General features: G+C 71.9%; 101 protein-coding genes and 2 tRNA genes (1 of these 103 cut by a window edge). 60 read left to right on the top strand and 43 right to left on the bottom strand.

The features are described from left to right. Window positions 1-490, bottom strand: the 5' portion of a protein-coding gene (locus VGE38_RS09450) for a Type 1 glutamine amidotransferase-like domain-containing protein (RefSeq protein ID WP_331142285.1). Its footprint begins 227 nt before the window's first position; 490 of the gene's 717 nt are visible here — the first part of the coding sequence; the start codon lies at window positions 488-490; the stop codon falls past the left edge of the window. Between the two features lie 181 nt (window positions 491-671). Here VGE38_RS09450 and VGE38_RS09445 point away from each other — a divergent pair, with 181 nt between their 5' ends. After that, complete coding sequence (locus VGE38_RS09445) at window positions 672-4,613, top strand: fibronectin type III domain-containing protein (protein ID WP_331142284.1); 3,942 nt, start codon at window positions 672-674, stop codon at window positions 4,611-4,613. Window position 4,614: 1 nt separating this feature from the next. On the opposite strand, the gene pgm is transcribed toward VGE38_RS09445, so the two are convergent. Then, window positions 4,615-6,276 (bottom strand): phosphoglucomutase (alpha-D-glucose-1,6-bisphosphate-dependent), encoded by a 1,662-nt coding sequence (pgm, locus tag VGE38_RS09440; RefSeq protein ID WP_331142283.1) that lies wholly within the window; start codon window positions 6,274-6,276, stop codon window positions 4,615-4,617. Window positions 6,277-6,305: 29 nt separating this feature from the next. On the opposite strand from pgm, the gene VGE38_RS09435 reads away from it, so the two are divergent. After that, window positions 6,306-7,100, top strand: a complete 795-nt coding sequence (locus VGE38_RS09435; RefSeq protein WP_331142282.1) for a crotonase/enoyl-CoA hydratase family protein — start codon at window positions 6,306-6,308, stop codon at window positions 7,098-7,100. A 10-nt stretch (window positions 7,101-7,110) separates the two neighbouring features. Beyond that, window positions 7,111-7,584 carry an MSMEG_6728 family protein gene (locus VGE38_RS09430; RefSeq protein ID WP_331142281.1) on the top strand — a complete coding sequence of 158 codons (474 nt, stop codon included), beginning with the start codon at window positions 7,111-7,113 and terminating at the stop codon, window positions 7,582-7,584. Here the strand turns inward: VGE38_RS09430 and VGE38_RS09425 are convergent. The 4 genes from VGE38_RS09425 to VGE38_RS09410 form a co-directional block, all read right to left on the bottom strand. Beyond that, a complete protein-coding gene (locus VGE38_RS09425) occupies window positions 7,575-8,498 on the bottom strand; it encodes an oxidoreductase (protein WP_331142280.1) in 924 nt (307 codons plus the stop codon). The genes VGE38_RS09430 and VGE38_RS09425 overlap by 10 nt on opposite strands. A gap of 42 nt (window positions 8,499-8,540) precedes the next feature. Next, window positions 8,541-8,810 (bottom strand): DUF6458 family protein, encoded by a 270-nt coding sequence (locus VGE38_RS09420; protein WP_331142279.1) that lies wholly within the window; start codon window positions 8,808-8,810, stop codon window positions 8,541-8,543. Window positions 8,811-8,895: 85 nt separating this feature from the next. Next, a complete protein-coding gene (locus tag VGE38_RS09415; protein ID WP_331142278.1) occupies window positions 8,896-9,966 on the bottom strand; it encodes a family 43 glycosylhydrolase in 1,071 nt (356 codons plus the stop codon). Between the two features lie 195 nt (window positions 9,967-10,161). After that, on the bottom strand, window positions 10,162-12,030 hold the full coding sequence (locus tag VGE38_RS09410) for an acyl-CoA dehydrogenase (protein WP_331142277.1): 1,869 nt from the start codon (window positions 12,028-12,030) through the stop codon (window positions 10,162-10,164). Between the two features lie 195 nt (window positions 12,031-12,225). Between VGE38_RS09410 and VGE38_RS09405 the strand changes: the two genes are divergently transcribed. Beyond that, on the top strand, window positions 12,226-13,536 hold the full coding sequence (locus tag VGE38_RS09405) for an HNH endonuclease (protein ID WP_331142276.1): 1,311 nt from the start codon (window positions 12,226-12,228) through the stop codon (window positions 13,534-13,536). Here the strand turns inward: VGE38_RS09405 and VGE38_RS09400 are convergent. The 3 genes from VGE38_RS09400 to VGE38_RS09390 form a co-directional block, all read right to left on the bottom strand. Beyond that, a complete protein-coding gene (locus VGE38_RS09400) occupies window positions 13,533-14,165 on the bottom strand; it encodes a DUF2461 domain-containing protein (RefSeq protein ID WP_331142275.1) in 633 nt (210 codons plus the stop codon). The two genes, VGE38_RS09405 and VGE38_RS09400, sit on opposite strands and share 4 nt — an antisense overlap. 62 nt (window positions 14,166-14,227) lie before the next feature. Further along, window positions 14,228-14,300, bottom strand: a tRNA-Gly gene (locus VGE38_RS09395). A 31-nt stretch (window positions 14,301-14,331) separates the two neighbouring features. Next, a complete protein-coding gene (locus tag VGE38_RS09390; RefSeq protein WP_331142274.1) occupies window positions 14,332-15,120 on the bottom strand; it encodes an SGNH/GDSL hydrolase family protein in 789 nt (262 codons plus the stop codon). 78 nt (window positions 15,121-15,198) lie between these two features. On the opposite strand from VGE38_RS09390, the gene dcd reads away from it, so the two are divergent. Then, window positions 15,199-15,774, top strand: coding sequence for a dCTP deaminase (dcd, locus tag VGE38_RS09385; protein WP_331142273.1), 576 nt, complete (start codon window positions 15,199-15,201; stop codon window positions 15,772-15,774). Window positions 15,775-15,878: 104 nt separating this feature from the next. Here the strand turns inward: dcd and VGE38_RS09380 are convergent, their stop codons facing one another. After that, on the bottom strand, window positions 15,879-16,844 hold the full coding sequence (locus VGE38_RS09380) for a putative endonuclease domain-containing protein (RefSeq protein ID WP_331142272.1): 966 nt from the start codon (window positions 16,842-16,844) through the stop codon (window positions 15,879-15,881). A 282-nt stretch (window positions 16,845-17,126) separates the two neighbouring features. On the opposite strand from VGE38_RS09380, the gene VGE38_RS09375 reads away from it, so the two are divergent. The 7 genes from VGE38_RS09375 to VGE38_RS09345 are packed head-to-tail and all read left to right on the top strand — an operon-like array spanning window position 17,127 to window position 24,034. Next, window positions 17,127-18,176: an iron-siderophore ABC transporter substrate-binding protein gene (locus VGE38_RS09375; protein WP_331142271.1), complete on the top strand. Its 1,050-nt coding sequence runs from the start codon at window positions 17,127-17,129 to the stop codon at window positions 18,174-18,176. A gap of 50 nt (window positions 18,177-18,226) precedes the next feature. Beyond that, the gene (locus VGE38_RS09370; RefSeq protein WP_331142270.1) at window positions 18,227-19,219 is read left to right on the top strand and encodes a FecCD family ABC transporter permease; all 993 of its coding nucleotides are present in this window, start codon (window positions 18,227-18,229) and stop codon (window positions 19,217-19,219) included. Further along, window positions 19,216-20,253 carry a FecCD family ABC transporter permease gene (locus tag VGE38_RS09365; protein ID WP_331142269.1) on the top strand — a complete coding sequence of 346 codons (1,038 nt, stop codon included), beginning with the start codon at window positions 19,216-19,218 and terminating at the stop codon, window positions 20,251-20,253. Before VGE38_RS09370 ends, VGE38_RS09365 begins: the two co-directional genes overlap by 4 nt. Beyond that, on the top strand, window positions 20,250-21,089 hold the full coding sequence (locus tag VGE38_RS09360) for an ABC transporter ATP-binding protein (RefSeq protein ID WP_331142268.1): 840 nt from the start codon (window positions 20,250-20,252) through the stop codon (window positions 21,087-21,089). Before VGE38_RS09365 ends, VGE38_RS09360 begins: the two co-directional genes overlap by 4 nt. Beyond that, on the top strand, window positions 21,086-22,000 hold the full coding sequence (locus VGE38_RS09355) for a siderophore-interacting protein (RefSeq protein ID WP_331142267.1): 915 nt from the start codon (window positions 21,086-21,088) through the stop codon (window positions 21,998-22,000). The genes VGE38_RS09360 and VGE38_RS09355 overlap by 4 nt, the downstream gene beginning before the upstream one ends. Window positions 22,001-22,041: 41 nt before the next feature. Continuing rightward, window positions 22,042-23,781, top strand: coding sequence for a sodium:solute symporter family protein (locus VGE38_RS09350; protein ID WP_331142266.1), 1,740 nt, complete (start codon window positions 22,042-22,044; stop codon window positions 23,779-23,781). Window positions 23,782-23,794: 13 nt separating this feature from the next. After that, on the top strand, window positions 23,795-24,034 hold the full coding sequence (locus VGE38_RS09345) for a hypothetical protein (protein WP_331142265.1): 240 nt from the start codon (window positions 23,795-23,797) through the stop codon (window positions 24,032-24,034). Between the two features lie 122 nt (window positions 24,035-24,156). Here VGE38_RS09345 and VGE38_RS09340 read toward each other — a convergent pair whose 3' ends face one another. The 8 genes from VGE38_RS09340 to VGE38_RS09305 all read right to left on the bottom strand — a co-directional run bounded on the left by VGE38_RS09340 (window position 24,157) and on the right by VGE38_RS09305 (window position 35,249). Then, complete coding sequence (locus tag VGE38_RS09340; protein WP_331142264.1) at window positions 24,157-27,564, bottom strand: (Fe-S)-binding protein; 3,408 nt, start codon at window positions 27,562-27,564, stop codon at window positions 24,157-24,159. A gap of 165 nt (window positions 27,565-27,729) precedes the next feature. After that, window positions 27,730-28,143 carry a hypothetical protein gene (locus tag VGE38_RS09335; protein WP_331142263.1) on the bottom strand — a complete coding sequence of 138 codons (414 nt, stop codon included), beginning with the start codon at window positions 28,141-28,143 and terminating at the stop codon, window positions 27,730-27,732. 59 nt (window positions 28,144-28,202) lie between these two features. Beyond that, window positions 28,203-30,674 carry a hypothetical protein gene (locus VGE38_RS09330; RefSeq protein ID WP_331142262.1) on the bottom strand — a complete coding sequence of 824 codons (2,472 nt, stop codon included), beginning with the start codon at window positions 30,672-30,674 and terminating at the stop codon, window positions 28,203-28,205. 38 nt (window positions 30,675-30,712) lie between these two features. Beyond that, window positions 30,713-31,933: an MFS transporter gene (locus tag VGE38_RS09325; protein ID WP_331142261.1), complete on the bottom strand. Its 1,221-nt coding sequence runs from the start codon at window positions 31,931-31,933 to the stop codon at window positions 30,713-30,715. An 8-nt stretch (window positions 31,934-31,941) separates the two neighbouring features. Beyond that, window positions 31,942-32,808, bottom strand: a complete 867-nt coding sequence (locus tag VGE38_RS09320) for an HpcH/HpaI aldolase/citrate lyase family protein (RefSeq protein ID WP_331142260.1) — start codon at window positions 32,806-32,808, stop codon at window positions 31,942-31,944. A 1-nt stretch (window position 32,809) separates the two neighbouring features. After that, window positions 32,810-33,904: an HpcH/HpaI aldolase/citrate lyase family protein gene (locus tag VGE38_RS09315; protein ID WP_331142259.1), complete on the bottom strand. Its 1,095-nt coding sequence runs from the start codon at window positions 33,902-33,904 to the stop codon at window positions 32,810-32,812. Window positions 33,905-34,056: 152 nt separating this feature from the next. Then, window positions 34,057-34,563, bottom strand: coding sequence for a DnaJ family domain-containing protein (locus tag VGE38_RS09310; protein ID WP_331142258.1), 507 nt, complete (start codon window positions 34,561-34,563; stop codon window positions 34,057-34,059). 74 nt (window positions 34,564-34,637) lie between these two features. Next, on the bottom strand, window positions 34,638-35,249 hold the full coding sequence (locus VGE38_RS09305; RefSeq protein WP_331142257.1) for a nitroreductase family protein: 612 nt from the start codon (window positions 35,247-35,249) through the stop codon (window positions 34,638-34,640). Between the two features lie 88 nt (window positions 35,250-35,337). On the opposite strand from VGE38_RS09305, the gene VGE38_RS09300 reads away from it, so the two are divergent. The 8 genes from VGE38_RS09300 to VGE38_RS09265 all read left to right on the top strand — a co-directional run bounded on the left by VGE38_RS09300 (window position 35,338) and on the right by VGE38_RS09265 (window position 44,802). Beyond that, window positions 35,338-36,627 carry an MFS transporter gene (locus tag VGE38_RS09300; protein WP_331142256.1) on the top strand — a complete coding sequence of 430 codons (1,290 nt, stop codon included), beginning with the start codon at window positions 35,338-35,340 and terminating at the stop codon, window positions 36,625-36,627. Between the two features lie 131 nt (window positions 36,628-36,758). Further along, window positions 36,759-36,908 carry a hypothetical protein gene (locus tag VGE38_RS09295; protein WP_331142255.1) on the top strand — a complete coding sequence of 50 codons (150 nt, stop codon included), beginning with the start codon at window positions 36,759-36,761 and terminating at the stop codon, window positions 36,906-36,908. After that, entirely contained in the window at window positions 36,901-39,903 is a 3,003-nt protein-coding gene (locus VGE38_RS09290) for a helix-turn-helix transcriptional regulator (RefSeq protein ID WP_331142254.1), read from the top strand. Before VGE38_RS09295 ends, VGE38_RS09290 begins: the two co-directional genes overlap by 8 nt. 51 nt (window positions 39,904-39,954) lie before the next feature. After that, window positions 39,955-40,521 (top strand): hypothetical protein, encoded by a 567-nt coding sequence (locus VGE38_RS09285; RefSeq protein WP_331142253.1) that lies wholly within the window; start codon window positions 39,955-39,957, stop codon window positions 40,519-40,521. A gap of 153 nt (window positions 40,522-40,674) precedes the next feature. Then, on the top strand, window positions 40,675-42,522 hold the full coding sequence (gene dnaK, locus VGE38_RS09280; RefSeq protein ID WP_331142252.1) for a molecular chaperone DnaK: 1,848 nt from the start codon (window positions 40,675-40,677) through the stop codon (window positions 42,520-42,522). Then, window positions 42,519-43,064 (top strand): nucleotide exchange factor GrpE, encoded by a 546-nt coding sequence (locus tag VGE38_RS09275; protein ID WP_331142251.1) that lies wholly within the window; start codon window positions 42,519-42,521, stop codon window positions 43,062-43,064. The genes dnaK and VGE38_RS09275 overlap by 4 nt, the downstream gene beginning before the upstream one ends. 125 nt (window positions 43,065-43,189) lie before the next feature. Continuing rightward, on the top strand, window positions 43,190-44,386 hold the full coding sequence (gene dnaJ, locus VGE38_RS09270; protein WP_331142250.1) for a molecular chaperone DnaJ: 1,197 nt from the start codon (window positions 43,190-43,192) through the stop codon (window positions 44,384-44,386). Next, window positions 44,383-44,802 carry a heat shock protein transcriptional repressor HspR gene (locus VGE38_RS09265; RefSeq protein ID WP_331142249.1) on the top strand — a complete coding sequence of 140 codons (420 nt, stop codon included), beginning with the start codon at window positions 44,383-44,385 and terminating at the stop codon, window positions 44,800-44,802. The genes dnaJ and VGE38_RS09265 overlap by 4 nt, the downstream gene beginning before the upstream one ends. A 16-nt stretch (window positions 44,803-44,818) precedes the next feature. Here VGE38_RS09265 and VGE38_RS09260 read toward each other — a convergent pair whose 3' ends face one another. The 3 genes from VGE38_RS09260 to lepB form a co-directional block, all read right to left on the bottom strand. Next, window positions 44,819-45,778, bottom strand: a complete 960-nt coding sequence (locus tag VGE38_RS09260; protein WP_331142248.1) for an Abi-alpha family protein — start codon at window positions 45,776-45,778, stop codon at window positions 44,819-44,821. Next, window positions 45,775-47,073, bottom strand: coding sequence for a DUF445 domain-containing protein (locus tag VGE38_RS09255; RefSeq protein WP_331142247.1), 1,299 nt, complete (start codon window positions 47,071-47,073; stop codon window positions 45,775-45,777). The genes VGE38_RS09260 and VGE38_RS09255 overlap by 4 nt, the downstream gene beginning before the upstream one ends. A gap of 188 nt (window positions 47,074-47,261) precedes the next feature. Beyond that, complete coding sequence (lepB, locus tag VGE38_RS09250; RefSeq protein WP_331142246.1) at window positions 47,262-47,831, bottom strand: signal peptidase I; 570 nt, start codon at window positions 47,829-47,831, stop codon at window positions 47,262-47,264. A gap of 313 nt (window positions 47,832-48,144) precedes the next feature. On the opposite strand from lepB, the gene VGE38_RS09245 reads away from it, so the two are divergent. From VGE38_RS09245 to VGE38_RS09205, 9 genes are all read left to right on the top strand, one after another. Beyond that, the gene (locus VGE38_RS09245) at window positions 48,145-48,912 is read left to right on the top strand and encodes a hypothetical protein (RefSeq protein ID WP_331142245.1); all 768 of its coding nucleotides are present in this window, start codon (window positions 48,145-48,147) and stop codon (window positions 48,910-48,912) included. Window positions 48,913-49,007: 95 nt separating this feature from the next. Further along, window positions 49,008-49,538, top strand: coding sequence for a DUF6114 domain-containing protein (locus VGE38_RS09240; RefSeq protein WP_331142244.1), 531 nt, complete (start codon window positions 49,008-49,010; stop codon window positions 49,536-49,538). 62 nt (window positions 49,539-49,600) lie between these two features. Next, on the top strand, window positions 49,601-50,545 hold the full coding sequence (locus VGE38_RS09235) for a DUF6230 family protein (protein ID WP_331142243.1): 945 nt from the start codon (window positions 49,601-49,603) through the stop codon (window positions 50,543-50,545). A 29-nt stretch (window positions 50,546-50,574) separates the two neighbouring features. Further along, window positions 50,575-51,381, top strand: coding sequence for a DUF6230 family protein (locus tag VGE38_RS09230; protein ID WP_331142242.1), 807 nt, complete (start codon window positions 50,575-50,577; stop codon window positions 51,379-51,381). Further along, complete coding sequence (locus tag VGE38_RS09225; RefSeq protein ID WP_331142241.1) at window positions 51,378-51,908, top strand: DUF6114 domain-containing protein; 531 nt, start codon at window positions 51,378-51,380, stop codon at window positions 51,906-51,908. The genes VGE38_RS09230 and VGE38_RS09225 overlap by 4 nt, the downstream gene beginning before the upstream one ends. A gap of 1 nt (window position 51,909) precedes the next feature. Then, the gene (locus VGE38_RS09220; RefSeq protein ID WP_331142240.1) at window positions 51,910-52,926 is read left to right on the top strand and encodes a hypothetical protein; all 1,017 of its coding nucleotides are present in this window, start codon (window positions 51,910-51,912) and stop codon (window positions 52,924-52,926) included. Beyond that, window positions 52,926-53,735, top strand: a complete 810-nt coding sequence (locus tag VGE38_RS09215) for a DUF6230 family protein (RefSeq protein WP_331142239.1) — start codon at window positions 52,926-52,928, stop codon at window positions 53,733-53,735. The genes VGE38_RS09220 and VGE38_RS09215 overlap by 1 nt, the downstream gene beginning before the upstream one ends. A gap of 211 nt (window positions 53,736-53,946) precedes the next feature. Then, on the top strand, window positions 53,947-55,611 hold the full coding sequence (locus VGE38_RS09210; RefSeq protein WP_331142238.1) for an FG-GAP-like repeat-containing protein: 1,665 nt from the start codon (window positions 53,947-53,949) through the stop codon (window positions 55,609-55,611). After that, window positions 55,608-57,461, top strand: a complete 1,854-nt coding sequence (locus VGE38_RS09205; RefSeq protein ID WP_331142237.1) for a CRTAC1 family protein — start codon at window positions 55,608-55,610, stop codon at window positions 57,459-57,461. The genes VGE38_RS09210 and VGE38_RS09205 overlap by 4 nt, the downstream gene beginning before the upstream one ends. Window positions 57,462-57,469: 8 nt before the next feature. On the opposite strand, the gene VGE38_RS09200 is transcribed toward VGE38_RS09205, so the two are convergent. From VGE38_RS09200 to VGE38_RS09190, 3 genes are all read right to left on the bottom strand, one after another. After that, a complete protein-coding gene (locus VGE38_RS09200) occupies window positions 57,470-58,141 on the bottom strand; it encodes a hypothetical protein (protein ID WP_331142236.1) in 672 nt (223 codons plus the stop codon). A gap of 273 nt (window positions 58,142-58,414) precedes the next feature. Further along, window positions 58,415-58,972, bottom strand: coding sequence for a carboxymuconolactone decarboxylase family protein (locus tag VGE38_RS09195; protein WP_331142235.1), 558 nt, complete (start codon window positions 58,970-58,972; stop codon window positions 58,415-58,417). Between the two features lie 239 nt (window positions 58,973-59,211). Further along, complete coding sequence (locus VGE38_RS09190) at window positions 59,212-60,681, bottom strand: hypothetical protein (RefSeq protein WP_331142234.1); 1,470 nt, start codon at window positions 60,679-60,681, stop codon at window positions 59,212-59,214. A 69-nt stretch (window positions 60,682-60,750) separates the two neighbouring features. Between VGE38_RS09190 and VGE38_RS09185 the strand changes: the two genes are divergently transcribed. The 4 genes from VGE38_RS09185 (at window position 60,751) to VGE38_RS09170 (ending at window position 66,859) form a co-directional block, all read left to right on the top strand. After that, window positions 60,751-62,064 (top strand): DUF445 domain-containing protein, encoded by a 1,314-nt coding sequence (locus VGE38_RS09185; RefSeq protein WP_331142233.1) that lies wholly within the window; start codon window positions 60,751-60,753, stop codon window positions 62,062-62,064. Further along, window positions 62,061-62,960, top strand: coding sequence for an Abi-alpha family protein (locus VGE38_RS09180; protein WP_331142232.1), 900 nt, complete (start codon window positions 62,061-62,063; stop codon window positions 62,958-62,960). Before VGE38_RS09185 ends, VGE38_RS09180 begins: the two co-directional genes overlap by 4 nt. 147 nt (window positions 62,961-63,107) lie before the next feature. Further along, window positions 63,108-65,744 (top strand): ATP-dependent chaperone ClpB, encoded by a 2,637-nt coding sequence (clpB, locus tag VGE38_RS09175; protein ID WP_331142231.1) that lies wholly within the window; start codon window positions 63,108-63,110, stop codon window positions 65,742-65,744. A gap of 50 nt (window positions 65,745-65,794) precedes the next feature. Continuing rightward, the gene (locus VGE38_RS09170; RefSeq protein ID WP_331142230.1) at window positions 65,795-66,859 is read left to right on the top strand and encodes a hypothetical protein; all 1,065 of its coding nucleotides are present in this window, start codon (window positions 65,795-65,797) and stop codon (window positions 66,857-66,859) included. Here the strand turns inward: VGE38_RS09170 and VGE38_RS09165 are convergent. Then, complete coding sequence (locus VGE38_RS09165) at window positions 66,843-67,997, bottom strand: pyridoxal phosphate-dependent aminotransferase (RefSeq protein ID WP_331142229.1); 1,155 nt, start codon at window positions 67,995-67,997, stop codon at window positions 66,843-66,845. The genes VGE38_RS09170 and VGE38_RS09165 overlap by 17 nt on opposite strands. A 26-nt stretch (window positions 67,998-68,023) precedes the next feature. On the opposite strand from VGE38_RS09165, the gene pyrE reads away from it, so the two are divergent. Continuing rightward, entirely contained in the window at window positions 68,024-68,566 is a 543-nt protein-coding gene (gene pyrE, locus VGE38_RS09160; RefSeq protein ID WP_331142319.1) for an orotate phosphoribosyltransferase, read from the top strand. Beyond that, window positions 68,563-69,222 carry a DedA family protein gene (locus VGE38_RS09155; RefSeq protein ID WP_331142228.1) on the top strand — a complete coding sequence of 220 codons (660 nt, stop codon included), beginning with the start codon at window positions 68,563-68,565 and terminating at the stop codon, window positions 69,220-69,222. The genes pyrE and VGE38_RS09155 overlap by 4 nt, the downstream gene beginning before the upstream one ends. 52 nt (window positions 69,223-69,274) lie before the next feature. Here VGE38_RS09155 and VGE38_RS09150 read toward each other — a convergent pair whose 3' ends face one another. After that, entirely contained in the window at window positions 69,275-70,030 is a 756-nt protein-coding gene (locus VGE38_RS09150; RefSeq protein ID WP_331142227.1) for a DedA family protein, read from the bottom strand. An 86-nt stretch (window positions 70,031-70,116) separates the two neighbouring features. On the opposite strand from VGE38_RS09150, the gene VGE38_RS09145 reads away from it, so the two are divergent. Continuing rightward, the gene (locus VGE38_RS09145) at window positions 70,117-70,764 is read left to right on the top strand and encodes a TrmH family RNA methyltransferase (protein ID WP_331142318.1); all 648 of its coding nucleotides are present in this window, start codon (window positions 70,117-70,119) and stop codon (window positions 70,762-70,764) included. Window positions 70,765-70,770: 6 nt separating this feature from the next. Here the strand turns inward: VGE38_RS09145 and VGE38_RS09140 are convergent, their stop codons facing one another. Further along, window positions 70,771-71,649 (bottom strand): diacylglycerol/lipid kinase family protein, encoded by an 879-nt coding sequence (locus VGE38_RS09140; RefSeq protein ID WP_331142226.1) that lies wholly within the window; start codon window positions 71,647-71,649, stop codon window positions 70,771-70,773. 40 nt (window positions 71,650-71,689) lie between these two features. Beyond that, window positions 71,690-72,406 (bottom strand): septum formation family protein, encoded by a 717-nt coding sequence (locus tag VGE38_RS09135; protein ID WP_331142225.1) that lies wholly within the window; start codon window positions 72,404-72,406, stop codon window positions 71,690-71,692. 213 nt (window positions 72,407-72,619) lie between these two features. Here VGE38_RS09135 and fbaA point away from each other — a divergent pair, with 213 nt between their 5' ends. Next, window positions 72,620-73,651, top strand: a complete 1,032-nt coding sequence (fbaA, locus tag VGE38_RS09130) for a class II fructose-bisphosphate aldolase (protein ID WP_331142224.1) — start codon at window positions 72,620-72,622, stop codon at window positions 73,649-73,651. A gap of 63 nt (window positions 73,652-73,714) precedes the next feature. Here fbaA and VGE38_RS09125 read toward each other — a convergent pair whose 3' ends face one another. After that, a complete protein-coding gene (locus tag VGE38_RS09125) occupies window positions 73,715-75,181 on the bottom strand; it encodes a DHA2 family efflux MFS transporter permease subunit (RefSeq protein WP_331142223.1) in 1,467 nt (488 codons plus the stop codon). 37 nt (window positions 75,182-75,218) lie between these two features. Between VGE38_RS09125 and VGE38_RS09120 the strand changes: the two genes are divergently transcribed. Next, the gene (locus VGE38_RS09120) at window positions 75,219-75,632 is read left to right on the top strand and encodes a DUF3151 domain-containing protein (RefSeq protein WP_331142222.1); all 414 of its coding nucleotides are present in this window, start codon (window positions 75,219-75,221) and stop codon (window positions 75,630-75,632) included. A 14-nt stretch (window positions 75,633-75,646) separates the two neighbouring features. On the opposite strand, the gene lysS is transcribed toward VGE38_RS09120, so the two are convergent. After that, window positions 75,647-77,332 carry a lysine--tRNA ligase gene (gene lysS / locus VGE38_RS09115; RefSeq protein WP_331142221.1) on the bottom strand — a complete coding sequence of 562 codons (1,686 nt, stop codon included), beginning with the start codon at window positions 77,330-77,332 and terminating at the stop codon, window positions 75,647-75,649. A gap of 58 nt (window positions 77,333-77,390) precedes the next feature. Between lysS and VGE38_RS09110 the strand changes: the two genes are divergently transcribed. The 6 genes from VGE38_RS09110 to VGE38_RS09085 all read left to right on the top strand — a co-directional run bounded on the left by VGE38_RS09110 (window position 77,391) and on the right by VGE38_RS09085 (window position 85,387). Further along, a complete protein-coding gene (locus tag VGE38_RS09110) occupies window positions 77,391-78,389 on the top strand; it encodes a helix-turn-helix transcriptional regulator (RefSeq protein ID WP_331142220.1) in 999 nt (332 codons plus the stop codon). Between the two features lie 187 nt (window positions 78,390-78,576). Continuing rightward, window positions 78,577-79,860 (top strand): adenylosuccinate synthase, encoded by a 1,284-nt coding sequence (locus VGE38_RS09105; RefSeq protein ID WP_331142219.1) that lies wholly within the window; start codon window positions 78,577-78,579, stop codon window positions 79,858-79,860. Between the two features lie 58 nt (window positions 79,861-79,918). Beyond that, the gene (gene purD, locus VGE38_RS09100; protein WP_331142218.1) at window positions 79,919-81,214 is read left to right on the top strand and encodes a phosphoribosylamine--glycine ligase; all 1,296 of its coding nucleotides are present in this window, start codon (window positions 79,919-79,921) and stop codon (window positions 81,212-81,214) included. 131 nt (window positions 81,215-81,345) lie between these two features. Further along, on the top strand, window positions 81,346-82,773 hold the full coding sequence (gene purB / locus VGE38_RS09095; protein WP_331142317.1) for an adenylosuccinate lyase: 1,428 nt from the start codon (window positions 81,346-81,348) through the stop codon (window positions 82,771-82,773). A gap of 18 nt (window positions 82,774-82,791) precedes the next feature. Beyond that, complete coding sequence (locus tag VGE38_RS09090; RefSeq protein WP_331142217.1) at window positions 82,792-83,709, top strand: phosphoribosylaminoimidazolesuccinocarboxamide synthase; 918 nt, start codon at window positions 82,792-82,794, stop codon at window positions 83,707-83,709. Between the two features lie 109 nt (window positions 83,710-83,818). Continuing rightward, window positions 83,819-85,387, top strand: coding sequence for a long-chain-fatty-acid--CoA ligase (locus VGE38_RS09085; protein WP_331142216.1), 1,569 nt, complete (start codon window positions 83,819-83,821; stop codon window positions 85,385-85,387). Between the two features lie 24 nt (window positions 85,388-85,411). Here VGE38_RS09085 and VGE38_RS09080 read toward each other — a convergent pair whose 3' ends face one another. Further along, window positions 85,412-85,927, bottom strand: coding sequence for a YflT domain-containing protein (locus VGE38_RS09080; RefSeq protein WP_331142215.1), 516 nt, complete (start codon window positions 85,925-85,927; stop codon window positions 85,412-85,414). Window positions 85,928-85,994: 67 nt separating this feature from the next. On the opposite strand from VGE38_RS09080, the gene purS reads away from it, so the two are divergent. The 3 genes from purS to VGE38_RS09065 are packed head-to-tail and all read left to right on the top strand — an operon-like array spanning window position 85,995 to window position 87,222. Then, entirely contained in the window at window positions 85,995-86,237 is a 243-nt protein-coding gene (purS, locus tag VGE38_RS09075; protein ID WP_331142214.1) for a phosphoribosylformylglycinamidine synthase subunit PurS, read from the top strand. Further along, the gene (purQ, locus tag VGE38_RS09070) at window positions 86,234-86,902 is read left to right on the top strand and encodes a phosphoribosylformylglycinamidine synthase subunit PurQ (RefSeq protein ID WP_331142213.1); all 669 of its coding nucleotides are present in this window, start codon (window positions 86,234-86,236) and stop codon (window positions 86,900-86,902) included. The genes purS and purQ overlap by 4 nt, the downstream gene beginning before the upstream one ends. Beyond that, window positions 86,902-87,222, top strand: coding sequence for a DUF3817 domain-containing protein (locus VGE38_RS09065; protein WP_331142212.1), 321 nt, complete (start codon window positions 86,902-86,904; stop codon window positions 87,220-87,222). The genes purQ and VGE38_RS09065 overlap by 1 nt, the downstream gene beginning before the upstream one ends. Before the next feature lie 12 nt (window positions 87,223-87,234). Here VGE38_RS09065 and VGE38_RS09060 read toward each other — a convergent pair whose 3' ends face one another. Continuing rightward, on the bottom strand, window positions 87,235-88,665 hold the full coding sequence (locus tag VGE38_RS09060) for a glycoside hydrolase domain-containing protein (RefSeq protein ID WP_331142211.1): 1,431 nt from the start codon (window positions 88,663-88,665) through the stop codon (window positions 87,235-87,237). 97 nt (window positions 88,666-88,762) lie between these two features. After that, window positions 88,763-89,509, bottom strand: coding sequence for a TetR/AcrR family transcriptional regulator (locus VGE38_RS09055; RefSeq protein ID WP_331142210.1), 747 nt, complete (start codon window positions 89,507-89,509; stop codon window positions 88,763-88,765). Between the two features lie 92 nt (window positions 89,510-89,601). On the opposite strand from VGE38_RS09055, the gene VGE38_RS09050 reads away from it, so the two are divergent. Together VGE38_RS09050 and purL are read left to right on the top strand one after the other, a co-directional pair. Next, complete coding sequence (locus VGE38_RS09050) at window positions 89,602-89,991, top strand: VOC family protein (RefSeq protein ID WP_331142209.1); 390 nt, start codon at window positions 89,602-89,604, stop codon at window positions 89,989-89,991. 93 nt (window positions 89,992-90,084) lie between these two features. Beyond that, a complete protein-coding gene (purL, locus tag VGE38_RS09045) occupies window positions 90,085-92,376 on the top strand; it encodes a phosphoribosylformylglycinamidine synthase subunit PurL (protein ID WP_331142208.1) in 2,292 nt (763 codons plus the stop codon). Window positions 92,377-92,551: 175 nt separating this feature from the next. On the opposite strand, the gene VGE38_RS09040 is transcribed toward purL, so the two are convergent. After that, window positions 92,552-93,835 (bottom strand): MFS transporter, encoded by a 1,284-nt coding sequence (locus VGE38_RS09040; RefSeq protein ID WP_331142207.1) that lies wholly within the window; start codon window positions 93,833-93,835, stop codon window positions 92,552-92,554. Between the two features lie 67 nt (window positions 93,836-93,902). Between VGE38_RS09040 and VGE38_RS09035 the strand changes: the two genes are divergently transcribed. After that, window positions 93,903-94,475 carry a winged helix-turn-helix domain-containing protein gene (locus VGE38_RS09035; RefSeq protein WP_331142206.1) on the top strand — a complete coding sequence of 191 codons (573 nt, stop codon included), beginning with the start codon at window positions 93,903-93,905 and terminating at the stop codon, window positions 94,473-94,475. Window positions 94,476-94,537: 62 nt separating this feature from the next. On the opposite strand, the gene VGE38_RS09030 is transcribed toward VGE38_RS09035, so the two are convergent. Beyond that, on the bottom strand, window positions 94,538-95,245 hold the full coding sequence (locus VGE38_RS09030; RefSeq protein ID WP_331142205.1) for an AIM24 family protein: 708 nt from the start codon (window positions 95,243-95,245) through the stop codon (window positions 94,538-94,540). A 46-nt stretch (window positions 95,246-95,291) separates the two neighbouring features. On the opposite strand from VGE38_RS09030, the gene VGE38_RS09025 reads away from it, so the two are divergent. Both VGE38_RS09025 and VGE38_RS09020 read left to right on the top strand, forming a co-directional pair. Then, a complete protein-coding gene (locus VGE38_RS09025; protein WP_331142204.1) occupies window positions 95,292-95,651 on the top strand; it encodes a sterol carrier family protein in 360 nt (119 codons plus the stop codon). Window positions 95,652-95,712: 61 nt separating this feature from the next. After that, window positions 95,713-97,080, top strand: coding sequence for a dipeptidase (locus VGE38_RS09020; protein WP_331142203.1), 1,368 nt, complete (start codon window positions 95,713-95,715; stop codon window positions 97,078-97,080). Window positions 97,081-97,094: 14 nt separating this feature from the next. On the opposite strand, the gene VGE38_RS09015 is transcribed toward VGE38_RS09020, so the two are convergent. Continuing rightward, entirely contained in the window at window positions 97,095-98,909 is a 1,815-nt protein-coding gene (locus VGE38_RS09015) for a sensor histidine kinase (RefSeq protein WP_331142202.1), read from the bottom strand. A gap of 10 nt (window positions 98,910-98,919) precedes the next feature. After that, a complete protein-coding gene (locus VGE38_RS09010) occupies window positions 98,920-100,704 on the bottom strand; it encodes a sensor histidine kinase (protein WP_331142201.1) in 1,785 nt (594 codons plus the stop codon). Between the two features lie 153 nt (window positions 100,705-100,857). On the opposite strand from VGE38_RS09010, the gene purF reads away from it, so the two are divergent. From purF to VGE38_RS08995, 3 genes are all read left to right on the top strand, one after another. After that, window positions 100,858-102,423, top strand: coding sequence for an amidophosphoribosyltransferase (gene purF, locus VGE38_RS09005; RefSeq protein ID WP_331142200.1), 1,566 nt, complete (start codon window positions 100,858-100,860; stop codon window positions 102,421-102,423). Between the two features lie 9 nt (window positions 102,424-102,432). Beyond that, window positions 102,433-103,512 carry a phosphoribosylformylglycinamidine cyclo-ligase gene (gene purM, locus VGE38_RS09000; protein ID WP_331142199.1) on the top strand — a complete coding sequence of 360 codons (1,080 nt, stop codon included), beginning with the start codon at window positions 102,433-102,435 and terminating at the stop codon, window positions 103,510-103,512. Window positions 103,513-103,650: 138 nt separating this feature from the next. Beyond that, window positions 103,651-103,839 carry a DUF3073 domain-containing protein gene (locus VGE38_RS08995; RefSeq protein WP_331142198.1) on the top strand — a complete coding sequence of 63 codons (189 nt, stop codon included), beginning with the start codon at window positions 103,651-103,653 and terminating at the stop codon, window positions 103,837-103,839. Here the strand turns inward: VGE38_RS08995 and VGE38_RS08990 are convergent. After that, the gene (locus VGE38_RS08990; protein ID WP_331142197.1) at window positions 103,815-105,224 is read right to left on the bottom strand and encodes a hypothetical protein; all 1,410 of its coding nucleotides are present in this window, start codon (window positions 105,222-105,224) and stop codon (window positions 103,815-103,817) included. The genes VGE38_RS08995 and VGE38_RS08990 overlap by 25 nt on opposite strands. A 195-nt stretch (window positions 105,225-105,419) precedes the next feature. Between VGE38_RS08990 and VGE38_RS08985 the strand changes: the two genes are divergently transcribed. Together VGE38_RS08985 and VGE38_RS08980 are read left to right on the top strand one after the other, a co-directional pair. After that, a complete protein-coding gene (locus VGE38_RS08985; protein ID WP_331142196.1) occupies window positions 105,420-105,653 on the top strand; it encodes a hypothetical protein in 234 nt (77 codons plus the stop codon). Then, window positions 105,653-106,714, top strand: coding sequence for an MDR/zinc-dependent alcohol dehydrogenase-like family protein (locus VGE38_RS08980; RefSeq protein WP_331142195.1), 1,062 nt, complete (start codon window positions 105,653-105,655; stop codon window positions 106,712-106,714). The genes VGE38_RS08985 and VGE38_RS08980 overlap by 1 nt, the downstream gene beginning before the upstream one ends. Window positions 106,715-106,767: 53 nt before the next feature. Here VGE38_RS08980 and VGE38_RS08975 read toward each other — a convergent pair. From VGE38_RS08975 to VGE38_RS08965, 3 genes are all read right to left on the bottom strand, one after another. Then, window positions 106,768-106,841, bottom strand: a tRNA-Phe gene (locus VGE38_RS08975). Between the two features lie 36 nt (window positions 106,842-106,877). Next, complete coding sequence (locus tag VGE38_RS08970) at window positions 106,878-107,531, bottom strand: TetR/AcrR family transcriptional regulator (RefSeq protein ID WP_331142194.1); 654 nt, start codon at window positions 107,529-107,531, stop codon at window positions 106,878-106,880. Then, window positions 107,528-109,777 carry an MMPL family transporter gene (locus VGE38_RS08965; RefSeq protein ID WP_331142193.1) on the bottom strand — a complete coding sequence of 750 codons (2,250 nt, stop codon included), beginning with the start codon at window positions 109,775-109,777 and terminating at the stop codon, window positions 107,528-107,530. Before VGE38_RS08965 ends, VGE38_RS08970 begins: the two co-directional genes overlap by 4 nt. A gap of 200 nt (window positions 109,778-109,977) precedes the next feature. Between VGE38_RS08965 and VGE38_RS08960 the strand changes: the two genes are divergently transcribed. Next, on the top strand, window positions 109,978-110,280 hold the full coding sequence (locus VGE38_RS08960) for a chorismate mutase (RefSeq protein ID WP_331142192.1): 303 nt from the start codon (window positions 109,978-109,980) through the stop codon (window positions 110,278-110,280). 124 nt (window positions 110,281-110,404) lie between these two features. On the opposite strand, the gene VGE38_RS08955 is transcribed toward VGE38_RS08960, so the two are convergent. Together VGE38_RS08955 and VGE38_RS08950 are read right to left on the bottom strand one after the other, a co-directional pair. Continuing rightward, window positions 110,405-111,235, bottom strand: coding sequence for a glycosyltransferase family 2 protein (locus VGE38_RS08955; RefSeq protein WP_331142191.1), 831 nt, complete (start codon window positions 111,233-111,235; stop codon window positions 110,405-110,407). Continuing rightward, entirely contained in the window at window positions 111,232-112,233 is a 1,002-nt protein-coding gene (locus VGE38_RS08950) for a glycosyltransferase (RefSeq protein WP_331142190.1), read from the bottom strand. Before VGE38_RS08950 ends, VGE38_RS08955 begins: the two co-directional genes overlap by 4 nt. 86 nt (window positions 112,234-112,319) lie before the next feature. Between VGE38_RS08950 and VGE38_RS08945 the strand changes: the two genes are divergently transcribed. Both VGE38_RS08945 and VGE38_RS08940 read left to right on the top strand, forming a co-directional pair. Further along, the gene (locus VGE38_RS08945; protein ID WP_331142189.1) at window positions 112,320-113,981 is read left to right on the top strand and encodes a carbamoyltransferase family protein; all 1,662 of its coding nucleotides are present in this window, start codon (window positions 112,320-112,322) and stop codon (window positions 113,979-113,981) included. Next, window positions 113,978-114,646: glycosyltransferase family 2 protein (locus tag VGE38_RS08940; RefSeq protein WP_331142188.1), on the top strand; the 669-nt coding region annotated here is incomplete at its 3' end. The genes VGE38_RS08945 and VGE38_RS08940, both read left to right, overlap by 4 nt.

Here is a 114,646-nt window from a genome sequence, read left to right as displayed (position 1 = left end):
GGCACGCGCTGCCCGGCAGGAACCCGAGACCGTCCGGCAGCGCCCGCAGCGGGCCGAAGGAGTCGGTCGAGGAGCCGGCGTACCAGCAGTTCATGCCGGCGCTGATGCCGGCCAGCACGGTGCCGTTCGCCGCCGCCTCGCGCAGTCGCTCGTCGAGGCGGTGAAGCCGCCACAGCGCGAGCAGGTTCGCCGTCGACCCGCCGCCGACGTAGACGACGTCCTGCTCGAGCACCATCGCCGGGTCGCCGTAGCCCCACGGGTCGCGGCCGAACAGCGAGAGCACCGACGTCTCGGCACGGCCCGCGAACGCGCGCAGGAACCGGTCGGCGTACTCCGGGGAGTCGCCGCTCGCCGTCGGCACGAAGCAGACCGACGGCCGCTCCTTCCCCGTCAGCGACAGCAGGAAGTCGTCGAGCAGCGTCCGGCCGTCGGTGCCCTCGGGCGCCGTCGAGAAGCCGCCGCCGCCCAACGTCAGGATGGTCCCGTCCACCCCCCGACCCTATGCGGGGCGGCGTCGGCGCTCGGGCTGGTGGTCCGTCCCGGCCGGGATGGCTCGTTCGGGTCATCCCGGCGCGCTGCGGGGATGGCCCGTCGGTGCGGTGTGGCGCACCGCTCAGCCCTGATCGCGGCGAAGGCCCTCGGTCGCGGACCACCGGCCCTACCGTTGCCCGGTGATCCTCCTCCGCCGGGCCCTGCCGGCCGTCCTCGTCCTCGCTCTCGGGATCGCTCTCCTCGTTCATGGCGGCCCTTCGGCCTCGTCCCGAGCCGGGTCGGGGACGTCCGTCCCGGCCCTCTCCACGGTCGAGCCCCAGCCCGAGCCCCAGCCCGAGCCCCAGCCTGCGACGGAGCCTGAGACAGAGCCTGAGACAGAGCCGGAGACGGACTGGTCGGTCTCGACGAGCTCGTCGCGCGAGGCCCTGCCCGAGCCGATGCGCGGCCGGGCGGCCGTGAAGGCACTGGGCAAGCGCCTGCCCGCCGTGGCGGCCCTCAACGAGCGCACACCGGAGCAGCTCACGAGGCTGCTGACCTCCGACCCGACGATGTGGGTCGACACCACCGGTCGGATCTTCGTCAAGGACGCGCTGACACCGCACGCTCAGCGGTCGGCTGCGCTCGCCCCGACTGCCGTGCCGGCGTACCCGCTCGACCAGACGTTCGCGCTCAACAGCCTTCCCGGCAGTGAGCACACGGTGTACCTCGACTTCGACGGCGTCGACGTCGGCATCGGCGGCTGGTCGGTGCAGATGGGTCTCCCCACGGGCAGCTACGAGGGCTGGGACCCGGCAGGCAACGGCGCCGCCTTCACCGACGACGAGAAGGCCGGGATCCAGGAGATCTGGGCGCGGGTCGCCGAGGACTACGCCCCCTTCGACATCAACGTGACGACCCAGGACCCCGGCTCGGCGGCGCTGGAGCGTCAGGACGTCGACGACACGGACTGGGGCACCCGGCTCGTCGTCACCTCCAGCGAGCTGGCGTGGACCGTGCTGTGCGGCGGTGGGTGTGGCGGTGTCGCCTGGCTCGGTACGGCCGGCGAGGTCGACCCCGCGAACATCTACGGGACCGCCTGGGTCTTCGGCGGCGGCGTCGCCGACCAGCCCCGCTACGTCGCGGAGGCGGCGGCCCACGAGGTCGGGCACACCTTCGACCTCGAGCACGACGGCAACCAGCTCCAGGACTACGACCTCGGCCACGACGGCTGGGCGCCGATCATGGGCGTCGGCTACTACGAGCCGGTCACGCAGTGGTCGAAGGGCGACTACGCCGGCGCGAACAACCAGCAGGACGACGTCGCCGTCATCGCCGGTCGGGCCTCCGTCCGCGCGGACGAGGCCGGCGGCACCGTCGCCTCCGCCGGACGACTCCCCGACGAGACCGCCGTCATCAGTGGCCGGAACGACGTCGACGTCTACGCGCTCGGCGCGTGCACCGACGCGGTCACGTTCGCTGCGACGCCGGCCCCGACCGGGCCGAACCTCGACATCGTGCTGACGCTCCTCGACGCGGACGGCGAGACGGTCGCGACGGCCGCGCCCGCGTCCGGCCTCGACGCCCAGCTCAGCACGACCGTCCCGGCGGGCACGTACTACCTGGCCGTCGATGGCGGCGGAGCCCAGGCGGGCGGTGCCGGCAACCCGGTCACGGACTACGACGACTACGGCAGCCTCGGCGCCTACACGCTCGCCACCGCCGGCTGTGACCCGCCCGCGACCGCGCCCAGCGCTCCGAACGACGTCACGGCCACCCTGACGGGCGAAGCGGGGCTCACCGTCGGTTGGGCACCGCCGTCGGACAACGGTGGCGCGACGATCACCGGCTACGACGTCGCCCTCGACGGGGGTGACCCGGTGCGGGTCGCCGCCGGCGTGACCAGTCACGTCTGGCCCGAGGTCACCACCGGCATCCACAGCGTCGCCGTCGCCGCCGTCAACGCGGCCGGGACCGGTCCGTCGGCGAGCGCGTCGGTCCGGCGTACGGCGCCGGCCAAGCCGGTGCTGTGGGACACGTGGGTCGGCCTCAGCGACGATCCGGACGATCCGAAGCAGTACTTCTACACCGAGTGGTCGCGCTCCTACGGCGACGGACTCGACGGGGGCAGCCCGATCCTGACCTACCGTGTCCAAAGTGAGCTGAGCGCCGGCGTCTGGAGCAGCCCGACCACCCTGGTGGCGAGCGAGGTCCTGCCGGACACGTTGCTCGACGTCTACTCCTTCGGCATCTCCTTCTCGCCGGGCTGGCGTCCGAAGGGGATCCGCGTCATCGCCGTGAACGCGGTGGGGGAGAGCGAGCCGCTCGAGGTCCAGGGCCAGATCCCCGGCCCGCCCGAGCCGGTCCTCGAGGCGGACGTCTCGGTCGACAAGGTCGCGCACACGATCGACGTCACCTGGACGGACCCCTACAGCGTGCCGTCGGCCCCGCTCGAGAGGCTCCTGGTCTCCCTGGTCACCTACGACGAGGAGCTCCAGCCCACCTACACCAAGGTCCAGGAGATCGCGCCCGGAGTGGAGCACGCCGTGCTGAGCGACATCCCGGTGGGACAGCACACGGTGGCGATCAGGGGCTTCAACTCCTTCGGCAACAAGGGAGACCGCGAGCCCGACCGGATCGCCGGGCTGTTCGCCGACATGCCCGAGCTGTTCCCGCCCTGGCAGGTCGACCAGTACGACCCCCTGGTGATCGACGCCCGCGCCGGCACCGCCACGCTGTCGTGGAAGGCGCCGTACACCGATCCGGAGCTGCCGATCCTCGGCTACGACGTCGTGGTCGACGACCAGCCGGCCGTCCGGGTGGTGGAGCCGACGTACACGCTGACGGGTCTCGCGCTCGGCTCGACCCACACGGTCGACGTCGTGGCGGTCAACCTCGCCGGTGCCGGGGCGTCGTGGAACGCGCAGGCGATCCACGTCGTCACGACACCCGCACCCGTCACCGAGCTCGAGGCGACGGTCGACCGGAGCGACCCGGAGAACCTGACGGTCGACGCGACCTGGACCGCGTCGGCCGACAACGGCGGCGAGGTCGGCGCGGCGCTGTACCGCTACCGGCTGCTGCCGGAGGCCGGTGACCCCGATGCGGCGTTCTGGCAGGAGACCTACACGCCCGCGGCGCAGCTGCGCTGGGTCACGCCCGGCAGCTACACGCTCCAGGTCGAGGCGCGCAACGCGCACGGGGAGTCCGAGGTCGTGAGCGTTCCCGTGACGGTCGCGCTCCCCGTCGGTCCCGGTGCCATCGCGGACCTGACCGGGCAGGTGGACGTCGCCGCCCGGACGGCCACGGCCACCTGGTCGGCACCCGATGACGGCGGGACCCCGCTGTGGCAGTACTGGCTCGTCCTCAGCGACGAGACGGCGGGGACGGAGCTGGCTGCGATCGCCAGCACGGCGACGTCGTACCCGCTCCAGGAGCTCGTGCTGGGCCACACCTACCGGCTCACGGTCACCGCGCAGAACCGGATGGCCGTCGGGCCGCCGTCGACCTGGACCTTCACGGTCGCCGATGCGCCGGGGAAGGTGGGTGACCTCACCGCCGTCGCCGACCGCGGCGCCCGCAGCGTGACGGTCCACTGGGCGGCACCGGCCGACACCGGCGGCGCCGACATCGAGAGCTACCGGGTCCGCCTCGACGACCAGGACTGGACGGAGGTCGACGCCGCCACGACGTCGTACGTCTTCCCGGAGGTGGCGACCGGCGACCACGTCGTCGAGGTCGTCGCGTACAACGGTGCCGGCACCAGCAGTGAGACGACGACGGTGCGGATGTTGGCCCCGGTGGTCGTCACGCCGCCGCTCCCTCCGACCGCGACGCTGCCGTCCGCTCCCCGCATCGGTGCGGCCAAGCCCGGCCGCAAGGGTGGCCGGACGACCGCCGTCTTCGCCTGGACGCCGACGGCGACCGGCAGCGGCGCGGTCGTCGGCTACGAGGTGAGCGTCGTGACGCTGAAGAAGGGCAAGGTCAAGCGGACCGCGAGGTACCCGGTCGGCGCGGCGGCTCGCTCACTCGAGGTGCGGCTCCCGAAGAAGAAGGGCGTGACCTACGCGGCGACGGTCCGGGTCCGGACGAGCGTCGGGTGGAGCGCGAGCAGCAGCCGCTCCCGGGCGGTCACCCCCCGGTGACTCAGGCCAGGGCCGCCGACACGACGGCCCTGGCCTCCTCCTGCACCTGGGCGAGGTGCTCGGTGCCGCGGAAGGACTCGGCGTAGATCTTGTAGACGTCCTCGGTGCCCGACGGCCGGGCGGCGAACCACGCCGACTCCGTCGTGACCTTGAGCCCGCCGATCGCGGCGCCGTTGCCGGGTGCCTCGGTGAGCTTGGCGGTGATCTCCTCGCCGGCCAGCGTCGTGGCGCCGACGGCGTCGGGGGACAGGGCGGCGAGCGCCGCCTTCTGCTCGCGGGTGGCGGGCGCGTCGATGCGCTCGTACGCCGGCTCGCCGTGCTGCTCCACGAGCGCGGCGTAGTGCTGCGACGGTGACGTCCCGGTCGCCGCGAGCATCTCGGAGGCGAGCAGGCAGAGGATCAGGCCGTCCTTGTCGGTGGTCCACGGCCGGCCGTCTCGACGCAGGAAGGACGCACCGGCCGACTCCTCGCCGCCGAAGCCGAACGACCCGTCGAGGAGCCCCGGCACGAACCACTTGAAGCCCACCGGGACCTCGACCAGCGGCTTGCCCGTGCCGCCGTCCAGCGACGCGGCGACCCGGTCGATCATCGAGGAGGAGACCAGCGTCTTGCCGATCCGCGCGGTGTCCGGCCAGTCCGGGCGGGCGCCGCCGAAGAGGTAGCCGATGGCCACCGCCAGGAAGTGGTTGGGGTTCATCAGGCCGGCGTCGGGAGTCACGATGCCGTGCCGGTCGGCGTCGGCGTCGTTGCCGGTGGCGATGTCGTAGTCCGCCCGCCGGTCGATGAGGGACGCCATCGCGTGGGGCGAGGAGCAGTCCATCCGGATCTTGGCGTCCCAGTCCAGCGTCATGAACCGCCAGGTCGGGTCGACCTCGGGGTTCACCACGGTCAGGTCGAGCCGGTGCTGCTCGGCGATCCGCGCCCAGTAGTGCACCGACGCCCCGCCGAGCGGGTCGGCGCCGATCCGGACGCCGGCCTCACGGATCCGGTCCAGGTCCACGACGCTCGGCAGGTCGTCCACGTAGGCGCCGAGGAAGTCATACGTTCCGGCTGCCCGGACAGCCGCCTCGTACGACGTCCGCTTCACGTCCCGCAGCCCGCCGCGGATCAGCTCGTTCGCCCGTGCCGCGATCGCGGAGGTCGCGTCGCTGTCGGCCGGCCCGCCGTGGGGCGGGTTGTACTTGAAGCCGCCGTCGGCGGGCGGGTTGTGCGACGGCGTGATGACGATCCCGTCGGCCAGGCCGGACCTCCCGCTGGTCGAGCCCGTCGAGACCCCGCGGTTCGCCGTCAGGATCGCGTGGGAGACCGCCGGCGTCGGCTGGAAGCCCTCCTGGGTCAGCACCGTGACGTCGTTGGCGACGAGCACCTCCAGCGCCGAGGCGAACGCCGGCTCCGAGAGCGCGTGGGTGTCCTTGCCGAGGAACAGGGGGCCGTCGTACCCCTGCTCGCGGCGGTAGTCGCAGATCGCCTGCGTGATCGCGAGGATGTGGGTCTCGTTGAACGCCGTCCGCAGCGACGAGCCGCGGTGGCCCGAGGTCCCGAACGCGACCTGCTGGTCGGGGTCCTCGGGATCGGGCACGCCGGTGAAGTAGGCCGTCACCAGACGCGGCACGTCGACCAGGTCGGCCGGGGTGGCGGGGGTTCCAGCGCGCGGGTCAGCCATGGTCACATCCTGCCAATACCCTTTCTCCCATGTCTCTTGTCACCTGCACCGTCACCGACGGGATCGCCCAGGTCCGGCTCAGCCGCCCCGAGAAGCTCAACGCGCTGACCCTCGACCTGCTGCGCGAGCTGGTCGACACCGCACGTGCGCTGCGCAAGGACAAGACGCTGCGCGCCGTGGTCGTCGCCGGCGACGGTGAGGCGTTCTGCGCCGGGCTCGACTTCGGGTCCGTGCTGAAGAACCCCCGACGCATCGCCGCCGCGTTCGTGCCGTCGGCGCGCCGGGGCACCAACCTGTTCCAGGAGGCGTGCTGGGCCTGGCGCCGGGTCCCGGTGCCGGTCATCGCCGCCGTCCACGGTCACTGCCTCGGCGGGGGCGTGCAGATCGCGCTGGCGGCCGACTTCCGGTTCGCGACGCCGGACTCCACCTGGTCGGTGCTCGAGGGCAAGTGGGGGATCATCCCGGACATGTCGGGGATCCAGTCGCTCTCCGAGCTGGTCGGCATCGACCAGGCCAAGCGGCTCACGATGACCGCGGAGATGATCACGGGCAAGGAGGCCCGCGAGCTGGGGCTGGTCACCGAGCTGGACCCCGATCCGGTCGCCGCCGCCACCGCCTTCGCCGGCCGGCTCAGTGAGAGGTCGCCGGACGCGCTCGCGGCCGCCAAGCGGCTCTTCGACCGCACCTGGCAGCGCTCCCCACGGCGCACCTTCGCCCGGGAGCGCGCGGAGCAGCTGCGGCTCCTCTTCGGCGCCAACGCCAAGATCGCCCGCGAGGCCGCGATGCGCCGCACCGCGGCGGAGTACCGGCCGCGCCAGCGGTAACCGGCAGGGCGTGCAGACCTTCCTGCCGTACGCCGACTTCGACCGCACCATGGCGGTGCTGGACCGCCGCCGACTCGGCAAGCAGCGCGTCGAGTGCATCCAGATCGTCCGTGGGCTGACGGTGCCCGACTACGCCTGGCGTCGCCACCCGGCGGTGCGCATGTGGGCCGGCTGGCTGGAGGCGCTCGGCGCCTATGCGTTCGCCTCGACAAGCGCGTGGACGGCGGCCGGGCACGCCGACACCTGCGCCGACACGATCGCCGCGGATCTGGCCGCGGCCGGCGTGATGCGGGTGCGCACCCAGGCCGAGCTGGCGGCGGCCGGTGAGCTGCCCGCGTGGCTCGGCGACGAGGACTTCCACCGCAGCCACCAGTCGTCGTTGCTGCGCAAGGACCCCGCGCACTACGGACCGCTGTTCCCCGGCGTGCCCGACGACCTGCCCTACGTGTGGCCGCCGGGGCGGGGCGACACCGCTCAGGGGTAGCGCAGGCCGGTGACCGACTCCGACAGCTCCCACAGCCGCCGGGCGGTCTCCGGGTCCCGCGCCAGCCGACGGCCGGCCACGACGGTGGCGGGACCGGTGAGCTCGAACCGGCCGGCCGGGCCGGTGAACGTGCCGCCGGGCAGGTCGGCGCAGGCCGCCATCAGCGTCGGCCACGCGCCCGCGGCGGGCGACTGGCTGACGGTCCGGGTGACCAGCTGGCCGAGCGTCGAGCGACCCGGCAGGCGGCTCAGCGGCCCGTTCGCGACCAGGTGGGTGCTCGCGATCCCGGGATGGGCGGCGAGCGCCTTCACGGGCAGCTCCGCCGCGCGCAGCCGCCGCTCGAGCTCGACGGTGAAGAGCAGGTTGGCGAGCTTGCTCTGGCCGTAGACCTGCCAGGCGGCGTACCTCCCGCTCTCCTGGCGCGGGTCGTCGAGCGGCGCCGAGCGGGCGTACTTGTGCATCAGTGACGAGACGGTCACCACGCGGCCGTCCTCGCTGGCGGCCAGCTGCGGGAGCAGCAGGCCGGTCAGCAGGAACGGCCCGAAGTGGTTGGTGGCCAGCTGGAGCTCCAGGCCGTCGCCGGTCCGGGCGTACGGCGGCGCCATGATGCCGGCGTTGTTGACGAGCAGGTCGAGAGGGCCGAAGCCGCCGGCCGTGGCGGCCGCCTCCCGCACCGAGGTCAGCGACGTCAGGTCGAGCTTGACGAGCTCGACGGCCGCGGTCGGATGGAGCTCACGCAGTGCGGCGCGAGCCTCGGCCAGCCGCTCAGGGGAACGGCCGGCCAGCACCACACGGGCACCGCGACGGGCCAGCTCCGCGGCGGTGTGGAACCCCAGCCCGCCGACGGTCGGTCCGGTGACCAGTGCGGTGCGTCCGGACTGGTCGGTCATGTCGGCGGGGGTCCAGGTGTCCACGGATCTCAGGGTAGGGACCGCCCGCCGACGGGTGCCGACCGGTCAGCGCAGGCCGGGGTCGGTGTCGTGGTAGTCGCGCTCCACGGTGGTCCGGCCGCCGTCGACGCGGCGCTCGACGTAGGTGTCGCTGGTGTGGCGGCGCTGGCGGTTCAGCACGAGCGCGAGCACCAGGGAGAGGATGCCGGCGGCGAGCAGGATCCAGCCCAGCGTCTCGCTCGCGATGTTGTCGGCCATGGCCTGCGGCAGCTCGACGGCGCCGGTCAGGAGGATCAGGCCGAGCACGAGCAGCACGATGCCGATTCCGATGCCCATGGGAACTCCTTCTCTCGCGGTGCGCTGGTGCGCACCTGTGGAGGACCGGTAGCCGAGGGCGACGGTGGCGAAACGCTGAGGCTCCTCAGCCCCGCCGGGGCCGGATGAACCGGTCCACCTTCACGACATGCCGCTTGGTGAAGGTCAGGTGTGCGCCGTACAGCGCGCGGACCGGCGTGCGGTAGGCCTCCTTGCCGTCCCAGTTGTGGAACGGCTCCAGGCACGGCCGGGGGCTGCCGTTGCAGGTCCACCCGTGGAAGTAGAGCTTCACGTCGCGGCCGTCGACCAGCACGTCGGCGCCGCCGGGCCCGCACACGCCGCGGGTGGTGGTGGAGTCCAGCAGCACGCGCTGCACGCGTCGGCTCCAGTCCCAGATGTTCTTCGAGCGCCGCCACACCGTGGCGTAGCTGCAGCGCGTGTAGTCGCCCGCGGACATGAACGCGTAGACCCACTTGCCCCGCCGGACCATGACGGGGTTCTCGAGCACTCCGGCGGACCCGAACAGGGCCCTGCTGCGCGGGCCGAAGGGCTGCAGGCCACCGCGCTTGAGGCGGAGGATCCGGATCGAGGACGGCTTCCCGTCGGTCTTGTAGAGCAGGAACACCCGGCCGCGGTCGAGGAAGATCGAGGGATCGATGGCGCCGATGGTCGGGTACGTCGGCGTGGTCATGCCCGGCTCGAGGACCGGGTCCCATGCGGGCGGCGCCTTGGCGGCCGGCGGGCACACCAGCGGCCGGTCCCCGACCGGGCGGAACTGGCCGGTGCTGATGCGCGCGGTCGCCACGCCGATGCAGCGGCTGGTCGAGGTCATGCCATAGACCGGGGCCGAGTAGTAGAGCACCCAGGTGCGGCCCAGCCGCACCAGGTCGGCGGCCCAGATCTCCCCCTTGGGACGCGCCCAGCTGGGTCGGGCGGCGAGCGCCGGGGCGGTGGCGTGCCAGCGACGGCCGTTCTTCGACACCATCCGGATCACCTGCGGACCGGTCGCGATGGCGACGTACTGCTGCTTCTTGGTCTTCACGACGCTCGGGTCGCCGATCGCCTGGCTGAACTCCAGCGGCGGGACGGCGGCGAGGGCGGAGGGGACGGTGAAGCCCAGCACGGCGGTCAGGAGCAGGAGCAGGCGCCGGCCACGAGCCGGTCGGGGGAGGGGCATGCGGGAGCCTTCGCAGGTCGGCAGCGGGACGGAGCGATGGCGGGAGGCTAACCCGGCGTCGCGCCCCGGTCCGGCATATCGGCGAGCTCGTCCCGAAGTGCCCACGGTGCGGAAAAGCGAACGTGAGAAACGACCGCGGCCCGCCCGGCTGGTGCCGGACGGGCCGCGGTCGTGTCGCTGGTCGCGACCCTCGGCTCAGAAGGCCGACTCGTCGATCTCCATGAGGGAGAGGTCGACGGCCTCGGCGATGGCGCGCTCGGCGCTCACCTTCGGCAGGTTGTACGCCGCGAAGAACTTCGCCGCGGCGACCTTGCCCTCGTAGAAGGCCTTGTCCTTGCCCGGGTCGGTGGCGAGCTTCTCCAGCGCGACCTCCGCACCGCGCAGCAGCAGCCAGGCGCAGACCACGTCGCCGAGCACCATGAGCAGCCGGGTGGTGTTCTGGGCGACCTTGTAGATGTTCGTGATGTTGCCCGTCTCCGACGAGGGGTCGGAGGAGAGCAGGTCGTTGAACATGTGGCCGACGATGGCCTCGGCGTCGGTCAGCGCGGTCGCGAGCAGGGCGCGGCTCTCCTTGAGCTCCGCGTTGCCGTCGGCCTCGAGGAAGCCCTTGATCTCCGTCGCCAGGTGGCCCAGGGCGACGCCCTGGTTCTTCACGATCTTGCGGAAGAAGAAGTCCTGGCCCTGGATCGCGGTGGTGCCCTCGTAGAGCGTGTCGATCTTCGCGTCGCGGACGTACTGCTCGATGGGGTACTCCTGCAGGAAGCCGGAGCCGCCGAAGGTTTGCAGCGACTCCGTGCCGAGGATCGTCCAGGAGCGCTCGGAGCCGTAGCCCTTCACGATCGGGAGCAGCAGGTCGTTGACCGCCTCGGCGAGCTTGTTCTCCTCGCCGGAGTGCTTGGCCAGCTCGACGTCGTCCTGCCACGAGGTGGTGTAGAGCACCAGCGAGCGCATCGCCTCGGCGAAGGACTTCTGCACCATGAGGGAGCGGCGTACGTCGGGGTGGTGGGTGATCGTGACGCGCGGCGCGTCCTTGGCCGGGTCCGTGAGGTCGGCGCCCTGGACGCGGGACTTGGCGAACTCCAGCGCGTTCAGGTAACCGGTCGAGAGGGTGGCGATGGCCTTGGTGCCGACCATCATGCGGGCGTTCTCGATGACGTCGAACATCTGGCGGATGCCGTCGTGGACCTCGCCCAGCAGCCAGCCCTTGGCCGGCTCGCCGCCACCGACCTGCGGGTCGCCGAAGGTGACCTCGCAGGTGTTGGACACCTTGATGCCCATCTTGTGCTCGACGTTGGTGACGTAGACGCCGTTGCGCTCACCGGTGAGCTCGCCGGTCTGGTGGTCGAAGTGGTGCTTCGGGACCAGGAAGAGCGAGAGGCCCTTGGTACCCGGGCCGCCGACGCCCTCGACACCGCGCGGACGCGCGAGCACGAGGTGCATGATGTTCTCCTGCAGGTCCGACTCGGCGCTGGTGATGAAGCGCTTGACGCCGGAGATGTTCCAGGAGCCGTCCTCGTTGGGGGTGGCGAAGGTCTTGCCCGCGCCCACGTCGGAGCCGGCGTCGGGCTCGGTGAGGACCATGGTGGCGCCCCACAGTCGCTCGACCATGATCTCGGCGATGCGCTTGTCGCGGTCGGTGCCGTTCTCGAAGACCACCTTCGCGAAGAACGGGCCGGCGGCGTACATCCAGATCGGGGCGTTGGCACCGAGGATCAGCTCCGCGGTCGACCACACCAGCGACGGCGGCGCCTGGGTGCCACCGATCTCGTGGTGGGTGGACAGGCTCCAGAAGCCCGACTCCATCCAGGTGTCGTAGCTCTTCTTGAACGCGGCCGGCACGGGCGCGGTGTTGGTCGCCGGGTCGAAGACCGGCGGGTTGCGGTCGCTGTCGACGAACGACTCCGCCAGGTCCTCACGGGAGATCCGCTCGATCTCGGCGAGGATCTCCTTCGCGGTGTCGACGTCGAGCTCGGCGAACGGTCCGGTGCCGAGGATCTTGTCGCGACCCAGCACCTCGAAGAGGTTGAACTCGATGTCGCGCAGGTTGCTCTTGTAGTGGCTCACTTCTCCACCGCTTCCTAAGGAGATGGTCCGGTGCGGCCCCGGCGGCGCCGATGGCGCCGCACGCGTACTGGTAGGTACTACTGGCCAGTAACTTGAAGTGTAGGCGGGGGTGCTCGCAGCAGCAAGCGGGGGGCGATCACCGGTCGTGCAGCCAACGTCCGCGGACTGTCGGTGGTCGTGTCTAGCGTGCTGACCATGCAGAGCACGCCGGCCATCCTGACCGCGGACGAGGTCCGCGGCTGGAGGCTGCGTGCGGCCGACGCGCCGGTGGTGAGCGACGACGCCGCGCGCATCGACGAGATCCACGAGATCGAGGTGCTCAAGGCGGCCCTGGAAGCCCGGCAGGCGCGGCTGGCAGCGGCGTTCGACGAGTCCCAGCGCTCCGTGGCTGCCGAACGCGGAGCGCCGGCATCCCAGCAGGGGAAGGGCGTGGCCGAGCAGGTCGCGCTCGCCCGCCGGGTCTCCCCGCACCGCGGCCGCATCCTGCTGGGGCTGGCCAAGGCGGTGCTGGCCGAGATGCCGTGGACCGCCCGGGCGTGGACCGAAGGGCGGATCACCGAGCGCCGCGCCCTCGTGCTGGCGCGAGAGACCGCCTGCCTCACTCGGGACGACCGGTCTCGCGTCGACGCCGAGCTGGCCTTGGACGCCGCCCAGCTCGAGGCGATGTCCGACCGGCGCGTGGAGGCAGAGGCCCGCGCGATGGCGGCCCGACTGGATGCGGCCAGCGTCGCCGAGCGACGGCGTCGCGCCGAGGCCGATCGGTTCGTGTCGATCCGCCCGGCGCCCGACACGATGGTCTACCTCACCGCGCTGCTCCCGGTCGCGCAGGGCGTGGCGGCGTACGCCGCGCTGAGCCGCACCGCCGACGCGACTGCGGCCGCGGGTGATCCTCGCGGCCGGGGCCAGCTGATGGCCGACACGCTGGTCCGGCGGTTGACTGGTGCCGCCACCGATGCGGAGGATCGTCCGATCGTGCCGGTGGCGATCAACCTGGTGATGAGCGACCAGACGCTGCTGGGGTCGTCCGATGACCCGGTCGAGCTGGAGGACCACGGCTCCATCCCCGCCGATCTCGCGCGCGAGCTGGTGGCGGACGCGCTCGACGCGCGGAGCAAGGTCTGGCTGCGGCGGCTCTACGCCCACCCCCTCTCGGGGCGGCTGGTCGCGATGGACTCCGACCGACGGCTCTTCCCGCGCCAGCTCGGGCAGTTCCTGAGGCTGCGAGACCGGTTCTGCCGCAGCCCCTGGTGCAACGCACGGATCCGGCACCGAGACCACGTCCACCCGGCGGCAGACGGCGGTGAGACCAGCGCCAGCAACGGCCAGGGGCTCTGCGAGGCCTGCAACCAGACGAAGACGCTGCCTGGCTGGTCGGCCCTCGCCTGTGACGACTCAGGCGGAACCCACACCGTCGTGCTCACCACGCCCACGGGCCATCGCTACCGATCGAAGGCACCGCCGGCACCGGGCTCCGGGATCCGGCTGGACCTCCGGTTCGCGTCCTAGACCGCCAGTCGCTCCCGGCACCACTCGACGACCGGCCGGATCGTGCGCCAGTCGTCCCGCACCAGCTCGAGCAGCTCGGCGGTGTGGATGACCGGCTCGAAGCCGATCAGGTGGCCGACGGTGAGCGACCGGTGTCGGAGCAGGTCGATGCGGGGATGCGTGGCGTCGTACCCGCGCGGGCTGGTCTTGAGGCGGTCGCCGCCGACGTCGAAGCCGGCCTCGCGCGCCTCGTCGAGCAGCCGCTCCAACTCCGGTCCGAACCGGTCGTGCGCGACGGCGGCGCGGAAGGCGGCAAGTCGTGCGGGGGAGGCGTCGTAGAAGCCGCCGCCGGTCCGCACCCCGCGGGGCGAGAGCTCGAGGTAGAAGCCGGTGGCGTCGGCGACCCGGACGAACGCGCCCTGGTGGGTCTTGTACGGCGTCTTGTCCTTGCTGAACCGGACGTCGCGGTAGGGCCGGAAGATCTTGGCCGTCCCGAACTCCGGCTCGAGCGCGGCGGTCAGCGCCTTTATCGGCGCCAGGACGGATTCGTCGTAGACGTGCTTGTGCTTCTCCCAGAACGACTTGGTGTTGTCGACCTCGAGGTCGTCGTAGAAGTCCAGCGCCGCCACAGGGAAGCCCTCGAAGCTCATGTGGGCCATCCTCCCAAATGGCGGAGGCCCGGATCCGCTCGGATCCGGGCCTCCATCGACGGAGCGGACGACGAGGCTCGAACTCGCGACATTCAGCTTGGGAAGCTGACGCTCTACCAACTGAGCTACGTCCGCATGCTGGCGAACCAGCGGGACGGATGTTACCTCACGCCCCCTTCGGAGGCGCAGCCCAGTCGAGCGGCGAGGTCGGCGCGGCCCAGCGCGGTGCGAGGCCGTCGCCCGAGGAACGGCCGGTCACGCGGCGGTGCACCCACGGGCCGAGGTGCTCGCGCACCCACTGTGCGTTCGCGGCGCGCTGCTCGCGCGGCGTGAGGACGGGATAGGTGGTCGGCCGCGGCGTCGGCAGATCGTGCTCCACGCCGAGCCGCTCGAGCACCTTGACCGCCATCAGCTCGTGTCCGGGGGTGCACATGTGCAGCCGGTCGATGTCCCAGTAGCCCGGGTCGTCGTACTCCGCCATCCGCCAGTAGTCGACGATCGTGGCGCCGTGGCGGTCCGCGATCTCGCGCACGAGCTCGTTGTAGTAGGCGAACCGCCCGCGCAGCGGCTTGTAGAACGCCGACGTGCGGGCGCCGAAGGCGGTCCACACGAGCACCGTCGCGCCGGTCGCGGTCAGCCGCGCCACCGCGCCGTCGTACGCCTCGAGCAGCGTGTCGATGTCGACCCGGGGCCGGAGGATGTCGTTGCCGCCGCCGTAGATCGTGACGAGGTCGGGCTCGAGCGCGATCGCCGGCTCCACCTGCTCGGCGATGATCTGCGGCAGCTTGCGGCCACGGATCGCGAGATTGGCGTAGCGGAAGTCGGGCTGGCGGGTGGCGAGCACCTCGGCCACCCGGTCCGCCCAGCCCCGGACGCCGTTGGGGCGGCTCGGATCGGGGTCGCCGACGCCCTCGGTGAAGGAGTCCCCGAGTGCGACGTACCTGCGGAAGTCCATGCCGGCATTCTCCGCCCGGTCTCGCGCGGCTCGGCCAACGGGGGTCCTGCGGCCGGCTCCGTCGGTAGGGTGACCCCCGTGCTGCTGAGCGACCGCGACATCCTGGCCGAGATCGAGTCCGGCCGGATCGCCCTGGACCCCTGGGAGCCTCAGATGCTCCAGCCGTCGTCGATCGACGTGCGGCTCGACCGCTTCTTCCGGGTCTTCGACAACCACAAGTACGCCGCCATCGACCCCGCGGCCGACCAGAGCGACCTGACGCGGATGGTGGAGACCGACGGCGACGAGCCGTTCATCCTGCACCCCGGTGAGTTCGTGCTCGGCTCGACGTACGAGACCGTCTCCCTGCCCGACGACATCGCCGCGCGCGTCGAGGGCAAGTCGTCGCTGGGCCGGCTCGGCCTGCTGACCCATGCCACCGCCGGCTTCGTCGACCCCGGCTTCGCCGGCCACGTCACACTCGAGCTCGCGAACGTCGCGACGCTGCCGATCCGGCTCTACCCCGGCATGAAGATCGGGCAGTTCTGCTTCTTCCGGCTCACCTCGCCGGCCGAGCACCCGTACGGCTCGGAGCGGTACGGCTCCCGCTACCAGGGTCAGCGCGGCCCCACCGCCTCCCGGAGCTTCCAGAACTTCCACCGCACGTCGATCTGACGGGTTCGGCGGGTCCGCGGAATCCCCGGTGAACCGGGGATTCCGCGACTTCGGGGGCGTTGCAACGCCCCCGAAGTCGGAGAACTGCCCCCGAAGTACGGGCCTCAGGCGCCCGCTCGGCGTTCGGCCGCGACATCGGCGAAGAGCTGACGGAGCATGGCGGCGACCCGCTCGGGGTGCTCTAGGTCCTGCCAGGTGATGCGCAGACAGCGCCAGCCGGTGAGGCGCGCGATGTCGGACTCGCGCCGCTTCTCGCGCAGGACGGCGTCGGTCACGGTCTCCCCCGGACGCAGGTGCTTGAGGTACTTCTCCTTGCCGTCGAACTCCAGCCAGACACCCAGCTCCGGCCAGGCGAAGTCGAGCCGCGCCACGAGCCGCCCATCGCGGTCACGCACCTCGTGCTGAGGCACCGGCGTCGGGAGCCGCTGTTTCCAGAGCAGGTACGACGTGCGCGCCTCGGCCACCGACTCGATCCGGGGGTCGGCCAGGGAGAGGACGAGCCCGGCGGTCAGCGTGTTCGGCCAGTGTTCGATGCCGGCGGCGTACCGCTTCTTCAGTTGCGCCACCGTGGTGTCTCCCCGGTGTAGGAAGAAGTCGACGACGGCGAGTGCCACCTCGACGGTGGCGACGGTGATCACCTCCAGGCAGGCCCGGGAGGCGGAGGAGTGTCGGATGCCGTGGGTGGTGACGACGTCGCCGTCGGTGAACTTGGCGCAGTGCTGACGCACTCCCGCCTCGCGTCGGCCGGCCTTGCCGTCCTCGCGGGTGAGGTGGACCTCGCTCAGGTCGAGTCCCCACATCGCGGCGTCGAGGAACGGCAGCGCGGACACGTGCGTGAGCACCGCCCTCGTGCGTGCCTGTTGGTAGGCCGCCCGGGCGATGATCGCGTGGCGCACTCCCTCGTCGGCGGCGGCCCAGACCGTGCCGGCGACGTACGAGCCGCGCCGTGGTCGCTCCAGGGCGTGCGCCCTGAGGGCCGCGGCGATGCCGTGGTCGGTGTAGCCGTCCGCGATCAGCTGCTTGCGTGTCGTGATGGGAGTGAACCGGGGGTCATCTGGCGGGATCATCATGCGGTCCGCCTTCCCGCCGTACGCCGCACGAACCGAACGGATTCCTCAGCTGTGGACAAACCCTGCCCAGCTACCGAAGCGGGAGTTCCACTGGTCTCACTTCGCGGGCAGAACTGCGACTTCGGGGGCGTTGCAACGCCCCCGAAGTCGCGGAATCCCCGGTGAACCGGGGATTCCGCGGACGCCCCACAGCCACCAGGGTGACGGCACCACCTTGCCGAACAACCCGCTCCTATGGTTAGGCTTCCCTTAGTTAGTCTCGCCTAAGTGAAGGTTGGTCCCGTGCCTCGTCTCTCCCTCCGCACCGCAGCGGTCGCGCTGCTCGTCGGATCCCTCACGCTCGCCGGCTGCGGCAACGACGCCTCCGAGGCCGAGGACACCGGCAACGCGGGCAGCGGTGACCCAGCCTTCCCGGTGACCATCGAGCACGCGTACGGCGAGACGACCATCGAGGAGAAGCCGGAGCGCATCGCGACCGTCGCGTGGGCCAACCACGAGGTCCCGCTCGCCCTCGGTGTCGTCCCGGTCGGCATGAGCAAGGCGGCGTGGGGCGACGACGACAACGACGGCGTGCTGCCGTGGGTGGAGGAGAAGCTCGAGGAGCTCGGCGCGGACACCCCGGTGCTCTTCGACGAGGCCGACGGGGTCGACTTCGAGGCGGTCGCGGACACCCAGCCCGACGTCATCCTCGCGTCCTACTCCGGACTCACCCAGGAGGAGTACGACACCCTCAGCAAGATCGCCCCGGTCGTCGCCTACCCGGACGTCGCCTGGGCCACGTCGATGAACGACATGATCCGGATGAACAGCGAGGCGATCGGCCTCGCCGAGGAGGGCGAGGAGCTGATCGCCTCCCTCGAGGAGCAGACCACCGCGGCGCTCGAGCAGCACGCCGCCCTCGCGGACAAGAAGGTGCTGTTCTCCTACCTCGACCCGGCTGACCTGAGCAAGGTCGACTTCTACACGCTCAACGACACCCGCCCCGGCTTCCTGGTCGAGAACGGCCTCCCGGTGCCGAGCATCGTGGAGAAGACGTCGAAGGACAGCGAGGCGTTCTACGAGACGGTCAGCGCCGAGGAGGCGGAGTCGTTCGACGACGTCGACGTCTTCGTGACGTACGGCGCCGCGGACGGCTCGACCGTGAAGGCGCTCCAGGCCGACCCGCTGCTGTCGAAGATCCCAGCGATCAGGAGCGGCGCCGTGGCGGTGCTGGAGGAGTCGACCCCGCTGGCCGCCTCGGCCAACCCCTCACCGCTCTCCATCGGCTGGGGCATCGAGGACTACTTCGGCGTGCTCGCCGCCGCGGCGGAGAAGAGCCCGAGCGTCCAGTGACGCTCGTCCACCAGCTCGGGAGGTCGCCGCGCGCCGCCGCCACACGGCGTGTGGCGCCCTCCCGATCGGCCTGGCTCCTCGGGGCACTGGCCGTCACCGTGGCCGCCGCACTCGCGTCGGTCGCGTTCGGGGTGCGCATCGTCGGCTGGGCCGACATCGTCGACGGCCTCACGGGCAGCGAGGAGACGGTCTCCTCGGCCGCGGTCGCGAAGCGGATCCCGCGCACCCTCCTCGCGCTGGTCGCCGGCGCGGCGCTCGGTCTGGCCGGCGCCGTCATGCAGGGCGTCACCCGCAACCCGCTCGCCGACCCCGGCCTGCTCGGCATCACCCAGGGGGCGTCGCTGGCCGTGGTCAGCGGCATGGCGTTCTTCGGCCTGACCGCGCCGTCGTCGTACGTCTGGGTCGCGATCGCCGGCTCCGCGGCCGCCGCCGTCTTCGTCTGGGCGGTCGGCTCGCTGGGCCGCGGCGGAGCGACGCCGCTCAAGCTCGCGCTCGCGGGCGCCGCCACGGCCGCCGCGTGCACCTCCCTGGTCAGCGCGGTCCTGCTGCCCCGCATCGACGTGATGGACTCGTTCCGGTTCTGGCAGATCGGTGGCGTGGGCGGCGCCTCCTACGACCGGATCGGGCTGGTCGTCCCGTTCCTCGTGGTGGGCGCGCTCGTCTGCCTGGCCTCCGCCCGCGGCCTGAACTCCCTCGCCCTCGGCGACGACGTCGCGGCCGGGCTCGGCCAGCGGGTCGGCACCACCCGGCTGCTCGCCGCCGCGGGCGCGGTGACGCTGTGCGGTGCGGCGACGGCCGTCGCCGGCCCGATCGGCTTCGTCGGTCTCGTCGTCCCGCACCTGTGCCGGCTCCTGATCGGCGTGGACCATCGGTGGCTGCTCCCGGCCTCCGCGGTCACGGGCGCCGCGCTGCTGACGTCGGCCGACGTGATCGGCCGGGTCATCGCGCGGCCCAGCGAGGTCGACGTCGGCATCGTGACGGCCCTCATCGGCGCACCCTTCTTCATCTGGATCGTCCGCCGTACGAAGGTGCGTGCCCTGTGAGCGCCGTGCTGAGCCCCGAGGGCGTCGCGCACGGCCGCGCCCGGCGCGGCGTACGCCGGCGCGTCGTCCTCGCCGTGCTGGCGCTCGTCCTCGTCGGGGCGTACGCCGTCAGCCTGATGGTGGGTCAGACCTTCTACGGCCCCGGCGAGGTCGTCGACGTCATCCTCGGCGAGACCGTTCCGGGCGCGTCCTTCACCGTCGGCGAGCTGCGGCTGCCGCGCGCCAGCCTGGCCGTGCTCGCCGGGCTCGCCTTCGGCATGGCCGGCACGACGTTCCAGACCATGCTGCGCAACCCGCTGGCCTCGCCGGACATCATCGGCATCAGCACCGGGGCCAGCGCGGCGGCCGTGTTCGCCATCGTCACGCTGTCGCTGACCGAGACGGCGGTGTCGTTCCTGGCCATCGCCGCCGCGCTCGCGACCGCGCTGCTCATCTACACGCTGTCCTTCAAGGACGGCATCGTCGGCACCCGGCTGATCCTCATCGGCATCGGCGTCGACGCGATGCTCCACAGCGTCGTCGCCTACCTCATCGTCCAGGCCGCCGAGTGGGACCTGCAGGTCGCGATGCGCTGGCTGGCCGGCAGCGTCAACGGCGCCACGTGGGACGCCGTGACGCCCCTGGCGGTGGCGACGGTCGTCCTCGTGCCGCTGCTGCTCGGGTGGGGCCGCGACCTGGACCTGCTGCAGCTCGGCGACGACACCGCTGCCGCGCTCGGCGTACGCGTCGAGCGGACCCGCCTCGTCGTCATCGTGGCCGCCGTCGGGCTCCTCGCGTTCGCCACGGCCGCCACCGGCCCCATCGCGTTCGTGGCGTTCCTGGCCGGCCCGATCGCGGCGCGGCTGGTCGGGCCCGGAGGCTCGCTGCTGCTCCCGGCGGGGCTGGTCGGCGCCGTCCTCGTCCTGGTCGCCGACCTCGTGGGCCAGTTCGCCTTCGGCACCCGCTATCCGGTCGGCGTGGTCACCGGTGTCCTGGGCGCGCCGTACCTCGTCTACCTGCTGATCCGCACCAACCGCTCCGGAGGCTCGCTGTGACCGACGACCACCTGCTCCGCGCCGAGGCGGTCACCTTGGGGTACGGCGACCGCACGGTCGTCGAGGACCTCTCCGTGCTGATCCCGCCAGGTCGCATCACGGTCATCGTGGGTGCCAACGCCTGTGGCAAGTCGACCCTGCTGCGCTCGATGGCCCGGCTGCTGCAGCCGTCGGCCGGGCGGGTGCTGCTGGACGGCAAGGACCTGCACCGGCTGCCCACCAAGGCGGTCGCGCGCACGCTGGGCCTGCTGCCGCAGTCGCCGATCGCCCCCGAGGGGATCGCTGTCGCCGACCTCGTCGCGCGCGGCCGCCACCCCTACCAGCGGGTGCTGGGCCGCTGGACCGCCACCGACGACGCGGCGGTCGCCGCCGCCCTGGAGGCGACCGGAACCGCCGAGCTGGCCGACCGCTGTGTCGACGAGCTCTCCGGTGGCCAGCGGCAGCGGGTCTGGATCGCGATGGCGCTCGCACAGGAGACCGAGATCCTGCTGTTGGACGAGCCGACCACCTTCCTCGACGTCAGCCACCAGGTCGAGGTGCTCGACCTGCTCACCGACCTCAACCGCTCCCGCGGCACCACCGTGGTCATGGTGCTGCACGACCTCAACCTCGCCGCGAGGTACGCCGACCACCTGGTCGCCCTCAGCGCCGGCCGGGTGGTCGCCGAGGGGTCCCCGGGCGAAGTGGTGACCGAGTCGCTCGTCCAGGACGTGTTCGGGATGGAGTCGCGGGTCATCCCCGACCCCGTGTCCGGCACCCCGCTCGTGGTGCCGCTCGGGCGCCATCACGTCCCGCCCCGTCTCAGCTCCAGTCTCAGCAGCGAGGAATCCGCATGAACCCCGTCCTGGCCACCGTCAGCGTCGCCGCCGTCGAGCGGCTCTCGCCCTCCTACGTCCGGATCGAGCTGGCCGGTCCCGACCTCGCCGACTTCGGCGTCGACGGGCCGCTCTACGACCAGCGCATCAAGCTGCTCTTCCCGGGTCCGTCGGGGACGCTGCCGACGCTCGGCGCCGACTGGTGGGGCGACTTCATGGCGCTGCCGGAGGACGAGCGCGGCCATGTGCGCACCTACACGATCCGCGAGGTCCGCGGCACCGGCGCCGACACCCGGCTCGTCGTCGACTTCGTGCTCCACCCCGACGACCACGGCCCGGGCTCGAGCTGGGCCGGGCACGCCGCCGAGGGCGACCGGATCCTGGTGCTCTGCCCGCGGCGCGGCGAGCCGTTCGGCGGCATCGAGTTCGTTCCCGGCGACGCGGAGCGGGTGCTGCTGGTCGGCGACGAGACGGCAGTGCCCGCGGTCGCGGCGATCCTCTCCCACCTGCCCGCCGAGGCGCGGGGCGCGGCGTTCCTGGAGGTGCCGCACGCCGCCGACGTGCAGGATCTGATCGGGCCGGCCGGGGTCACCATGACCTGGCTGCCCCGCGAGGGGGTCGCGCTGGGCAAGCTCCTCCATGCCGCCGTACTCGAGCATGTCGGCGCCGACGTGCCGCCGCCCGTCGTCGCGGACGACGAGGTCGACCCGGACCTGTGGGAGACACCGGGCTGGTCCTCCTCCGGGGAGGAGGTCGCCCCCGCGCCCGCCGTACCGGACTGCGGCCCGCTCGCCGGCCTCTACGCCTGGATCGCCGGTGAGGCCAAGGTCGTGACCGGCCTGCGCAAGGTGCTCGTCTCCGAGCTCGGGATGGACCGGCGTCAGGTGTCGTTCATGGGGTACTGGCGCCGGGGCGTCGCCATGCGGAGCTGACCGCCGCGTTTCTCGGGGATGCCCGAGGGAACCGGTGCGTCATGCCGGAGACCGCGGGCGGCACGCTGATCGACACCGATGCCGTCGACTACCTCATCATCGCCATCTACTTCGTCGTCGTACTCGGCATCGGCTGGCTGGCCAGCCGCCGGGTCTCGGACTCGGTCGACTTCTTCCTCTCGGGCCGGGCGCTGCCGGCCTGGGTGACGGGACTGGCGTTCATCTCCGCCAACCTCGGCGCCGTCGAGATCATGGGGATGTCGGCCAACGGGGCGGAGTTCGGCATGCCGACCGTCCACTACTTCTGGGTCGGCGCCATCCCGGCGATGCTGTTCCTGGGCCTGGTGATGATGCCGTTCTACTACGGCTCGAAGGTCCGCTCGGTCCCGGAGTTCATGAAGCGCCGGTTCGGGACGGGCGCGCACCTGGTCAACGCGCTGTCGTTCGCGATCGCCCAGCTGCTCATCGCCGGCATCAACCTCTACCTGCTCGGCTCGATCGTGCACGCGCTGCTCGGGTGGCCGCTGTGGGTGGCGCTCATCGTGGCGGCCGCCATCGTGCTGTCCTACATCACGCTCGGCGGCCTCAAGGCGGCGATCTACAACGAGGTGCTGCAGTTCTTCGTCATCGTCGCCGCGCTCGCGCCGCTGACCCTGCTCGGGCTGCACCGGGTCGGCGGCTGGGACGGCCTGACCGACAAGATCACCGACGCCGCCGACGCCAACCCCGACCAGGTCGCGGCGGCCTCCGACCAGCTGAACTCCTGGCCCGGCGACGCGCTGACCGGCTTCGACTCCTCGCTGCTGTCCGTGATCGGCATCGTGTTCGGCCTGGGGTTCGTGCTCTCCTTCGGCTACTGGACCACCAACTTCGTGGAGGTCCAGCGGGCGATGGCGTCGGACTCGATCTCCTCGGCGCGCAAGACGCCGATCATCGGCGCGTTCCCGAAGATGTTCGTCCCCTTCATCACGATCCTCCCCGGCATGATCGCCGCGGTGCTCGTTACCGAGATCGCGGACGTCAAGGCGGGCGAGAGCGTCGCGGGCGGTGCCTCCGGCGAGGGCGTGGCGTTCAACGACGCCCTGCTGTACCTGATGCGCGACGTGCTGCCCAACGGCCTGCTCGGGCTGGCCATCACCGGCCTGCTGGCGGCCTTCATGGCCGGCATGGCGGCCAACGTCTCCGCCTTCAACACCGTGGTCTCCTACGACCTCGTCCAGGAGTACGTCGTCAAGGACCGCCCCGACGACTACTACCTGCGGCTGGGCCGGTGGGCGACGGTCGCGGCGACGGTGATCGCCATCTTCACCGCCGGCCTGGCGTCGAACTACTCGAACATCATGAACTACCTGCAGACCCTCTTCGGGTTCTTCAACGCCCCGCTGTTCGCGACGTTCATCCTCGGCATGTTCTGGAAGCGGATGACGCCGACCGCCGGCTGGGTCGGCCTGGTGAGCGGCACGCTGTCCGCCGTACTCGTGGCACTGCTGTCCGAGGACGCCTTCGGCAGCGCCTCGCTCGGTGTCCTGCCGCTCTCCGGCCAGGGCGCGTCGTTCGTCGCGGCGTCCACGGCATTCGTCGTCGACATCGTGCTCTCGGTCGTCGTCTCGCTCGTGACGGCCCCGAAGCCGCACGAACAGCTGGTCGGGCTGGTCTACTCCGAGACCCCGAGGGCCGATCTGGTCGACCCCGACGAGGCCGGCTACCCGTGGTACCGCCGTACCGTGCCGCTCGCGAGCGTGGCGCTGGTGATGGTCGTCGTCCTCAACATCATCTTCTGAGCAGGAGGCCGAGATGGCTGGAGAGAAGAAGACCGCGGGTGCCTTCGACATCCGCAACGTGATCGGCGGGCTGCTGCTCGTCTACGGCGTGATCCTGACGCTGGTGGGGCTGTTCGCCGACGGCGAGCCGGAGAAGACCGGCGACGTCAACGCCAACCTGTGGGCGGGCATCGTGCTGGTCGTGGTCGGCGCCGCCTTCCTCGTCTGGTCGCGGGTGCGCCCGGTGGTCGTGCAGGAGCGGCGCAACTTCTGACCTCGGACTCATCAGACCGGCTGGCATTGCCAGATCACACCACTCTCGTCGCGAAGCAGATCGGCCCCCGATACGCCGCTGAGGGGGCGTGTCGGGGGCCGAGTCGTGCGCTGGCCGGTCGCTCAGAGGTCGAAGAGCGACCCTGCGTCGTGGATGTCGACGTCGGTGCGGGGCTGGTGCGCGTTACCCGACGACGCCGACGACGCCGCCGACGTGGCGGCCGGCGCGGCCGGCTTCGCCGCTGCAGGCGCCTTCTCCCGGGCGACCTCGTCCTCGGGCTCGACCTCGGGCTCCACCTCGGCGGCAGGCTCGGCCTCCACCTCGGCGGCAGGCTCGGGCTCCGCCTCGACGGCAGGCTCCTCGGCCGCCGGGGCGACCGGTGCCGGAGCTGCCGCCACGGGGGCCGCGCTCGTCACGACCGCGCCCTCGGGCGCGGGGATGTCGAACAGCGAGGACGTCGCGTCGATGTCGATGTCGGTCCGCGGAGCCGATGCGGTGCCGGAGTCGGCGGCGAGGGGCGCGGCAGGCGGTGCGGGCGGAGTCTCGTCGACGGTCGGCTCCGCCGCGACGACGGGAGCCTCCGCAACTGCCGGTGCCTCCTCGACCGCCGGGGCCGCCGCAGCGGGCTCCTCGGTCGGCGCGGGGATGTCGAACAGCGACCCGCCGGCGGAGAGGTCGACGCTCGGCTCGGCGGGCTTGGCGTCCGCCTTCGGCTGCTCGGCGGCGGGAGCCGGAGCCTCCGCGGCGGGCTCGGTCGCCTTCGGCTGCTCGGCGGCAGGAGCAGACTCCTGCGCCGGGATGTCGAAGAGCGAGCCACCGGCGCCGAGGTCGGTCGCGGGAGCGACCGGCTCGGCCGGCTTCGGCTCCGCGGCCGTCGCCTCAGGCTCGGCCGGAGCGTCGACCGGGCTGTCGACCGGGCTGTCGGCGGGGATGTCGAAGAGCGACGACCCACCGGACGCCGGAGCCGACGGCTCGGCCGGCTTCTCGGGGGCCTTCTCGGCAGGCTTGTCAGCCGGCACGTCGAAGAGCGACGACCCGCCCGAGGGCCCACCCGACGCCGGGGCCGCCGGCTCGGCGGGAGCCGGGGTGTCGAACAGCGAGGAGGCGTCGTCGGGGGCAGGGGTGTCGAAGAGCGACGAGCCGCCGGACGCCTTCGCGTTCGGCCCCACGTCGGCCGTCTCGGTGACGGTGTTCTCGGTGACGGTGACGTCACCGGCGGACGGCTCGGAGGCGATGGCGGTCTTGGCGGCGGCTTCGACAGGCTCAGCCAGCGAGGAAGGCGCCAGCTTGGTCGCCATCTCGCCCTTCACCGACGCGAGCAGCATCTGGGCGACGTCGAGGATCTCGACCGACTCCCGTGCGGTGCCGTCGGCCTGGGCGGCGGTGAGGCCGTCGGCCAGCATGACGCGGCAGAACGGGCAGCCGACGGCGATCTGGTCGGCGCCGGTGGCGACTGCCTCGTCGGTGCGGTTGCGGTTGATGCGCGAGCCGAGCCGCTCCTCCATCCACATCCGGGCACCACCGGCGCCACAGCAGAAGGACCGCTCGGAGTTGCGCGGCATCTCCTTGTACTCCGCACCGGGGAGCACCTGGAGCAGCTCGCGCGGCGGGGTGTAGACGCCGTTGTGACGACCGATGTAGCAGGGGTCGTGGTAGGTGATCGAGCGCTGGTGGGCGCCGGCGCCGTCGGCGACCGGGGTCAGCTTGCCCTCGCGCACCAGCCGGTTGAGCAGCTGCGTGTGGTGGACGACCTCGAGCTCGATCCCGAAGTCCTTGTACTCGTTCTTCAGCGTGTTGAAGCAGTGGGCGCAGGTCGAGACGACCTTCTTGACCTTGTACTCCTTGAACGTCTCGACGTTCTGCTGCGCGAGGCCCTGGAACAGGAACTCGTTGCCGGCCCGGCGGGCGGAGTCACCCGTGCAGGTCTCGCCGTTGCCCAGCACGCCGAAGCTGACGCCCGCCATGTCGAGCAGCTCGGCGACGGCGCGGGTGGTCTTCTTGGCGCGGTCCTCGTAGGCGCCGGCGCAGCCGACCCAGAAGAGCCAGTCGACCTCGTCGAGCGACTCGATGTCGTCACCGACGACCTTGACGTCGAACGGCAGGTCCTTGGCCCAGTCCATGCGGGCCGTGGCCGACATGTTCCAGGGGTTGCCCTTGTTCTCCAGGCCCTTGAACAGGCCGCCCAGCTCGCTGGGGAAGTTCGACTCCACCAGCACCTGGTAGCGCCGCATGTCGACGATGTGGTCGACGTGCTCGATGTCGACCGGGCACTGCTGCACGCAGGCACCGCAGGAGGTGCAGGACCACAGCACGTCCTCGTCGATGACGTACTCGCCGCCCTCGGGGTTGTAGAACCAGTCGAGGACGTCGACGCCGCCACCGTCGGACGGCGAGGCCTCGGTGCCGCCGGAGCCGACCAGGGCCTTCTCGGCGTTGGCCGTGGCGGTCTCGCCGAGGTACGGCGCGGAGGCGTACGCGTGGTCACGCAGCCCGAGGACGAGGAGCTTGGGGGAGAGCGGCTTCTCGGTGTTCCAGGCCGGGCACTGCGACTGGCAGCGGCCGCACTCGGTGCAGGTCGTGAAGTCGAGGATGCCCTTCCAGGCGAAGTCGTGGATGGTGCCGACGCCGAGCACGGCGTCGTCGGGGATGCGCTCCTCCTCGACGTCCTCGAGGGTGACCGGCTTGCCCGCGATGGTCATCGGCTTGAGCGCGCCCAGCGCGGTGGTGGCGCCGTCGGTGTCGCGGCCGACGCTCTCGCGCTTGAAGAAGATGTTGAACCACGCGGTGAAGCGGTGCCAGGCGACGCCCATGGTCATGTTGGTCGCGATGACGATCAGCCACAGCATCGCGGAGACGATCTTGAACATCGCGATGCCGTAGATGATGTTCTCGAGCGTGCCGATCGACTCCGGGCCGGTCGGGTAGAGGTTGCCGAAGAACTGCGAGACCGGGAAGTGGAAGCCGGTCGCGTGCTCGGCGGCGGCGCCGCCGTGAGCCTTCGCGAGGTTGTGCTCAGCGCCGCGGATGAACAGGATCGCCGAGCTCTCCAGGAGCACCATCGCCTCGACGAAGAACGCCTGCCACATCGTGGAGCCGAAGAAGCGGCTCTGGCGGCCGCGGTTGGCGGGCAGGTTGCGCAGTCGGTAGACGATCAGCGGGATGATGCCGATCGTGCCGAGCAGGCCGAGCAGCTCGGCCACCCACTCGTAGCCCCAGAACATGCCGATGACCGGGATCGCGAACTCGGGGTCGAAGAGCTGGAAGTACGCCGCGGCGACGGCCGTGGAGAGGCCGATGAACGCCGCGAACGCGAACCAGTGCAGGATGCCGACCCAGGTCCACTGCAGCATCCGGGTGTGGAACAAGGTCTCCTTGACCATCGTCCACAGGCGGCTGCCGGGGTTGTCGGCCCGCCCGGGCGCCGGCTGGCCGGCACGGATGACGCCGAGCATCCGACGTACGGCGACGACGGTCAACGCGACCGCGACAGCCGTCAACGCGAACGAGACGACGATGGCGAAGATCTGCATGGGGTGATGGCTCCTCGAGTCGCTTCTACCGAGCGTGGTGACTCTAGAGCGTGACCCGCCCGCCCGGCAGACCCCGTCGGGGTGAGAAGGATCCTACCCGTTGGTAACTTCTGCTCGGAAAAGACCGGGCCGGTCGGACCGGCCCGGTCGTGGTGAGGGCTGGCGTCAGTCCCGGCGGTGCTGACCGGGTGCCCGTGGGGTGGTGTCCGAGCCGGTGCCGGCGTCGGTGCCCGAGTCCGTGTGAGCGTCGGTGTGAGGGTCGATGCGGTCGGCCTCGCGCAGGATGTCCTCGCGCTTGGCCTCGTGCTGCTGGGCCGCGAGCCGGGTCTGCTCGGCGTGCCGCTCCACCCGCTCCGCCTCGGTCCGCGCCAGAGCGGCCTCCGCGTCCGCCTGCGACGCCCGGAGCCGGGCGTCCTCGAGCTCGCTGTCGCGGGCGGTCGCCTCGCTCCGCAGCTCCCGGGCGTGGACGGCGAGCCGCTCCTCGTGCCGCTGCCGTCGTGCCTTCAGCGCCAGTGCCGCGACGATGGCGATCACGACGACCGCGATCACCGCCACGACGATCCACATGGTTGTGCTCATGAGAGGCCTCCACTTCGTTCCGTGAGGATCGGGTACCCAGCGGGGGCATGCGGCAGCCGTCAGGAGCGTCGTACGCCGCTGACCCGGTCCCGGCCGTCGAACTCCACGCGCATCGTCACGGTCTCGCCGCGCTGCCCGAGCGCGCACAGCGTGAAGGTGTGTCCGAGCCGCTGGTAGGGCTGGCCGACAGCCCGCATCACCTCCACCGGCGTCATGCCACGGCCCACGCGGTCGGCGACCTCGGCGACCGGCCGGCGCAGCGAGGGGTTGCGGCAGGAGTCCGGCCGGACGCCGTACGCGCGCTCCCAGGTCTGCAGGTAGGCCTCGGCGCCGCGGGCGAGGTCGTCGACCAGCGCGGAGCCGTCGGGGCCGGCGACCTGCCGCAGATCCTCCGTCCAGTCGGGGTAGAGGCCGTAGTGGGCGACACCGTCGAGGTTGATGTCATAGACCCGTTCGCCGGAGCGCTGCTGCCCGACGCTCACGCCGCCGAGACCCTGGAACGGATAGCGGACCGGGTCCGGGGCGTCCGCGCCCCGCGGCAGACCCTGCGCGCCCAGGCCGTTGATGTCGGCGCCGTAGCCGAACCCGAAGTAGTAGCGCGGGTCGGCCCACCCCAGGTGGCGTCGCCACTTGGCGACGAAGCCGGTCGAGTCGCCGGCGTACGGCGCCACGAACCCGCCCGCGCGGTAGATGCGCGGGTAGGCGTCCGGCGTGGACCACGAGTGGCTGGAGACCACGCCCGGGTAGCCCAGCCGCTCGATGACGTCGAGTGCCCGCTGCCGGGCCGCGACGCTCATGTGGTCGGGGTCGAAGAGCATGTGGCGTCGCGCCAGCGCCTCGATGGTGTGGACGCCGAGGTCGGTGAGGCCACGGGCGTTGCAGTGGTCGGGCCGGGGGTACGCCGGCAGGGCGATCCGCGGGATCGCCAGCTGCGCCACCGCGCCGAAGAGCGCGTCCTGGGTGCCGGCGGTCAGGTCGGGCAGGGCCGTCACCTGGTTCTGGTCGTGGGACTCGCCGTCCGCGGGCTCGCAGTGCCGCATGTCCCAGAACGAGCCGGTCTCGAGGAAGTTGGCGCCGTTGACGAGCGGGCCGATCGCGCCGCTGTCGCCGGCGACGCCCGAGAGCGCGTTGTCGAACTTGTTGACCAGCTCCATCTGGCTCACGCCGAGCGCGCGCACCTCGTCGAGCTGCCGCTCGATCTCGGCGGCCGAGCACTGCGGCACGTCGATCTTCATCGTGCAGCCAAACGGGACCGAGGTCTCGATCCCGAGGACGACCGCCAGCTTGCCGGCGTTGACGACCTGCCGCGCCTGGAACGGGTCGGTCACGATCCGGAAGAAGCCACGGCCAGGGCCGCCGTACTGCGCGTCGATGTAGTCCTGCAGCTCGTAGATCCGTCGGGCCTGCAACCGCACCGACGCCATGTCGTCGCAGCGGTTGCGCTTGAGCGGGTAGACCTGGCAGAGCTTGTTGTTCTCGACGAACAGGTTGACCAGGATCCGCTGGCCGCCGCGCCAGGAGCGCTCGATCCACTTCCAGTAGGTGCCCTCGTGGGTGAGCGAGTCGGGGGCCGGCCAGTCCCGGAACGTCGGCCAGCCGACGGGATCGTGGCGGGGCCGGCCCGACATCGCGCTCTCCAGCACGCCGCCGACGCCGCCGGTGTAGGTGTGGTCGGGGCAGTCGACCAGCGCGTACGGCGCGCCGTACTTGTGCCAGGGCCGGCCGCAGTGGACCTGTCCGCCCAGGAACTCGAAGGCCATGCCGTGGGTGTGTGCGTCGACGTAGCCGCGGACCTCCTGGATCGCCGTGACGCCGGCGTGGGGGTCGCCGCTGACGTCGAGCTCGATCTCCGGGTACGGCGTGCAGCCGGTGGTCAGCCGGAGCGGGAAGCGCCGCTGTGCGCCGATGACGAGCTGCTGCTCGACGAGGCCGTTGTTGGTGAAGGTGAAGCCGTCCTCGCCCTGGGTCGCGCGCCACTCCAGGGCGGGACGGGGCGTGGTCTCCCGGCGTCCGGCGGGCCCGATCAGGCGGGACGAGCGGTCGTGCAGGAGATAGGTGCCGAGCGCCGTCGGCTGGAAGAAGACCGGCTCGCCGGCCAGCGCGTAGCAGCCGTTGGCGAGGGCGTGGACGTCGTCGGGGACGACGGGGTTGACGAACCCGGCGCTCACGCTGGTCAGTGGCGGGTCGGGCAGCGCACGCTCGGCGGCGACGTGCTCGTGGGCGGACGCCCGCTGCGCGGGCGTGGTCGGGTCGGGGACCTGCTCCGTGGAGCGCGAGACGGCGTTCTTCGTCGCGGGGTCGCCGTGGTCGTGGCTGTGCCCGTCGTCGGCGAGCACGGCGGCGTCGGATGCGCGCGGAGCCGCCGCGGCCCGGGCGGCGTCGTGCTGGGCCGTGAAGCTCCCGGTCCGGCCGCCGGCCTCGCTCGCGCCGCCGGGCACGAGCAGGGCCGCGCCGACGACGGCGACCGCGGTGGCCAGCGAGCCGAGCAGCCGGAGTGCGTGGGGTGAGACGTCGAGCTCGGAGCGCGCCATACCCGCCTAACGGCGCGTGCGACCCCGGGTTACCCGGTCTACTCGAACGCCCGCTCCTGACGGACCGGCACCAGCGGCGCGGCGAGCACGGGCAGCAGTGCGACGATCGCGAACGCCCACGGGAAGCCCACGGCCGTGACTAGGAGCCCGCCCACCGGCGGCACGACCGAGCTGGTCAGGAACTGCGAGGTGTTCTGGATGCCGAGCGCCCGTCCGGACCAGAAGGGGCCGGCCCGCTCGGCCACGGCGGTGAACGCCAACCCGTTGTCCGCGACGGTGACGGCGGTGGCGACGACGAGGAGGAGTACGGCGACCGCCCAGTCCGCCCCGGCGCTGACGCCGAGCAGCAGCATCGTGGCGGCGGCCACCAGCGCCACCCAGCGCAGCGGCCGCATCCGGCTGCCCACCATGTCGGAGAGCTGGCCGGCGGCGATCCGGCCGAGGGCACCGACGACCTGCGCGAGGGCGACCAGGGTGCCGGCCGCGGCGATCGACCAGTCCCGGTCCTGCACCAGCCACACCAGCGCGAAGGTCCACACGACGAACTGGGGGACCACCAGCAGCACCGAGACGGCGTGGATCCGCACCAGGTAGCGGTCGCCGCGGTAGGGGTTCTCCGCCCTCGCGGCGACGCCGGTGCGGCGCGGTGGCCGGGGCGGGTCGAGGACGACGAGCGCGACCACGGCTGCCGCGAGGGCCGCCGCGATGGTCGGCACCACGATCGCCACGTGGACCCCGTGCCGCTCGGCGATGACGGCCAGCGTGATCGCGGCGACGCCGACACCGACCGGCTGGGCCATCTGCCGGATGCCCATCGCAAGACCGCGCCGGGCCGGCGGGAACCAGCCTACGACCACCCGGCCGCTCGCCGCGCTCGTCGACGCCGCGGCGGCGCCGGCCAGGCCGAGCAGGACGGTCAGCGCCACCAGGTCGCGGGTCAGGGTCGCGCCGAGCCCCAGCAGCGAGGTGAGCGTGAGGCCGAGCAGCAGCACCAGCCGCTCGCCGCGGCGGTCGGTGAGGGCGCCCCAGGGCACCAGGGCGAGCATCACGCCGACGGTCGGCGCCGCCGCGACGACGCCGGCCTGCGCCAGGGAGAGCCCCTCCCGGTCGTGCAGGGCCGGGATCAGGAAGGCCGGCCCGTGCACCATCACCGCGGCGCAGGCCTGGGCGAGGGTGCTCGCCGCGAGCATGCCCCAGCGGCGTCCCGCCCCGATCGTCTCCGGGGTGGGACGCCGGGCAGCTGCGGCGGTCGACGGCATGGCCGGGCTCAGGCGAGAGCGGCGATCGCCTCCGCGATGGCCAGGGTGCGGCGGGCCGACTCGACGTGGAGGTTCTCCACCATCTTGCCGTTGTAGGTCACCACGCCGCCGGTCGACGCCTCCCAGGTCTCGATGAGGCCGCGGGCCTGCTCGATCGCCTCCGGGCTCGGCGCGAAGCCACTGTTGGCTCCCTCGATCTGGCCGGGGTGGATCAGCGTCTTGCCGTCGAAGCCGAACTGGCGGCCCTGCTCGACCTCGGCGAGGTAGCCGTCGATGTTCTTGACGTCGTTGTAGACGCCGTCGAGGACGACCTTGCCGGTGGCCCGGGCGGCGAGGACCGCGAGCTGGAGGCTCGTCACGATCGGGCCGCGGCCGGGCACGTGGTCGATGAAGAGCTCCTTGACCAGGTCGTTGGTCCCGAGCACCAGGACGGTCAGCCGCTCGGAGGCGGCGGCGATCTCCTCGGCGTGGAGGATGGCGTACGGCGACTCGATCATCGCCCAGAGCTTCGTGTGCTCGGGGACGCCGGCCTTCTCGAAGGACGCCACCAGGCTGCGGACCTGGTCGGCTGAGTTGACCTTCGGCACCACGATGGCGTCGGGGCCGGCCTCGGCCGCGGCCGCGAGGTCGTCGGCATGCCACTCGGTGTCGGCGCCGTTGACCCGGATGGTGAGCTCCTTGCCGCCGTACTCGCCGCTCTTGACCGCGGCGGCCGCGCCCTGGCGGGCCTGCGGCTTGGCGTCGGGGGCGACCGCGTCCTCGAGGTCGAGGATCAGGGCGTCGACGGGGAGCGTCTTGGCCTTCTCCAGCGCCCGCTCGTTGGAGCTGGGCATGTAGAGGACGGAGCGTCGGGGGCGGAACTCGGTGTGGGTCATGTCAGGCACCTTCCTCGGGCAGCTCGATCGCGTCGTACTGCTCCTTGAGCTTGGGGTCGATCGCGGCCAGCTGTTCGGCGAGCTCGACGAGGACGAGGCACTGCTTGAGCGAGGCGTCGTCCTCCATCTTGCCGTCGAGCATGACCGCGCCGGTGCCGTCGCCCATGGCGGCGACCACGCGACGGGCGTGCTTGATGTCCTCGACGCTCGGCGAGAAGACCCGGTTGGCGATCTCGATCTGCTTGGGGTGGAGGCTCCAGGTGCCGACGCAGCCGAGCAGGAAGGCGTTGCGGAACTGGTCCTCGGCCGCGACGACGTCGGTGATGTCGCCGAACGGGCCGTAGTAGGGGTAGATCCCCGCGGTCGCGCAGGCGTCGACCATCTTGGCGATCGTGTAGTGCCACAGGTCCTGCTGGAAGGTGCTGCGCTGCGCGTTGATCTCGGTGTCCCCGGCGGCGTTCTTGGGGGGGTCCTCGCGGACCAGGTAGCCCGGGTGGCCGCCGCCGACGCGGGTGGTCTTCATCTTGCGGTCCGCCGCGAGGTCGGCCGGGCCGAGGCTGATGCCCTGCATGCGCGGGCTGGCCAGGGCGATGTTCTCCACCTCGGCCACGCCGCGGGCGGTCTCGAGGATCGCGTGCACCAGGATCGGGCGCTCCAGGCCCGCCTTGGCCTCGAGCTGGGCGAGGATCCGGTCGATGTAGTGGATGTCCTCGGCGCCCTGAACCTTCGGCACCATGATGACGTCGAGTTTGTGGCCGATCGCCGGGACCAGCGTCGTCAGGTCGTCGAGCACCCACGGGCTGTCGAGGCTGTTGATCCGGGTCCACAGCTGGGTCGGGCCGAAGTCGGTCTCGCTCGCGATCTTCACCAGACCCTCACGGGCGGCGAGCTTGTTGTCCGCCTTCACGGCGTCCTCGAGGTTGCCGAGGAGGACGTCGACCGTGCCGACCATCTGCGGGATCTTGTCGACCATCTTCGGGTTGCTCGGGTCGAAGAAGTGGATCGCCCGGGACGGCCGGGCCGGGATCTCGCGCAACGGCGCGGGCGCACCCACCGCGAGGGGCACGAAGAAGTCCTTGGGGCTCTTGAGGCTCATGGCTGGGGAACCTAGCGCAGTGCACTTACCCGCCGGTATGACCGATCTGACACGCCTCGTCGTTGAGTCTCGGGTTGCCGTGGGTCGAGTCGCGGGTTCCCGTGGGTCGAGTCGCGGGTTGCCGTGGGTCGAGTCCCGGGTTGTCGTGGATCTCAGCGCCGACGAAACCAGCGGCGCCTGCGGGGCGCCGGCGCCTCCAACGTACGCCGGGCGGCGAGGCGCTCCGCGCGGCGGGACTGCCACGCCGCGACCGTCTCGTCGACGTCGCGCGGCATCGTGATCAGCGGCGGACCCTCGGGGAGCCGGTAGCGGGCGGCGATCACCCGGCTGTTGAAGTCCTCGACGCGCTCGCGGACGAGCCTCTCGGAGGCCAGCCGGTCGAGCTCGGCCTCGAGCTCGGCGTCCTCCTTGCGCAGCTGCACCGACGGGGGCAGCACCACGAGGCGCTCGCGCTCGACCAGCTTCTTCAGCCACCAGTCGGGGTCGTGCTCCTCGCCGAGCCCTTCGATCGGCTTGCCGGCACCAGGGAGGTCGTCGAAGTCCCCGCGCTCGATCGCCTGCCGCACCTGCAGGTCGACCCAGGTGTGCTGCTGCTTGATCCGCGCAGCCGCCTCGGCCGATCCCTCGCGGGGTCGGCGGTCGGGCTGCCGGTCGGCCATGCCACCCAGCCTAGGTCGACCCGCAACCACGGGAACCCGGGACTCGACCCACGCCAACCCGGGACTCGACGAGATCACCAGGTCGATCGGTGCACGACCTCGGCCATGGGCTTGCGGGGGCGCGTGGCGGGGGAACCCTGGGCGCCACCGGAGGCGGCGCGGCCGATGGTGACGACGCCGATCGGGTCCCACTCCGGCGGGATGCCGAACTCGTCCTTGACCCGCTGCACCCGCGGTGTGGGCACGCCGATGAAGCAGGAGCCGAGGCCCTCGTCGGTCGCGGTCTGCAGCATCAGCAGCGCCGCCATCGCGGTGTCCATGTGCCAGAACGGCATCGGCCAGCGGGACTCGTCGAGGTCGGTCCAGCCCTTGTCGTCCTCGGCGTAGCGGCGCAGGTAGGCCGCCTTCGAGCTGCACGGGAGGATGACGACCGGCGCCCTCATCATCCCGGAGAGCCACTCGTCGGGCTCCTCGACGGTCGAGTCGCCGCCCTCGGTGCACGCCCGCCAGTACCGCTCCGTGTCGGTCGGGGTGTCGAGCACCAGGAACGACCAGCCCTGGCTGAAGCCGGCGTTCGGAGCCCTGGTCGCGTTCCGCAGCACCCGGTCGACCACCGCCGGGTCGAGCGGCTCGGGGTCGTAGTTGCGGACCATCTTGCGACGACGTACGACGTCGGTGAACTCCATGCCGGCCAGCATGCCCCAGGCCCCACGCGGATCCGCGAGCGGTTGTGGAGTTGGCGCCGGACGACGCCCTGGGCGAGCATCGGCGCCCGTGACCTGGACCGACCGCCTGCGCGCGCTGCGCGTCGACACCACGCCGTTGCGCGAGTCCCGCGACTTCCGGCTGCTGTGGGCCTCCGGCACCGTCTTCTACCTCGGCGGCATGGTCAGCTACGTCGCGCTGCCCTACCAGCTCTACCAGCTGACCGGCTCCAACGTGATGGTGGGCCTGGTCGGCATCGTCGAGCTGGTCCCGGTCCTCGTCTTCGGCCTGTACGGCGGCGCGCTGGCCGACCACGTGGACCGGCGGCGTCTGCTGGTGGTGACGGGCGTGGCGCAGGCGGTGCTCACGGCGGCGCTCGCCGCCAACGCGCTCTCCGGGGAGCCGCGGGTCTGGCTGATCTTCGTGCTCGCGGCCCTGCTGACGTCCTCGCAGTCGCTGCAGCGACCGAGCCGCGAGGCGCTGCTGCCGCGCACCGTCGCCCACGACCAGCTGCCGGCCGCGAACGCGCTGGCCGGGTTCGGCGCGCAGATCGGCCTGCTGGCCGGTCCCGCGATCGGTGGCCTGCTGCTCGCGACGGTCGGGGTCGGCTGGTGCTTCGTGGTGGACGTGTGCGGTCTCGCCGTGGCGACGCTGCTCTACGCGGCCATGCGGCCCTACCCGCACCGGGCCGAGACAACGCCGCCCAGCCTGCAGGGCATCGGCGAGGGCCTGCGCTACGCCTTCGGGCGACGCGACCTGCTCGGCACCTACTTCGTCGACATCGCCGCGATGCTGCTGGCGATGCCGGTGGTGCTGTTCCCCGCGCTGGTCGAGGACGTCTTCCACCGTCCCGAGCTGCTGGGCCTGCTCTACACCGCCGAGACCCTGGGCGCGATGGCCGCCACGGCGCTGTCGGGCTGGACCGGCCGGGTCCACCATCACGGCCGCGCGATCGTGCTCGCCGCCGCGGCGTACGGCGGGTGCATCGCGCTCGCCGGCGTCATGCCCTCGATCGGGCTCGTGGCCGTGTGCCTGGCCGCCGCCGGCGCCGCCGACATGATCTCCGGCACCTTCCGCGGCACGGTGTGGAGCCAGACCATCCCCGAGGCGATGCGGGGGCGTCTGGCCGGCATCGAGATGCTGTCGTACTCGATCGGGCCGCTCGGCGGGCAGGTCCGCGCCGGCCTGACCGCGGACCTGTGGTCGGTGCGCGGCGCGATCAGCTCCGGAGGCCTGGCGTGCATCGTGGGCGTCACCGCCACGGCGCTGTGGCTGCGCAGCTTCTGGGGCTACGACGCCCGGACCGACGAGCACGCGGTCGCGGAGCGGGCCGCCCGGGCGGCGGCCGGCGAGGCCTGAGGTAGCCGGGCCGGCGATCTGAGGTAGGTCACCGCGCCCGGCCCGGGCAGGGATAGGGCACCGTCCCGATGTGCGCTGCTACCTCAGCGGACGAGAGTCGAGTCATCGACCACGACGCTGAGGAGCACGAGATGAACCCGATGGACACCCGCTACGTGCGGGCCGAGATGGACTACCGCAGCGGCCAGATCCGCGACGGCATCGTCGGACGCAAGGAGCGTGCCCGCCTGAGGAGCCGCCGCCCCCGCCGGCTCGACGGCGTCAGCCGCCTCGGTGACTGACCTGCTGCCGCTGGCGCCGGGACACCCGGACCAGCTGTCGGCGCGACACGACATCATGGGGCTCATGCCCCCACAGCACGTCCTCGTCGGCCGGGAGGCCGAGCTCGCGGAACTCACCGCTCTGCTCGGCATCCCGGCCGACAGTGCTGCCGGGGCTGCCAGTGGCAGCCACGTCCTGCTCTCGGGCGACGCGGGCGTCGGCAAGACCCGGCTGCTGGTCGAGCTCACCGAGACCGCCGCCTCCGCGGGCTGGCAGGTGTACGTCGGCCACTGCCTCGACTTCGGCGACAGCGCGCTGCCCTACCTGCCGTTCTCCGAGGTGCTGGCGCGGGTCGCCGCCGCCCGGGCCGACGTCGTCGACCGGGTGGCGGGTGACTATCCCGCCCTGACGCGCCTCCAGCCCGGCCGACGCGTGCTGGCCGCGGGCGAGACCCACGAGGGCAGCATCGACCGGGGCAGCCTGCTCGACGCCGTCCGCGGCCTGCTTGAGGCGCTCGCGGAGGACGGACCCCTGCTCCTCGTGGTCGAGGACGCCCACTGGGCCGACCGCTCCACCCGTGACCTGCTCAGCTTCCTCTTCGCGCGCCCCTTCCACGGTCCGGTCCGCATCGTCACCTCCTACCGCTCGGACGACCTGCACCGGCGCCACCCGCTGCGGCCCCAGGTTGCCGAGTGGACCCGGCTGGGCAGTGTCGAGCGCGTCTCGCTCGGCCCGTTGTCGGAGGCCGCCGTCCGGGCGCTGGTCGGCGCGATCGCTCCGCAGCCGGTCCCCGAGGCCGACCTCGCCGCGATCGTGGCCCGCGCCGAGGGCAACGCGTTCTTCGTCGAGGAGCTGGTCGCCTCCGCCGGCGGCTCCGACCAGCTGCCCTGGAGCCTCGCCGACGTACTGCTGGTCCGGCTGGACCGGCTCGACGACGGCAGCCGGGAGGCGGTGCGCACCGCCGCGGTCGCCGGACGGGAGGTCAGCCACGAGCTGCTCGCCCACGTCACCGGCTTGCCGGCCGCCTCGCTCGACGACGCCCTGCGTCGCGCCGTCGAGATGAACGTCCTCACCGTCGGGGGCGCCGGTCGCTACGCCTTCCGTCACGCGCTGCTCGCCGAGGCGGTCTACGACGACCTGCTGCCGGGGGAGCGCGCCCGCCTCCACAGCAAGTACGTCGCGGCCCTGCTCGACCCCGCCACCAGCGGGCGGGGGACCGCCGCCGAGCTCGCCCGCCACGCGCTGCTCGCCCGCGACCTCGACACCGCGTACGCCGCCAGCGTCCGCGCGGGCGACGAGGCGCTCACGGTCGGCGGTCCCGACGAGGCGGCGCAGCACTACCAGCAGGCGCTGGAGCTGCTCGCCGCCCGCGACGCCGCTCCCGTGGCCGAGGTGGTGGCGCTGACCGCCAAGGCCGTGGAGGCGCTGGCCGCCTCGGGCCAGCCGGTGCGCGCCGCGGCCCTCGCAGCCGAGCGGCTCGACCGGCTGCCGCCGGACGTGGCGCCGAGCGACCGCGCGCTGCTCCTGATCGCCCGTGCCGAGGCGCTCTATGTCACCGAGGCCGGCGACGACCCGGTCCGGCTCGCGACCGCCGCCTTCGAGCTGGTGCCGGACGACGACTCGGCGCTGCGCGCCCGGGTGCTCTCCAGCTACGCCCGGATCGCGGCCGGCTTCGGGCAGTACGCCGAGGCCGAGCAGGCCGGTCTCGAGGCGCTCGCCCTGGCCGAGCGGCTCAACCACCCCGAGCTGGTCTCCGAGGTCGTGACCACCCTCAGCGGGCTGAAGAAGACCGGTCCGAAGGAGGCCCTGCGCGCCGCCCTCGGCGACGCCGTCGACCGTGCGGAGGCGGCCGGCGCGGTGGCGGCCTCGGTGCGCGGCCGGTTCCTGCTCGGCCGGTCCTTCCAGGACCACGGCGAGTTCGACGAGGCGGTGCGCTGGTTCCGCAGTGGGCGGGAGCGAGCGCTCGCGGCAGGCATCCCGTGGGCGCCGTACGCCCTGGAGTGCGGCGCGCAGCTGATCAGCACGCTCGTCCTGCTGGGTCGCTGGGACGAGGCGCTCGACCTGGCCGACACCCGGCAGGCGCCGCCCGTGGCGGCCGCGGAGCTGGAGGTGCACCGGCTCACGATCGAGCAGGCGCGCGGCGCGGACGTGTCCGATGCCGCGCTGCGGCTGCGACCGTTCTGGCATCTCGAGGGCATCATCACGATCCACGCCGCCTCGCTGGAGTTCGTCGAGGCCGCCCGCCGCGGTGACGCCCGCGGCGTCGTGGCGGTCTACGAAGAGGCGGTCGCCGCGCTCGCGATGATGTGGCACGAGTGGTTCGACGCCCGGCTGCGCCTCGCGGCCCAGGCGATCGACGCGCTCAACGCCGTGCTGCCGACCCTTCCGGCAGCGGCGCGGTCCGAGGTCCTGCAGGACGTGGAGCGGCTGGCGGCCGAAGGACAGAGGGTGGTCGCCCGCAAGACGGATCCGGCCGGCCAGCCCGGTCAGTGGGGGCCCGAGGGCCGCGCCTGGGGTGAGCGGCTGACCGCCGAGGTGCTGCGCGCCCGCTGGCTCGCCGGTGGCAAGCGGCCGCCGGACGCCGCCGGCCTGTGTGCGGCCTGGCGCGCCACCGAGTCGGCGTTCGAGACGCTCGGACACGCCCACGAGCTCGCCCACGTCCGCGTCGTGCTGGCCGGCGTGCTGCGCGCGTCGGGGGACGCGTCGTGGCGCAGCATCGCCGACGAGGCCCGCGCAGCGGCGACCCGGCTCGGGGCGCGGCCCCTGGTGCACGAGCTCGACGGCCTCGGCGCTCCGGCGGCCCGGGAGCCGGGCGCCTCGGAGACGCTCACGCCGCGCGAGAGGGAGATCTTGGAGCTCGTCGCCGCCGGGCGCAGCAATGGTGAGATCGGCAAGCTGCTCTTCATCAGCACCAAGACGGTCTCCGTGCACGTCTCCAACATCCTCGGCAAGCTCGGTGCCGCCGGTCGCACCGAGGCGGCGGCCATCGCCCGGCGTCAGGGACTGCTGGGCTGAGCCCTGGGTCCCCGGCCCGGGTGGCTTGGGGCCGGTGGCAACAATGAGAGCGTGGACTCGGACGAGCAGCACCCCGTCGCTGCTGGCCTGGTCGCGCTGGTCGCGGTGGGCCTGGCCGTCGGCCTGCTGCTCGGGTTGGTCGCCCTGATGGCGGCCCGCGTCACCGGGCTCGGAGACGGTGGCGGATCCGAAGCCGCCGTGGAGGTCGGCCCGTCCCTCGAGCTGCCGACGCCCGAGCCGACCGTGGAGCCGTCGGGGCCGCTGGTGACGCTGTCGCCGGGAGCGGCGCCACCGGGCGAGATCGTCGAGCCGGCCGAGCCGCCGCCGACGACAGCGTCCGCGCCGGGCACCATCAGCCTGCAGACGGGGCAGCCCCGGGTCCCGTCGATGGGCCGCATCGACCTGACCGGCGTCTACCCCGGGGGCGAGGGCGCGATCCTGCAGGTGCAGCGCTTCGAGGACGGCGCCTGGGAGGACTTCGCCTCGATCGACGTGGCGGTCCAGGGCGAGACGTTCGCGACCTACGTGCAGACCGGGCGATCGGGTGAGCAGCGCTTCCGGATGCGTGACACCGACTCCGGCAAGGTGTCCAACGAGGTCGTGGTCGTCGTCGGCTGATGGGGCTCCGAGCCGGGTCCGCCCGGCGCCAACGCCCCTGCGCTGAGCCGCCTGAGAGAAGTTGAGTTGAATCGACTCAACTCTTTTGTCAGACTGTGGGGGCCGCGGCAGGATGGCGGCGAACCAGACTTTCCCAACGGAGGTAATGAACCCATGGCACGTGCGGTCGGTATCGACCTCGGCACGACGAACAGCGTCGTCGCCGTCCTCGAGGGTGGCGAGCCCACCGTCATCGCGAACGCCGAGGGCGCGCGCACGACGCCGTCCGTCGTCGCGTTCGCCAAGTCCGGTGAGGTGCTGGTCGGCGAGGTCGCCAAGCGCCAGGCCGTGACCAACGTCGAGCGGACCATCCGGTCGGTCAAGCGCCACATGGGCACCGACTGGAAGATCGCGATCGACGACAAGGACTTCACGGCGCAGCAGATCAGCGCCTTCATCCTGCAGAAGCTCAAGCGCGACGCCGAGGCCTACCTCGGCGAGCCGGTCACCGACGCGGTCATCACCGTGCCGGCGTACTTCTCCGACGCGCAGCGGCAGGCCACCAAGGAGGCCGGCGAGATCGCGGGGCTCAACGTCCAGCGCATCGTCAACGAGCCCACCGCGGCCGCCCTGGCCTACGGCCTGGACAAGGGCGACGACCAGACCATCCTGGTCTTCGACCTCGGTGGCGGCACCTTCGACGTCTCGCTGCTGGAGATCGGCGAGGGCGTCGTGGAGGTCAAGGCCACCAGCGGCGACAACCACCTCGGTGGTGACGACTGGGACGCCCGCATCGTCGAGTGGATGGTCACGAAGTTCAAGAACGCCAACGGCGTCGACCTGGCCGCCGACAAGATCGCGGCGCAGCGGCTCCAGGAGGCCGCGGAGAAGGCGAAGATCGAGCTCTCCTCCTCCAGCGAGACCACGATCCACCTGCCCTACATCACCCACGGCGAGAACGGCCCGCTGCACTTCGAGGAGCGGCTGACCCGCGCGGAGTTCCAGAAGATCACCGCCGACCTGCTCGAGCGCACCAAGGTCCCGTTCCAGAACGTCCTCAAGGACGCCGGTCTCGCGCTCAGCGAGATCGACCACGTCGTCCTCGTCGGCGGCTCGACCCGCATGCCGGCCGTGACCGACGTCGTCAAGGAGATGCTGGGCGGCAAGGAGCCCAACAAGGGCGTCAACCCCGACGAGGTCGTCGCCGTCGGCGCCGCCCTGCAGGCCGGCGTCCTCAAGGGCGAGGTCAAGGACGTGCTGCTCCTCGACGTCACCCCTCTGAGCCTCGGCATCGAGACCAAGGGCGGCGTGATGACCGTCCTCATCGAGCGCAATACGACCATCCCCACCAAGCGCACCGAGACCTTCACGACCGCCGACGACAACCAGCCGTCGGTCGAGATCAAGGTCGCGCAGGGCGAGCGCCAGATGTGGTCGCAGAACCAGCCCCTCGGCAACTTCGAGCTGACCGGTCTCCCGCCGGCGCCGCGCGGCGTGCCGAAGATCGACGTCACCTTCGACATCGATGCCAACGGCATCGTCCACGTCACGGCGAAGGACCAGGCCTCCGGCAAGGAGCAGTCGATGACGATCTCCGGCGGCAGCGCGCTGTCGAAGGACGACATCGACCGGATGGTGCGCGAGGCCGAGCAGTACGCCGAGGAGGACGCCAAGCGGCGCGAGGCCATCGAGGTCCGCAACCAGGGCGACACGCTCGTCTACACCACCGAGAAGTTCCTCGCCGACAACGCCGAGAAGCTCCCCGAGGACGTCAAGACCGAGGTGCAGGCCGACGTCGACGCCCTCAAGGCGGTGCTCGAGGACGCCGACGCCGACAAGGACGCCATCTCGGCGGCCGTGACCAAGCTCGGCGAGTCCAGCCAGAAGATGGGCGCCGCGATGTACGCCGCCGCGGAGGCCGAGCAGGCCGCGGCCGGTGGCGCCACCGGCGCGACGGGCGAGGCCGACGAGGACGTCGTCGACGCCGAGATCGTCGACGACGAGCCGGGCGAGCAGAAGTGACCGAGGAGCAGAGCGCTCCGGCGCCGGAGGAGACTCCGGCGCCGAAGGCCGCTGCGCCCGAGGTCGCTGAGCCCGAGGTCCCCGCCGAGGAGGCCCCCGAGTCCGAGCCCGACCCGCAGCAACGCATCGACGAGCTCACCGCCGACCTGCAGCGGTTGCAGGCGGAGTACGTCAACTACAAGCGGCGGGTCGACCGGGACCGCGAGCTGGTCCGGGAGAACGCGACCTATTCCGCGCTCGCGCCCATCGTCGAGGTGCTCGACACCATCGACCGGGCCCGTGAGCACGGCGAGCTCGGCCCCGACAACGCCGGCTTCAAGGCCGTGGCCGACCAGCTGGAGCGGATCGTGGCCGGGCTGGGCCTGACCCGGTTCGGCGCACCGGGGGAGAGGTTCGACCCGAACCTGCACGAGGCGCTGTCGCACCTCGGCACCGACGCCGAGGTCACCGAGACCACCGTCAAGGTGATCGTCAAGAGCGGCTACCGGATCGGCGACCGCGTCGTACGCGCGGCTCAGGTTCTGGTCGTCGACCCCGAATAGCAGTCGAGACCCGGGTTGTGGCCCCCTGAGACCCGCCTCGTGGCCCAGTGGCCGCCGGGCGGCAGGGCCACCACCCGGGTCTCGAAGGGCCACAACACGGGATTCAACGTTGAGAGGAGGGGAGCATGGCTGACGAGGGCTTCCGGGCCGACTGGGCCAAGAAGGACTTCTACGCCGAGCTCGGCGTCGCCAAGGACGCGAGCCAGGACGACATCAAGAAGGCCTACCGCAAGCTGGCGCGCGCCAACCACCCCGACTCCAACCCGGGTGACGCCGCCAAGCACGAGAAGTTCAAGGCGGTCGCCGAGGCCTACGACGTCGTCGGGGACCCCGACAAGCGCAAGAAGTACGACGAGATGCGCTCGCTCTACGGCGGCGGCGCGTTCCCCGGCGGGTTCCCCGGCGGCCGGGGCTACAACTTCGAGGACCTGTTCGGCGACCGCGCCGGCGCGGGCGGCACGGCGGGCACGCCGGGCGGCAGCTTCGGCGACATGTTCGGCGACCTCTTCGGCGGTGGGTTCGGCGGCGGGTTCGGTCGCGGCCGTCAGCGCCCCCGGGCCCAGCGCGGTGCCGACATCGAGACCACCGCGACGATCGGCTTCACCGAGGCCCTCGAGGGCGTCACGATCCAGCTCCGGCTCACCTCCGACGCCCCCTGCCCCGACTGCAGCGGGACGGGCGGGAAGCCCGGCACCAAGCCGCACGTGTGTCCCGAGTGCGAGGGTGCCGGCTACGTCGTCAACACCGTCGGTGGCGCGTTCTCCCTCAACGAGACCTGCCCCCGGTGCGGCGGCCGACAGCTGGTGTACGACGAGGCCTGCCCGACCTGCAAGGGCTCGGGACGGGGACTGTCGGGCCGCACCATCTCGGCCCGCATCCCCGCGGGCGTCAAGGACGGCCAGCGGATCCGGCTGCGCGGCAAGGGCGCGGCCGGCGAGGGCGGCGGCCCCAACGGCGACCTCTACGTCACGGTGAAGGTGACGCCCCACCGGGTCTTCACCCGCAAGGGCGACAACCTGGCGATCGACGTCCCCGTGAGCTTCGACGAGCTGGCGCTGGGCGCCGAGATCAAGGTGCCGACCCTCGGCGGCGCCCCGGTCACCCTCAAGATCCCGGCCGGCACGCCCAGCGGCCGCACGTTCCGGGTCCGCGGCAAGGGGGCCCAGCGGGCCGACGGCACCCGCGGCGACCTGCTGGCGACCGTAGAGGTGCAGGTCCCGGCCGTGCTCAACGCCGAGGCGAAGGCAGCGGTGGAGGCGCTGCGGGCCGCGACGGCCAGCAGCCCGCTGCGGGCCAACCTCTTCGAGGAGGCCCAGGCGTGATCACACCGCCCAACGCCGACGCCGCCGTCTACGTCATCAGCGTGGCGGCGGAGCTCACCGGACTGCACCCGCAGACTCTGCGCACCTACGAGCGGATGGGCCTGATCACCCCCGGGCGCACCGGCGGCGGTGGGCGGCGCTACTCCCACACCGACATCCAGCGGCTGCGGCAGATCGCCGACCTGACCGCCGCCGGCATCGGCATCGAGGGGGTACGCCGCATCCTCGACCTCGAGAACCGCGTCGCGGCCCTCGCGGCCCGCAACGAGGAGCTCGTCGCCGAGCTCGCGGCGACCCGGGACGCCCTGCGCCAGGCGGTCGCCGGCCGGCGTACGGCCGAGCCGGTCAACAAGCTGCCCGTGCTCCGGCGCCCGGAGCCGCCGAGCTCGATGGTGGTCTGGCGCCGTACCCGCTGACGCGGCTCGACTGGTGTCAGCCGTCGACGACGCTCTCGGTGGCCGCCTCCGGTGGTGCCTCGTGGGCCGGGAAGAGGTCCGCGTCGGTCTCCTCCTCGGTCGCGAAGCAGATCCGGGCGAACTCCGAGCCGAACGGCGTCAGGTGGATGGAGCGGCGCACCACCTTCGCCGACCGCACCGAGTGCTTGGCCTCCAGCACGTCGGGCTGCGCCTCGACGACCTGGTAGCGCAACAGCTCGCGCAACGCCTCCGGTGACTGCCAGATCAGGCCGAGGCGGGTGAGGTTGTTGAGGTAGGACGGCACCAGGTGCGGGTAGCGCACGCTCGCGCGCGAGCCCATCATCGTCAGGCCGCGCGCGACGATCCGCGACTGCAGCCTGCCCATCGCGCCGCCGGTGCGCACGTCCACACTGGGCTGCGGCCCGTCGCGCAGCAGCAGCACCAGCAGACGCGCCTCGTCGGGGGCGAGCTCGCGCAGGATGGTCTCGTACGCCGGGTGGCGCTCCTCGGTGCGCCACACGTCGCGGGAGCGCTGGAGCAGGGCGTTCGCGTGACGGCGCAGGCGCTCCTCCTCGGTCTCGCGGCGCTGGCTGCCGTGCTGCTCGAAGGTCTCCTTGACCCGCTCCAGGGCGGGTACGCCGAGCTTGCCGACCAGCCGGCCGAGCCCGGGGCCGCGGCCGACCGTGCGGACGACGTCGAGGGCCGCGCCGGTGACGACGCCCAGATCGTCGCTGAGCTGGGCGGCCGACTCGGCGTCGACCACCGCCTTGGCGATGCGCAGCCAGCCCCTGGCGTACATCGTGGCGGTCCAGGCCGTCGTGTGGACGACCGTCTCGGCGCCGATCCGCAGCACGCCGGGCAGCACCTCGAGGGCGGTGCCCACGGCGCTGGGCCGGGGCGGCACGGGCTCCACGGCACGCAGGCCACTGAGGGGGTCGCCGTACTCGTCGACGACCTCCGGGGACATGTCGATCATCCTGCGCCTCCCACGCCGAAGATCCACAGGTGGAGCAGACCACCCGCGAAGCCCATGATGGCGCCATGGGCGTAGAGGAGCCACTCGTCCTCCTTGATGGCGGCCCGCATCATCTCGACGAAGACCGGGGCGGGCAGCGCCCGGCACCGCTCCGCGATGAGGGTCCGGATCTTCTGGGACTGCTGCTCGCTGAAGGCGGCGTCCTTGAACGGCGCCAGGGTGTAGTCGACGGCGGTCTCGGCCACGCTGGACTTGATGGCGTCGAACCGGCGGGCCCCCACCGCGACGCGCACCGCGCCGACGGTCGGGCCGATCGCCTTGTCGATGGCGGGCTCCAGCGCGGCGGCCAGCATCTGCCGCGTGCGGTCGCCGCTGGGTCCGTTGAGCAGGTGGTCCCCGATCCGCTCGAGGGTGATCACGTCCATGGCGATGTGCTTGCCGTAGACGTCGGAGGCCTCCCACTGCCGGCGGGCGAAGAGGGCCTGCAGCTTGAAGGGTCCGATCTTGACCGGCTCCGCCGGGCTGAAGATGAGCCACATGCCGAGCAGGTTGGTCACCCAGCCGACCACGATGCCGAGCACGGGCAGCAGCCACCACTTGCCGAAGAGCTGGTCGAGGAACGCGACCGGGATGCCGAGCAGGAAGCCGAAGATGAAGCCGAAGATCACCATCATCCGCAGCTCGCGCGCGCCGAAGTCCTTGAAGATGCGGACCACGATCTGCGGGTTCTTCTCGAAGTTGTCGATCACCATGATCTTCGGGTCGAGGATCTGGTCGACGTGCTCGCCGATCTCCTCGGTCACGCGGTGCACGACACCGGGCAGCTGGGTCTGGACGCGCTCGATGATGGCGTTGCGGACCGACCGTGGCAGGTCCTTCCAGAACCGCGGGTGCTCGCGCCACATGATCTCGTCGACGAGCTCGGGGATCTCGGGCTTGAAGACGGTGACGATGTGCTCGGCGATCTGCTCCGGCTCGAGCTGCTCGTAGAACTCGCGGGCGGTGGCCATCCGAGCGAGCGCCTTGTCGACGGCGATCGAGCCCATCTTGGCGGCGCGCGCGGGCACGATGCCCTGCCACCCGATGCCGCCGCGCAGGATGCCGGGGATCTCCTGGATCTTGTAGGGCAGCACGCCGGCGATGTCCTTGAGCCCCTTGACGTGGAACCCGTGGAAGTGGATCGGGGAGAAGAGCATCCACAGGCCCGACCAGTTGATCAGCCAGCCGATGACCGCCGTGAAGACCGGGACGGACCAGAAGTGGACCCAGTGGATCTCGTGCCAGAACTCGCTCACCGGCGACGCTCCCCTTCCAGTGGCGTCATACGCGTTCCCTCCCGAGTCGGTGTGGTGGTCGCCTCCCAGCGCCCCACCCGCCCTCGCCGGGTGTGACGACGGCCACCAGGGCACGGAGGTTACCCGCTAGTACGTATCGGCGCGACCTCATCTCGACAACGCGTACCGATCTGTACATCGGCCGCCGCTCAGTCGGCCTGAGCGGTGCGCACCAGCCGGGCGTCGGTCCGCACCCGCCCGAACCGGTCCCGCGGGAGGATCCGGAACCAGAGCTTGGCCTTCACACCGCCCTGCGTCACGAAGCCGAAGGAACGGGAGTCGGTCGAGCGGCTCCAGTTGTCGCCCAGCAGCCAGTAGGACCCGTCGGGGATCGTCGCCCATTCCTCCTGCCCGTTCGTGCCGTCGGCGGTGCAGCACACCGCGGCGTCGTGGGCGAGCTGGTCGCCCCAGGCCGGGTTGTCGACGACGTACGTCGACCGCGAGCCGCTCGGCCGCACGAGGACCCGCGCCCCTTCGTCACCCGAGCGGATCTTCACCTGGTCGCCCGGCAGGCCGATGACGCGCTTGACGATGGCGGCGCCGTTGTCGGGCTCGGCGGCCTCGACGAGGTCGAACCGGTTGATGTCCTTGCGGTGCAGGACGTCGACCTCGAGCCGGTCGCCGGGGTGCAGGGTCGGCTCCATGGAGCTCCCGCTGACCTCGACCGAGAAGGTCAGGGCGATCACGGCGAGGAGCAGACCGAGCAGGAACAGGACCAAAGCGACGATCCCTGCGACACGCGCGACGGAGGCCCGCCCGCTCCCGAGTCTCGAGCGTGTCACATCCACCTGCTTGTCATGGTCGGTTCGGCCTCTGATGGCACCCGGCCGCGGCAGCGTAACGACGTCGTCGCAGGCGCTGGGGCGAATGGACATCTTTCGAGAAAATGTCCAAAACCGCTTGACGGTGCAGGTGGTCTCCGCCACTGTGACCATTGCCACTGAACCCTGAGGGGGGTCTCTTGGCTTACATCGCTCGAGGAGGGACCGAGCGACCAACGAGGGAGCAAATTCAATGATGAAGGAAAAGGGTATGGGTCGTACCCGTGTCGGTCGCTTCGCGGCCATCACGGTTCCGGCCGCTGTCGCGAGCGCCGGTCTCGGCGTGGCGATCATGCAGGGCATGGTCGGTGCGGCGCTCTCGTCGGCCAACGGCTTCGAGCTGCAGTCCGACACGCTGCAGGCCAAGGCCGTCGCCATGGGCACCGGCGCCATCCAGGCCGCCGACGCCGAGGAGGTCGTCTTCGCCGACGTGAACGACGCGCACCTCAACGGCATGTGTGTCGGCGCGAAGCAGGGCTTCGGCGGCATCGGCGGCGCGCTGCTGTCGGCGCTCGGTGTCAACGGCTCCGGTCTGGCGCTCCAGATCGACTCCGCCGACCCGGACGTCAAGCTGCCCGACGTCTCGCTGAACGCGAAGGAGCTCGCCGCTGGCGCGGGCACCACGATGGGTGTCACCAACATCGGTGTCGCGCAGTCCGAGATCGAGAACGACGCCGCCGTCGCCGGCAACCTCGTCAACCTGCGCGAGGGCAACGCCGGTTACTCCGCCAACGACTTCGGTCTGGCGGCGTACGACTCGACCGCCGGCTACACCGTCGACGGCCCCGACGCCGACGCGATCCCGGACTCGGGCTACGTCAGCGACAACAAGCTGAACGACCTCAGCGCGACGTCGTACGCGATCACGCTCCAGGGTCTGGCGCTCAACGACCTCAAGGTCACGCCGCACCTGATCCCCAAGGACGACGCCGGTACCGGCGGAGTTGACGAGGCCGCCGAGTTCTCGGCCTGCGGCTGATCGACGCCAGGTGACGGTGCTCGCGGCCCGGTGGGCCGCGAGCACCGTCCTCGGCATCGTTCCACCTTCGCCTGCGACACCATCGGAGAGTGCCCATGAGCACCGATCTGATCGCCCCTGACGGGACCATCACCGCCACGCCACGCCCGGGCCCGTTGCGACGCGCCCGACTCAGATTCCGGCGCTTCCGCCGCACGCGCCCGTTCTGGGGCGCGATCCTGCTGACGGCCGGCGCCTACTTCATCGCGAACCCACTGCTGGGAGCCTCCTGGGGCTTCCTGGTCCACCTCGGCGTCAAGGGGATGACGCCGATCTTCCTGGCGTGCGCCATGGCCGCCGCCGCAGGCATCGCCGTGGTGCTGCCGGCGCAGCGCCACTTCCCGGCGATCATCGCCGCCATGCTGTCGGTGGCGGCGCTGCCGCTGGCGAACCTCGGCGGCTGGATCATCGGCACCGTGCTCGGGATCGTCGGCTCGGGGCTCATCTTCGGCTGGGCGCCCTACACCGACAAGCAACTGGCTCGCTTCGCCGCTCGTGACGAGCGTCGGCGGGCGCGTCGCGCCGCCGCCCGCCAGGCGGGCAAGCGCGCGCTGCGCGACGGTGGGAACCAGCCCGTCGTGGGCTGACCTCTCGCCACACCAGGGCCCTGCGGAGGGGCAGGGCCCGCCTCAGAGGGAGCAGTACCAACATGAAGCGGATCAATCGAGCACCCACACGTCGCGACGGCGAGGGCACCTCGTTCGTCGCGGCGGTCAAGGACGTCACCATCGAGCGAGCGCGCGCGAGCGTGCAGGAGTTCGTGGCGACGAACCGCACCCGCCACCGGCAGATGATGGCCAGCGCCGAGGCGAGCCGCCGCGGGACCCGCAAGCGCGCTCTAGCGCCGGCGGTCGCCGGCCTGGTCGGTCTGGCGGGGATGTTCCAGCTGGTCTCCGCCAACGTCCTGGCGGTCAACTTCACCACCGGCAACAAGACGTTCAAGCTGTACTCGAACTACCTCGACGCCCAGCAGGCGGCCGGCTATCTCAACACCAGCTCGCAGAAGGACGGCACGAACGTCGGGGTGGCGGAGCTCGGTATCCACTACGCGAAGCTGTCCGGCCTGTGCGCGATCGCCCAGGAGAAGATCAGCATCCTCGGGGCGACCCTGACCGACTACTCGCTGATGATCACGGCGGGCGAGGCGATCCCGGACAACTACACCACGATCACGCCGGCGGCGAGCAGCATCAACGTGGGCGGGACGACGATCACCACGGTGGGTGGGACCGGCCCGACCGCCGGCAGCCTGGCGGGCGCCAGCGCGACCAACGCCGTCTCCGCGGACAATCTGTACGTCAACGCCGACCTGCTCGCCGGCTTCGGCAACAAGATCAGTGGTCTCAACCTGGGCCAGTCGGCCGACACGGTCGCGGCGTCCGCAGGCCTCGACGGCAACAACGACGGCACCGCGAACGACTTCCCGGGCACCGCCGGCCCGACGGCGGGGAACTTCGGTCTCTACGCCAACTACCTCAACGTCGCCGCCCTCGACGGCTCGACCTACGGCATCAACCTGGCGGGAGCCATCACCCTGCCGAAGCTGCAGATCAAGGTCGTGCCCGGCAACAAGACCCAGGCCGACTGCTCATGACGAGCTCCCGGCTGACGATGCCCTGACCGATGGCTCTGCGAGGACGACGTACGCGCTCCGGCCGCACGCCCGGCTCCGCCCGGGTCGTGGGGCACACCCGCCTGCGTGCGCTCCCGGCGATGGCGGTCGGCTTCGCGGCGCTCACCGGCCTGCACCAGCTGGTCAGCGCCGAGGTGCTCGCGGTCAACTTCACGACCGCGGACCAGCAGTTCAAGATCTACTCCAACTACGTCCAGGGCCTGTACGGCGCAGGCTTCGTGGGCCGCAACAACGGTGCTTCGACCACCAGCCAGGTGGGCGTCGCGGAGCTCGGCTTCAAGGAGGCCAAGCTGTCCGGGCTGTGCGCCATCTCCCAGCAGAACCTGCTGGGTGTCGGGACGGTCTCGCTGATCATCACGGCGGGTGCGCCGGTGCGCGCGGCCTTCGACGATGCGTCGCTTCTGACCACCGACGGGGCGGGCATGCCGGTCTCGCTGGATGCCGACGGCCGGCTGACCGGCGCGAGCCTGGACGGTGCCGTCGGCGTGGCCGACATGTTCCTCAACTCCGACGGGCTCACGGGCTACGGCAACCGGATCAGCGGCCTCAACCTGGGTCAGGACGGCAGCAGCGTCGGGCCCAGCGCCGGCATTACGTGGCCGACCTCGGGAGGCGGGACAGCACCCGCGGAGGGCGCGTTCGGCCTCTTCTCCCGCTACCTGAACATCGCCGGTCTCGACGGCGGCTCCTACGGCATCAACCTGGCGGGCCAGGTCTCGCTGCCGGGGCTGCGGGTCACCGTGCTGCCCGGCGTCCGGACGCAGGCCGACTGCCCGACGGAGGCGCAGAGCTCATGACGGATACCTTCGGCATCGTGACCGATCCCCAGCCCGACCCGACGCCCGACGAGTCGACCGCGGGGTCGACGCAGACGCGCTCCACCGCACGGCCGGCTGCCCTTTTCGCCCCTGCCGGTCGTCTGGCGCGCGCCGGGTGGCGCTGGTTCACCGCCTTCCGCCGTACCCGGCCGTTCTGGGGCGGGCTGTGGTGCATCCTCGCCGGCCTGGAGCTCATGTGGGCGATGTCGTTCTCCATCGGGCTCGCCCTGACCGGCGGTTGGTCCTACGCCGCCGGCTACGTCATGGGTGGCGGGCTCGTCCTGTTCGGCGTGACGACCTGGCTGGCGCCGCAGTACAAGGCGCTGTGCGGCCTGGTGGCCTTCCTCATCGCGTTGGGGGCGTTCCCGACCGCCAACCTGGGTGGCTACCTGCTCGGCTCGGTGCTGGGCATCATCGGCTCGTCGATGATCTGGGCGTGGGGCGAGAAGAAGCCGAAGCGCACGTCGGGCCGTGCTCGCCGCCGACGCCGAGACGTCGAGGAATGACATGTCCGGCCTGACGCTCTCCCGCGAGAAACAGCGGTTCGTGGTCGGCTTGGCCCTCTGGATTCTCGCCGCCGTCGCGATCCTGCTGGTTCCGAACGACGGCGCCGGCGCGGTCAACTCGATCGGCCCGAACTACCAGCCGTTGCAGTGCTCCCAGGGCACGAACACTCAGCAGCGGCGCCAGACGGTGAACCTCTCCAACGACAGCGTCAACGGCGAGATTAGCGGCACCAACGCCTATCCCTGCCTCGCGGGGGTGCCCTGGAAGTTCGAGGCGGGTCTCAACAACTTCTCCACGGGCAACGGTACGGCGCAGGGGACCCAGGATCCCTATGTCATCGCTCGCGTCGATGGCATCTACGCCAAGAACCCCGACAACGACTTCTACTACGCCGCCAGCGGCTCGGCCCCGCTGTACCAAATCGCCTTCAAGGCCCTGAACCTGTGCTCCGGCTCTGGTCAGCCGGTGAGTGGCTGTGAGTTGGGCGTCAACAACCTGGACGGCAACAACCGCAACGATGTCGCGTTGTATGCCAGCTCTGCGGGCACCCCCGACCCGAAGCCCGCGAAGCCCTACGTGCTCCGCTTCGCGCCCGACGGGCCGATCACCTTGGGCGGCAACGGCGTCATCACCGACGTCATCGCCGACGGCGCCAGCAGCTTCTCGGTGGGCCCGGAGAACATCACCGCCGGTGGCACCGGCTGCCAGATCGCCGGGGGCACGAAGTACCACAACAACGACTTGTTCGCCACGATGCACACCTGCCAGGGCATCAAGCTGGAGAGCATGGCCGGGCTGGCGTGGATCCTCGGCGTGCAGACGTTCTACATCAAGCAGCTCAACTTGTCGTTCCAGTACCTGATCACGCACGGCGGTACCACCACCGATCCGTACAGCGATCCGCCCGGCGGTGTCAGCAGCCCGCTGACCTCGGTGCAGCTGCCGAACACCAGGATCACGGTGTGCCAGACCACCGCGAGGTGCGACCCTTCCCTCGACTACCCGAACGACGACTGATGGTGGATGAGATGACGAGCGAGGCACGGTTCGGCACCCGCTGGGGACGCTCGGCGGGGGCGATGGTCGCCGGGATCGCGGTCCTGACCTGTTTCGGGCTCGCCATCTGGAGGGAAGCGTTCGGCCTCGACGCGACGCTGGTGATCCAGAACAAGGGCGTCTCGTTCGCGACCAGCCGCATCATCGCCACCGATGCCGGATTCGGCATGACAGTGGTCAAGGGCAAGGACGGCAACGTGCGCAACGTCTTGCGGGCTGGGTTCGCAGGCGCGACCATGAACGGGATCTGCATCTCGAAGACGGAGAGCGTGGCGGGCTTCAGCGCCCTGACGATCACTCTCACGGGTGGAGACGGCAACAACACCAGCAACGAGATCACCGCGTCCAACGCCGCCTTCGATGTCGCCGAGCTCAACGCCAAGGGCAGCGGCATCCAGCTCCAGGGCTCCGCCCAGATCGGCCTGAGCACACCCGACATCACGACCGTACCGGGAGCGCCGCCGTTCTCGAGAAACCCACTCGGCCAGACCAACTCCGCCTTCACCAACGGCTTGCTGGAGGACTACGACTCCAGCATCTGGAACATGAGCCTGAACGGCGGACGCATGAATGGGCAGGGCTTCACCGGTATCGACGCCACGAAGGCCACCTTGACCACCGTCTACGGCAAGCTGCTGCAGGCCCAGATCGTCGGGAACATCACGCTGCCGAACCTGAAGATCAGTGTCGCGGCAGGTGCGGTCGACAGTTGCGAGACGAAGGCCGTGAACGCCGGTTGGTCCGGCGGCTACTTCCCGGGGATCAGCTGACCCGATGCGACGCCCCATCCGTTTCGGGGTCCGAGGGCTCGTCCGGCATGCGTTCCGGCTGGCCTCGCGGCACCGCTGGCCGATCCTTGCTCTGGCCAGCCTGCTGGTGTTGGCGGGGGTCCGGCTTGGCCCACCCTTGTGGCAGGCCGAACCGCCGTCGCCCGAAGTAAGGACGACGGTCGTGCGCCCGGAACCGAGACCGTCGGAGAAGGTGGCCCCAGCGGCGTTGGAGGGGCTCGCCTTCGCCGACGTCACCGATCAGGTTGGCCTCGACTACACCCCGGCCGGTGGAAACGAGGACTTCGCGCTCCCGACCATGACCGCCGGCCTGGCCCTCACCCGGGTCGGCAGTGCCCTGCGGGTGCTGCTGACCTCGCCCAGCGGCCCCGTCGGACTCTTCGAAGTGCGTGACGGCCGGTTCCGCGACATCACCCGCCATGCCGGACTGCACAAGATCGGGTCGGCGACGGCCGCCGCCTTCGCCGACCTCGACGGAGACGGCGACGCCGATCTGCTGCTCGGCCGCCGAGAACACGGTGTCGTTACAGTCCTGCGCAATGTCGAAGGCCGCTACCGGGACGTGACGAAGGCGGTCGGCGTCAACCCCTCGACGACGGCCAGGAACCCAGCCGGCGACAAGCCGGACACGCGTGGGATCGCCCTCGCGGACGTCAACGGCGACGGCCATCTCGACTTCCTCGTCGCCGACATCAACCGCTCCATGTTCGGGGGTGCCGTCTACGCGCCCGAGGATGGTGGAGATGCCGCCGCCTGTGACTTCCACGCCAAGCTGCAGCATCTCAGTGGCCCCGACATCAAGCGGATCTCCCAGACCCGCCTGTATCTCGGCTCAGCCGGGGGGCGCTTCACCGAGGCCACCGCATCGTGGGGCCTCGACTTCGACACCTCCTTGGTCCACACCCCGCAGTTCGTCGACATCAACGCCGACGCGCTGCCGGACCTGTTGGTCACCGGGCCGGTCTGCAGCAACCGGGTGTTCCTCAACGACGGCGGACGACGCTTCGCCGAGGTCGCCGACTTCGGTGGCGCCGACGTTCCCCAAGGCAACGGCTCCGTCGTCCGTGACTTCGACGGCGACGAGGTGCCGGACTGGCTCATCACCGGCATCGCCTTCCCGACCGCGACCAGGGCGTGCCCAGCGGGCAACCCGCTGAGCAGCTGTGCCGGCAACGCGCTGTTGCTCGGGAACGGTGACGGCACCTTCCGTCGGGTTCCAGACGCAGATGGGTTGGTCGATGCCGGCTGGGCATTCGGTGCCGTCGCCGAGGACTTCACGAACACCGGCGACCTCCAGGTCGCGGTCACCAATGGCTTCACCGGGGCGCCGGCGGCGACCGAGGAGACCGAGGACACGCAGGGAGCGGTGTACTTCGGCCGCTTCGAGCAGGATCCACTGGCCCTCTTCGTCCGGGAGAACGGCCGCTTCGTCGACGCGGCCGCTCAGATCGGTCTCACCGACACCGGCGCCGGGCGTGGCATGGCTGCGCTCGACTACGACGACGACGGCCGTCTCGACCTCCTCGTCAACAACGCCGACACCGGGCCACGGGTGTTCCGCAACGTCACTCCGGCGACTGGGCGGCACTGGTTGCGCGTGGCGCTCAACAACACCGGCTCGTCGACGAACCGCTCCGCCGTCGGTTCGCGCATCCGGGTCACGACCGGCTCGGGTCGAATCAGCACGACCTGGATCACCTCCAACGGCTCCTTCGAGACGCAATCGCTGCCCGAAATGCACGTCGGGCTCGGTGAGGAGGACGGCCCGGTACGTGTAGAGGTGTGGTGGCCTCACGAGACCACTCCGGATGTCCACGAGCGTGTGGCTATCGATCAGTCGGTAGTGATCCAGAGATGAGCGCCCGCGAGCGGCGCGCCCTGACGCTGGCGATGATCGCTCTTCTCGTTGTGCTCCTCGGCGTGCGCTGGTCGAGTGAGGGCACCAGTTCGCCGGACGTTTCGGTACAGCCGCCCGCATCACCGAGCGTCCGGCCCGATCCGGTGGTGCCGACCGAGACCGTGACCGTGGAGCCCCCGCTGCCGCGTGCAGTGCCCACGCTCTCAGCCGCAGCGCTGGACGGAATCAGCTTCGTCGATGCCACGACGGCCGCCGGAATCCCCGACCATGCGCCGCGCATCGGAGGCGATGACGACTATCCCGGGATGACGGCTGGTCTCGCGCTGACTCGGTGGCCGCGCATCGGCTCACAGCGGCAAGCACTGGTCAGCACCTCGCAGTACGACCGACTGCAGTTCTGGGTCGTGGCGCGGGGGAAGCTCATCGACCGGACCGTCGCTGTCGGGCTTGGCGGCGCCGGGCGTGCGACGGCTGCCGGGTTCGCCGACCTTGACGGCGACGGTGATCCCGACCTGGTGCTCGGCCACCAGCAAGACGCGGTGCTCAGCGTCTGGCGCAACGATCGAGGGTTCTTCCGCGACGTGACCCGCAAGACCGGCGTCAATCCGCGCAGCACGGCCCGAACGGATGCCGGCAGTGTCCCGCTCATGCGGGGACTTGCCTTCGGAGACATCGACCGCAACGGCCACCTCGACTTCGTGGCGACGGACTGGAACCCGGCTCAGCTCTACATCGCCAGCAGTGAGACCGGGAGCAACGCGGCGATCGACCCCGACGCGCGTGCCTGTTGGCGGCAGGAGCAGGCGCGCCGACAACCGCGCCTCCGGCTGAGCCAGACTCGGCTCTACCTCGGCACCGGCTCCGGACGCTTTCGCGACGCAACCGTCGATTGGCGGCTCGAGGGTGACCCTGTGGCCGCTTTCACCCCTCAGTTCGTGGACCTGGACACCGACGGCTGGCTCGACCTGCTCATCGCCGGCGACATGTGTTCCTCCCGGGTGTTGCGCAACGACGGCGGTCGGCGGTTCGTCGACGTCACCCGCCGGACCAAGGCGACCCAGACGCCCTTTGGCATGGGGTCCTCAATCGCCGATCTCGACGGCGACGAGGCACCTGACTGGATCGTCACGGGAATCTCCTACCCCACGGCGAGTGGTGCCTGTCCCGACCTGTACGTGATGGACGGCTGCAGCGGCAATCGCGTGTTCACCGGGAAGGGCGACGCCACCTTCGTCGACGTCACCGAGCGGTCCGGGCTGCGACATTCCGGTTGGGGGTGGGGCATTGCGGCCGAGGACTTCGCGAACAGCGGCCGGCGCCAGGTTGCGATCACGAACGGGTACGGCGGCGCTGGGGCGTACTACGAGCACTTCAACGATGACCCGATGTCGTTCTTCGTGCGACACCGGGGCAGATACGTCGACGTGGCGCCGTCGGTCGGCCTGGCGGACACCGGCTTGGGGCACGCGCTTCTCGCGTTCGACTACGACGATGACGGTCGCCTCGACATCCTCGTCAACAACGCCGACACCGGCTTGCGTCTGTACCGAAACACCACTCCTCGGGCGGGCCGGCACTGGGTGCGGGTCGCCCTGGACGATCCGTCGAGTCCGACGAACCGCCTCGCCTGGGGTGCGCGGGTTCGCGTCACGTCGACCGGGGGATCGGTCACCAATTGCTGGGTGACGTCCAGCACGTCGTACGAGACCTCCTGGCCCGGCGAATGCCATGTCGGCCTCGGTGGCGACGCCGGTCCGGTCCGGGTGGAGGTCTGGTGGCCTGGCGAGCAGACAGCTCAGACCTACGCCGGGGTGCCGGTCGACCGGCGCGTGACGCTGCGGCGACGATGAGCCGTGAGTCACGGCCTCCCGGCGAGGAAGCCGGGGTCAGGTCGGTCGGGGTCTCCGATCGCAAGTAAGTACCAGACCGCCAGCATCGTGGGGTGCCAGCTGAACTCTGGGCTGCCGTTCGGAACGTGCTCGTACCACGACCCGTCGGGCAGCTGAGCCGACACGACCCTGGCCGGCCAGTCGGGGGGCAGTCGGTCCGCCAGGCCCGCGGCGGCGAGCAGCGCTCGTTGCTCGATCGTCAGATCATTGACCACCGCGGTGTCATCGACCACCGCCCTAGCTTCGGCGAAGTCGGCGACGACCTCGTCGGCGATCCGCTCGAGGGTGATCGCGGCCGGCACGTCACATCCCAGCTCCCGTGCCCAGGCCAGCCACCAGAGCAGATGGGTGGCGCCGTACGGCCTCTGCAGCGCCGCCTCGAACGCCGGCACGATGCCTGCTGTGAGCGGCCGGGTGTCGCAGTAGAGGAAGTGGGCCTCGAGCCGACCGAGCTGTCCACCGCCGTCGGCGACGACGGACGGCGCCGGCGCGATGTCGCGGTTCCAGAAGCCGACCTCCGGGTTCCGGCCACCGCTCAACTCCGGCACGGCCATGGCGCGCGCTCGCGCCCCCGCCATGGCGTGCACATCCCACCGCCGATGGATGTAGTCGACGATGACCAGCGCGTTGAGCTGCTCCAAAGTGAGGCGGGCACTCGGTCGCAGCAACCGGCTCTTGAGGTAGCGGGCACCACGATGGGCGGCCTTCCTCAGGCATTCCCGGTCCAGTGGGGTGACAACCCCACGCCGATGGACCGAGCAGACAGGGCTCGGCGCGGGCGGAGCATAGGCGGGTGGGGCGCTGCTGGCCGGCAGCGCGGGCCGCTGGGCAGGAGCAGAGTCAGTCGGCAGGTCGGGCGAGCATGCGGCCAGCGTCACCAGCACTAAGCCGAGCGCGCATGACCGGAGGATCACTCAGACCCCGGAGCGGTCGGCGTACCCCTGCGCCGCGATGCGCTCGGCGCTGGGCCGGTAGTCCTCGCGCGACGGTGGGGCGAAGGTCGCGAGGCCGTCGACGTAGCGGTTGAACATGCAGAACGCGGCGGCGATGAGGACGGTGTCGTGGATCTCGTCGTCCGTGGCGCCGTGGGCTCGGGCCGCCGCGACGACCTCGTCGTCGACGTGCTTGCCACCCTGCTGCACTCGCCCGGCGATGGCGAGCAGGGCCCGCAGCTTCGCGGAGACGGGAGCGGTGGCGGGGTCGCCGCAGACCGCGTCGACCACATCCCAACCCGCCTCCCAGCCGCCGTCGAGCTGGATCGCCGCGAAGGCGCCGTGCGAGGTGGCGCAGAAGTCGCAGTCGTTGAGCCGCGACACGTAGGTGGCGATCAGCTCGCGCTCGGGGCGGGAGAGCGTGCTCGGCGCGACCAGCAGCTGATCGGCGAGCGCCGACAGAGGTCCACCGGTGTCGGGGCGCTGGGCGAGCAGCCCGGTGATGCCGGGCAGGTTCGTGGTCAGTGCGATGTGCGGCAATGCTCTCCCTCTCGTCGTGCCGTCAGGCTACCCAGCGACTAGGACGTCGCGATCGGTTGCAGGGCGATCAAGGCAGCCATCGCGGTCACACACAGCAGCGCAGTCCAGAGCGCACGTCGACGCACCGACACGGTCCCTCCCAGGCCGTCGTTGTGCCCTCGCCTCCCAGGAGGACACCACAGCAGTCTGGACAAGATGTGGACGGTTGTAAAGGGCCTCGGGGTTGGTGATACCCGGTCTCAGCGCAGCCCTGCCGCCTGGGGCGTCAGCTCGTCGGCCACGAGGTACGTCGAGCCGGCGCGCGCCAGCACGAACACCGCATCGAAGGGGTCATCTGCGGTGGTGCCGCGGGCATGGATGCCGAGCCGGGGGATCGCCTGGGGGTTGGTCGGATCGCGTACGACGACGGCGGTGAGCTCGGAGAACCTCCGGTCCACGCCGTTCGGTGCGCCGGCCCGGTCGGCCTCGAGCCGCTTCCCGACGACGGCCGACTGCAACATCGCATCGTCGCCCTCCTCGAGGGCTTTGGCCTCGATGAGCAGGCTCTCCGCGAGCTGACGTCCCATCGCGTCGGCCTCGGTCTGTGTCAGGGAGCCAGTGATGGTCTCGACCGCGTCGTCGACCCTCACCGGCGGCAGCGTGCCGATCTCGACGGCAGGTCGCGCGGCGAGCGCGCCGGCACTGGCGGCCGGGGTCGTCGCCTGCGGGAGCGGCTCGCGCGCGTGCAGCCCGACCATGACGGCCACCAGCAGCAGGGCCGGCAGTGACACGGCTAGCAGCGCCGGCCGCCGCAGTGTCAGCGACAGCGCAGGCCGGGCGCTCAGCGCGGCCCGGCCGACGTGGACGACGACGAGCGAGGCGAGCACCGCCACCTTCGCCCAGAACTCCGTCCGCGCCGGTGCCACCAGCACGACGGCGGTGATGCCGACAGCCGCGCCGAAGAGCAGCCGGCTGCCGCGGGCCGTGGGAATCGACTTCGGGTCGGTGATCATGAAGAGCACGAAGACGAGCACCTCCGGCGAGGCCACCACCGTCCACCAGAAGTCGGTACCGCAGACGGGTGTCAGGCTCCAACGGGCCCAGATGCAGTGGCCGAGCGCCGACACCACGCCCAGGCCGGCGGCGAAGCAGAGCCAGAACGCCGCCGCGATCCCGAGCAGCCGCAGCCGGTGGGTGATGAGGACGGCCCCGGCACCCAGCACGACGTAGACCAGCGCCATTGCCGGGGACCAGGGTCCCCACCAGAAGTCGAGAGGGTTCACGCGGTCGGTGCCGAGGATGAGGAAGCACACGACGAGCGCGACGTTGGAGGGGTTGAACACCTGCCGGCCGGCCACCTGGACGACGTACTTCGTGAGCAGGCCCAGCGCGGACGTCGCCGCGAAGATGTACCACCCCTGCATCGACCACCAGTCGCCGTGCTCGGTGCCGTTGACGCGCAGCACGAACGCCACCCCGTTGCCGGTCAGCAGGGCGCTGGCCGGCCACGCGATGACCTTGCGCTCCCAGGCGACCAGCACCAGCTCGATCGCGGCGCAGGTGGCCAGCGCGACCAGGATCTGCGCGATCGACAGCTCGAAGCCCAGCCAGACCTGGCCGATGACGTGGAGCGCCATGATCGTCGCGGTGACGTGCAGGCGTGGGTCCCGCCACGACGGCAGCAGCACAGGGTACGTCGTCCCCCTGATCGTCACGGCAGGCTGTGGCACGTCGGCAATGTAGTGGTCCGCTAGCCTCGTTCCACGCCGGGGAGGGCTGACGACGAAAGGGTCGAGAGCTTGGACTGGCTGCGCGACTGGGTCACCGAGTGGGCGGCGGGCGTCCACTGGGTCGAGTTCGCGACCGTCCCGGTGTTCACGGGCGTGATCGGCTGGCTGATCAACTGGTCCGGCCTGTGGATGCTGTTCAAGCCGACGTACTTCCGCGGCCTGCGGGTGCCCGGCATGCGTGAGCTCGCCGGCGTGCTGCCCCGCAAGGTGCAGGAGGTGCCGGGGCTGATGCAGGGCGGCATCGGCTGGCAGGGCATCATCCCGGCACGCGCGGCCAAGATGGGCTCGATCGCCGTCGACAAGGCGATCGCCAAGCTCGGTACGCCGGCCGACTTCTACCAGCAGCTGGAGCCGGACCGCATCGCCGAGCACATCGTCACGGTCTTCGGTCCCGAGGTGCCGGAGCTCGTCGAGCAGGTCATGCTCGAGGAGCATCCCAAGCTGTGGCGCGACCTGCCGCCGGCGGTGCGGCGGAGTGTGGTCGAGCGGGTCCAGGCGCAGCTGCCGGCGACCGTGAGCCGGGTGACGAACGAGATCGGCGTCCACATCGACCAGCTGCTCGACCCGAAGCTGATGGTGATCGAGCACTTCCGGAGGAACCCGGCGCTGGTGGTCAGGATCTTCCGCGACTTCGGTCAGCGCGAACTCAACCTGATGGTGGCCTTCGGGTTCATCTTCGGCTTCCTGCTCGGCATCCCCGTGGCGGTGGTCCACACGCTCTGGCACACCTGGTGGTCGCTCGCCGCGCTCGGCGTGGTCGTCGGGTGGGTGACCAACGCGCTCGGCATGTGGCTGATCTTCGAGCCGCCCGAGCCGCGGCGGATCCTCGGAGTGCGGGTGCAGGGTCTCTTCCCGCGACGCCAGCCCGAGGCCGCCGAGGTCTACGCGCGGATCATCGCCGAGGACGTCATCACGCTCGAGCGGATCGGCGACCACCTGCTCGACGGGCCCCGTGGCGACGCCACCCGGACGCTGCTCGCGACGGCGCTGCGGCCGGCGATCGACCGGGCGGCCGGACCGGCCCGGGGCGCGGTCCGCGTGGCCGTCGGCGCCGACCGCTTCGACGCGATCCGCGAGTCGGTCACGCGCGACGCGGTCGGCCGCACCCTCACGCCGTTCAAGGACGCGGCGTTCAGCGCCCAGCAGGCCGACCGCATCCGTGAGCTGGTCGCCACCCGCACCAAGGAGCTGGCTCCGGCCGACTTCGTCGACATGATGCGCGCCGCCATCAAGGAGGACGAGTGGATGCTCTACGCCCACGGGGCGATCATGGGAGCGGCCGGCGGCTTCCTCCACCACCTTCTCTTCAGGACCTTCGCATGAGTGCACCCGTTCCCGTACGACCCCGACGCGGCGGCCGACTGGCTCCCGCGGTCGGCGCCCTGCCCGGGCTGACCCGCGTGGCCGGCGCGGCGTACCTCAACGCCGCCGAGTGGGGGCTGCGCACGTCGGTCCGGGCGGGCTTCCGCGTCGCTCGGGCCGTGCGCGACCCCGACGCCGCCGCCGAGCTGGTACGCGACGCCACCGCTGCGGTGACGGTCGTGGGGGAGCTGGCGCGGGCGGTCGCCTCCGGGGTGCCGGTCGGCACCGCGCTCGTCACGGCCGGGGAGTCGCTCGGTGAGGTGTTCGAGCCGGGCCGTGCGGCACCGGTGGTCGGCGAGATCACCCCGCAGAGCCTGCGGGAGCGTGGCGCCCAGCTGCTGGAGCGCTCCCGGGACGTCTGGGACACCGCGAACGGCCACCCGGCCTACGCGCGCATCCTCGAGGAGCTCGCGCCCGACGAGGCGCGGATCCTGCTGCTCCTGCTGCAGGGCGGACCGCAGCCGAGCGTCGACGTGCGCACCGGCGGCCCGGTCGGCATGGTGAACAGCCAGCTGATCGCGCCGGGGCTCTCGATGATCGGCATGCGCGCCGGGGTCCGGTTCCCGCAGTCGGTGCCGGCGTACCTCAACAACCTGTTCCGCCTGGGACTGGTGTGGTTCGCCAAGGAGCCGATCCGCGACCCGGAGGAGTACCAGGTCGTCGAGGCGCAGCCCGACGTGCTCGCGGCTGTGCACTCGGTCAAGTTCGCCAAGGTCGTACGCCGGTCGATCCACCTCACGCCGTTCGGAGAGGACTTCTGTCGCACCGTACTGGTGGACGAGACGGCCGCGGCCGAGGAGTTCCCCGAGCATGACCCGCCGGGAGAGGCCGACGCGGCCACGCCGCCCACCAACTGACGAGGGCTGTCCGCCGGGGACGAACGAGCGGTCAAAGTTGAGTGGAATGGACTCAACTTCTAGCGTGTTGAGACGATAAGCGAGCACACTTCCGGTGCCCGCATCACCACAGCATCATCAGGGCCACACCAGGAGACGACACCACAGATGAGTCAGTTCGGGGTCGACAAGTTCACCAACCGCAGCCGCGAGGCGATCGAGGCTGCCCAGCTCTCCGCCACGACCGCGGGCAACACCTCCACCGAGCCGATCCACCTCCTCGTCGCGCTGCTGCTGCAGCCCCAGGAGCACGGGGGGACCGCTGCCAACCTGGCCGCCAAAGCCGGCGTGGACGCCCCGGCGCTGGTCCGCGCCGCCTCCGCCGAGCGCGACCGACTTCCGAAGGTCACCGGGGCGACGGTCAAGCAGCCCGGAGCCTCGCCGGCGCTGACCCGCGTCCTTGCGGGCGCGCTGGAGCTCGCCCAGTCCATGAAGGACGACTACGTCGCCAGCGAGCACCTGCTGATCAGCCTGGCCACCGTCGAGAGCAGCGCTCGCGACGTGCTGACGCAGGCCGGCTTGACCGCCGACGCGCTGCGCGAGGCCGTCACCGCGACGCGCGGCGACCGCCGCGTGACCAGCCAGGACGCCGAGGACACCTACGAGTCGCTCGAGAAGTTCTCCGTCGACCTGACCCAGGCCGCCGAGGAGGGCCGGCTCGACCCGGTCATCGGCCGCGACGCCGAGATCCGCCGGGTGGTGCAGGTGCTCTCCCGGCGTACCAAGAACAACCCCGTCCTCATCGGCGAGCCCGGCGTGGGCAAGACCGCGGTGGTGGAGGGCCTCGCCCAGCGCATCGTCGCCGGCGACGTCCCCGACTCCCTCAAGGGCCGCCGGCTGCTGAGCCTCGACCTAGCGGCGATGGTCGCCGGGGCGAAGTACCGCGGCGAGTTCGAGGAGCGGCTCAAGGCCGTGCTCGAGGAGATCAAGCGCGCCGAGGGCCAGGTCATCACCTTCATCGACGAGCTGCACACCGTCGTCGGCGCGGGCGCCGGGGGCGAGGGCGCGATGGACGCCGGCAACATGCTCAAGCCGATGCTCGCCCGCGGCGAGCTGCACATGGTGGGCGCGACGACGCTCGACGAGTACCGCGAGCGGATCGAGAAGGACCCGGCGCTGGAGCGCCGCTTCCAGCAGGTCTTCGTCGGCGAGCCGAGCGTCGAGGACACCATCCAGATCCTGCGCGGCATCCAGGAGAAGTACGAGGCGCACCACGGCGTCCGCATCACCGACGCCGCCCTCGTGGCCGCCGCGACGCTGTCGGACCGCTACATCACGGGCCGGCAGCTGCCGGACAAGGCGATCGACCTCATCGACGAGGCCGCCTCGCGGCTGCGCATGGAGATCGAGTCCTCCCCGGAGGAGATCGACCAGCTGCGCCGCCAGGTCGACCGGCTCAAGATGGAGGAGTTCGCGCTCGAGCGCGAGCATGACGAGGCCTCGGCGGCCCGCCTGGAGGATCTTCGCAAGCAGCTCGCCGACAGGTCCGAGGAGCTGCGCGCGCTCGAGGCCCGCTGGGAGCGGGAGAAGGCCGAGCTGGAGGGGGAGGGCGAGTGGCGTCGCGAGGTCGACGCGCTGCGCATCGAGCTCGACCGGCTCACCCGTGAGTCGCTCATCGCCCAGGAGGGCCCGGAGCGCTACCGGCTGCTCGAGATGCGGTACCAGACCGAGACCCGGATCAAGGAGCTCGAGAAGCGCATCGAGGAGGCCGCACACGCGGCGGCGGCCGGCGCCACCGGCAGCGGCGACAAGCTCGTCGGCGAGGAGGTCGGCGCGGAGCAGGTCGCCGAGGTCGTCGAGGCATGGACCGGGATCCCGACCGGCCGGATGCTCCAGGGCGAGACCGCCAAGCTGCTGACGATGGAGGACGTCATCGGCCAGCGGCTGATCGGCCAGAGGTCGGCCGTGACGGCCGTCTCCGACGCCGTACGCCGCTCGCGGGCCGGCCTGTCCGACCCGAACCGGCCGACCGGCTCGTTCCTGTTCCTCGGTCCGACCGGCACCGGCAAGACCGAGCTCGCCAAGTCGCTGGCGGACTTCCTCTTCGACGACGAGCGCGCGATCGTGCGCATCGACATGTCGGAGTACTCCGAGAAGCACTCCGTCGCCCGCCTCGTGGGCGCGCCCCCGGGCTACGTCGGCTACGACGAGGGCGGTCAGCTCACCGAGGCGGTCCGGCGCCGGCCCTACTCGGTCGTGCTGCTCGACGAGGTCGAGAAGGCCCACCCGGAGGTCTTCGACATCCTGCTGCAGGTGCTCGACGACGGCCGGCTCACCGATGGTCAGGGCCGCACGGTCGACTTCCGCAACACGCTGCTGATCCTGACCTCCAACCTGGGCTCGCAGTATCTCGTCGACCCGCTGCTGGACGCCGAGGCGCGCCACGACTCGGTGATGGCACTGGTGCGGCAGTCCTTCAAGCCGGAGTTCCTCAACCGGCTCGACGAGATCGTCGTCTTCGACGCCCTGACCAAGGAGGAGCTCACCCGGATCGTCGACATCCAGCTGGGCTCGCTGGAGAGACGGCTCGCCGCCCGGCGCATCTCGGTCACCGTCACCGACGCCGCGAAGCAGTGGCTCGCCGACACCGGCTACGACCCGGCGTACGGCGCCCGCCCGCTGCGCCGGCTGATCCAGACCGCCATCGGCGACCCGCTCGCGCGGCTGCTCATCAGTGGCGAGGTGACCGACGGTGCCGCCGTCACGGTCGATCGGGGCGAGGACGGGCTGACGCTGGCTGTGTGAGGGCGCGTACCGCGGCACTCGCCTGCGGTCCCACCCGGCACAATGACGCCATGGAGCAAGCGGCACCACGTCCCCGTCAGGTCACCCTCGCGGGCTGGCTGATCATGATCGGCTCGGTCTTCCTGGTGCTCACGGTGTGGCAGCAGATCTCGGGGCTCCACACGATCGACACGCGGGAGGCCGTCGCGCGGGCGCTCAACGAGCCGCCGCTGGAGAGCCTCGGGCTCGACGTGGACCGGGTGCTGGGCTGGATCCGCGTGCTCGGGATGGTGTCGGCCGCCTGTGCGACGGCGACCGCGATCCTGGGCTGGCAGGTGCTGCAGCGCTCCAAGTCGGCCCGGCTGGCCGCCACGGTGCTGGCGGTGCCGCTCTTCGTGACCGGCTTCGGCAGCGGTGTCGTGCTGTCGACCGCAGTCGCCGCCGCCATCGTCTGGCTGTGGCTCTCGCCCGCTCGGGAGTGGTTCGACGGGGTGTGGCAGCCCACCGAGCCGGACCGGCGCCAGCAGTCCGCCGAGCCGGACCGCCGCCAGCAGCCCACGGCACCGGCCGCTCCTCCGGCCGCCCCTCCGGCGGGGACCACCCCGCCGCCGTACCCCGGCTGGCCGGCGCAGCCACCGCCAGCGTCGTTCCCCGGTGCGTCCGCGCCGGTCCCTCCCGGCGCTTCCGGGCCGGCGCCTGCCCGCCGTCCCCGGGCGGTGCTGGGCGCGGCCGTGCTCACCTGGACCTGCTCGCTGCTCGTGGCCGGCGTCTTCCTCGCCGGCGTCGCGCTGCTCGCCCGCGATCCCGGTCAGATCCTCGACCAGCTCAACGAGCAGGACCCGGAGCTGGTCCGGGAGGCCGGGCTGAACGCCGACATGGTGCGCGCCACGCTGGCGGTGCTCGGCGTCGTGGTGGGCGGCTGGGCGCTGGCCGCCTGCGTGCTCGCGATCTTCACGGTGCTGGGCCGGAGCTGGGCCCGGATCCTGCTCGTGGTCTCCGCCGCCCTCTCGGGCGGCCTGCTCCTCCTCGCCGCCATCGCCGGCCCCTACCTGGCGCTGCCGGCGTTCGCCTGCGCCGCGACCGTGGGCCTGCTGCTGCGCCGCGACGTCAAGGCGTGGTTCAGCGACCGTAGGTGAGGTCGGCGGCGGCGAGCCGCTCCAGCCCCGCCTCGAGCACCTCGGGTCGCTTGCAGAACGCCCACCGCACCAGGTGACGCCCCTCGTCGGAGTCGTAGAAGCCCTGCAACGGGATCCCGACCACCCCTGCTCGCTCTGGCAGCGCCCGGCAGAACGACAGCCCGTCGGGCCATCCCAGCCCGCGGATGTCGCTCACCGCGAAGTAGGTGCCCTGAGGCGCCCGCGTCGGCAGCCCGGCGGCGTTGAGACCGGCGCACAGCAGGTCGCGCCGCTCGCGCAGCGACGCCGCCAGCCGGCGCGGGTAGGCGTCGGCCTCCGACAGGGCGTACGCCGCCGCCGGCTGCAGCGGGGCGCCGGAGGTGTAGGTGAGCCACTGCTTGGCGGCCAGCACGGCGGCGACCAGGTCCGCGGGGCCGGTCGCCCAGCCGACCTTCCAGCCCGTGAACGAGAACGACTTGCCGATGCTCGAGAGCGTGAGCGTGCGCTCGTGCATCCCGGGCAGGGTGGCCAGCGGGAGGTGCGGCACGTCGTAGGTGAGGTGCTCGTAGACCTCGTCGGTGATGACCGTCAGGTCGTGCTCGACCGCCACCTGCGCGACGGCGGCCAGCTCCTCGCCGGTGAGCACCGTGCCGGTCGGGTTGTGAGGGCTGTTGAGCAGCAGGAAGCGGGCACCGCCGGCGGCCGCTCGCAGCGCCGCGAGATCCAGCCGGAAGTCCGGCGCCCGCAGCGTGACGGGCCGGCGTACGCCTCCGGCCATCTGGATCATCGCGACGTAGGAGTCGTAGTACGGCTCGAGCACGACGACCGGGTCGCCCGGCTCGACCAGCCCGAGCAGCGCCGCGGCGATGGCCTCGGTCGCGCCGGTCGTGACGACGACGTCGGTCGCCGGGTCCAGGCGCAGCCCGTAGTGGCGCTCCTGGTGGGCGGCGACCGCCTCCCGCAGCGCGGGCACGCCGGGACCCGGTGCGTACTGGTTATGGCCGCCGTGCAGGGCGCCGACCGCCGCCGCGACGACCTCGGGCGGACCGTCGACGTCGGGGAAGCCCTGGCCGAGGTTCACCGCGCCGGTCCGCGCGGCGAGCGTGGACATCACGCCGAAGATGGTGGGCGCGATGCCCTGCAGCCGGGAGACCGTCATGGGCCCACCGTAGGAGGTGCGCGATGATGGTGCCCGTGACTGACGAGACCCTCGCCGCCGACATCGACGCGACCTGCCGCCTCACCGGGACCTTCACGCTCCGGTCCGGCCAGGTCGCGAGCGAGTACTTCGACAAGTACCTCTTCGAGGCCCAGCCGGCACTGCTGGAGCGGGTGGCGGCGCAGATGGTCGACCTGCTGCCCGAGGGCACCGAGCTGCTCGGCGGCCTCGAGCTCGGCGGCGTCCCGATCGCCACCATGGTGAGCGCCAAGACCGGCATCCCGGCACTCTTCATCCGCAAGAAGGCCAAGGAGTACGGCACCGCCAAGCTCGCCGAGGGCCCGTCGTACGCCGGCAGGCGGGTGACCCTCATCGAGGACGTCATCACCACCGGTGGCGCGGTGCGCGACGCCACCAACGCGCTGCGTGCGGCCGGTGCGATCGTCGAGACCGTCGTGTGCGCGATCGACCGCAGCCCCGAGGGCGTCAACCCGCTCGAGGACGTCGCCCTGGAGGTCCGGCCGGTGCTGACCAAGGCCGAGCTCGACGCCGCCCGGGCCCAGGCGTGAGCCCGCTCGCCCTGCCGCTGACCACCGATCCCGACAAGGTCGGGGGCGTCGCAGGCTTCGCCGTGGACCTGATGGAGAAGCTGGGCGCCTTCGGGGCCGGTCTCGCGATCGCCCTGGAGAACCTGTTCCCGCCGGTGCCGAGCGAGCTGATCCTGCCGCTGGCCGGCTTCACCGCCAGCCGCGGCAGCTTCACGCTCGCCGAGGCGCTGCTGTGGACGACCGCCGGCTCCGTCTTCGGCGCGCTCGTGCTCTACGTCGTCGGCGCGGTGTTCGGCCGCGACCGGGTCTACTGGGTGTGGGACCGGCTGCCGCTGGTCAAGCACGACGACCTGGTGCGCACCGAGGAGTGGTTCGGACGGCACGGGCGCAAGGCGGTGTTCTTCGGCCGGTTCGTGCCGATCTTCCGCAGCCTGATCTCGATCCCGGCCGGCGTCACGCGGATGCCGGTGGCGCTGTTCTTGGCGCTGACCCTGGCCGGGTCGGCGATCTGGAACACGGTCTTCGTGCTGGCCGGCTACTACCTGGGCGAGAACTGGGACAAGGTCGAGCCGATCGTCGGCGTCGCGCAGTGGGTGGTCGTCGTCGCGGTCGTGGTGGGCGTGTGCGCCTACCTGGCGGTCCGGGTCCGCACCGCACTGCGCGAGCGCCGCGCCTGACCCCGCCGGCCTTCGCTGGTCGAGTAGCGAGCGCCAGCGAGCGTATCGAGACCTAGACCGCGTCGCGCTCCGGCGGCGCCACGGGCGGCACCGGGAAGCCGGCGATGTCGCGGTCGGGCCGGCCGTCGTGGTCGAGGTCGCCGGCCTCGGGGGCGTTCGTACGCCGGCGCCGGATCGCCTCGCCGAGCGTCAGCACCCCGCCGAAGCCGATGATGGCGAGAATGACGAAGTCGATGTTGTCGCCGAGCCACGGGACCCGCTTGCCGAGGAAGTAGCCGAGCAGCGAGATCGACAGCACCCACAGCAGGGCGCCGATGAAGCTCCACACGTAGAACCGGCGCCGGTCCATGCCGGTCACCCCGGCGACGACGGTGATGTAGGTGCGCACGAAGGCGATGAACCGGCCGATCACCAGGGCCTTGTTCCCGTGGGTGTCGAAGAAGGCCTCGGTCTCCTCGAAGTACCTCTTCTTCAGGACCCGACCGTCGCGGGCGTACAGCGGCGGCCCGATCCTGCGGCCGATCTCGTAGCCGGCTACGTTGCCGGCGAAGCCGGCGAGGACGAGCAGCGTCATCCCGACCAGCAGCTCGACCAGCGGCGAGCCGGGGAAGACGTCGAGCCGCTCGGTCGCGACGAAGATGCCGAAGGCGAAGAGCAGGGCGTCGCCCGGCAGGAACGGGAAGAAGAGTCCGCACTCGATGAAGAGGATCAGCAGACTGATCCACAAGAACTCCGGCCCGAACCGGTGCAGGAGCCACTCGGGATCGAGCCATTCGATGCCCAGGAACAGGCTCGCGACGAGTGGCACGTCGTCAGCGTAACCCGTTGCGCGGGTCCGCGTGCCAGGTCTTTTACGCTCTGCCCGTGGAGGAGGAGCGCGCGCCGTACGACCCGATGCCGCACGGGCCGCCCGAGGTGGGTGTCGGCCCGTGGCCGGGCCAGTGGCCCGACGACCCGCGCTACGACCCCGAGCTGCTCGCCGCCGGGGATCGCCGCAACGTCGTGGACCGCTACCGCTACTGGAGCGTCGAGGCGATCGTGGCCGACCTCGACACCCGCCGGCACGGCTTCCACGTCGCGATCGAGAACTGGCAGCACGACTTCAACATCGGGACGATCGTGCGCACGGCGAACGCGTTCTTGGCCGCCGAGGTCCACATCGTCGGCAACCGGCGCTGGAACCGGCGCGGCGCGATGGTGACCGACCGCTACCAGCACGTGCGCCACCACGCCTCCGTGCCGGAGCTGGCCGACTACCTCCACGCCCTTCCGGGTGGTCCGGTGCGGCTGCTCGGCATCGACAACCTGCCCGGCTCGCTGCACCTGGAGACGACCACGGTGCCGCGCGAGGTCTGCTTCCTGTTCGGTCAGGAGGGACCGGGGCTCTCCGAGGCCGCGCGCGAGGCGTGCGACGGGACGTTCTCGATCGCGCAGTTCGGCTCCACCCGGTCGATCAACGCCTCCTCGGCGGCCGCGATCGCGATGCACACCTGGGTCCGCGAGCACGCCGACCTGTCCGACGAGTCCGCCTGGCGTGGCTGAGGCCGTCTACGGCACCATCAGCTCGTACGCCGCCGGCAGCACCCGCCAGGTCTTCTGCCGGTGCGGTCCGGTGAGCTCGCCGTCGGCGCTGCACCAGAACTTCCGGCCGCTCACCGAGACCACCGTCCCGGTCGCGGTGTGGACATCGGCCCGGCGCGGATGCCGGCGCACGAGTACGCCGGCGGCGTACCCGAGCCGCGCGAGCGGCCCCACGGCCGTCGACACCAGGACGTCGGCGACGCCGTCGCCGGGGTCGGCGTCGGGTGTCAGGGCGGCCCCGCCGCCGACGTACACGCCGTTGCCGACCACCACCTGCAGCACCGGCTCGCGCTCGCTGGCCAGCACCGTCCCGTCGACGGTGACCCGCAGGTGGACCGTCGGTGGCCGCACGATCGCCTGCACCGCGCCGACGGCGTATCCCACCTTGCCCAGCCGCTCCTTCCAGCCCTTGCCCGCCTGCGCGGCGGCTGCGCCGGCGCCGGTGTGCACGCTGTTGACCACGACGCCGCCGTCGTCGTCGGCCAGCAGGTCGAGCGGTCGCGGCCTGCCCGTGACCGCGATGAGGGCCGCCTCGCCCGGGTCCTCCGGCAGGTCGACGGCCCGCGCGAAGTCGTTGCCGGTCCCGAGCGGCACCAGCGCGATCGGCTGCCGGGCGAGGGTGCCGCGACGGTGCAGCGCGGCGACGACCGCATGCAGGCTGCCGTCGCCGCCGGCGACCACCAGTCGCCGGTCGGCCGCGTCGTCGAGCACCGCGTCCAGCTCGTCGGGCGAGCCGCTGCTGGCCACCTCGACCTCGCCGTGCTCGCGCAGCACCTCGGTGGCGCGGTCCAGGCTGTCGGCGTCGGTGTTGCCGGCGGCCGGGGAGGTCAGGACGAGCAGGCGCATGGAGAGACCGTAGCCAGAAGCAGTGTCTCTCAGGCGTGCGTCAGCGGCGGGTCTTGTCGTAGCAGGTCAGCACACGGTGACCGGACGACCAGGTGATCGGCCCGGGCCAGGTGACGTAGTCCCATCCCTTGCGGCAACGGGCGCGGGCAAGCGCGAGGAACTCCTGCTCCGTCGGGTAGGAGACGCGGGCGACCTTGAAGGCGCTGAAGGACCGGTACGCGTGCTTCGTGGTGCAGGTCGTCGCGAACCCTCGCGCCGTGAGGCAGAGCCGCTCGCTCTCGGCGATGCCGTCGGACAGGACGGGGCGCGTGAGCTTCGGGAGCGAGGGGAGGCTCTTCGTGGTGAAGAGGGCCAGGTCGCAGCGGATCCAGCGCTGGCCGGCAGCCAGTTGCTCGGCTGTCGGCGTGAACCACAGCAGCGCGTACGCCGTCTGTGCGCGCTTGAGCGCCGTGCCGCCGAGAGTCCGCTCGAAGGGCTTCTGGCACAGGACGCCGAGCCGGCCGTACGCGTCGCCGTTCCACGCGGCCAGGTCGGCAGGTCCCTGGACCACCGCGAAGGTCCACGTGTTGTGACGCTTCGTGCAGGCGATGGCCGGCTTGGTCTCGTGAGCTGCCTCGGCCTGCGCCACCGTCAACTGGTGGCACGTACCCATCTTCGGCTTGGCGGGCGCGGCTTGCGCGCCGCTCGGCACGAGCGTGAGGGACGCGCCGAGCGCGAGCATGCTGAGGGCGACGACGGCGCGCAGCCGAGTCTGCATGGGGTCCTCCTGGTCTCCGGTGAGCCGGAGTCTGCCCGACCGGAGAGGGTCTTGTCCGACGTACCGGACACAGCGGTCCCGACCCGGGACTTCGGTCCCACGTGTCGCCTCTCACTGGTCTTGGATCGTGCCAAGAGATTTCCGGCCGGTCCCCGGCCAGAATCGGGCACTAGTTCGCGAGAGCCCATCCCTGCGCCGAGGAGTCTGACCAGCATGCCCATCGCCACCCCTGAGAAGTACGCCGAGATGATCGCGGCGGCCAAGGCCGGACAGTTCGCGTTCCCGGCGATCAACGTGACCTCCTCGCAGACCCTGAACGCCGCCCTGCAGGGCTTCGCGGAGGCCGGCTCCGACGGCATCGTGCAGATCTCGACCGGCGGTGCGGAGTACCTCTCCGGTCCGTCGGTGAAGAACATGGTCGCCGGCTCGGTCGCGTTCGCGGCGTACGCCGCCGAGGTCGCCAAGAACTACCCCGTCAACATCGCGCTCCACACCGACCACTGCCCCAAGGACAAGCTCGACGCCTTCGTGCGCCCGCTGCTCGACCTCTCCGTCGAGCGTGTCGGACGCGGCGAGGCGCCGCTGTTCCAGAGTCACATGTGGGACGGCTCCGCGGTGCCGCTGGAGGAGAACCTCGAGATCGCCGCGGAGCTGCTCGCCAAGGCGAAGGCCGCCCACATCATCCTCGAGATCGAGGTCGGCGTCGTGGGTGGCGAGGAGGACGGCATCGTCGGCGCCATCGACGAGAAGCTCTACTCCACCCCGGAGGACGCGATCGCGACCGCCGAGGCGCTCGGCACCGGCGAGAACGGTCACTACCTGACCGCGCTGACCTTCGGCAACGTGCACGGCGTCTACAAGCCGGGCAACGTCAAGCTGCGTCCCGAGATCCTCAAGGCCGCGCAGGACGCCGTCTCCGCCAAGCTCGGCCTGGCCGACGGCTCCAAGCCGTTCGACCTGGTCTTCCACGGCGGCTCGGGCTCCTCGGCCGAGGAGATCGCGGCGGCGGTGTCGTACGGCGTCGTGAAGATGAACATCGACACCGACACCCAGTACGCCTTCACCCGTCCGGTCGCCGACCACATGTTCCGCAACTACGACGGCGTCTTGAAGGTCGACGACGAGGTCGGCAACAAGAAGCTCTACGACCCGCGCTCGTGGGGCAAGGCGGCCGAGGCCGGCATGGCCGCCCGCATCGTCGAGGCATGTCAGCACCTGGCGTCGGCCGGCAAGACCATCGGCTGACCTCTCTCCCCAGCAACGTCATACGCCCCGGTCGCGACTGCGACCGGGGCGTATGACGTTGGCTCAGCGACCAGCGAAGCCGTGGTGCTTCGGAGCCTCGTAGAACATCACGGCGAGCAGACCGAGCAGGCAGGCGAACGCCGGCAGCAGCGAGGCCTCCTGCATGGCCTGGCTGAAGAGCTCCGCGGCACGCGGGTCGGCGATCTGGGCGGCGCCGGCGTCGCCGTGCGCCGCGGCGCCGGGGAGGTAGTGCGCGAGCCGGGCGTCCATGAGCACGGCGATCGCGGCAGCGCCGAGGACCGATCCGACCTGCCGGGTGGCGTTGTAGACGCCCGAGCCGGCACCGGCCAGGTGCAGAGGGAGGTTCCGGTTGGCCGTTGCGGCGGTCGGGGACCAGACGAAGGCGTTGCCGACTCCGATGACCGCCATGGGGACCGCGATCTCCCAGACCGCGACACCGGGCTCGAGCCGCCAGGAGAGCGCGAAGTAGCCCACGACGCTGGCGGCGAAGCCGAAGCCCACCACCAATCGCGGATGGACCTGGTCGGTCAGGCGGCCGACGAATGTGGCGAGCAGGATCGACATGACCGCCATCGGCACCAGCAGCCGCGCGGCCTCGGTGGGGGAGTCGCCGCGGACCGCCTGGGCGTAGAGCATGATCGGGAAGCCGAACGCCGCGGCGATCGCGCCCATCGTCGAGATCGCGACGTTGGAGACCGAGAAGTTCCGGTCCCGGAACAGGCTGAGCGGCACCAGCGGCTCGCGCCGGTTGCGGGCCTGCCAGGCGACGAAGAGCGCCAGCACCAGCAGGCCGCCGCCGATCATCGCGATGATCCGCCCCGACCAGTCGGCCTGGTGGCCCTCCTGGATGCCGAAGGCGAGCAGGAACATGCCGACGCCGGAGAGCGCCACGCCCAGCCAGTCGAAGGAGTGGGCGTGGGTCGGCAGGACCGGCACCAGCCGCAGGGCGAGCACGAACGCCAGCACGCCGAACGGGATGTTGACGAAGAAGATCCACTCCCAGCCCAGGCTGTCGGTGAGGACCCCGCCGAGGACCGGGCCCACCACCATGGCGACGCCCGCGGTGGCGCCCCACAGCGCCATCGCCTTCCCGCGCTCGGCGGGGGCGAAGATGCGGGTGATGATCGCCATGGTCTGCGGGGTCATCATCGAGGCGCCGATGCCCTGGGCGACGCGCGCGAGGATCAGCGCGCCGACGGTCGTGGTCAGCCCGCACCACAGCGAGGCGAGCGTGAAGACCACGAGACCGGTCAGGTAGATCCTGCGGGGGCCGAACCGGTCACCGAGCCGACCGGTGATGAGCACCGGGACGGCGTACGCCAGCATGTAGGCGCTCGTGACCCAGACCGCGTCGTTGACGCTGGCGTCGAGGTCCTCGATCAGCGTCGGCGTCGCGACCGTGACGATGGTGAGGTCGACCAGGATCATGAAGAAGCCGACCACCAGGGCGCACAGCGCCGGCCACGGCCGGACGTCGGGGGAGGCGGCCGGTGGGGCGGAAGAGGTCACGAACCCAGTGAACACGGCGGAGGGGACAATGCTTCCCATGACCATCCATCAGGACCTGATGGCGGGACCGCCGCCGACCCACCTGCCCGAGGACCCGGCCGCGGCCGACGTGGCCGCGGCCGTGGAGCCGCTCGAGATCGCCCGCCGGCACCCGGCCTCCCCGCTCGCCTGGAGCGTGCTCGCCGCCCAGGCCGCCTCGCGAGGGGACGACCCCGTCACGGTCTACGCCTACGCCCGCGTCGGCTACCACCGGGCCCTCGACCTGCTGCGCCGCAACGGGTGGAAGGGCCATGGCCCGGTCCCGTGGGAGCACGAGCCCAACCGCGGCTTCCTCACCTGCCTGGCGCTGCTGTCGGAGGCCGCCGGGGCGATCGGCGAGCTCGACGAGGCCGAGCGGTGCGCCACGTTCCTGCGCGACTCCAGCCCGACCGCGGCGGACGTCCTGCTCTGACCCCTGGACCTGCGTCAGTGGGTCAGCAGCCGGCGGACCTTCTCCGAGCCCAGCGCCAGGAAGAGCGTCGGCAGCCGCGGGCCGCGGTCGGCGTCGACCAGCAGGTTGTAGAGCAGCTGGAAGAACGCCTTCTGATCGGCCTTCACCTCGTCGGTCGGCGCGTCCTCGAGCGCCAGGCCGCGGGCGAGCTTGGGGACGCCGTAGATCAGCGTGGTGGTCTCGTCGAGCTCGAGGTGGTCGGGCAGCCGGTCGAGCAGCTCGGCGAGCCAGCGCTGCTCGAGCTCGCCGAGCGCCGCCAGCCGGTCGGTGTCGGGCGCGGTGCGGACGGTGGTGCGGTCCTCGGCGGCGACGTACTCGGCCGTCCACGCCATCGCCTTGCCCAGCCGGGGCTGCAGGTCATCGACGGAGTCGTGCGGGTGGCCGGCGTCGCCGACGATCCGCGAGATCAGCTCCGCGGACCCGGCCGTCACGTCGGCGACCGACGACAGCAGCCGGAACGGCACCACGACCGGCGGGGTGGGCAGCCGGCCGGCCGCCGCCGTGGCCGAGGCCCGCTCGAACGCCAGCACCTGCGCATCGCGCTTCTCCGGGTCGGCCGCCTTGCGCCCGAGGGAGTCCCACTCGTCGTAGAGCCGCACGACCTCGGGGCCGAAGTCGATGTTGAACGCCTGCTTGGGCTGGCGCCGGACGTAGAGCCAGCGCAGCATCGGCGCCTCGAGGATCTTCAGTGCGTCGGCCGGGATCGGCACGCCACCGGCGGAGGACGACATCTTCTGCATCCCGGCGAAGCCGACGAACGCATAGGCGACGTACGACGGCGCGCGACCGCCGAAGACCTCCGCGACAAGCTCCTTGCCGACCGTGTAGGACGACCCCGGGGTCGAGTGGTCGAGGCCGCCCGGCTCGAAGTTGACCGACTCATACGCCCAGCGCATGGGCCAGTCGACCTTCCACACCAGCTTGCCCTCGGGCTGCGTCGCGACGTTCGTGACACCCGAGAACCCGCACGCCTCGCAGGTGTAGGTCAGATCGGTCGTCGCGTCGTCGTACGCCGTGATGGCGGTCGTGTCGCGCCGGCAGCTGCGGCAGTAGGGCTTGTAGGGGAACCGCTGGAAGGCGCCGTCGCCGGACTCCTGCTCGTCGGCGATGACCGAGTCGGCCAGCGCCGCCGCCTCCTGCTCCGACTCCGCCTCGACCGGCTTGGTGCGGTAGCGCGCGAGGACGGTCTCGATGGCGTCGCGGTGCCGGATGGCGTGCAGCACCTGCTCGGTGTAGGCGCCGGCGGTGTACCGCTCGGTCTGGTCGATCTCCTCCATCACGCAGCCCATGGCGGCCAGCGCCTCGCGCAGCGGCTCCTTGAAGTGCTCGGCCCACGAGGAGTGGCACTCCCAGGGGTCCGGGACGGCGGTCAGCGGCTTGCCGATGTGCTCCTTCCACTCCGGGGGCGCGCCGGCCGGCACCTTGCGGTAGCGGTCGTAGTCGTCCCAGGAGTGGAGGTGGCGCACCTCGTGGCCGCGGCGGCGCAGCTCCTCGGCCACGAAGTGGGCGGTGAGGAACTCGCGCAGGTTGCCGAGGTGGATGGGGCCGGACGGGCTGATCCCCGACGCGACCGTCACCGGCGTGCCGGTGTCGCCCTGCTGCCAGTGCCGGACGGCGTCGTCGGCGGCGCGGGTCACCCAGTCCACAGGCTCAGCAGGCATGCGACCAACGCTATCGGGCGGGTCCCCCCGCGACGAAGTTGGCACTAAGGTGCCATGAGTGACGTTCCTGGGCAGCGAGAGCCTGATGACGGCGCTGGGGTTCAGCCCGGAGGCGGGGCGGCTCTACGAGCGGGTCCTGCTGCACTCCGGCGAGCCGCTGGCCACCGTGGCCGAGGGCCTGGGCGTCAGCGCCGGCGAGCTGGTGCGGCAGCTCGTGCCCCTCGTGGACCAGCAGGTCGTCCGCCTCGACGGCGACGCGGGTGACGTGACCGTCTGCGTGCTCTCGCCCGCCGACGCGGTCGCGCAGATGATCACGCAGACCGCGGCCGGCGCCGCGCAGGCCCACACCCGGCTGCAGGAGATCGCCGCCGCGATGCCCTACCTGGCCGGCCGTGCCGCGGCACCCGCCGGCGGCGCCTTCGCCCAGCGCCAGCCGCTGGACGGCGAGGTGGTCACCGGCAGCGCCGAGCCCGGGACGATCACCGCGGTGCTGGAGCAGACCGTGGGCGACGTGATGTGGCTGCGCCCCGACCAGTTCGTCATCGAGTTCGAGGACGAGATGGCGGCGTGGATCCGCAACGCGGTGGCGGCCGGTCGCCGGGTGCGGGGCATCTACGCGCTGCGCGCGATGCAGGAGGCGCCGACCGTCCTCGCGCACCGGGTCCGGGTGGGTGAGGAGGTCCGGGTGCTCCCGGAGCTGCCGACGCGGCTGCTCGTGGTCGGTACCTCGCTCGCGGCGATGCCCGAGCCGCTCGGACTGGCCAGCACGCCGAGCACGGTCGTCCGCCAGCGCGGGGTCGTCGAGGCGCTCGGGCTGTGGTTCGAGGAGATGTGGGCGCGCGCCGCCCCGGTCGGGGACGTGACGCTGGCGCCCGACGACGGTCGACGGTTCCTGCTCGAGCAGCTGGCCGCCGGCGCGCAGGACGAGCAGATGGCGCGCCGCCTGGGCGTCAGCCTGCGGACCGTGCGTCGCCGGGTGGCCGAGCTGATGCAGGAGCTCGGCGCCGGATCCCGCTTCCAGGCCGGCGTCGAGGCCACCCGGCGGGGGTGGATCTAGGGGCGCGAACTGGTGGTGGCGGGTGCGCAGCCGCTAGCGTGTCGTCGCAAGAGCCCCGGTCCTTGCCGGGGCTGCTTGCGTTTCTGGACGAGGAATTTCCGCTACAACCAGTGCGTCGAGCAGCCGGCCACTCCCGCCATGGGAGGCGCCGGAGGGACTCCGTCCGAGCAGCAAGGAGCAGCACGACATGCCAGCGATCGTGGTTCTGGGCGCCCAGTGGGGCGACGAGGGCAAGGGCAAGGCGACGGACCTGCTCGCCACCACCGACCCCATCGACTTCGTGGTCCGCACCAGCGGCGGCCACAACGCGGGCCACACCATCGTGGTCAACGGCGAGAAGTACGCCACCCACCTGCTGCCCAGCGGCATCCTGACGCCGGGCGCGACCAGCGTCATCGCCAACGGCGTGGTCGTCTCGCCCGAGGCGCTCTTCCGGGAGCTGGACGGCCTGGTCGCGCGTGGTGTCGAGGTCGCCGACCTGGTGGTCTCCGCCAACGCCCACGTCATCGCCAGCTACCACTCCACCATCGACAAGGTCACTGAGCGGTTCCTCGGCAAGAACCAGATCGGCACCACCGGTCGCGGCATCGGCCCGGCGTACGCCGACAAGGTGAACCGCACCGGCATCCGCATCGCCGACCTGTTCGACGAGGGCATCCTGCGGGCCAAGGTCGAGGCGGCCCTGGACATGAAGAACCACGTGCTCGCGAAGGTCTACAACCGTCGCGCGATCGAGGTCGACGCCGTCGTCGAGGAGCTGCTGTCCTACAGCGAGCGGCTGCGCCCGATGGTCCGGGACACCTCGCTGCTGCTCAACCAGGCGCTGGACGCCGGGAAGACCGTGCTCTTCGAGGGCGCCCAGGCCACGATGCTCGACGTCGACCACGGCACCTACCCGTTCGTGACCTCGTCGAACCCGGTGGCCGGCGGCGTGTGCGTGGGCGCCGGCGTGGGTCCGACGCGCATCGACCGGGTCATCGGCGTCATCAAGGCCTACACCACCCGCGTGGGCTCCGGCCCGTTCCCGACCGAGCTGTTCGACGAGGACGGCGCCGCGCTGCAGCGCATCGGCGGCGAGATCGGCGTCTCGACCGGCCGCACCCGCCGCTGCGGCTGGTACGACGCGGTGGTCGCCCGCTACGCCGCCCGCGTCAACGGGCTGACCGAGTTCTTCCTCACCAAGCTCGACGTGCTCGACACCTGGGAGCGGATCCCGGTGTGCGTGGGCTACGAGATCGACGGCGTGCGCCACGACGAGATGCCGATGACGCAGACCGAGTTCCACCACGCCACGCCTGTCTACGAGTTCTTCGACGGCTGGCAGAGCGACATCTCCGGCTGCCGCAGCTTCGCCGAGCTGCCGAAGAACGCCCAGAACTACGTCCGGGCGCTCGAGGAGCTCAGCGGCGCGCCGTTCTGGGCGGTCGGCGTCGGTCCGGGCCGCGAGCAGACGGTCGTCGTCGCCTCCTGAGGCCGACGGGTCACCGGGGCTCGCCCGGGTCGGCCACGCTCGCCTAGAGTCTCCGCACGTGAAGACGCTGGTGATCGGCTCCGGAGGCCGCGAGCACGCGCTCGTCCTCAAGCTCGCGCAGGACCCGGGCGCACAGGTGCACGCCGCGCCGGGCAACCCCGGCATCGGCCAGGTCGCCACGCTCCACGAGGTCGACGTCATGGACGGCGCGGCTGTCGCGGACCTGGCCGAGCGGATCGGCGCCGACCTCGTCGTCGTGGGCCCGGAGGCACCGCTGGTCGCGGGGGTCGCCGACGCGGTGCGCGCCCGTGGGGTCGCGGTGTTCGGGCCCTCGCGCGAGGCCGCGCAGCTGGAGGGCTCCAAGGCGTTCTCCAAGTCGGTGATGGCCGCGGCGGGCGTGCCGACCGCCGGCTCGCGGGTGTGCACGAGCCCCGAGGAGGCGGCCGCCGCCCTGGAGGAGTTCGGGGCGCCGTACGTCGTCAAGGACGATGCCCTCGCCGCCGGCAAGGGCGTGGTGGTGACCCGCGACCGCGACGAGGCGCTCGCGCACGCGGCGGCGTGCGAGCGCGTCGTGATCGAGGAGTTCCTCGCCGGTCCGGAGGTGTCGCTGTTCGCCGTCTGCGACGGCAGCACCGCGCACCCGCTGCAGCCGGCGCAGGACTTCAAGCGGATCTTCGACGGCGGCCGTGGCCCCAACACCGGCGGCATGGGGTCCTACAGCCCGCTCCCGTGGGCTCCGCCGGACCTGGCGGCGACCGTCATGGCCAGCGTCGTGCAGCCCACCCTCGACGAGATGGCGCGACGCGGCACGCCGTTCGTCGGCTGCCTCTACGTCGGCCTGGCGCTGACCGCCCAGGGCCCGAAGGTCATCGAGTTCAACTGCCGCTTCGGTGACCCCGACATCCAGCCGGTGCTGGCGCTGCTCGACTCCTCGCTGGGCGAGCTGCTCCACGCGGCCGCCACCGGCGACCTCGCCAGCGTGCCGGCGCCCGTCTTCTCCGACGGCGCCTCCGTCACCGTCGTGCTCGCCTCGGCCGGCTACCCGGAGGGCTCCTCCACGGGCGACGTCATCCGGGGCGTCGGGGCGGCGGACGGGGTCAACGACGTCGACGTCATCCACGCCGGCACCGCGATCCTCGACGCGCCCGAGCCCGGCGACCCCGACCACCGGCACCTGGTCACCGCGGGCGGGCGCGTGCTGGCCGTCCGGGCCCGCGGCTACGACATCGACGACGCCCGCTCTCGTGCGTACGCCGCGGCCGGGCTGATCACCTTCGACGGGATGCAGCGCCGCTCCGACATCGCCGCCGAGCCGCTGGGTGTGGTCGAGGGCGCCAGCGCGCTCCAGGGGTGACTGTTCATCGAGGTATGCAGCCGAATGCGCACTTCCCGTGCGGAACTCCGCACGGGAAGTGCCTGTTCACCTGCATACCTTGATGAGCAGGCAGGCCCCGTGACGTGGGAGAATCGCTGACCGTGCCCACTGTGAGCGTCCCGAACGTCCTGGCCACCCGCTACGCGTCGGCCGAGCTGGCCGAGATCTGGTCGCCGGAGCACAAGATCGTGCTCGAGCGGCAGCTGTGGATCGCCGTGCTCAAGGCCCAGCGCGACCTCGGCATCGACGTGCCCGACGGCGTCGTCGAGGCCTACGAGAAGGTCGTGGATCAGGTCGACCTGGCCTCGATCGCGGCCCGCGAGCGGGTCACCCGCCACGACGTCAAGGCCCGCATCGAGGAGTTCTCTGCCCTGGCCGGGCACGAGCACATCCACAAGGGGATGACCAGCCGCGACCTGACCGAGAACGTCGAGCAGCTGCAGGTGCTCTCCAGCCTGCGCCTGGTGCGCGACCGTGCGGTCGCCACCCTGGCCCGGCTGGGGCGGCTCGCCGCCGAGCACGAGACCACCGTGATCGCCGGCCGGTCGCACAACGTGGCCGCCCAGGCCACCACGCTCGGGAAGCGGTTCGCCACCGTCGCCGACGAGATGCTGGTCGCCTTCCGCCGCCTCGAGGAGCTGATCGCGCGCTACCCGCTGCGCGGCATCAAGGGACCGGTCGGTACCGCTCAGGACATGCACGACCTGTTGGGCGGCGACGCCGCGGCGATGGACAAGCTCGCCGCGCTCGAGCAGAAGGTCGCCGAGCACCTCGGCTTCGATCGGGTGCTGACAAGCGTCGGCCAGGTCTACCCGCGCTCGCTCGACTTCGACGTCGTCTCGGCGCTGGTCCAGCTCGTGGCCGGGCCGTCCAACCTGGCCACCACGATCCGGCTGATGGCCGGCAACGAGCTGGTGACCGAGGGCTTCAAGGAGGGTCAGGTCGGCTCCTCGGCGATGCCGCACAAGATGAACTCACGCTCCGCCGAGCGGGTCAACGGCCTCGCCGTCGTGCTGCGCGGCCACCTCTCGATGGTCGGCGAGCTCGCGGGCGACCAGTGGAACGAGGGCGACGTCTCCGACTCCGTCGTACGCCGGGTGGCGCTGCCCGACGCGTTCTTCGCCGTGGACGGGCTCTTCCAGACCTTCCTCACCGTGCTCGACGAGTTCGGTGCGTTCCCGGCCGTGATCCAGCGCGAGCTCGACCGCTACCTGCCGTTCCTGGCCACGACCAAGGTGCTGATGGCGGCGGTGCGCAACGGCGTCGGCCGGGAGGCCGCGCACGAGGCGATCAAGGAGGCGTCGGTCGGCACCGCGCTCGCGATGCGCCGCGGTCAGGCCGAGAACGACGTCTTCGCGAAGCTCGCCGCCGATCCGCGCCTGGGCCTGACCGCCGCCCAGCTCGACACGCTCGTGGCCGAGCCCATCGCGTTCACGGGCGCCGCCGTGGCGCAGGTGCAGGAGGTCGTCCGGCAGGTCGAGGCCGTCGTCGCGCAGCACCCGGCCGCCGCGGCGTACGCGCCGGGCGCCATCCTCTGACGCCCTAGGCTTACCGACGTGCCCGAGCTGAACATCCCCCCGGCCCCCGCGATCGACGGCGCCCGCCACCTGCACTCCGGCAAGGTCCGCGATCTGTACGAGCTGGAGGCCGGGCCGTACGCCGGCGAGCTGCTGATGGTCGCCAGCGACCGGATCTCGGCGTTCGACTTCGTGCTCGACACCACGATCCCGGACAAGGGCGAGATCCTCACCCGGATGTCGCTGTGGTGGTTCGAGCAGCTCGAGGACATCGTCTCCCACCACGTGATCTCCACCGACGTGCCCGAGCAGGTCAAGGGGCGGGCGGTCGTCTGCCGCCGGCTGGCGATGTTCCCGGTCGAGTGCGTCGCGCGCGGCTACCTGACCGGCTCCGGGCTGCTCGACTACCAGGCCAGCGCCCCGCACCACGCCGTGTGCGGTGTCCACCTGCCCGCCGGCCTGGTCGACGGCAGCCGGCTGCCCGAGGCGATCTTCACGCCCGCCACCAAGGCCGAGCTGGGTGACCACGACGAGAACGTCTCCTACCAGGACGTCGCCCACCAGATCGGCGACGACGCGGCCGCGGAGCTGCGCCGGCTCACCCTCGCCGTCTACCACCGCGCCGACGAGATCGCCCGCGGCGCAGGTCTCATCCTCGCCGACACGAAGCTCGAGTTCGGGGTGCGCCGCGACGACCTGGGCGTCAACGCCACGGTGCTCGCCGACGAGGTGCTCACGCCGGACTCCAGCCGGTTCTGGTCGCTGGCGGACTGGGCGCCGGGACAGTCGCAGCCGTCGTACGACAAGCAGATCGTGCGCAACTGGCTGCTCTCGCCGGAGTCGGGGTGGGACAAGGCGTCCGGCGCCGCGCCGCCGCCGCTGCCGGCGGAGATCGTCGAGCGCACGCGGGCGCGGTACGTCGAGGCCTACGAGCGGCTGACCGGCCACACCTTCTGAGCGGTATCTGGGACATCTGTCTCGGAAAGCGGGTGCCACGCTCGCGGCCGCTGGAACTGGCCAGTAGGTTGTGCAGCAATCCCCGAGAACGTGATGGAGGCCACGTCCCGTGAGCAACACCTACAACCTGTCGTCCCTGCTCGAGGGCAGCGCTGCGGCGTACCCCGAGCGCACCGCGATCGTCTTCGGTGACACGCGGCTGAACTACGCCCAGGTCAACGGCGCGGCCAACCAGGTCGCCAACCTGCTGGTGTCCCGCGGCGTGAAGCCGGGCGACAAGGTGGCGCTGATGTGCCCCAACCTGCCCTACTTCTCGCTGATCTACTGGGGCATCCTCAAGGCCGGTGCGACCGTGGTGCCGCTCAACGTCCTGCTCAAGGGCCGCGAGGTGGCCTACCACCTCAACGACTCCGACGCCGTCGCGCTCTTCGCCTTCCAGGGCACCCCCGAGCTGGCGATCGGCGCCGAGGCCCACGACGGCTTCAGCCAGGTCGAGGGCTGCCGGGACTTCTTCATGATCACCGCCGACCCGACCGCGCCGTCCCCGATCGAGGGCACCAGCACGCTCGGCCAGGGCCTGGCGGGCCAGTCGCCGGCCTTCGAGACCGTCGCCACCGACGAGGACGACACCGCGGTCATCCTCTACACCTCCGGCACCACCGGCCAGCCCAAGGGCGCCGAGCTGCGGCACCGCAACATGCGCGACAACGCGCTGGCGGGCAAGGAGCTGTTCGGAGCCGACCCGGCCAACCCGGACACCTACCTGTGCGTGCTGCCGTTGTTCCACTCCTTCGGCCAGACCGTCATCCAGAACGGCGGCGCGGCGTTCGGCGGCACGGTCGTCATGCTGCCGCGCTTCGAGCCCGGGCCGGCGCTGCAGCTGATGCAGAAGGAGAAGATCACCTTCTTCGCCGGCGTCCCGACGATGTACTGGGGGCTGCTGGGCGCGCTCGACGACACCGTCGACGTCGCCGAGCTCGCGCGCAACCTCCGGGTCGCGGCGGCGGGTGGCTCGGCCCTGCCGGTCGAGGTGCACCACGAGTTCGAGAAGAAGTTCGGCGTCGTGATCGCCGAGGGCTACGGCCTCTCCGAGACCTCCCCGGTGGCCAGCTTCATGCCGTTCGGCGAGCCGGCGCGGGCCGGGTCGATCGGCAAGCCGATCCCCGGCGTCGAGATGGAGCTCATCGACCCCGCCGGCTGGGACCCGATCGAGTGGACCCCCGACGCGATCGGCGAGATCGCGATCAAGGGCCACAACGTCATGAAGGGCTACTACAAGCGCCCCGACGCCACCGCCGAGGCGATCAACGCCGACGGCTGGTTCCGCTCCGGCGACCTGGCCAAGCGCGACGAGGACGGCTGGTACTACATCGTCGACCGCGCCAAGGAGATGATCATCCGCGGCGGCTTCAACGTCTACCCGCGCGAGATCGAGGAGGTCCTGCTCACCCACCCGGCGATCTCACTGGCCGCCGTCATCGGCGTCCCGCACGACAGCCACGGCGAGGAGATCAAGGCCGTCGTCATCCTCAAGCCCGGCGCCACGGCCACCTCCGAGGAGATCGTGGCATGGAGCAAGGAGACCATGGCGGCCTACAAGTACCCCCGCATCGTCGAGATCGTGGACTCCCTCCCCATGACCGCCACCGGCAAGATCCTCAAGCGCGAGCTCAAGTGAGTTGATCCGGTCGGCCGGGGGCGCTCAGGCGAACGGGTTCGGGAGCGCCCCCGGCAGGCCGGCCAGCAGCTCGCGCGCCTGGGTGGCCACCTTGTGCTCGACGAGCACCTCGTACTTCGTGGCGACCACCTGGGTGATGGAGGAGAAGTCGCGCCGGCCGCGGGTGAAGGCGTAGCCGACGAGTCCCCAGATCAACCCGAACAAGGCGCCGAACAGCACCGTCGAGACGATGATCCCGAGCGCGCCCTCCTCGGTGAAGAGCGTGAAGAGCAGCCCGATGAACAGTCCGAACCAGATGCCGGTCAGCGCGCCGCCGAGCGCCACCCGGCCGGTGGTGAGGCGGCCGGTGATCCGCTCGACCCGCTTGAGGTCCGTGCCGACGATCATGCAGTTCTCCACCGGGAAGCCCTGGTCGGAGAGGTAGTCGACGGTCCGCTGGGCCTGGGCGTAGTCGTCGTAGACCGCCAGGGACTGCGGGAACTCCAGCGTGAGCGGGTTGCCGGGCTGACGCGGCGAGCCGAAAGGGGTCGGAGTGCTCATGTCCCCAGTCTGCCTCGCGGTCGCCCGGATGCGGCCCGGCGCCGCCCTACCCAATAGACTGCGGGCCATGCCTCGAGTCGTCGTCGACGTCATGCCCAAGCCCGAGATCCTCGACCCGCAGGGCAAGGCGGTGCTCGGCGCCCTGCCGCGGCTCGGCTTCACCGGGGTGACCGAGGTCCGCCAGGGCAAGCGGTTCGAGCTCGAGGTCGCCGAGATCAACGACGGCGTGCTCGCCGACATCGAGAAGCTCGCCGACACGTTCCTGGCCAACACGGTCATCGAGAACTACACCGTCCGGGTGGAGTCGTGAGGATCGGCGTCGTCACCTTCCCGGGCACGCTGGACGACGTCGACGCGCAGCGCGCGGTCCGCATCGGCGGCAACGAGGCGGTCGCGCTGTGGCACGGCGACCACGACCTCAAGGGCGTGGACGCCGTCATCCTCCCGGGCGGCTTCTCGTACGGCGACTACCTGCGCTGCGGCGCGATCTCCCGCTTCTCCCCGGTGATGACCGAGGTGATCGAGGCGGCCGGCAAGGGCCTGCCCGTGCTCGGCATCTGCAACGGCTTCCAGGTGCTGTGCGAGTCGCACCTGCTGCCGGGCGCGCTGATCCGCAACGACCACCGCCGCTTCATCTGCCGCGACCAGCGGCTGCGCATCGAGAACGCCGACACCGCCTGGACCACCGCCTTCGAGCAGGGCCAGGAGATCGTGGTGCCGCTCAAGAACGGCGAGGGCCAGTTCGTCGCCGACGCCGAGACCGTCGCCCGGCTCGAGGGCGAGGGCCGCGTCGTGGCGCGCTACCTCGAGGTCAACCCCAACGGCTCGGTCAACGACATCGCCGGCATCGCCAACGAGGCGGGCAACGTGGTCGGCCTGATGCCGCACCCCGAGCACGCCGTCGAGGAGCTCACCGGGTCCGGCACGGACGGGCTGGGCTTCTTCACCAGTCTCGCGGCGCGGGTGTTCGCCTGATGAACCCGCTCGCGCTGTTCCGCCTCGTGGCGGTGGCCGAAGGCTGCTCCTGGGTCGGCCTGCTCGTCGGCATGTACCTCAAGCGGGTCACCGAGACGACCGAGCTGGGCGTGCAGGTCTTCGGCCCCATCCACGGCGCCCTCTTCGTCGCCTACGGCATCGTCACGCTCGTGGTGTCGGGTGACCAGAAGTGGGGCCCCCGGCGTACGGCGCTGGCGCTCGTCTCCGCGGTCCCGCCGCTGATGACCGTGTGGTTCGACTGGTACGCCGAGCGCCGCGGCTGGATCGCCGACCAGTGGCGCGAGCGCGCCGGGGCCTAGTCTCCTCGTCGCCTAGAACTGCCCGGCCCGCAGCCGGGCCCAGGCGGACTGGGCGACCATGTTGCCCGGCTTGAGGCCGACCCGGCTCTTCCACTCGCGCAGCACTGCCTGCGTGCGCTCGTCCAGCGTGCCGTGCACGGGCAGCCGACCGGACGGCACCGCCGCGTTGAGCGCGCGCTGCAGGTCGCGGACGTGGGCGGACGCGCTGCCGGGCCGCAGGAACGGACGCTGACCGGTGGTCAGCAGCTGCATCCACAGGGAGCGCGTCCACACGGCGTTGACCCGCAAGTGGCGGGCACGGCGCCACGACTTCACCGCGCGCTGGAGCGCGGGCCCGAAGCCCGGCGCGACCTTGCCGCGGTAGCCGGCGCGCTCCTTGAGCAGGCACTTCAGGGCGACGACCTGGTCCTGGGCCGGACGGTAGGAGCCCGAGCGCGGCTTGATGGCGACGTACGCCGGCAGGTCGACGTTGACGCCGCCGCAGTGCCGCTCCGGCGGGGCGACGGCGGGCGTCGGAGCGCCCGGTGCCGGTGCCGGTGCGACCGGTGGGTTCGGGGCGGAGCGCAGGTCGAGGTAGTTGCGGTCGATGTTGATCGTCACGCCGCCCCAGGTCTCGTTGTGGCCGCCCTGAAACTGCTTGATGCGGTTGCCGACCCAGCCGGCGTCGGAGAGGTACTGCGGAGCCGAGGTGTTGGCCTTGCCGTCGTAGCGGGCCAGCCAGATCTGGTCCGGCAGGGCGATGTTGGGCAGCGGGCTGACGCGCTGGCGCTCGAGCAGCTTCATCCCGGAGCCGGCCGAGGAGTAGACGCCGGCGCGGTAGCCGAGCTGCCGGGTCTTGACCGTCCAGGCGGAGAGGAAGCGCAGCGCCGACTCGCGGCAGTGCACCTTCCCGTAGTCGAAGCCTTCGAGGTCGTAGAAGATCGTCGAGCCCTTGGTCAGGCCGAGCCGGCCTGCGTCGGTGGCGTTCTTGACCGCCTCGGCCGCACCCTGCTGGCGGGCCTTGGCGTAGTCGCCGGTGGCGTTGGCCGCGATGCGGAAGTCGTCGCTGTAGCGAGGGAAGCGCGGCTGGCAGGAGGCCTGCGGGCCGAGCGCGATCGGCAGCAGGTGCCAGCCGCGGGCGAGCTGGGTGGCGACCCAGGTCGCGTTGAGGTGGGTCTGGTAGCGGCACGCGCGCGAGTCGCCGGAGATGTAGATGCCGACCGCCCGGAACGGCGAGGCCTTCAGCCAGGCGTCCATCGCCTTCTGGCTCGGCGCCTGGCACTGGTCGAACCCGAGGCCGGTGAAGACGCCGGGCGTCACGGGGTTCGCGCCGGTGACGACGGCCTGCTCAGGGCCGGCGGCGTCGCGCGGCACGAGGAGGGCGGTGGCCGCGACGACGCCGGCGACCGCCGTCGCGACGGCCAGGGCGAGCCGCGAGCGCAGCGAGGACGGACGGCGGGTCATGGGTGCTCCTGGGGAAGTGGCGACGTGGGGCGCTGTGAGCGGGCGCCGCTGGCACTTTAACCTCGCAGGTCACACCAGTCACAGGTGCCACAGCGAACTACCCGTCTGTAATTCCGCCCGGCTGCTGCGGAGCGAGGGCGGAGAGCGCGTCGAGCACCCGCGCCAGTCCGAACTCCCACGCCATGCCGGCGTCGTGCGCGGCGTCCATCGCGGCCCCCGCGGCGGCACCGACACGGCGCGCGAGGGGGAAGTCGCCGCCGAGGTACGCCGCCAGCCGGACGCTCCACGTCGGCCAGTGCTCCGCCAGCTCGCCCGCCCGCGGGTCCGGGCGGAGCGCGCGGGCGCTGGCCCGCACGAAGTCGAGGACGAACGTCAACGCGGCGTCCCGGGTGACGTCGTCGAGTCCGAGCGGGTAGAGCGCGGCCAGCTCGGCGTCGTACTTCGCGATCGTGCCCGGCCCCAGTGCGCTGCGCTGGTCGGTCACGTCGAGCAGCCACGGATGGGCGCCGAGGTGGGCGAGGTTGGCCTCCGCCACGCTCCGGACGCGACGACGCCAGCCCCCCTGGCCGTAGGAGGGTCGCTCCATGCCGGCGTGGACCGCGTCGACCATGAGCACGAGCAGGTCGTCGCGACTGTTGACGTGCGTGTAGACCGACATGGTCGACACGCCCAGCTCCTCGGCGAGACGCCGGATCGTGAGGGTCGCCAGTCCGTCGCGGTCGGCCAGCGCGACGGCCGCCTCGACCACCGAACCCGTCGTCACCCGGGCGCGCGGCCCGCGCTGCCCGCGAGCCGGCGCGGCCGGATGGTCGCGCCAGAGCAGGTCGATGAGGTCGCGCGGCATCGGTCCTCCCTCGGTCTCGTCGGTGCGGGCGGAATCATTTCATAACAGTGTACGTTGTACGGCGTACAAGGTTAATTGGAGTAAGGAGCCACATGCACATCAACCGGACCGCGCTGTCCCTCAACGTTCCCGACGTCGAGGCGTCGGCACGCTTCGCCCGGGACCACTTCGGCTTCACCCAGGCGATGGCCGCCGAGGGCTTCGTCTCGCTGGAGCACTCCTCGGCCGGGCTCAACCTGGTGTTCCTGCGGACCGGGCTGGAGTCCTTCCGGCCGCCGGAGATCGCCGGCTCGGCAGGGCAGGGGATGCTGCTGGCGTTCGTCGTCGACGGCATCGACGACCACTTCGCCCAGATCTCCGCCGCCGGGGCGACCGTGGTGACGCCGCCCGAGACCGAGCCCTGGGGTGAGCGCTACTGCCAGTTCGCCGACGACAACGGGATCGTCTGGCAGCTCGTCGAGTGGGTGGGTGAGCCGGCCTGACCGGACCGGGGCGTACGGCGGCCGCCGTACGCCCCGTCCACGTGGCCTCGCCGACTCGGAGCCGAGCGGTGGGCGACGGTAGGATCGACCTCCGTGACCGCGACGCAGCAGCCGCAGGCAGCCAAGCTCGACACCGTGGCCGTGGCCGCCGTCGATCCCGACCGCGAGCAGCCGTGGGCCGACCTCGGTCTCAAGGCCGACGAGTACGACCGGATCCGGGAGATCCTGGGCCGTCGCCCCACGTCGTCGGAGCTGGCGATGTACTCCGTGATGTGGTCGGAGCACTGCTCCTACAAGTCCTCCAAGGTGCACCTGCGCCAGTTCGGCGACATCCCGCAGCACACGCCGGCCGGTGAGATGCTCGCCGGCATCGGCGAGAACGCCGGCGTCATCGACATCGGGCAGGGCTACGCCGTCACGTTCAAGGTCGAGTCGCACAACCACCCGTCGTACGTCGAGCCCTACCAGGGCGCCGCGACCGGCATCGGCGGCATCGTCCGCGACATCCTCGCCATGGGTGCGCGCCCGGTCGCCGTCATGGACCCGCTGCGGTTCGGCCCGCTCGACGCCGAGGACACCCACCGGGTGCTGCCGGGGATCGTGGCCGGCGTCGGCGGCTACGGCAACTGCCTCGGCCTTCCCAACATCGGCGGCGAGGCCGTCTTTGACGAGACCTACCTCGGCAACCCGCTCGTGAACGCGCTCTGCGTCGGCGTGCTGCGCCACGAGGACCTGCACCTGGCCAAGGCGTCGGGCGCGGGCAACAAGGTGATCCTGTACGGCGCCAAGACCGGCGGCGACGGCATCGGCGGCGTCTCCGTGCTGGCCTCGGAGACCTTCGACGCCGATGGTCCCGCGAAGCGCCCGAGTGTCCAGGTCGGCGACCCGTTCATGGAGAAGCTGCTCATCGAGTGCACCCTCGAGCTCTTCGCCGCCGGCGTGGTCGCCGGCATCCAGGACCTCGGCGGCGCCGGCCTGTCCTGCGCGACCTCCGAGCTCGCCTCGGCCGGTGACGGCGGCATGCACGTCGAGCTCGACCGGGTGCCGCTGCGCGACTCCACGCTGGCTCCGGAGGAGATCCTCATGAGCGAGTCGCAGGAGCGGATGATGGCCGTCGTCGAGCCGGGTGACGTCGCGGCGTTCCTCGACATCTGCGCCAAGTGGGAGGTCGACGCCGCGATCATCGGCGAGGTCACCGACACCGGCCGCCTCGTCATCGACTGGCACGGCGAGACCGTCGTCGACGTGCCGCCGCGGACCGTCGCCCACGACGGCCCGGTCTACGAGCGGCCCTACGCGCGCCCCGACTGGCAGGACGGGCTCCAGGCCGACGCCGCCGAGGCGCTGCCGCGGCCCTCGTCGCCGGCGGAGCTGCGGGAGACGTGGCTGCGGCTGGTCGCCTCGCCGAACCTGTGCGACAAGTCGTGGATCACGCGGCAGTACGACCACTACGTCCGCGGCAACACCGTCCTGGCGCAGCCGGCCGACAGCGGCATGATCCGCGTCGACGAGTCGACCAACCTGGGCGTGTCGGTCTCCACCGACTGCAACGGCCGGTTCGCCAAGCTCGACCCGTACGCCGGCGCGCAGCTGGCGCTCGCCGAGTCCTACCGCAACGTCGCGACCGGCGGCGCCACCCCGCTGGCGATCTCCGACTGCCTCAACTTCGGCTCGCCGGAGGACCCGGCGGTCATGTGGCAGTTCGCCGAGGCCTGCCGCGGGCTCAAGGACGCCTGCGTCGAGCTCGGCATCCCGGTCACCGGCGGCAACGTCTCGCTCTACAACCAGACCGGCGAGACGGCGATCCTGCCGACGCCGGTGGTCGCGGTCCTCGGCGTGATCGACGACGTCACCCGGCGTACCCCCTCGGCGTTCCAGGCCGCCGGCGAGCGCATCTTCGTACTCGGCGAGACCCGCGAGGAGCTGTCCGGCTCGGAGTGGGCGCACGTCGTCCACGGCCACCTCGGCGGCCGCCCGCCCGCGGTCGACCTGGCGCACGAGAAGGCGTTGGCCGAGCTGCTCCGTGAGGGTGTCGGCCTGCTGACGTCCGCTCACGACCTCTCCGACGGCGGTCTGGCCCAGGCGCTGGCCGAGTCGGCGATGGTCGCCGGCATCGGCGCCGAGGTCGCGCTCGCGCCCGCCTTCGAGGACCCGTTCGTGGCGCTCTTCTCCGAGACGGCCGGCCGGGTGCTCGTGACGACGCACCTGCACGACGGCGACGCGCTGCTGCGGCTGGCCTCGAAGCACGGCATCGTCGTCACCGAGATCGGCGTGACCGGCGGTGACGTCCTCAAGGTCGAGTCCCAGCCCGGCTCCGCCATCGAGCTCCCGCTGTCCGAGCTCACCGAGGCCTGGACCGCCACCCTCCCCAACGCCCTCGCCTGAGACGTCGAATCCCGGGTCCTGGCCCCGCGAATCCCGGGTCCTGGCCCCGCGAATCCCGGGTTCTGGCCCCGCGAGTCGGGGGTCGTGGCCCCCTTGAACTCCGCGAGACTCGACGGGCCACGACCCGCAACTCGACGGGCCACGAGGCGGGACTCAACGGGCCACGGGGCGGGACTCAACGGGCCATGAGGCGGGTTTCGACGCGCCAGGTGGCGGGCTTGGGGACGGAGCGGACCGAGCGGGACAAGGTCGGGATGAGGGCGACGGCGGCGGAGAGGCCGCCGAGGACGAGCATGGCGTCGCGACCGCCGAGCACGTCGAGGAGTACGCCGGCCAGCAGCGGTGCCAGCGGCATGGATGCCATCGACACGAACTGCATGGCCGACTGCACCCGGCCGATCAGCTCCGGCGGCGTCACGGCCATCCGGTAGGAGCTGACGCCGGCGTTGCCGGCCGGGTTGAGGAACAGTCCGAAGGCGAGCGCCGCCGCGATCACCACGGGCGTGTTCCACAGCGCCATCGGAACGGCCAGCGGCACGAAGCTCCACGCGATGAGCACCGTGAGCCGGCCCGTCGGGAGGGCCTCGATCAGGCGCGGCGCGACCAGGGCGCCGAGGATGCCGAAGACGCCGGCCGCCGTCTCGACGAGTCCGATGTGGAGCGGGTCGGTGCCACCCTCGATCAGGCGCAGCACGGCGACGAAGAACAGCGCGTTGACGGCCAGGTTCGTCAGCGGTGACCAGATGAGCAGCACTCGGAAGAACGGCCGGGCCCAGGTGAACCGCAGCCCGGTGCGCAGGTCGGCGGTGAGCCGACGTCGCGGCTCGGTGGTGGACACGGTGGCAGGCATGGGGGAGAGGTCGGCTCGGATCCGGCCGAGCAGCACCCACGCGACGGCGTACGAGACGGCGTCGGCGGCGAACGGCAGCCAGCGGGTCACGCCGTATAGCGCGCCGCCGAGCGGCGCTCCGACCAGTGCGGCGACGTGCTGACGCGCCTGGTTCTGGCTCAGCGCGGTGGGGAGCTGCTCGTCGGCGACGACGGTGCGGATCGCCGACATCTCGGAGGGGGAGAAGAGTCCCGCGCCGATCCCGGTGAGCAGCGCCGCGGCGAGCAGGTGCGGCAGGGTCAGCGCGCCGACCGCCGCGGTCAGCGCGAGCGACGCGTAGACGACCACGCCCACCGCGCTCGAGGTGCGCATGACGCGGCCGCGGTGCAGCCGGTCGGCGAGCACGCCCGCGGGCAGGAGCGCACCCGCCATGCCGAGCAGGTAGGCCGCTTCCGCGGCGGCCGCCCACAGGGCCGATCCCGTCATCGCGAAGGCGACCAGCGGGAAGACGAAGGTGCTGACTCGGCTGCCGAGCTCGGAGATCGTCTGGCCGATCCACAGCACGGTGAAGTCGTGGTTGCGTGCCAGCGCGCGGAAGCCGGTGTCCGGGTGGTCGACGACGGTCGTCATATCCGCACCGTATGTTGCGCAACAACAGTTGCGCAATAGGACGTGCGCAACTTGCTAGGGTGCGGCCATGGCGAGGTACGACGACCCGCGGATCCTCCGCGCGATCGCCCACCCGGTGCGCAACCGGATCCTGTCCGAGCTCTACGCCGTCGGGTCGCTACGTGCCGCCGACATCGCCCGCGAGCTCGACGTCCCGGCCAACCAGGCGAGCTTCCACCTGCGCCAGCTCGCGAAGTACGGCCTGGTCGAGGAGGCCCCCGAGGAGGCTCGCGACCGTCGCGACCGGGTGTGGCGCCTGGCGGACCCCAGCGGCATCTCGTTCCGGACCAAGGACGTCGAGACGCAGCCGGGTGGCAAGGCGGCGGTCGGCGTCTTCCGGCGCCAGGCACGCGCCTGGGGTCACCGGCTGGTCGAGAGCGCGTACGCCGAGGAGCCGCTCCCCGAGGACCAGAACCGCACGATCTCCGACTGGTCGCTGCGGCTGACGCGGGAGGAGGTTGACGAGCTCAGCGGCGAGCTCGACCGGCTGGTGCAGTCGTGGCGGGACCGCACCCAGGGCGACGGAGGCGGCCGCACGACGTACTCCCTGTTCGCCGTCCTGCAGCCCTATCCCGAGGTGCCCGAGGACTCAGGCACCTGACCGTTCCAACCGGTCTCCGGCGTGTCGCGGTTGGAGAAGTCAGGTGCCCGCGGCGGACCCGGTCAGCTGAACAGGTCGCCGATGATCCCGCCGGAGCCGCCCTTGGACTGACCCTGGGTGACCGGGGCCCACTCCGAGGGCTGCACGACGACGAAGCCGGGGCCGTGGAAGGCGTACTGGAACGCCTCGCCGGTGCCGCCGCGCAGCAGCGACTTCATGTTCATGCTGGACACGACCTGCGGGACCAGGTTGGCCGACCAGGCGACGCAGGCCTGCACGTCGACGTACGTCGGCTGCTGGCTGCAGTCGAGGACGACCGGTGCGCCGACGGTGCACAGCGCGACCGGGCCGGTGCCGGAGACGGTCGTGTTGAACAGCCCGCCGGCCATCATCCCGGCGCCCTGGACGCGGTTGATGTCCCACGACAGCGCCGCGTCGAAGGCGAGCAGGTTGCGGCCGTTGACGCTGATGCCGTCGCCGGTGAGCTCGACGACGTAGACGTAGCCGGCCTCGTTGGCGAAGAAGACCTCGCCCTGCCCGGAGACCCGCATCAGCGGGACGTCCTCGCTGGTGAGGACCTTCTTCAGCAGCTTGCCGACGCTGCCGGCCTTCTCGTGGTCGAACCGCACCTGGCCCTGGTAGGCCACCATCGCGCCCTTGACCGACAGCACGTCGGGCCCCAGCGCGACCCGCAGCAGCTGCGGGTTCTGGAGGGCGAACCGGCCGCCCTCCACCTCGAGGTTGGCCTGGCCGAAGAGGTCACTCTGCATGGGGGTGAGCCTAGGGGGCCGCGCCGGGCCCCTCTATCGTTTTCGTGTGCCCGCGCGACTCAAGCCAGCCGATCCCGCCGAGGTGCGGGCGGCGCTCGCGAGGGTGGCCGACGGCGCCGCGGAGAAGGCCGACCTCCGACTGCTGACCAAGCACTTCCTGGCGCTGCTCGAGGCCAAGGCGCCGGGGCGGTCGGTGGAGGTCCGGGTGCCGCCGTACGCCGCGGTGCAGTGCGTCCCCGGCGTGCGCCACACCCGGGGCACCCCGCCGGCCGTCGTCGAGACCGACGCGACCACCTGGCTCGCGCTCGCCACGGGGACGCTCGACTGGCAGGACGCGGTCGGCCAGGGCCGGATCAGCGCCAGCGGCGAGCGGGCCGACCTGGCGCCGTACCTCCCGCTGGGGTGACCTGACGAGGTCGGTCCCGGGCCCCGTCGGAGGCTCCGGGAGCGCCGCTTAGGGTGGAGCCATGACGCTCAGCTCCTCCGAGATCCGCAGCCGTGTCGACGCCGTCCTGCCCGGTGTCCGCCAGGACCTGGAGGACCTGGTCCGCATCCAGTCCGTCAGCGCCGACCCCGAGCGGCTGGGCGAGGTCGAGCGGAGTGCTCAGCGGACGGCCGAGCTCTTCGCGGCCGAGGGCGTCGACGTCGAGATCGTGCGGGCCTTCGACGGCGCTCCGCCGGCGGTGATCGGCGAGAAGCCGGGTCCCGAAGGCGCCCCGACGGTCCTGCTCTACGCGCACCACGACGTGCAGCCCGAGAACGACCACGCCGATTGGGACTCCCCGCCGTGGGAGCCGACCGTCCGCGCCGACGGGTGCGGTGACCTCCGCCTCTACGCCCGCGGCGCGGCCGACGACAAGGCCGGCATCCTCAGCCACGTGGCGGCGCTGCGCGCGTTCGGCGACGACCTGCCGGTCACCGTCCGGCTCTTCATCGAGGGCGAGGAGGAGGTCGGCTCCGACACCCTCCCGGCGCTGCTCACGCAGTACGCCGACCGGCTGGCCGCCGACGTCATCGTGATCGCCGACTCCGGCAACTGGGACATCGGCGTCCCGGCGCTGACCACCAGCCTGCGCGGCCTGGTCCGCCTCGACGTCGAGGTCCGCACCCTCACCCACGCCGTCCACTCGGGCATGTGGGGTGGCCTCGTCCCCGACGCCGTGATGACGCTGGCACGCCTGCTCAGCACCCTGCACGACGACCGCGGCAGCGTGGCGGTGGCCGGGCTGCACGGCGGGCCGGCCGCTGACGTTGAGTACCCCGAGGAGCGGCTGCGCGCCGAGTCGGGCGCGGCGCCCGGCATCGAGTGGATCGGCACCGGGTCGACCGTCGAGCGGCTGTGGACGCAGCCGGCGATCTCCATCACCGGCCTCGACGCCCCCAAGGTCGCGGGCGCGTCGAACACGCTGGTCCCGGCCGCCCGCGCCCGCATCTCGATGCGGATCGCGCCGGGCGACACGACCGCGAACGCGCTCGCGTGCCTGCAGGCGCACCTGGAGAAGCACGTCCCGTGGGGGGCGACCCTGACCTGCACGGTCGTCGACACCGGCGAGGCCACCCGGATCGAGGCCAGCGGGCCGGCGTACGACGCCGCGCGGGCCGCCTTCACCGAGGCCTGGGACGGGACCGCGCCGATCGACATGGGCGTCGGCGGCTCGATCCCGTTCATCGCGGAGTTCCTCGAGGCCTTCCCGGCCGCCAGCGTGCTGGTCACCGGAGTGGAGGACCCCGACACCCGTGCCCACGGCGCCAACGAGGGCCTGCACCTGGCGGAGTTCGCCAAGGTCGTTCTCGCCGAGACGCTGCTGCTGCGCAATCTCGCGCCTGACGCCTGACGCCTGACGCCGGGTCAGCGCGCGGGCAGCAGCACCCGGAACGCGCTGCCGCATCCGAGCTCCGACTCGACGGTCACCCGGCCGCGGTGGCGGCGCACGATCCGGTCCACGATCGTGAGCCCCAGGCCGGTGCCGGGCTGCTCGAGCGCGGCGGGGTTCGTGGAGCGGAAGAACTCGGTGAACAGCTCGGCCTGGTCGGCCTCGGAGATGCCGATGCCCTCGTCGATGACGCTCAGCTCGACCTCGTGGGGCTCCCCGTGGCGCAGCCGGACGGTCACGGGCGAGTCGGCCGGGCTGTACTTCAGCGCGTTGCTGACCAGGTTCACCACGACGATCTCGATGCCGTGCGCGTTGCCGATGACCGGCACCGGCTCCTCCGGCAGCTCGAGCCGGACCCGGGAGCGCCCGGCGCCGGCACCCTCCAAGGCGTGGCCGACGGCGGTCTCGACCAGGTCGGTGACCTCGATCGGCTCGACCGGGTAGGCGTTGGGATCGGCCGTGCTCGCCAGGAGCAGCAGCTCCTCCACCAGCGTGCTGAGCCGGTGGACGCCGCGGTCCATCGCCGCCAGCGAGCGGCGTAGGCCGGCGTCCGCCGCGGGGTCCGTGGGCCCGGTCAGCTCCGAGGACAGCTGGGTGGCCTCGTCGAGGTTGGCCCGTACGGCGGCGATGGGGTTCTTCAGCTCGTGCGCGACCGTGGCGATCAGCCGGCTCTTGTAGGCGTCGACCTCGCGCAGCTCCTCGGTCGCCTGGCGCTCCAGCCCGAGCGCCCGGCTGATGCTGAGGATGCGGCCGAGGTCGCGTCCGATCTCCTGGACCACCGAGCACTCGATCTCGGTCCACGGGGGCGCGCCGGCGACGCGGTACATCGCGAGCGCGCCGAGACACTGGTCGCCGGCCCCGAGCGGCGCGATGAGGATGGACTCCAGCCCGCTCTCCTCGATGTAGGCGCGGACCAGCGCGCGGTCGGCGTCGGCGCCGTCGGAGTTCACCGTCTGGGTCCGGCCCAGCACCGCGACCTGCTGCTGGCGCCACAGTCGCTCGGCGGCGATCCGGCCGATCCGGGTGAGGCTCGGGCTGTGCTGGAGCCCGGACGCGCTGCCGGCGTCGAGGAGCAGGTGCCGGTCGGTCGACTCGAAGACCGTGCCGCGCAGCGCCGTCAGGCCGAAGGCGGAGAGCAGGTCGTCGGCGATGTCGCGCAGGGCCGCCTCCGGGGACTTGCTCTGCGCGGCCCGGCCCAGCACCTCGCGGGCGGCCTCGGCCAGCCGCACCCGCTCGTTGAGGTCGGAGCGCTCGATCGCGGTGAGCAGCACCCGGGCCGCCTGGGCGGCGTACTGCTGCAGCAGCGGTCGGCGCTCCGGGGTGGGGATGAGGCCGTCGGTCGGGCCGTCCAGCGCCATCAGGCCGCGCAGCCGGCCGTCGTCGTCGCGCACCGGCACCAGCAGCATGTCGTCGGGATGCCACTCGCTGCCGTCGTACGGCATGTCCACGCGCCAGCCGACCTGCTCCAGCCCGGAGCGGGTGTGCGGGACGTACTTCAGGACGCCCCAGTCGTCGGCCTGGGCGAGGACCAGCTCTTCCAGCACGCTGACCGGAATGGTCCGGCCCAGGATCTCGTCGACTCCCAGGATCTCGCCGGACGCCGTGATGACCCGCTCGATGCCGGCGACGGCGACCGTGACGAGATGGTCGCCGCGCACCACGTTGATCGAGGCGGCGAGGAAGCCGCCGAAGACGCACATGCTCTCCGCGGCCAGGCGCAGGGAGTGCCCCATCGTGGCGTCGGACCAGTCGCTCGCGCTCCACGAGGTCGGGGAGGAGGTCGGGTCCATCACTGCTCCGCTAGGCCTGGTCCGGCTGCGTCGCCGGAAGGAGGACCCGGAAGGTGCTCCCGTGCCCGAGCTCCGAGCGTACGTCGATCCGGCCGGCGTGGCGCCGCACGATCCGGTCGACGATGGCCAGCCCCAGTCCGGTCCCCGGCTGTGCGAGCACCTGGGGATCGCTGGAGCGGAAGAACTCGTTGAACAGCAGCTCCTGATCCTCCTTCGCGATCCCGATGCCCTGATCCGAGACGACCAGCTCGATGTCCTCGCCGACCCGGCGCAGGCCGATCTGGATGGCCCGTCCCTCCGGCGTGTACTTGAGCGCGTTGCTGACGAGGTTGACCACCACCCGGTCCAGCTCGGTGGGATCCCCCAGTACCGTCATCGGCTCCCAGGGGGACGCCTTGACCTGAATCGCGACGTCGCGCTGCGCGGCGGCCGCCTCGGTCAGCTCGCAGACCTCCCGGACGAGCGGGACCAGGTCGACCACCTGGGAGCGGAACGGCGTGCTGGGGTCGCCGACGCGGGAGAGCAGCAGCAGGTCGTCGACGATGCGGACCATCCGCTGGGCGGCGCGGTCGACGTTGCGCAGTGCCCGGGTGAGGGTGACGTCGTCGGCCTGCCCGACCTCCTCCACGATCTCCAGGTTGCCCAGCAGCGCCGTGAGCGGGTTCTTCAGCTCGTGGGAGACCATCGCGATCAGCTGGCTCTTGTAGCTGTCCACGGTGCGCAGCTCGCGCACGGTGTCCCGCTCGCGCTGGAAGGCCTTCGCGTTGAGCATCAGCTGGCCCAGGTCACGGCCGATGTCGGCGGCGGCGCTCATCTCGGCGGCCGTCCACCGTGGCGCGCCCGCTGCCCGCACGAGCGTCAGCGCGCCCAGGCAGTCGTCGCCGGCGCCGAGGGGGACCAGTGCGACCGAGCTCAGGTCGTGCTGCGCTGCCCAGGCGCGTACGTCGGCGTCGTCGGCGTCGCCGGGCAGGTTGACCAGCTCGTCGGCGTAGATGACGCCCATCTGCCGGTCGGCCCACAGCCGGCGCGCCTGCCGCTCGGCGATCGCGCCCATCACCGGCCGGCGGGGCACGTCGGCGCCCGCGCTCGCCAGCACCGGGGCCGGCTCGCTCGCGTTGCACTCGAAGACGCGCGCCCACAGCGCGGTCAGGCCGAAGCAGCCGAGCAGGTCGTCGCCGATCCGGTTGAGCAGCGCCTCCAGCGAGAGCTCGCGGGAGGCGGTCCGGATCACCTCCCGGGTCGCCTCGGCGAGCTGGGCCCGCCGCTCCAGTCGTCCGCGCTCGATGGCGGTCACGATCGCGCGGCCGGTCAGTTCGGCGTACCCCTCGAGCACCGCGCGCTGCTGGGCGTCGGGTCGCCGACCCGTCCCGGGCAGGTCGACCGAGAGGGTCGCGCACAGGGCTCCGCGCTCGTCGTAGAACGGCGCGATCAGCAGGTCGAGCGGGTGCCAGCCGTCGGTCTCCTGCGTGGGCGCGATGTCGGGCACCCAGCCCCAGGTGTAGACGTCGGGGTCGATCCGCTCGTGGGGGACGAACTTGAACAGCCCCCAGTCGTCGGCCTTCGCCAGCTCGTCGTAGAGCCGCTGCACCGGCGTCGCGGTGCCCTCCAGCTCCGCGCGGGCCGCGTCACTGCCCGAGACGACCGCGGTGTGGAGCCGGCCGTCGTCCCCGATCAGCCGGATCGCGGCCGCGCCGAAGCCCACCAGCCGGGTGATCCCGTCGGCGAGCAGCTGGAGCGTGGCACGCGTGAACTCGTCGTGCCAGGCGCCGGCGGGCGGAAGCGGTGGGATGGTCATGGCGTCGCGTCTTCTGGGATGCGGATAGGTGCTGTGACGTCCCGAGTGCCTCGGCTGAGACAGTGCATGGGGTGCGCCGCGACACACGGGCTCCCACGGCCGACGCGGCCCGCGGAATCGGCGTACGACGATCTCCGCCCGTAGGATAGCCCGGTGCCCTACGTGAGCAGTCGTGGAGTCGTGCACACCGGACCGCCCGCCGGCGACGGCCGGCTCACCACGGCACTCGACCCCCAGGACCAGGGTCCTCAGGACCAGTGCGGCGTGTTCGGCGTGTGGGCGCCGGGCGAGGAGGTCGCGAAGCTGACCTACTTCGGCCTCTACTCGCTGCAGCACCGCGGCCAGGAGTCCGCCGGCATCGCGGTGAGCAACGGCCGCCAGATCCTCGTCTACAAGGACATGGGCCTGGTCTCGCAGGTCTTCGACGAGACCACCCTGGACTCCCTGCAGGGCCACATGGCCATCGGGCATGCCCGCTACTCCACGACCGGAGCGAGCACCTGGCAGAACGCCCAGCCGACCTTCCGCCCCACCGCGGGCGGCTCCCTGGCACTGGGGCACAACGGCAACCTGATCAACACCCACGAGCTGCGCGAGATGGTCGACCGGCTGCCCGGTCCCGTCGACGAGCTCGAGCTCAAGCACCGCGGCCACGCGCCGGCGTCCACCAATGACACCAGCCTGCTCACCGAGCTGCTCGCCCACCACCCCGACCAGAGCCTCGAGGATCGGGCGGTCGAGCTGCTGCCCCAGGTCCGCGGCGCCTTCTGCCTGGTCTGGATGGACGAGACCACGCTGTACGCCGCCCGCGACCCGCAGGGCATCCGGCCGCTCGTGCTCGGCCGGCTCGACCGCGGCTGGGTCGTCGCCTCGGAGGACGCCGCGCTCGCCACCGTCGGCGCGAGCATCGTGCGCGAGGTCGAGCCGGGCGAGCTGATCGCGATCGACGCCGACGGGCTGCGCTCGCGGAAGTTCGCCGAGCCGGCCCGCAAGGGCTGCGTCTTCGAGTACGTCTACCTCGCCCGACCCGACGCGACCATCGCCGGCCGCGGCGTGCACGAGGCCCGGGTCGCGATGGGGCGCCAGCTGGCCCGGGAGTTCCCGGTCGAGGCCGACCTGGTGATGCCGGTGCCGGAGTCCGGCACCCCGGCGGCGACCGGGTACGCCGAGGAGTCCGGCATCCCGTTCGGTCAGGGGTTCGTGAAGAACTCCTACGTCGGCCGCACCTTCATCCAGCCCTCGCAGACGCTGCGCCAGCTCGGCATCCGGCTCAAGCTCAACGCGCTCGAGCACATGATCCGCGGCAAGCGCATCGTGGTCGTGGACGACTCGATCGTGCGTGGCAACACCCAGCGGGCGCAGGTCCGGATGCTGCGTGAGGCCGGTGCGACCGAGGTTCACGTGCGGATCTCCAGCCCCCCGGTGAAATGGCCCTGCTTCTACGGCATCGACTTCGCGACCCGCGCCGAGCTGATCGCCAACGGTCTCGACGTCGACGAGATCGCGTCCTCGATCGGCGCCGACAGCCTCGGCTACATCTCCCTCGACGGCATGATCGAGGCGACCGGCCAGCCGCAGGACCAGCTGTGCACCGCCTGCTTCACCGGCACCTACCCCGTGGAGCTGCCGGACGAGAGCCTGCTCGGGAAGCACCTGCTCGAGGTGAGCCTCCAGGCCCCGACGATGGGCAAGGCACTGCCCGTCCTGAACAACCCCTGAGGATCTGACGTGACGAACGCCTACGCCGCCGCCGGTGTCGACATCGAGGCCGCCGACCGGGCCATCGACCTGATGAAGGAGTGGGTCGAGAAGGCCCGCCGTCCGGAGATGATGGGCGGTCTCGGCGGCTTCGCCGGCCTCTTCGACGCCAGTGCCCTGACGGCGTACCGGCGGCCGCTGCTGGCCACCTCCACCGACGGCGTCGGCACCAAGGTCGCCATCGCCCAGCGGATGGACGTCCACGACACGATCGGGTTCGACCTGGTCGGCATGGTCGTCGACGACCTCGTGGTCTGCGGCGCGGAGCCGCTGTTCATGACCGACTACATCGCGACCGGCAAGGTCGTGCCGGAGCGGATCGCCGCCATCGTCAAGGGCATCGCGGAGGCGTGCGTGGAGGCCGGTACCGCGCTGGTCGGCGGCGAGACCGCCGAGCACCCCGGCCTGCTGGCTCCCGACGAGTACGACGTCGCCGGCGCCACGACCGGGGTCGTCGAGGCCGACCAGCTCCTGGGTGCGCACCTGGTGCGGCCCGGCGACGTGGTGGTCGCGATGGCCTCCAGCGGCCTGCACTCCAACGGCTACTCCCTGGTCCGGCACGTGCTGCTCAACCAGGACGGCCCCGGCCGGATGGGCCTGGAGGAGCACGTCGAGGAGTTCGGGCGGACCCTCGGCGAGGAGCTGCTCACGCCGACGAGGATCTACGCCAAGGCCTGCCTCAAGGTCGCCCGCGAGACCGGCCTGGCCGGCACCCACGCGATGTCGCACGTCACCGGTGGCGGCCTGGCGGCCAACCTGGAGCGGGTGATGCCGCCCGAGCTCACCGCCACCGTCGAGCGCGGCACGTGGACGCCCGCGCCCGTCTTCGACCTGGTCCGCCGCGTCGGCGACGTGCCGCAGCCGGACCTGGAGGCCACCCTCAACATGGGTGTCGGCATGGTCGCGCTGACCGCCGCCTCGGCCGCCGACCAGGTCATCGCGCTGCTCGAGGAGCAGGGCATCGCGGCGTGGGTCGCGGGGGCCGTCACGGCCGCCGAGGAGGGCCTGGAGGGCAAGGTCCGACTGGTCGGCCAGCACCCCGGGTGGTGACGTTCGCCGCGGGCGAACGCAAAACGGGACCCTCGGTGTGCGGGAAGCGGAGCCAGCAGGTACCGTTGCCCCCACGAGACACCTTTCAGACAGCCCGGGAGCCACGGTGCCCCGGCCAAGTGCGAGGGGGCTGACCCTATGGGGCGCGGCCGAGCGAAAGCCAAGCAGACGAAGGTCGCCCGCGACCTGAAGTACCGCACTCACGAGACGGACTTCGGTGCGCTCGCGAAGGAGCTGCATGGTGGTGACACCGACGATGCCGCTGAGGCGGGGCAGCCCGACGAGTACGACAAGTGGGCTGACTACGCGGGACCCTCGCGCGACTGACCGGTGACCGAGCGGGCGACGACCACGTCGCCGTGGGTCCCGTAGCCGAGCAGTCGGCCGCCGGCCGGTGTGCCGTCGAAGCCGACCAGCAGCAGCTCCTCCCCGACCGGGACGAGCGTCGGCCACGGCAGGTTGGAGTGGTACTCCGCGTCGATCACGCCCTGCTGTCGCAGGTCGAGGTCGAAGACGGGGTACGCCGCGCGCTCGCCCCGGCGACCGTCGCGGCCGTCGCTGGCGAGCACCCGCCACGCGCCGCCAGCCACCGATGGCGGCACCAGCGTGGTGCCCTCCGTGGCGCGCCGCTCGGTCGCGGCCGCCCGTAGCGTCAGCCGGTCCAGGTCGGCTCCGGTCGCGACCACCGGGTGGAAGACGAAGAACCGGCTAGCGCTGACGTAGCCGACGAGCCAGTGGTTCCCCTCGGCCCCGGTGTCGGTGGCCGGCACCCGGACCAGGTGCGGGTCCCACACGCCGACCGAGTGCAGTCCGGTCGTCGGCAGTGGCAGCGGGCGGGTGTCCAGCACGTGCCGCCCGTCGAGCAGGTCGGCGTCGCTGCGGGCGATCTCCACGTGGACCTCGTCGACGGCAGGATCCCGGAACGAGCCCCAGCTGCTGGTCGCCACCAGCCAGGAGTCGCCGTCGCGCACCAGGTGCATCGCCTGGTCGCCGTACACCTTGCCGCCGCGGCGGGCGAAGAGGTCGGCGCGGTGGGTGAGGTCGAGGGTGTCCGGGTCCAGCTCCCAGACGCTGGCGTGCCCGGTCGCGAAGAAGCCGGCGCCGGCACTGGTCGCGGTCAGGAACGGGCGCCCGTCGCGCAGGTACGGCGTACCGTCGGCGTGGCTGACCAGGCGCAGGTCGCGCAGGCCGAGCTGGCCGAAGCCTCCCGCTCGGAGCCGGCGGACGGCGCCCGACGCGCTCACCCGCAGCGACGCCAGCCAGTCCGGGTCGTGCGGGTCGATCTCCCCGTCGAGCAGGTCGAGCAGGTCCACGCGCGCGCGACCCGTCCAGCCGTCCCGGTCGTGGGTGAGCAGCGTCAGCTGCGGACCGGTCAGGATCAGCGCGACGGCGTCGACGTGGGCGCCGCGTCCGACCCGGCCGAACCGGCGGCTCCTGTGCCGCGTCGTGGCGGCACCGGACACCACGAGGCCGGTACGGCGGTCCGGACCGAGGCTGCCGGACATGCGCACCCCGCCGGCCTCCAGCGCGACGGTGGCGGGGCCGGTGACGTCGGCGACCAGCGCGACGTACGGCGCCGGTTGCGGCAGTGCATGTGAGTCGGAGACCGGCCGCGCGCCGGCGGCTTCGAGGTCGAGGTCGAGGTCGACCATGCCGGGAGCCAGCAGGTCCAGCGGACGCAGCCGCCGGGCGACCTCGAAGCGGGGGAGCACCGGCCGAACCTACCCGCTCCCGGCTTCCTGGGGCCTCCCGCACCTCACCGGCTCATCGGCCGACGGGGACCCGGTCTGAGCCGATCGACGGCAACTGCCCTCCCTGGTCCAGACCGAACGGGACGCTTGCGGGCCTTGACGTGACGTCCGCCACGTCGGTGATTACCGTCCGGTACGGAGGAAGGGGAGTATGGGATGGAACTGACAGTGGAGGAGAGTCTCGCCACGCGGCTCGAGATGGACGAGGAAGCGCTCGCTCCGTTCACGACGGCGCTCGACAGCGCCCAGCTGCGGGCGCTCGACTCGATCGTCGAGGCGGCGCTCGTCGCCGAGGACGAGGCGGTTCGGCGGGCGGTCGAGGAGGCCATCGAGGCGGTGCCGTGGCCGGTCCGGTCAGCGGCCCGCGCCATCTTGATGGGGGACTCCTGATGAGCAGCACGCCCCAGCTGGGGTCGCGCCTGGAGATCGCCAAGCTCGCGCAGGCGCTCGGTCGCCAGCCGGCCGAGCTGAGCTACCTCGCAACTGTGCCGGCGCATGCGATCCGCGACCTGCGGCAGCGGCTCACCACCGCGCTCTACGCCCGCAACAACGTCCGGTTCCAGCGGATCGCCAGCCTGACCCGGATGGTTCCGACCGGCGTGTCGGCCACGATCGCGGAGAAGTCGCTCGGCCCGATGCTCAGCGCCCGGGTCGCGGCGATGCTCGAGCCCGATGACGCCGTACGCCTGGCGCGTGCGCTCGAGCCGGACTTCGTCGCCGAGCTCGCGGCCTCGCTGGACCCGGGCCGGATGGCGCCGATCGTCGCGCGGATGCCCGACGACCTGATCGTCGACGTCGGTCGGAGGCTGCTGCGCCGCAAGGAGTACGTCACGGTCGGCCGGCTCGTGCCGATCGTGGCGATGGAGCCGATGCTCGCCGTCATCGAGCTCGTCGGCGGCTACGAGATCCTGCAGGTCGCGCTCTACGTCGACAACCCCGCCGACCTCGAGCGGATCGTCGACGTGCTGCCCGATGAGAAGCTGCGGGCCGTGATCGAGTCGGCCGCCCTGGCGGCCGAGCTCGACGAGGCGGTCATGCTCATCGACGCGCTCTCGCCGCAGGCGATCGCCCGCATCATCGGCCACGTCGTCGAGCAGGACCCGGCGGTGCGGGACCTGTTCGTGCGCACCGTGCACCGGCTCGGCGCGTGGGAGACCGTGCTGACCGGCCTGGCGCTGCTGCCCGCCGACGTGCTCCCGGCGCTGGTCAACCTGCCGGTGACGCTGGATCCGGAGCTGATGACCGCGGTCATCACCACCGCCCGCAAGCTCGAGCTGGGCGCCTGGCTCATGCTGCTGCTGATCACGCTCGACGACGAGCACGCCGACGCGCTCGCGACCGTCGACGTGCTGCAGGACCCCGACATGGTCAGCTGGCTGACGGAGTCGGTCGGCGCCTCGCGCCGGATCACCCGGGCGATCCTGCGCGACCTGGGCGCGGCAGCGTCCTGAGCCGAGAAGCACAGCACCCCCGCCAAGATCCGGCGGGGGTGCTGTGGTGCCTGTGGCCAGGGGCGGGGTCGAACCGCCGACCTACCGATTTTCAGTCGGTCGCTCGTACCAACTGAGCTACCTGGCCAAGCGAGGGGAGAGACTACCCGACGCAGTGGGGTGGTCACGAATCGGCCGCATCCGGCGGTGTCGGATCGGGCGGCCAGGCCCCCGGCGCGACGGTGTGGCCGTACGCCGCGGCCACCAGCACCCGGTCGATGGCCTCGTCGGGCTCGCCCCACGGCAGGTCGGGCTTGACGATCATCAGCGAGGCGATGCCGTGCGCCGCCGCCCACAGGTCCAACGTGGCGGCCAGCGGATCGTGGCCGGGGAAGAGCCCCGCCGCCACGCACTCCGCCACGACGCTGTGGAAGTGGACCCAGGCGCCCTCGGCCAGCATGTCGTCGACGGCCGGCCGGGGACAGGCGTCCATCGTCGCGAGCCGGTAGTGGTCCGGATGGTCCAGCGCGAAGCGGACGTAGGCCCGCCCGAACGCGTGCAGCCGCTCGAGCGGGGTGTCGAAGCCGGCGCCGGCCGCGACCATGGCGCGGTCCAGGTCGGCGAAGACGTCGACCACGACTGCGGTGACGAGCTGCTGCTTGTCCTCGAAGTGGCGGTAGATCGAGGGCGGGGTGACCCCGACCGCGTCGGCCACGGCGCGGATCGAGACCGACTCCGCGGTCGGGGCCGCGGCCATCAGCCGCTTGGCCGCCGCCACGATCTCCTCACGCAGCTGCTCACCGCTGCCGCGCGGGGAGCGGGTACGGCGCAGGGTCATCCCACCTCCTGGCGGACCGGTGTCGGGACCTGGTCATTCTCGCTCAGGCCCCAGCGCCGGTGCAGCCGGGCCAGTGGGCGCGGCGCCCACCAGTTGCCGCGGCCCATCAGCCGCATGAACGAGGGCACCAGGATGCCGCGCACCAGCGTCGCGTCGGCGAGGACGGCGATGGTGAGACCGAGCCCGAACAGCTGCATGAACTGCACGCTGGACGTCACCATCGCGGCGAAGACGATCGCCATCAGCGCCGCCGCGGCCGTCACGATCCGGCCGGTACGGGCCAAGCCGAGGGCGACGGCCCGGGTGTTGGCGTCGTGGCTGCCGTCGGACGCCTCCCACTCCTCCCGGATCCGCGACAGCAGGAAGACCTCGTAGTCCATCGACATCCCGAAGGCGAGGCAGAACATCAACACCACCATGTTGGCCACCAGGTAGCCGGCGCTGGTGAAGCCCAGCAGGCCCGAGAGGTGGCCGTCCTGGAAGACCCACACCATCGCGCCGAAGGTCGCCGACAGGGACAGCAGGTTCAGCACGAGCGCCTTGGCCGGGATCACCACGCTGCCGGTGAACAGGAAGAGCACGACGAAGGTCGCCACGGCGATGAGGAGCAGTGCCAGCGGAAGGGTGTCGGCCAGCCCGCTCATCGCGTCGGCGTTGAACGCCGCCCAGCCGGCCCACAGCACGTCCCACGGCGCGTCGAGGGCGCGTACCTCCTCGACCAGCGTGCGGCCCTGGTCGGAGAAGGGATCGACCGTCGAGGAGAGGTCGAAGCGGACGGCGTCGTCCGCGGCGTAGCCCGCCGGTGCATCGGCCACCTGCCGGCCGTCCACGAAGACGCCGGCCGACGAGGTCACCTGGTCGACGCCGTCGAGGCTGCTGACGTCGGCGGAGTACGCCGCCACGGCGTCCGGATCGGCCGATACGTCGGCCGCCACGCCGTTGAGGGAGCCGGCGGCGTTGAGCGGGAAGTCGCCGCGCAGCTGGTCGCCTACGGAGCGGGCGCTCTGCTCGGTGGTGAGCACGCGGTCATCGGGGTAGCCGAACTCGGCCCGCAGGAAGGGGGACCCGAGGAGCAGCAGGAGGGCCACCACGGCGAGGCCGAAGGCGGTCGGCCGCTTCATCACCCGCATGGCGAGGCGGTACCAGAGCCCGTCCTCGTCCTCGCGGCGGTCCGCCGGCCGCGGCGGGCGGCGCAGCAGCCGTCGCGTCAGCACGCGCAGGTCGAGCGCGTTGATGCGCGTGCCGACCAGCGCGAGGATCGCCGGCAGGACCAGCAGCGACGCGAGCGCCGCGAGCGCGACGACCGCCAGGCCGGCGTACGCGAAGGAGCGCAGGAAGTACATCGGGAAGACCATCAGCGCCGCCAGCGACAGCGCCACCGTGAGGGCCGAGAAGAGCACCGTGCGGCCCGCGGTGCGGACCGTGGTGCGGATCGCGTCGGGCACGTCGCGGCCGTGGCGCAGCTCCTCGCGGTAGCGGCTGACGAGGAAGAGGCTGTAGTCGATGGCGAGCGCCAGGCCGAGCGCCGTGGTCATGTTCATCGCGTAGACGCTGACGTCGGTGAACGCCGCGAAGAGGCGCAGCACGGCCAGCGTCATCAGGATCGCGAAGATGCCGACCGCCAGCGGGACCAGGGAGGCGACCAGGCTGCCGAAGACGAACACCAGCGCCACGGCGGTCAGCGGGATGGCGATCGCCTCGGCGATCAGCAGGTCGTGCTCGGTCTCGCGGTTGACCTGGCTGTAGGTCATCGCCGCGCCGCCGGCGCTGACCTCCACGCCGTCCCGGGTGCCGCTGATGCGCTCGTCGAGGACGCCGGCGCGCTCCGTGGCGACGTCGTCGTCCCCGCGCAGGTGGGCGAGCACCAGGCCGCGGCTGCCGTCGCTGCTGCGCAGCGCCTCGGCCTGGTCCGGCGGCAGGGTCCAGTACGACGACACGTTGACGACCCAGCCGGGCTCCTCGGTGAGCTGGGCGACCACCCGCTCGGCCGCCGCGGCGGCCGCGGGGGAGTCGGCGCCGCCCGGCGCCTCGACGACGAAGACGAGGTTGGCGGGTCCGCCGCCGAACTGCTCGTCGAGCAGCTCGGTGGCCCGGGTCGACTCGGCGTCCTCCACCGTGAACCCGCCCGCCGAAAGGTGGCTGGCGACACCGGAGCCGAAGACGGCGCCCAGGACGAGCAGCACGCCGGCGAGCGCCAGCAGGCGGCGTGGCGCCCGCAGGGCGAGAGAGGCGAGACGGTCGAGCATGGTGGGCTCCTCCCAGAGCGTGGTTAACGGCGATAACGTAACGCCGTTAACCGGACCGGGTCAACGGTTCTCTCCGAGATCTCCGGCGCGCGACCGGGAGCCCCCTCTGGCCCCCCTCTGGGCCCCCTCGGGACCCGCTCGATGTCCGGCATGCGGCGTCGCGGCCACGCAGAGGGGCCAGAGTTGGTTGGATTCCTCCTGTGACCACTCCAGAGTCGGCCCGCGAGGAACTGCTCCGTCTGCGCTCCAGCATCGACAACCTCGATGCCGCCCTCGTGCACCTGCTCGCCGAGCGGTTCAAGTGCACCGAGGCGGTCGGCCGCCTCAAGGCACGCGCCGGCATGCCGCCGGCCGACCCCGGTCGCGAGGCCGTGCAGATCGCTCGCCTCCGCGACCTTGCGGCCAGCTCGGGTCTCGACCCGCGGTTCGCCGAGAAGTTCCTCAACCTCGTCATCAGCGAGGTCATCCAGAACCACCGGCGCTTCCTCGGCCCCGAGGACTGAGCCGCCCGGACCCCGCCAAAAGGTCACCGTGACCCTTGTCGCCGCGGGTGACCTCTTGCAACGGTCACTCGACCCGCGAACGGTCACGGTGACCCTTTGGTGTGGCCGGAGGGCGGTCGGGTCGTCAGCGGGCGAGCAGGCGGAGCTGGGCCTCCACGTCGCCCGGCAGGGTGCGGCGGGACGCGACGGCCCGGTGCAGCCGCGGCACCGCGCGTGCGGCGCCGAGTACGCCGGCCCGGCCGGTGCGCAGCTGCTCGGCCGTGATCGCGGCGACCGCGGGCCAGGGTCGCCGCATCACGGCGGTGAGCAGGGCGTTGCGGACGCCGAGCGCCCGGCGCGACGTCGACGGGGGCCGGGAGGACGACGGGTGGTGGTGAGCGACCACGCTGTCGACGTACGCCAGGCCCCAGCCGGCCGCCGCGAGGTCGAGGGCCAGCCGCTCCTCCTCGCCGAAGAACTCCACGACGGTGTCGAAGCCGCCGGCGTGCAGGAAGGCGTCGCGGCGTACGACGGCGCCGCACGCGACGAACCCCAGGATCGCCGGACCGGGGAGGTCGAGCGGTCGGGGCAGGGGCGAGGAGGACATCTCGGCGCAGACCGGGTCGAGCCGCTCGCCCTCGCCGACGAGCACCCTGGCGGCGAGCACGGCCATCCGGGGGTGGCGCTCCAGCAGCTCCGCGGCGCGGGCCAGCGCACCGGGCGCCCACCACGAGTCGTCGTCGGCGAAGGCGACGTACGGCGTGGTCGCGGCCTGCACGCCGACGTTGCGCGCGACGGCGCCGTGGTTGCGGCCCAGCTCGATCACGGTGACCTCGGGGAAGCGCTCCCGCACCCGCTCGGGGGTGCCGTCGGAGGAGCCGTTGTCGACGAGCACGACCGGCCCGGTGTGGCGCGGCAGCGTCCGCTCCAGGTCGGACCACCGGTCCCGGGTGGCGACGACCGTGGTGACGCTCACCCGGCCAGCCCCGGCAACCCGGTCAGCCCAGTCAACTCGGACAGCAGCGCGTCCCAGTCGTCGAGGAAGCGCTTGAGGCCGTAGTTCTCCAGCGCGTGACGCCGCCCCGCCTGTCCGGCTGCGACGGCGTCGTCGCGGGACTCCAGGAAGTGGCGGGTGGCCTCGACCAGCTCCTCCCGCCGGGTCGTCACCACGCCGGCGTCGGGGGGCACCGCCATCGGGGCCTCCGTCACGCCGAGGACGACGACCGGCATGCCGAGGTGCATCGCCTCCAGCAGCGAGAGCCCGAGGGAGGTCCACCTGCTGGTGTGGACGTACACCCGCCGCTTCGCCAGCTCGGTGTGCATCCGCTCCTGCGGCACGTCCTCGTGCACGGCCAGCCGGTCCGCGCCCAGTCCCAGCTCGTCGGGCAGCAGGGCCGCCCGCATGCCGAACACGTCGACCGGACCCGCCGAGGCGATGTCGGGGATGAGGTCGGTTCCCACCGACCGCCCGCGACGGACCGGGTCGTTGACGACGACGGCCGAGCGGGCCAGCTCGCCGGTGTAGCGGTAGCCGGGGTCGACGATGCCGTGGTCGATGACGAGCGTGCGCGCGCCGGAGCAGTCCCAGAACAGCTCGTTGAAGCCGGTGACGTGGACGACCGGGATCGCCGTCTGCCCGGCCATCGGGTGCCGGGTGTCCGGCACCTGCGGATGACCGTCGAGCGGGGTGTTGTGCTCCAGGTAGACCGCCGGCACGTCGCGGCCCGGCCGCCGTCCCAGCCACTGCTCGGCCAGGTCGATCTCGTGCGGGCGCTGCAGCACCACGACGTTGACGTCCAGCCCGGCCAGCTCCTCGGGCGGCACCTCGCGCACGCTGGCCGGCCAGTCCCAGGTGCGGGCGCGGCCGACGCCGTCGGGCCCCCGGTCGGGGAGCACCGGCACGACGTAGTCGTGGGCACCCTGCACGAACGAAGTCGTCCACGAGCCGTGCACGTGCCAGAGCAGGATCCTCACCCCGCAGGGGTGCCCGCACCGGGTGGCGCTCATGCCCGGCCGAAGGAGAACCGTTTGTCTTCACAGGGCGGGGGAACCGCGACCACATGAAGGTTCTCGGGATCAACGCCCTCTTCCACGACCCCGCGGCCGCCCTCGTCGTCGATGGCGTCACCGTGGCGGCCGCCGAGGAGGAGCGCTTCTCCCGACGCAAGCACGGCAAGCGGCCGGTGCCGTTCGCCGCCTGGGAGCTGCCCGAGCTGGCCGCCCGCTGGTGCCTGAAGGAGGCCGGACTGCGGGTCGAGGACCTCGACGCCGTCACCTACTCCTACGACGTCTCGCTGGCCCGGCCGGCCGACGAGATGGGGCTGCACGACCCGTGGGACCACCTGCGCCAGACCTACGCCGGCCAGGCCGCCGGCTTCCTGGCCACGGCGCTGCCCGGGCTGGACCCGGACCAGGTGCGCACCGTGCCGCACCACGTCGCGCACGGCGCCTCGAGCGCGCTGGCCGCCCCGTACGTCGCCGACGGCTGGGACGAGCCGACCGACGTGCTGGTGCTCGACGGCCGCGGTGAGTGCGCCAGCCACCTCGCCGGCACCTACACGGCCGGCCGGCTCCAGGTGCACCGGACCCAGGAGCTGCCGCACTCGCTCGGGCTGCTCTACGAGGAGCTGACCGAGCACCTCGGCTTCCTGCGCTCCAGCGACGAGTACAAGGTGATGGCGATGGCGTCCTACGGCACGCCGCGCTTCCTCGACGAGATCCGGCAGCGGGTCCGGACCACGGGCGACGGCGGCTTCGCCACCGACAAGGTGGACTGGCAGTCCTTCGCGAAGCGGCTGGAGCCGGGCGAGGAGTGGACCCAGGACCACGCCGACCTGGCCGCCACGGTGCAGCAGCGGCTCGAGGAGGTGCTGCTCGAGCTGGCCGGCTGGCTGCGCGAGCGCACCGGCAGCCGCCGCCTGACCCTGGCCGGCGGCGTCGCCCTGAACTGCGTGGCCAACACCGTCCTCTACGAGCGCAGCGGGTACGACGACATCTGGGTGCAGCCCGCGGCGGGCGACGCCGGCACGGCACTCGGCGGCGCGCTCCACCACGCGGCCGCGTCGGGTGAGCGGCTGCAGCCGATGCCGGGTGCCGACCTGGGCCGCGGCTGGTCCGACGACGAGATCGAGCAGTGGCTGCGCACCGCGCAGGTGCCCTACGAGCGCCCGGTGGACGTGGCCGAGGCGGTCGCGGAGTGCCTGGCCGACGACGGTGTCGTCGCCTGGTTCCAGGGTCGCAGCGAGTACGGCCCGCGGGCGCTCGGACACCGCTCCCTGCTCGCCCACCCGGGGCGCCCGCAGAACCTGGAGCGGCTCAACGACGTCAAGGGCCGCGAGCAGTTCCGCCCGGTCGCCCCGATGGTGCTGCTGGAGCGGGCGCCGCAGATCTTCTCCCGGGGTCCGATCCCGTCGCCGTACATGCTCTTCGTCCACGACGTCGCCGCCCAGTGGCGCGACCGGATCCCGGCCGTCGTCCATGTCGACGGCACCGCCCGCGTGCAGACCGTGGACCCGGACACCGAGCCGCTCGTCGCGCGGATGCTGGCGGGCTTCGAGCGGCGCACCGGTCTCCCGGTCGTCATCAACACCAGCCTCAACACCGCCGGCCGCCCCATGGTCGACGACCCGCGGGACGCGCTGGAGTGCTTCGGGTCCGCGCCGGTGGACCTGCTGGCCATCGGCCCGTTCGTGGTGCGACGCGCCGGCTGGACCGCGCGATGAGCATCGCCACGACGCTGGTCATCCCCACGATGGGGCGTCCGAGCCTGGACCTGCTGCTGGAGTCGCTGGCCGAGCAGGTCGTGCGCGTCGACGCGCCGATCATCCTCGTCGACGACCGGCCCGGCGACGTCCCCGACCTCGCCCCCGGGGGCGCCGATGGGCTCAAGGGGCTCGACGTGCGGGTCGTCCGCTCCGGTGGCGGCGGCCCCGCCCGGGCCCGCAACATCGGCTGGCGGCACGCCCGCACCGAGTGGGTCTCGTTCGTCGACGACGACGTGCTGCCGGCCGAGGACTGGTACGCCGCGCTGCTCGACGACCTCGCCGTCGCGAGCGCGCAGGGAGCCGTCGGGACCTCCGCCCACGTACGCGTCCCGCTGCCGCGCGACCGCCGGCCCACCGACTGGGAGCGCGGCACCCACGGCCTGGAGACCAGCCGCTGGATCACCGCCGACCTCAGCTACCGGCGCGACGCCGTCGCCGCCGTGGGCGGCTTCGACGAGCGGTTCCCGCGGGCGTTCCGGGAGGACGCCGACCTCGCGCTGCGCCTGGGCGCGACCCTCGACGCGGACAGTCCGATCCTGCAGGGCGCCCGCACCATCACCCACCCCGTCCGGCCCGCGGACGACTGGGCCAGCCTGCGGCAGCAGGCCGGCAACGCCGACGAC

The sequence above is a fragment of the Nocardioides sp. genome (genome assembly GCF_036405735.1).
In the GTDB taxonomy this organism is placed as follows: domain Bacteria; phylum Actinomycetota; class Actinomycetes; order Propionibacteriales; family Nocardioidaceae; genus Nocardioides.
The sequence above is the reverse complement of the archived record's forward strand: the minus strand, read 5'-3'. Positions and strand labels throughout refer to the sequence as shown.

Coding starts and splice junctions, on each gene's coding strand:
- pgm (WP_331142283.1), bottom strand. CDS start 6,276: ATGGCTGACCCGCGCGCTGGAACCCCCGCCACCCCGGCCGACCTGGTC.
- VGE38_RS09435 (WP_331142282.1), top strand. CDS start 6,306: ATGTCTCTTGTCACCTGCACCGTCACCGACGGGATCGCCCAGGTCCGG.
- VGE38_RS09420 (WP_331142279.1), bottom strand. CDS start 8,810: ATGGGCATCGGAATCGGCATCGTGCTGCTCGTGCTCGGCCTGATCCTC.
- VGE38_RS09415 (WP_331142278.1), bottom strand. CDS start 9,966: ATGCCCCTCCCCCGACCGGCTCGTGGCCGGCGCCTGCTCCTGCTCCTG.
- VGE38_RS09405 (WP_331142276.1), top strand. CDS start 12,226: ATGCAGAGCACGCCGGCCATCCTGACCGCGGACGAGGTCCGCGGCTGG.
- VGE38_RS09400 (WP_331142275.1), bottom strand. CDS start 14,165: ATGAGCTTCGAGGGCTTCCCTGTGGCGGCGCTGGACTTCTACGACGAC.
- VGE38_RS09390 (WP_331142274.1), bottom strand. CDS start 15,120: ATGGACTTCCGCAGGTACGTCGCACTCGGGGACTCCTTCACCGAGGGC.
- VGE38_RS09380 (WP_331142272.1), bottom strand. CDS start 16,844: ATGATGATCCCGCCAGATGACCCCCGGTTCACTCCCATCACGACACGC.
- VGE38_RS09355 (WP_331142267.1), top strand. CDS start 21,086: ATGAACCCCGTCCTGGCCACCGTCAGCGTCGCCGCCGTCGAGCGGCTC.
- VGE38_RS09350 (WP_331142266.1), top strand. CDS start 22,042: ATGCCGGAGACCGCGGGCGGCACGCTGATCGACACCGATGCCGTCGAC.
- VGE38_RS09345 (WP_331142265.1), top strand. CDS start 23,795: ATGGCTGGAGAGAAGAAGACCGCGGGTGCCTTCGACATCCGCAACGTG.
- VGE38_RS09340 (WP_331142264.1), bottom strand. CDS start 27,564: ATGCAGATCTTCGCCATCGTCGTCTCGTTCGCGTTGACGGCTGTCGCG.
- VGE38_RS09335 (WP_331142263.1), bottom strand. CDS start 28,143: ATGAGCACAACCATGTGGATCGTCGTGGCGGTGATCGCGGTCGTCGTG.
- VGE38_RS09330 (WP_331142262.1), bottom strand. CDS start 30,674: ATGGCGCGCTCCGAGCTCGACGTCTCACCCCACGCACTCCGGCTGCTC.
- VGE38_RS09325 (WP_331142261.1), bottom strand. CDS start 31,933: ATGCCGTCGACCGCCGCAGCTGCCCGGCGTCCCACCCCGGAGACGATC.
- VGE38_RS09320 (WP_331142260.1), bottom strand. CDS start 32,808: ATGACCCACACCGAGTTCCGCCCCCGACGCTCCGTCCTCTACATGCCC.
- VGE38_RS09315 (WP_331142259.1), bottom strand. CDS start 33,904: ATGAGCCTCAAGAGCCCCAAGGACTTCTTCGTGCCCCTCGCGGTGGGT.
- VGE38_RS09310 (WP_331142258.1), bottom strand. CDS start 34,563: ATGGCCGACCGGCAGCCCGACCGCCGACCCCGCGAGGGATCGGCCGAG.
- VGE38_RS09305 (WP_331142257.1), bottom strand. CDS start 35,249: ATGGAGTTCACCGACGTCGTACGTCGTCGCAAGATGGTCCGCAACTAC.
- VGE38_RS09295 (WP_331142255.1), top strand. CDS start 36,759: ATGAACCCGATGGACACCCGCTACGTGCGGGCCGAGATGGACTACCGC.
- dnaK (WP_331142252.1), top strand. CDS start 40,675: ATGGCACGTGCGGTCGGTATCGACCTCGGCACGACGAACAGCGTCGTC.
- dnaJ (WP_331142250.1), top strand. CDS start 43,190: ATGGCTGACGAGGGCTTCCGGGCCGACTGGGCCAAGAAGGACTTCTAC.
- VGE38_RS09260 (WP_331142248.1), bottom strand. CDS start 45,778: ATGATCGACATGTCCCCGGAGGTCGTCGACGAGTACGGCGACCCCCTC.
- VGE38_RS09245 (WP_331142245.1), top strand. CDS start 48,145: ATGGGTCGTACCCGTGTCGGTCGCTTCGCGGCCATCACGGTTCCGGCC.
- VGE38_RS09240 (WP_331142244.1), top strand. CDS start 49,008: ATGAGCACCGATCTGATCGCCCCTGACGGGACCATCACCGCCACGCCA.
- VGE38_RS09235 (WP_331142243.1), top strand. CDS start 49,601: ATGAAGCGGATCAATCGAGCACCCACACGTCGCGACGGCGAGGGCACC.
- VGE38_RS09230 (WP_331142242.1), top strand. CDS start 50,575: ATGGCTCTGCGAGGACGACGTACGCGCTCCGGCCGCACGCCCGGCTCC.
- VGE38_RS09225 (WP_331142241.1), top strand. CDS start 51,378: ATGACGGATACCTTCGGCATCGTGACCGATCCCCAGCCCGACCCGACG.
- VGE38_RS09220 (WP_331142240.1), top strand. CDS start 51,910: ATGTCCGGCCTGACGCTCTCCCGCGAGAAACAGCGGTTCGTGGTCGGC.
- VGE38_RS09215 (WP_331142239.1), top strand. CDS start 52,926: ATGGTGGATGAGATGACGAGCGAGGCACGGTTCGGCACCCGCTGGGGA.
- VGE38_RS09205 (WP_331142237.1), top strand. CDS start 55,608: ATGAGCGCCCGCGAGCGGCGCGCCCTGACGCTGGCGATGATCGCTCTT.
- VGE38_RS09180 (WP_331142232.1), top strand. CDS start 62,061: ATGAGTGCACCCGTTCCCGTACGACCCCGACGCGGCGGCCGACTGGCT.
- clpB (WP_331142231.1), top strand. CDS start 63,108: ATGAGTCAGTTCGGGGTCGACAAGTTCACCAACCGCAGCCGCGAGGCG.
- VGE38_RS09170 (WP_331142230.1), top strand. CDS start 65,795: ATGGAGCAAGCGGCACCACGTCCCCGTCAGGTCACCCTCGCGGGCTGG.
- VGE38_RS09165 (WP_331142229.1), bottom strand. CDS start 67,997: ATGACGGTCTCCCGGCTGCAGGGCATCGCGCCCACCATCTTCGGCGTG.
- pyrE (WP_331142319.1), top strand. CDS start 68,024: ATGGTGCCCGTGACTGACGAGACCCTCGCCGCCGACATCGACGCGACC.
- VGE38_RS09145 (WP_331142318.1), top strand. CDS start 70,117: ATGCCGCACGGGCCGCCCGAGGTGGGTGTCGGCCCGTGGCCGGGCCAG.
- VGE38_RS09140 (WP_331142226.1), bottom strand. CDS start 71,649: ATGCGCCTGCTCGTCCTGACCTCCCCGGCCGCCGGCAACACCGACGCC.
- VGE38_RS09135 (WP_331142225.1), bottom strand. CDS start 72,406: ATGCAGACTCGGCTGCGCGCCGTCGTCGCCCTCAGCATGCTCGCGCTC.
- fbaA (WP_331142224.1), top strand. CDS start 72,620: ATGCCCATCGCCACCCCTGAGAAGTACGCCGAGATGATCGCGGCGGCC.
- VGE38_RS09120 (WP_331142222.1), top strand. CDS start 75,219: ATGACCATCCATCAGGACCTGATGGCGGGACCGCCGCCGACCCACCTG.
- lysS (WP_331142221.1), bottom strand. CDS start 77,332: ATGCCTGCTGAGCCTGTGGACTGGGTGACCCGCGCCGCCGACGACGCC.
- VGE38_RS09105 (WP_331142219.1), top strand. CDS start 78,577: ATGCCAGCGATCGTGGTTCTGGGCGCCCAGTGGGGCGACGAGGGCAAG.
- VGE38_RS09080 (WP_331142215.1), bottom strand. CDS start 85,927: ATGAGCACTCCGACCCCTTTCGGCTCGCCGCGTCAGCCCGGCAACCCG.
- purS (WP_331142214.1), top strand. CDS start 85,995: ATGCCTCGAGTCGTCGTCGACGTCATGCCCAAGCCCGAGATCCTCGAC.
- VGE38_RS09065 (WP_331142212.1), top strand. CDS start 86,902: ATGAACCCGCTCGCGCTGTTCCGCCTCGTGGCGGTGGCCGAAGGCTGC.
- VGE38_RS09060 (WP_331142211.1), bottom strand. CDS start 88,665: ATGACCCGCCGTCCGTCCTCGCTGCGCTCGCGGCTCGCCCTGGCCGTC.
- VGE38_RS09055 (WP_331142210.1), bottom strand. CDS start 89,509: ATGCCGCGCGACCTCATCGACCTGCTCTGGCGCGACCATCCGGCCGCG.
- VGE38_RS09050 (WP_331142209.1), top strand. CDS start 89,602: ATGCACATCAACCGGACCGCGCTGTCCCTCAACGTTCCCGACGTCGAG.
- VGE38_RS09040 (WP_331142207.1), bottom strand. CDS start 93,835: ATGACGACCGTCGTCGACCACCCGGACACCGGCTTCCGCGCGCTGGCA.
- VGE38_RS09035 (WP_331142206.1), top strand. CDS start 93,903: ATGGCGAGGTACGACGACCCGCGGATCCTCCGCGCGATCGCCCACCCG.
- VGE38_RS09030 (WP_331142205.1), bottom strand. CDS start 95,245: ATGCAGAGTGACCTCTTCGGCCAGGCCAACCTCGAGGTGGAGGGCGGC.
- VGE38_RS09020 (WP_331142203.1), top strand. CDS start 95,713: ATGACGCTCAGCTCCTCCGAGATCCGCAGCCGTGTCGACGCCGTCCTG.
- VGE38_RS09015 (WP_331142202.1), bottom strand. CDS start 98,909: ATGGACCCGACCTCCTCCCCGACCTCGTGGAGCGCGAGCGACTGGTCC.
- VGE38_RS09010 (WP_331142201.1), bottom strand. CDS start 100,704: ATGACCATCCCACCGCTTCCGCCCGCCGGCGCCTGGCACGACGAGTTC.
- VGE38_RS08995 (WP_331142198.1), top strand. CDS start 103,651: ATGGGGCGCGGCCGAGCGAAAGCCAAGCAGACGAAGGTCGCCCGCGAC.
- VGE38_RS08985 (WP_331142196.1), top strand. CDS start 105,420: ATGGAACTGACAGTGGAGGAGAGTCTCGCCACGCGGCTCGAGATGGAC.
- VGE38_RS08980 (WP_331142195.1), top strand. CDS start 105,653: ATGAGCAGCACGCCCCAGCTGGGGTCGCGCCTGGAGATCGCCAAGCTC.
- VGE38_RS08970 (WP_331142194.1), bottom strand. CDS start 107,531: ATGACCCTGCGCCGTACCCGCTCCCCGCGCGGCAGCGGTGAGCAGCTG.
- VGE38_RS08965 (WP_331142193.1), bottom strand. CDS start 109,777: ATGCTCGACCGTCTCGCCTCTCTCGCCCTGCGGGCGCCACGCCGCCTG.
- VGE38_RS08945 (WP_331142189.1), top strand. CDS start 112,320: ATGAAGGTTCTCGGGATCAACGCCCTCTTCCACGACCCCGCGGCCGCC.